This window comes from Marinospirillum insulare DSM 21763 (assembly GCF_000686905.1).
Classification (GTDB): Bacteria; Pseudomonadota; Gammaproteobacteria; order Pseudomonadales; family Halomonadaceae; genus Marinospirillum; species Marinospirillum insulare.
Window position 1 is genome coordinate 1 of record NZ_JMLW01000005.1, and the last position, 115,343, is coordinate 115,343.

Below are 115,343 nucleotides of genomic sequence, written 5' to 3' on the forward strand. Positions count from 1 at the left end.
AGTTGTTAACACCCTTTGCTTCTGTTGGTTTAGTACATACTCTAACGGCAGATAATGGTAAAGAGTTTGCTGAGCATCAAGCCATTGCAAAAGCACTGAATTGTGACTTTTACTTTGCAGACCCTTATGCTTCTTGGCAACGTGGATTGAATGAAAATACAAATGGCTTAATACGTCAATACTGCCCCAAAGGTTCATGCTTTAAGCACTTAGATGATGAGCATTTTGAATTCATTATGCATCGTCTAAATAACCGACCTAGGAAAACACTTGGAATGAAAACACCAAATGAAGTATTGTTTGAAGAATTACAGGCTGTTGCACTAGCAAGTTGAATCCAAGTTCTTATAGCTACACAGGCAAGTCATCAAAATACTTTCACAAATCTACATATACCCCAAAAGAATAACAAGATACCCAGATATTCTTTTTAGTTACTCTTACCTCACGGCATACTCACTAGCATTGTTTTCTACAGGAGTAGGATATGCTCGCACTTGCCGAATCACGGCTTACCCATTTACAGCAGCTAGAAGCTGAAAGCATTCACATTATTCGTGAAGTAGCGGCTAGTTTTGCTAACCCAGTGATGATGTATTCCATAGGTAAAGATTCTTCGGTGATGCTGCACTTAGCACGCAAAGCATTTTACCCAGGCACACCGCCCTTCCCTTTATTGCACGTTGATACCACTTGGAAGTTTCAGGAAATGATTAAGTTTCGTGACCAAGCGGCTAAAGATGCGGGCATGGAATTGATAGTGCATGTCAATCAAGAAGGTGTGGATATGGGTATTAACCCAGCCCTTCACGGTTCAGCTTTGCATACCGATTTAATGAAAACCCAAGGTCTAAAACAAGCCTTAGACAAATATGGTTTTGATGCCGCTTTTGGCGGTGCTAGGCGTGATGAAGAAAAGTCGCGTGCTAAAGAAAGAGTCTTTTCGTTTCGGGATAAAAACCACCGTTGGGATCCTAAAAACCAACGCCCAGAACTGTGGAACTTGTACAACACACAAGTAAAAAAAGGCGAAAGCATTCGTGTTTTCCCTCTATCTAATTGGACAGAACTAGATATTTGGCAATACATCTGGCTAGAAAAAATTCCGCTAGTGCCCCTGTATTTTTCTGCGCTACGCCCTGTGGTTAAGCGTGATGGCACTTGGATAATGGTCGATGATAAACGCCTTCCTTTGGCTGAAGGTGAAGAGCCACAACTTAAACAAGTACGTTTTAGAACCCTTGGTTGCTACCCACTCACTGGGGCGATTGAATCCACTGCTGCCACTTTGCCAGAGATTATTCAAGAAATGCTCTTAACCAGCACTTCAGAACGCCAAGGCCGCATGATCGATAAAGACACGCGTGGTTCGATGGAACAGAAAAAAATGGAGGGTTATTTCTAATGACTGCCAGCTATATTCAAGAGCAAGGCGATTTAATTAGCGCCGATATTGAAGGTTATTTATTACAGCAGGAAAACAAACAGCTCTTGCGTTTACTAACCTGCGGCAATGTTGATGATGGTAAATCAACCCTGATTGGTCGTTTGCTGCACGACAGTAAAATGATTTATGAAGACCAGCTAGAGGCCATTCAAAAAGACAGCAAAAACCAAGGGGCTTCTTTTAGCAATGAAGAAGGTGGCGATACCCTTGATTTAGCTTTATTGGTGGATGGTTTACAGGCGGAAAGAGAACAAGGCATTACTATTGACGTTGCCTACCGTTATTTTTCTACCGCCAAACGTAAATTCATTATTGCCGACACGCCGGGCCACGAACAGTACACCCGCAATATGGTGACTGGCGCTTCTAACTCCGATGTTGCCTTAGTGTTGATAGATGCACGTAAAGGTATGCAGGTACAAACCTTTCGCCACAGTTACTTAGTGTCTTTATTAGGGTTGAAACACCTAGTGGTAGTGGTGAATAAAATGGACTTGGTCGATTATAACCAAGAAGTTTTTAACAAAATTCGTGAAGACTATTTAGCTTTTGCACAATCGTTAACCAGCAGCACTCAGCTTAAATTACCAGAACTGCACTTTGTGCCGCTTTCTGCTTTAAAGGGCGACAATGTGGTGAATGCCAGCCCGTCTTTAGCTTGGTATCAGGGTTTGCCTTTAATGGCTTTGTTAGAAAACCTTGATATGCAGCCAGCAACCGTGGAACAACCGCTGCGTTTTCCTGTGCAATATGTGAACCGCCCTAACCGTGATTTTCGTGGTTACTGCGGTACTTTAGCCGCTGGCAAATTAAGTGTTGGCGACCCTGTAAAAGTTTTACCTTCCGACGTAACCAGCCGTGTTAAATCTTTGCTAACTGCTAATAAAAAGTTAACTTCTGAAGATGAACTGCAAACCGCCTACCCGCAAATGGCGATTACTGTCACCTTAGAAGATGAAATCGATATTTCGCGTGGCGATATTTTAGTGGCTGCGGATGATGCTTCAGTTGCTACTGACCGAATTACTGCTGAAATGGTATGGATGGCTGAAACGCCTTCTTTACAAGGCAAAACCTACCTGCTTAAAACCGCTAGTCGCTTAGTCAATGCCCGTATTCTTGCTATTCACTACACCACCCAAGTAAATACCTTGGAGCGCCAACCCGCAGCAGAGCTTAAATTGAATACAATTGCTCGTGTTGAATTGCAGTTAGAAGAGCCGATTTTAGCCGATGACTATTTAAGCAACCCTACTACTGGCAGCTTTATTCTAATTGACCGCCATGAACAAGGCACCCTTGCTGCGGGTATGATTCAAGCCAGTAACCCACAACTGACTTCATCGAAAATAGAACTAACACCCGTTACCGCAAAAGAACGTACTGCACGCCTTGGACAAAAAGCAGCAAAAATAACCCTGCAAGGTGGAAGTAAAACTCAGCGCCAGCAACTAGCCGTTCAGCTAGAACGCTTAGTGTTTAACGCAGGGCGTTTCGCCTTAGTAATAGATGAAGAAGAGCTAGCATGTGGTTTAGCAGCAGAACAATCCCAGCTAGAAGACTGGTTGCTTAGCAAAGGTTTGCTCGTTATTAGCACACAAACAGCGAGTCACCCAAAACAGACAACTAGTGAAACCATCTATGCAGTGATAAAAAGCCCTGAGTTAAGCAAGCAAGCTCAGTACCAGGAAATTGCCTTGCTAGAAAACGCCAAAACTACACTAGCCGAGCAGCTTTTAGCCAAACTAAGGGAGTTAATGCTTATTTAAATTCATTTTCTCCTTGTAGTTACACTACCTAATTCGTTATACTTTCGTCTAGTTAGCAAGTGCAGCATTTGGAGGCAGCCATGATAGATACACAAGAGTTACAAGACCTTTTAGTCAGCAAGCAACACCATGAAAAGCGATTCGCGCTGAACATGACGGCTAGACCAGAAACTTGGCACTATATCTATAACAAACATCCAGAACTGGCTTTTACTCTTGCACAAAACCCTAACCTGCCAGAAGAACTAGCAAATGAATTAGCTAGCCACCCAGATACACGCGTTAGGCTAATGATTGCACGTTATGGTCAACCAGGTTTTAACGCTTTAAAGCAGCTTAGTGAAGATAAAGAAGCAGCAATACGCTTAACCATTGCTAAGCGACAAGATTTAGATGAACAACTGCTTAGCTCACTATTTGAAGACAAAGATACAGGTGTTCAATTAGCAGCCCACCTTTATCAGCAGGTACAAGAACCATTAGCAACAGCTATAGGTTGGTAAGAGAAAAGTCAGTCATTTTTCAAAGAATTGAAGGTCGATTATTGAGTGCGATTATTTGCACTAGGGGTAGCTTCTTAGCTACCCTTTTTTTTGCTTAATTTTTATTAAATCCTCAGCTATTTCTTTATCCACTTATGCACATTAGCTGTGGATAAGTTTGTGAGTAAGCTTGTAGCAGACTGCCCTTACCCCCATTAAAACAAGCCTAGCTACAAATTGGGTAAAAAGGCACCAGTAACCAAGTGGATGCTTTTAGAAAAAAACTGAACGAATGACTAAAAACACCTAAGTGTTTGATTTTTATGGTTTTAAAAAATAAATATAAAGTCAATACTTGACATAACCAAGTAAAAGAAAACCTCAAGATTTATCAAATCTTTGTCTAGCTAGTCAGTTAATAACAAAAATATTCTCTAATTTTTAGCCTGTGGACACTTGACAAAGATAAAACTCCGCAAGACTTCTGGCAAGCCTTCATGCAGCCTGCTATTCTTCCGCCACAACTTCTTAAGCGAGCATAAAAAATGACTAGCAGCTCTAGTGCAACAAACCTTATTCTAGGCAAAGATGCCCCACTTGACAGCACCATTGCTCGATTAGAAAACCAACTTAAAAAGCTAGGCTTTAATGTAGCGCCTAAATCTTGGTTAAACCCTGTTCCCCATGTTTGGTCGGTTCATTTGCAAGACCTAGATTGCCCACAGTTATTTACCAATGGCAAAGGCTCTACTAAAGAAGCTGCTCTTGCTTCAGCTTTAGGTGAGTTTTTTGAACGCCTAAGCACCAACTATTTTTGGGCTGACTTTTGGTTAGGTCCTAAAGTTTCTCTAGGTGAATTTGTTCACTACCCAGAAGAGCGCTGGTTTTCCGCCGCTAGTGAAGAGTTGCACCCAGATTTATTAGATGAACACTGTTTAGCTATTTATCAGCAAGAAGAAACGCTAGAGCCAGCCGGTTTGGTGGATATTAACTCAGGCGCAATTAACCGTGGTATTTGTGCGCTGCCCTTTGTGCGCCAAAGTGACTTAAAGCCTGTATGGTTTCCCGTTAACCTAGTCGGCAACTTATTTGTTTCTAACGGCATGGCGGCAGGTAATAACGCTTATGAAGCCTATACTCAAGCGCTATCTGAAATTTTTGAACGTGCTATAAAAGCCCGTATTTTAACCGAAGGTATGTGCCCACCGTTAATTCCTAACCAAGTTTTAGCACGTTACCCTAAAGTGGTTGCCGCCCTTGAAGCCTTAGAAGCAGCTGGTTTTTATGTGCAAGCCAGAGATGCTTCACTGGGCGGACGCTTCCCAGTCATTAACGTCACCTTGCTAAATCCTAAAGACGGTGGCTGTTTTGCTTCTTTTGGGGCGCATCCGCTGTTTGAAGTGGCGCTAGAACGCACCGTGACTGAACTGCTGCAAGGCCGTGCTTTAGACGAACTCGACGTTTTCCCAGCACCCACCTTAGATTTATACCAAGTCAGTGAGCCGCATAACTTAGAAACCCACTTTACCGATTCCAGCGGTTTGGTTGGCTGGCATTTAATTGGCGACCGTTTTGATTACCCCTTCACTGATTGGAATTTCCCCGGCACGAGCGAAGAGCAGTTCAATGCGCTGCTTGACCAGCTACACGATGAAGGCCGTGAAGTTTACATTATGGATTACCAGCATTTAGGCGTGGATGCTTGCCGTATTCTAGTACCTGGTTTTTCTGAAATTTACCCAGCCGATGATTTATTGTGGGATAACAACAACCAAGGCATAGAACTGCGTGATGCATTATTAGAACTGCCAGAACTTGACCGCCCAGACCTAGATGAAGTGGCCGAACTGATTAATGAATCCGGCTTTAGCCAACAGCACCCAGTGGCTGCCTTAATTGGTTTAGTGCCGGGTGGTTCAACTTTTTGGAAAGAATTACGTGTCGGTGAACTGCGTGCCATGCTGTGCCTAGCCCTAGGCGAACAAGAAGAAGCGCTGGACTTAATTGAAGGTTTACTGCTGTTTGGACACCTGCATGAACACCGCGAAAACCATTACCGTTGCATTAAGTCTTTGTTAGAAATTGCCTTATCTAACCAATCCATTGATTCTTACCGCACCGCGCTTAATCTTTACTTTGGTGAAGAACAAGTGAATGCCGGTGAGCGTTTAATCAATGGTGAAGATACCTTTGAAGGCTTTGCGCCAGCACCAGGGTTAGACGGCCTAGAAGCCCACGAAAAGCTAATTGAAGCCTACTTAAAAGTACAAAAAGCTAAAAAAGACTCTTTATTATGAAATCAACCCATCAAGATTTATTGACTAGCCACTATGCCGATGAACGCCTAGCGATTCGTTTACAAGAAGCGTTGGTTGCCGAAGGATTAAACCCAGAACAACTAACCTTAGATGACATAGCTGCCATCGACCAGCTGCACGTAGGCGGCAGGCGTTCTAGCCGACAACTCGCTGAACAAGCAAGCTTTTTGCCCGCTCAAAAGGTATTAGATTTAGGGTGTGGAACGGGTGGCAGCAGCCGTTTATTAGTCGATGAATATGGCTTACAAGTGGTTGGTGTAGATATTACTCAACCCTTTGTAGACGTAGCTCAGTGGTTAACCCAAGCCACAGGCTTAACCGCCCGTACAAAATTTATTTGTGCCGATGCCCAGTGCTTACCTTTAGAAGATGAAAGCTTTGATGCAGTCTGGAGCCAACACACCCTAATGAACCTGCCCGATTTAGCCAAAGGCTTGGCTGAAGTGAATCGGGTACTTAAACCTAGCGGTCGTTTATTACTGCATGAAGTTTTACAAGGCGATAACCTAGAAGCTTTAGCCTTCCCTGTACCTTGGGCAGATACCGCCAGCACCAGCCATTTAATCAAGCCAGCCGAGTTAGAAAAACAACTCACCACAGCCGGTTTTGTGAAGGTTACTCAGCAGGAAGTTACCGAACAGGCCTTAAACTGGCGTAAAAAACATACCGATAAAGAAGCCCGTGGCCAAACCGGTATTTTAACGCCCCAGTTAATTTTTGGACCACGCTTTTTACAGATGGGCAAAAACCTAATGGCAAATTTAGCTGCTGGCAAAGTACGCTTAATCGAAGGTATTTGGCAAAAGGCTGGTTAATACAAATTAAGTTGCTGAATGATTAATGTTGGTCAAACACAAGCGTTCAGCATCTAACACTTCAGCTAATTGGGTGTCATGGGTAAAAACCAGCAAAGCAAACCCTAGCTGCTGCTGTAATCGAGTCATTAATTTTACCCAATTCAGTTTGGCAATTGGGTCTAGGGCAGAAGTGGGTTCATCTAAAATAAGCAACTTTGGCATTAAACTTAATGCCCTTGCCAAAATAACCCGTTGTAATTCACCGCCGCTGACTTGGTGCGGTAAACGCTGTAAAAACTGATCAGTCGTAGGCAATTGCACCCAAGATAAAAAAGACTTGATTTGTGCTTTATCTACCCCTGTTTTATTTAAAATTAAAGGCTCGGCTAAAATTTGTTCAATATTAAAATAGGCAGCGCAAGCAGTATAAGCCTGCTGAGGTACTAAAGCAGCCTGTGGCCTATTTAACCCTGACAAACACCAATGCAACCGGCCTTTTTGTAACGGAATCCAGCCTGCCAATAATCGAGCCAAGGTAGATTTACCACTACCGCTTGTCCCTTCAACAACTAAGCGTTGCTGCTGGTGAAGTTGCATGGATAATTGATTAAAAAGCAACCGGCTTCCTACCCGACTTTCATCCACTTGATAAGCTAAACCTTCAACTGTTAAAACCTGAGCGCCTTTAGTACTTGATGCATATTTTTTTCCCTGATTCGCTTCTAAAAATGCTTGCCCTATTGCAGTGCTTGGCGCTTTAAAAAAGGCTTCCACTGGCTGACAAGGGCTTAACTGCCCTTCTTCTAGGACTGCAACTTTAGTGGCTAGCTGTTTAACCAAGTGCAAATCATGCGTTACTAATAATAATGCTGAATGCTGCTGTTGTTTTTTTAAGCGGCCAATAACTTGTTGCCTAGTTGCTGCATCTAAAGCCGCTGTTGGCTCATCTAACAAAAGCAAACTTGGCTGATGAACGCTAGCTAGCAAAATTAAAAAGCGTTGAATTTCACCACCACTTAAATGCCTTGGGTAGCGTTGATGCAAATGCTGGGGTAAATGCCCTTCTAATAACAATGCTGTTGCTAGTTGTTTACGATTATGCCAAGTGCCCACTTTAAACCTTGCCATAACTTCCAAAAGCTGGTCGATTATTTTACGCTGCGGGTTCAGTGTATCGGCCTGACCTTGCGGTACCCACGCCATTTCCTGCCCTCGCAAAGCTTGCAAAGCGTCAAGGTTAAGTACCTCTCCTTTCCAGACAAAATCACCAGACCACTGCCCATTAATTAATCCCAGCAAGCCAGTTATTAAACTTGTTTTGCCTGCACCCGACTGCCCAATAATTGCCAGCACTTCACCTTTGTCTAAACTAAAGCTTAAATTATTTAAACGGCAATTGCCTACTAGCGATAGGCTTACTTGGTTTAAAGCCAGCAAAGGTGTTTTATTCATCAGCATAACGATCAACCTTCTGCTGTAAATAGGTTAAAAAAAGTAGTAAACACGACAGCGCAATAACCGGCGGCAGCAGCAACCACCAAAAAGCATCCGTGTGTATTTGGTCTTGTGACTCAAATAACAAACTCCCCCAGTTAGGTAGGCGCGGGTCCATTAAACCTAAAAAAGCTAAACCAGCGGTCATCATTACCCCACGTCGGGCATTTTGAATAACCAAAGCAAACAACAAAGGTTTTAACACAGGCCATAAATGTTGCCTTAATAAATAACTTTTAGACGCAGCATAACTTTTCGCAACCGCTAAATTATCTCGTAACGAGGCTTTAAATAATGCAGTACGCAGAATACGAAAATCATCCATCCAAGCCAGCATAGACACCAGTAAAATACTGCCCCATAAGTCTGGCTCTAAAAAAACAGCTAATAAAATCAGCAACAAGGTACCAGGTAAAATCATTATTAAATCTGCTAGTTTAAGCAGTAGCTTATCAACCCAATTAGGCATAAAAAAATTTACAGAAGCCAATAACAAAGCAAACCCAACCGGTAAAAGCCCTGTCATCAAGGCAATAATGAATGTATTAGGTAAAGCTTGTAAAAGGCGAAGTAATACATCCTGCCCCAACACATTGGTTCCTAACCAATGTGAAGCATTAGGTGCGTGTAATATTAGGGTTGAAAGTTCAGGTTCTGGAATAAAAAGCCAAGTACACAGCCCTAATAAAGCGGCACTTAATAGTGCTAACCCTAGATTAAATGGCATCTAGGCTACCCCCTTAAACTTAATTGATGAACCATTAAATCAATTAAGCTATTCGTTATTAAAATAATAAAACCTATGGTTAGTATTGCGCCCTGAATGACTGGAAAATCTCGGTTGTAAATGGCATCTAATAAAAGCTGACCTATGCCTGGGTAAGAAAACACCACCTCAACAAATAAAGTTGAACCTAACACGCTAGGCAAAACACCCGTCATGCGCGTTAATATTTCAGGCCAAGCATTAGGCCAATAATAATGCTTTATTAACTGCCATTGATTTAACCCCCGTGCTTTGGCAACGGCTATAAAAGGACGCTGACTAAGTTGCTGTGCCAACCCTCGGGCTAAGTAAAAATACCTTAGCGCACCGTGTGCCGCTAAGACTAACAAAGGCAGCCAACCATGCCATAAATAATCAAGCACCCGTTGCCAGCCGCTATAGTCTGCAAACAAGGTTGCACCACCAGATAAAGGAAACCAACCTAGCTGATGGGCAAAAATACTGGACAGCAACAAAGCCAAAGCAAAAGAAGGCAAGCTTGAAAAGACTGCTGCCAGTATCACCAGCCAATAATCTAGGCGCTTGCTAACCTGACTGCCGGCAATTAAACCTGGCAGCACACCTGCAACTAAAGCCAAAGGTATAGACAAAAGCACCAAGGCCAAAGACCAAGGCAAACTAGCAGCTAATAGCTCGCTAACTGGTGCAGCATGATAAATTGAATAGCCCAGATGCCCTTGGGCTAGTTCACCAATATACTGCCAACCTTGCGCCCAAATACTGCCATGCCAACCCAAGGATTCTCGCATTGCTTCCCTTTCTACAAGGCTAACACTGCGCGTTATATCACTTGAATAAAGCACATCTAAAGGATCACCTGGCAACCAGCGCAACAGAATAAAGGTAATGCAAACCAAAACAAAAAAGGCCAGCGCGTTATTCAATACTAATCGCCACCCATAACTTTGCCAAAACTTCAAACCGTTACTCCTTCAAGCCATTAACAGCAGATTTGAAGAAAAGTGTTGTTTTGTTGTAGGGCAAAGGAATGCCTAGTGCAATACCACCTTGGGTAAACTGTATATTGACTTTAGCAGGGTTAAAAGCCACAAAGTTCATAGCGTTCACTAAAGGAAACGAGGGCAGCTGTTGGCTATAAATTTTTTCAGCTTCCAATAATAAAGCAGCACGTTTGTCTGTATCTAAGGTTTGTTGTTGCTCGTCTAATAATGTTAATAACGACTTGTCTGCTAAATAACCATCCCCCCTTTGTTGTTGCCCCGTTAACATTAAACGAAAGCGGTCAGGGTCACCTTCATGACTGGAAGAAAGCAGGGCTAAATCAAACTCGCTTTGTGCTAAACGCTCTGCTAGTTGTAAATCAGGTTCAAGTTTTAAAGTGATTGAAAATCCTGCTTGCTCTAACTGATTAGCAAGGGTTACAGCCAGCAACTCAGCGTTAGGTGTTGCTAATAAACGTAAAGTAAGCGGTTTAGATGCTGCATCTAACCATTGACCTTGCGGTGTTAAACGCCAACCTGAAGCGGTTAATAAACTTTGAGCTGTTGTAGGGTCTTTTAGATAGGCATGAGAAAGTGCATCACTGACAGCTTGTCGATAACCTACCCTTGCAACTTCAGCTACGCCTCGGTAAGCAATATCTACTAACGCTTGACGATCAATTAAATAAGCCAGCCCTTGCCGACGATTTACATCAGCAAATAAATTTTGATGATTAAACAATAAACGAGTGGGGTGATTAGATAATTTTTTAATCACTTTAAAACCAGCGTCTTGATAAAGCTTAACCAAAGGTTGGGGCAATGAAATGGCATCAACTTGCTTGTTTTTCATTGCACTTAAAGCGGCTTGTGGACTCATTCGCACAATACGCACTTCATCATAAGCAGGTACACCTAAGTGATAGTTTGTATGCGCCTTTAAACGGTAATAACCTTTAGCACGGTTATATTCAAACATTTTATAAGCACCCGAACCTGTTGCTGCTGGTTGCTGATTAAACTGTAAAGGGTTAGCAATGCCTTTATAAATATGCTTAGGAATGATAGGAAGGCTGGCAGCAATATTGGTTAGAAATGGCGCATAATCTTGTGCCATACAGACTTCAACCACTTCGCCCTGCGACTGGTGTTTACCTTGCTGCCTAAGCTGTGTTACTGCCTTAATGGGCTTTAAATCAACAAAGCGGTAGTTGTGTTCTTTTAAATAGTTAAAAGAAAAAACCACATCTTCAGCAGTAACAGCTTGCCCATCTTGCCAGTTAGCTTTAGGGTGCAGCTCAAATTCATAACACTGGCTTGGTGCGTTATAACGCCAACTTTTAGCTAACAGCGGCTGTAATTGCCCATTAGCATCTTTCCAAATTAAAGAATCAAATACAAAGCTGGTGTAAACAAAACCAGGGCCTCGTGCTGAATGTAAAAAAGGGGCTAATACGCCCCAATCACCTTGTGTATCGGCAATAGTCAGATTATTTTTTGCAAAGGCAACGCTTGGCAATAATAAGCTGGTAATAAGCAATGCCTGAGTTAAAATCCGATTACGCATTGGCATCTACCCCAATATAAATTAAGCAAGACCAAGGTAAGCTTTTATCAGCAAGTTGTTCATTAAGCTGTTGCAAACTGCCAGTTATCACTTGTTGTTGCTCTGCAAAACCAGCACTAATCACAATCGAAATAGGATAAGTCAGCGGGTAGAGCTGTTTAAGTTGCTTAAATACCTTGGCTAAATCTAATCCCATACAAAACAACACCCACGTTTCTGGCGCTGCTTCTGGGCGTATCGTTTCCAGCAAGCTTAAATTGCTTAATTGCAAACGCTTGCCTTGGGCTAATAACGGCTGTGCTAACAAAGCATTGGCAGCATTAAAGCTGGAAATACCCGCGACCACTTCAGGGTTTAAGTCTTTAAATGCTTTTAAATAACCTGCTTGTGGGCCAAAAATGCAGGGGTCGCCCATCTCTAAAACAACAATGCTTTTGCCTTCTGCCCAGAAGTCACGTACTTGTTTAGCCAGCTGCGCTTCCTGCTGTGCTAAATTATCTAGCTGCTCTTCATTTAGCCCACGCTTGGCTAAATCCGAAAACAGCCCATGCCCTGCATCTAACAGCAGTTTATCGTGTAAAACATCGGCAAACACTTGGCTTACCTGCGGCATGGCAATCACAACATCAGCTGCTTTTAATAAACGGTAGGCCTTTAAGGTAATGTTTTCAGCATCGCCAATGCCCGCGCTAACCAATAACAAACGCCCTTGGGCGCTTGTATTTATTTGTGAAGAATTTTTAGAAAGTTCAGAAGCATTAGAATTCATAGGTAGCCGCCACTCGAATATCACGACCGGGTTCTGCAACAATGCCAGTAGAGCTGCTATATAAACTGGCGTGGTCTGCATAGTTTTTATCAAACAGGTTATGCACAGCTAAGTTTAAAGTTAAGCCTTCTAACTGCTGCAACTTATATTCTGCTTGTAGGCTGTGGGTTACATAACCCGCACGTTCAGGTTGGTTAGCTGGCACATCTTTTAAGCGTGCAACGGCATTTAGCGTATAACCTAACTGTAAGGCTTGTGTGGTTTGCCAACGGGTATCCCAAACAAACTGATCGCCCGTTGCCGCCGCCACACGGCGCACTGCACCTAAGTCTTTACCATTTTGCTCAATGTCTTTGCTGTTAAAAGAGAATTGGCTGCTAATATCATTATTTGCCCAGCCCAAGCTTAAACGCCAACCTGTAATTTCAATGGCTTCTCTATTGTTAATGGACGTTCCCGGTGACATACCACCACCAGGTATTTCAATTAAACCATCAAGCTCTGTTTCAAAGTAAGCTAGTCCAAAACTTAACTGATCATCTGCTGCAAAAACACCTTTGCTTAGGTAGTTAACCCCAACTTCTTGCTTCTCAGATTTTTCAGATTCTAAAGAGCGCTGACCATTATTTTGCAAGGTTGCTTCACTCATCCGGCTTAACCAACCCACAGGAACAATACCAGTTGCGCGTACTGCTTCTTCGTAACTAGCAAAAACACTTAACTCTGGCGTAATGGCGTAGTTAACCCCAAAATTAGGTGAAATATCACTATCATCGAGTTCAAGGTGACGATAATCTGCTGAATAATCATCAAAACGCGCACCTAGATTAAAGGTGAAATCTTGCCAGCTCAGTTCATTTTGTAAATAAGCACCTAAATTTTTGCTATTCACTTTGAAGTCACTGGTTTTACCATCTTCAGACAAGTAATCAAGCCCTAGGGTAGTTTTAAACCACCAGTTAGCTTGTTCAAATAACACGCTATTACTTAGTGCAAAACCTTGTTCTTCAGTAGAAATGGGCGTAGCAGTACTGCCTGGGTAACTCACTTCGTTTTCACTTAAATACACATTAGCTCGCCAATCTAACCAAGGGCTAGTGGGCTGATAACGGTGATCTAACGAATAGCTTTTTCGGTCAACTTTTTGGCTAACAGGTACTGAAGGGCCGCTGGTTGGCAGTGGGTCAGGCAAAATACCCGCATCACTACCGTTACTGCCTCGCGCATAAATACCAGAAGATTCATGGTTATTTAGGCTTAAACGCACTTGATGATCGCCTACGTCTAACAAACTTACTTTTATAAAGTAATCACGGTCATCACTGGCTGATCTAAGCACTTCATCACCGCCACCTGTGCGGTAATCATCACGGTCAGCCGCTGCTGCATGCACTAATAAACCCAGCTTATCGCCCACCTTGCCATACACACTGACACCGCCTTGCTTAGAACTGTCTGCCGATGCGTAACCCGCTCTAACCCTTGCGCCAGCAGCTCTGCCTTCGTTTAGTAAGTCTTGGGCATCCACCGTTTCAAACTTAATAGAACCACCCAAAGCACCCGGGCCTTGTTGCCCACCGCTGGTTTTAGCTTCAACACGTTTTAATAACGCAGGGTCGATACCCGTTAAACCGCCACGGTGCTGAAATAAACTCCGGCCTTGCCTTGCGCCATCAATGGTAATGTTTAGGTTCGTGCCTTCGACACCATTTAAGTAAATACGCTGCGCGTTTACACCCCCACCGCCAATGTTTACTGAAGGGTCGGTATTAAAAATATCACGCATACTAGACGCTTGCTGCCGCTGCAGCGTGGCTGAATTAATAACTTTATCTTGAATTTGCCTTGCGGTTACTTCCACTGTTGGCAACTTATTAGTTTTTTCATCAGCATACGTTTGTGAGACCAACCCCAAAGCTAATGCCATGCTGGTGAAAGCAAAACCTGAACAAGTCCGAACTTTTAGTTTCATATTTACACTCTTAACTAATGAGAATTGTTTTCATTAGCTAATAGTAATGAGTAGCAGCTATAATAAACAGACACAAAAATGGAACAATCAGTTGAAGAAAACAAAACACTTATGAGCAATTACACTACGCTACAGACGCTGGTTTTTTTACGCGATGAAAAAAGCCTAACCTCAACTGCTAAATTAATGAAGGTAGCCAAGTCAACATTGAGTCGCCGTTTAGCCGTTTTAGAAGAGCAGTTAGGCTACCGATTAACGCAACAAATAGGAGGCAGGTTACTTTTAACGCCTGCAGGTGAATGTTATGCAGATTATGCGGTGAACATTTTACAAACAATGGAAGAAGCAAAGCAGGCATTAGGTTTGTTAAGCCAAGAAGTGAAGGGTGAAATTAGCATTCAGCTTTGTCCAGAGCTAGCTATGAATTGGACTATAGAAGCACTGAACCTGTTTTTAGAAAAAAATACCAAAGTAAAATTAAAAATTAATACGTTTTCTGCCGAGCATTTTTTAGCAGATAATAACCCGCAAGATGATTTATACATTAGTTGTAAACCCTTAAATTTAGACCAATACAAGGTTCAACCTTTAGGTCAGTGGCGGGTAGCTGTTTACCAAGCTGCTACTTGGCAAGAAGGGGTTCATTTAGAAGCCCTTAATGACTTAAAAGCACTCAACTGGATAATGCCAACCACCAAGCAATCCATTCATTTAACGCACATTACAACAAGAGAAAAATACCAATTAAAACTAGAGCCAAGGTTACAGCTAGACTCTTTTTCCATGCAGGCTAAGGCCATTGCCGATGGTTATGGGGTTGGTGTTTTGCCTAAATGGCTGGCTGAGTGTCCTAAAAATGGTTCTGTTGGGCACTTTAAAGAAGTAAAAATGCCATGGAAAATAGAACCTATAACGCTGATACTTTATTACAAAAACTACACTTCACCGGCTATTAAGGCACTTATTGAACATTTAAGCACTTGCCTACCTAGAAAATGGGGGTTTAACCGCTGAAAATCCTTATATTTAAAACCTACCCGAACCTTTCGCGTGAAACTCACCCTGGTTATTCCTGCGCCAGCCTAGCATTTGTAGGGCTGGTTGCAGTTTAGCTTGCTCTTCTAACTTAGCTTGAGCAGTAAAATTCCAGCGGCGGGTTTTGGCATTGGCTTGGCCTTCAAGGTTTATTTGATGCTCACTTGTTTGCTCAGCGGCTAACAACCAATCTAAGGTTTGAGTGTCTGGGCAAGTAGGCTGTAGAAAAACCCGCCCTAAATCTAGTGGCATGGGTTGTAAAACAGTTAAATCACCTTGCCAGCTTCCTGTTAAGCTTTGGCAGCTAAGCGTTTGCCCTTGCAGTTTTGCTTGTAAATTAAGCTCACCCGCTAATTCACCTTTTAAAGCCCAAGGAAAACCATTACTTTTTAATAAAGCTAAATCACCGGCTTTTAAATTGGCGGTTAAACTGCCCCAAGGTAATAAACTGGCTTGTAACTGCCAAGATTGGTCTTTGCCTACTTGTAGGTTAATTACTGGGTTAGCTAGAAATAAATGCCAAATAGAAAGATTCCAGCTAACGTCTTCTAGGCTAATAAAGGGCAGCTCTAATCGCTGGGCGCGGCCTTTAGATAAAGAACCTTGAACATTTTGCCAAGCTAGCTGTTTAATCAGTCCCTTATTCTGAGCTTGAAACAACAGCCATTCTGCGGGCGCTTGAGCAATAAAGGTCACTAAGAATATCCAGCTAAACAGCAGCAAAAATAATAAGCCGAATAATAAAGTACGTAGTTTTTTTATCAAAGAAGTAGCATTCATAGTGGACGCAGCTCTACTTCTAGCTGAATAGGCGCACCTTGTAGATTTAAAGTTTGCCAATACCAGCCTTTTTTTGCTGCCGCATTAAGAAAACGCTCCACCATTGCTGGGTTAGCTGCCTCTGCAGATATTTTTCTTAAATCTCCTTCTTCAACCAGCTTAACTTGGCGCAAACCAACACTTTCCGCCAAGCCTAACCACTGGCGTTCATCTAAAAAAACCACTGACACTAAACGAGTAGATAAAGCTTCTAATCGCTGTAAATCTTGTGCTTGCTGCTGTTGATTTATTGCACTGCTTTCACGCCACGCTTGTACTGGTTGCCACACTAATAAATATAAAAGCATCAGCACTACCAAAGGTGCAGCAATTTTTAACAGTCGTTGTTCGCTGGCTTCTAAATCTGACCAACGCTGACCTAGCCAAGAGTTATTTAAACTAGCCATCATAGCGAAACTTCCCAAGTTGCTTGCTCAGCACTAAATTGCCAACGCCCAGTTAAACTTTTTAAAGCAGTTTGCTCGGTAGGTTTTACGCCTTGTAATTTAGCGATTAATCCCTGTTCATTTAACACTAAAGCAGCCACTTGAATGTGTTGTTTGCTTTGTAGCTGATTTAAAAGTTGTTGCCAAGCATCCATTCGCTGCTGCTGATAATTTAAATGGTTAGTGTAATTATCTAAGCGCCTGTCTAAACGCTGCAACGCTTGCCCAACATCCACTGGGTTTGCTTCACTTACTGGCTTAGCTAACCAAATAAACATTTGCTGACTCATTAAAACCACCACTAATAATAACCAAGGCGAAGCCTGAAACCATTGCTTAGGAGTTAGCTGCAAGCTTTTAGTTAGAAGATTTTTAATGGGTAGTTTGTTAAGCCAAGCCATTAAAAAAGATTCAGACCATAAATTCAGCTTGGCAGGAATACCCGTCGCTAACCAAGGCACTAATGCTTGTTGCGGTAAATCTGCAATGTTAACTTGCTGAGTATCGGCAGCTAATAAAGGCGCTGCTTCTGACACGTTATTAGAGGAATTAATCCAAGCCAAGGGCAAGGTTAAAAGGGTTTGTTCTTGGCTATTCCATAACCTAGCTTGCTGCTTATCAATCAATAACAATGGCTCAGGTTCTTGCCATAACTCAGCTAAACACAAGGCTTCTGGAACCCAACGTGCCACGCTAATGTTTTTATCGGCTAAACGCGCCTGCCATTGTTTAGCTAACAGCTTATCTAAACTAGCTACTTTAAGTTCACGGCCTTTTTTTTCTAAAATTAGCACGTCTACATCTTCAAGCGGCTGGCTTAACTGGTCTTCTAATAACAAAGCCGCTTCGTTAGTTTTTACACCCGGTGGTAAAGCTAATTTATCTAAACGAATGGCTGCAGCGTCTAACAAGACTAAAGCAGGTGTGGTTTTACTAAAACTAGCCGCTTGCTCAGCAGTTAAACTAGAAGCTGCTGCGCCCTCAGGTAGCCACCAGTATTCATCTTGAGACGAATTAACCGCTAAACGTATAACTAATAAGGGCTGCTTAACTTTCATTGATTAATTTCCTTCCTGCTCAACCAGAAAACCGGCTTGAACACGCCCATCAACTGGCCCTAGGCGGCGTGCATAAATTTGGGTTTTAGCATCGGGGGCTAGGTAAATATCAGCTTCAAATTCTAGCGTTACATCATTTAACAACATACTAATGGTTACCCGATAAAAATCACTCACAAACATTAAACTACCGCCTACTCGCTGTTTCCAACTTTCATCTTGTGGCAGGTTGGTTTCACCTAAATCTTCCCAAAAATCGTCAAGGTTTTTATAACCAACAGTAGGGCGAGTGTTCCACCAGTTTTGTAGGCTAGCTAGTTGTACCTGACCTTCAAACAAAGCCCATAACAAAGGTAAATCTTGTTCTGCTAAGGTATTAATATTTAGTCTTAAACGGGTATCGGGTAGTACACATAAATTTTCGGGTAACTGCCTAAAGCGTTGGCGATTTTCTGAGCTGAGCCAATTCACTTCCGACACATCAGCAAAGGGCTGGTTAGCTACAATTCTAGGTGGGTCGGCTAATAAGTATTGACCCGTTTCAGCACCATCAGGTAAGGCTTCATTGTCTTTGTCTATCCAGTCTCTGGCTAAATCTAAAAATTGGTTTAAATCTAAATCGGCAGTCCAGCTTTGGCTTTTTTGGACAGTGGGGTTTTCTTGTGCGGCATTAATGTACAAACGCCAAGGCAATAATTCTCTCACTTGAATACTGGCTTCTTGGCTAGTAATGCTGGTTAAATGATTCAAGTTATAACAGGTGCGTAAGTCTTTAACCTGAATCGTTAGCATACCTTCATCCACCGGATAACTAACTACTTCACCACGAATTGTTGCCCACCAACGCGGCTGTTCACGAATACGTCCATCGGTTAAAACCTGCCTTGCTAGGGTTTCTGCGCCCAGCAAATAACCCCAGCCTTGCTGCTGTAAATAACGTGCTTCAATGCGTTCTAAATCTTGACGACTAGCAGCCTGCATTTGCGTTAAAGCCACGGTGACTACCACTAAAATTAACAGCACCATTATCAGCGCCACGCCTTTTTGATTTCGAGGCGAAACTACTGGCTTAGAAGTGAGTTTAGTCATTATTTCCTTCTCTAGCAGGTCGACTTCTTAACCTTCTTAAACCTCTGCGATTACTGGCTTCACCCTGCTCGTTGGCTTGATTACCCTCACCCTCAACTTGCCTGCTGGGTGGAAATATAAACATTAATTCTGGTAATAAAACCCAGCGTTGGTAATCTTCACCCTGCCAAGTAAGGCTTAAACGTAACCCCTTAGGAAAGGAGCCTGCTAAGGTGTTTTGCCAAGTCTCGTCTCGATAAAAAGCCCAATCTAAAGCAGTGACTTCTTCTAGCTGGTCAACCTCTGTCCATTCTTGTTCGTCGGCTGCATCTAACAAGCCAGAAGAAGCGAGCGATAAAATTTTGTCTTCTTTGTCCCAATTTAAACGCCATAAACGTAAGCGTGAACTATAATCTTGCAGCGGTAACACCCATTGGCCAGCCGCTACCCAATACAATTCTTGGTTATTATTTAGCAAGGTTAACGGGCTAGGGTTAATGGGCTGCCCCCTTTCATGGGCTTGCCTTACCACAAGTTGGCTTAGTTGTCGGTCGGTGCGGGTTAAAAAATCGACCAACCTTTCTGGGCCTTTAGCTCTTACTTCGCTTAACTGTTCTCGCGCATCTAAAACTTGACTAACCAACAGGGTTAAAGCTGCCGATAAGGCCGCCATAATCGCCAAAGCGACCAACACTTCTAACAGCGTAAAGCCCTGCTGCTTGCTGGTAAATTGCCTAGCTAACTGGCATTTCATTTATTACCCACAAAACCCGATACTTGGGTTAATAAATTTTCACGTTTTGCTTCGGCATAAACTTCAATGTCTACACGGCGCATGGTGGGTAAAGGTGTGGCTTGAATGGCCACTCGCCAAAAACATTGCATTGCACCAGCAGCGGCTTCGCCTTCACGCTGCCCTACTTCTGGCCATTCTGTCGCTAGCATCCATTCCACTAACAAATTATCGGCACATAATTGCGCTAAAGCTCTTTCTTCACTGGCTTGGCGAACATCTGCTGCACGGCTCACCACCTGCACAGCTATCGCCGCCATCATGGCTAAAATAAACAAAGCCACTAACACTTCCACCAGGGTTAAGCCTTGCTGATTTTTAGTGACTAACTTATTCATCGGCCAAGTCCAACAGTTCAAACTTGCCAGCTTTCACTCGAATAGTGCGTTTAGCTTCACCTAGTTGCAGAGTTAAACTTAAAGCGGTGACTTCCCCTGCAGGAAAAAACACTAAAGCAGGTGCTGGGTCATCAATTTGTTGTTCTGGTAAACCCTTTAGATCTAAGTTTTCTGACCATTGGCGCTGGGGTAAACCTCGGCTGGAATAGGCTTGCCATAAACCCAGCTCATCACGCAGTACAAAACGATAACCGGTTTGGGTTAGCTGCCAGCCTACCAAACGATGCCGATTTAAAGCTAAATCTCGTGCATAAGAAAAATCTTCTAACAGCTGTCTGGCTTGCTGGTCAACTAAATCTTGGTCACTGCGCTGCATAGTCACCACCGCTATCGAAGTGGTAATGCCAATAATAAACAGCACCACCATCACCTCTAACAGGGTGAAACCCTTAGACCTAGACAAAGGGGGGTTATAAATCCCAGTTACCGATATCAGCATCTAAGCCATCACCACCTAGTCGGCCATCGGCACCAAAAGAGAAAATATCAATTCGGCCTTTTTCACCCGGCGAACGGTATTGGTAAGCATTGCCCCAAGGGTCGGTTGGTAAACGGCGAATATAACCATCAGCTCGGTAGTTTTTTGGCTCAGGTGCCACGCTGGGCTTTTTAACCAAAGCATCTAAACCTTGGCTAGTTGTCGGGTAGGTGAAGTTATCTAGGCGATACATTTCTAATGCTTGCTCTAGACTAGATAAGTCTGCCTTGGCTTTTTGCACCATCGCCTTGTCTTGGTTATCTAGTACATTGGGCGCAACAATAGCCACCAACAAACCAATAATCACCAAAACCACCATGACCTCAAGCAAGGTAAAACCTGTTTGAACTTTTTTCTTATCAGCTAGCTTTGTATCTCTAAGCATTTCAATTTCCTTTACTTTAATCATTAAATTTTTAATACATCATTTAACTGCATTATGGGCAATAAAATAGCCAGAACAATGGTTAACACCACACCACCCATAAACAAAATCATTAGTGGCTCAAATAGCGTTAAGGTCACATCAACTTTTTGCTGAAACTCATTGTCTTGTAAATCGGCAACCCTAACCAGCATTTGGTCTAGCTCACCACTGGCTTCTCCACTGGCCACCATGTAAGTCATCATGGGTGGAAAGTGACCGCTTTGTTCTAGGGCACGGTTTAAACTTACCCCTTCTCGCACTTGGTCAATCAGGCCATCCACCACCTGCTGCAAAAAAACATTATTTAAGGTGTTTCTAGCCACTTGCAAAGCATCTAACAAAGGAATGCCGCTGGCGGTTAAAATGGCGACTGTTCTTGCTAAACGTGCAGTATTTAAAGCTTTAACCAAGCGCCCCAACATAGGTAGCTTTAACTGCCTAGCATGCCATTTTAGTTTTATGCTTGGTTTACTTAATAAAAAGCGCACCGCTAAAACCAACAGTAAAAAAACTCCACCTGCCACTAAGCCCCAATCTCGAATCGCATCACTTAACCAGATGAGCCCACGGGTTATGGCTGGTAAGGTTTGTCCGGCATGGTCAAACTGGCTAACAATACGTGGTACCACAAAGCTCATTAAAGCTATCACAATACCTAAAGACACCAAGGTTAAAACCACTGGGTAAGCCATAGCCATACGGGCTTTTTGGCGTTGTTTTTGGCTAGTTTCTAAGTAGTCTGCTAGGCGCATTAATACTTGGTCTAAGCGCCCCGCTTTTTCACCCGCTGCCACCAAAGCACAATAAAGGTTTTCAAAGGTTTTGGGCCAGTGCTTTAGGGTGCTAGCTAGGTTATGCCCTTCCCTAACTTTACTACGCACACCCTGAATTAAACTGCGCTGTTTTTCGGTTTCGGCTTGTCTGGCCAGGGTTTCTAAAGCCGTTTCTAAAGGCAAACCAGCCGCAACTAAAGTAGCTAACTGACGGGTAAATAAGGTTTTTTGGTCATGGGTTAATAAGCCTGTAAGGTTCTTTTTACGCTGGCTTTTTTTGGCTTGTCCCCCACTGGTAGCTTGGTTACCTTTACCCTCGCCAGTGGTTTGTACTTTACGAGGAAACAGCGCCTCTTCACGTAATAGTTGCCGAGCATGGCGTTCTGAATCGGCTTCCAGTACGCCTTTAATCAGCTTGCCTTGCTTGTCTAATGCCTGATATTTAAAAGTTGCCATTAATTCAAAACCTCCTAGTTGCGTGTTACCCGTAACACGTCTTCTGCGGAAGTTTCGCCACGCGCTATGCGTTCTACGCCGGCAGCCAATAAATTAGGCCATTCAGCAAAAACCTCATCGGCCATTTCAGCTTCAGCTGCTTCACGGTTAATTTTATCGGCCAAACTGGCAGTAATTGGCACCAACTCATACAAACCCACCCTGCCTTGATAACCCGTATGCTGACAAGCTTCACAACCCACTGGCTCATATACTTCCACCAGTTTACTAGCCGCCGCTCCTAAACCAGTTTTTTCTAAATCACTAATCGGGCGGCTCTTAGTGCAATGCCGGCATAAACGCCTAACCAAACGCTGCGCCATCACACCCTTTAAGCTGGAAGCCAATAAAAAAGGCTCTATGCCCATATCCCTTAAACGGGTAATGGCACCTAGGGCTGAATTGGTATGTAAAGTCGATAACACCAAGTGGCCGGTTAAACTGGCTTGTACAGCTATAGAAGCCGTTTCCACATCACGAATTTCACCTATCATTACTACGTCTGGGTCTTGGCGCAAAATTGCCCTTAAACCCTTAGCAAAAGTCATATCGGCTTTAGTGTTAACAGAGGTTTGCCCTATACCAGCAATTGCATATTCCACTGGGTCTTCCACGGTTAAAATATTGCGACTGGCATCATTTAGCTGCGTTAGGCTGGCATAAAGCGTAGTGGTTTTACCCGAACCCGTTGGGCCGGTAATTAGCAAAACACCATTGGGCTGCTGTAATAATTCTCGAAAACGTGTTTCTACTTTGTCTGGCATACCCAATTCAGTAATGCCCAATAAAGCCGCAGTTTTATCTAACAAACGCATCACCACTCGCTCGCCATAAATGGCTGGCAAAGTGGAAACACGAATATCCACTTCACGCCCAGCGGCTCTAACCGTAATTCGCCCATCTTGTGGATGGCGTTTTTCAGCTATGTCTAAACGCGCCATCACCTTGATACGTGAAACCAACATAGGTGCTAATTTACGTGGTGGTTTTAAAACCTCTAACAGCACGCCATCTACCCGAAAACGCACCACTAACTCTTGTTCAAAAGTTTCAATATGAATATCTGAAGCATGGAGTTTTAACGCTTCGGCAAATAAACCATTGATTAAACGAATAATTGGCGCTTCGCCTTCGCTTTCTAACAGGTCTTCAATGGCGGGGAGTTCTTCAACTAGGCTGTCTAAATTAACCTGGTCTGAAATGCCTTCAATCAATTCAGACGTACTGGCTCGCCCTGCATCGTAGGCTTGGGCTAAACGACTTTCAAAAACACTGGATTCCAGCCATTCTAAATTGGCTGGCTCACCCGCTAGGCGCATAACTTCATGCAAGTCTTTGATTGCGGCATCTTCTTTAGCTACCAGCCGATACTGGCCGGCGGCTAAAGGTTCAACCAAAACACCCGTTTGGCGAGCAAAGCGGTAGGGAAGCAAGTCAACTTCTAGCGCCATTAGTTAGCCTGCTTATTTAAAACTGCCGCCCGTTGTTCACGACGCGAGGGAAACAAGTCTTTTAAAGAAGTGCCTTGGCTAACCTGCGCTGCACCCCAAGCTTCCATACGTGCTTCGTTGCCACTTTCTAACAAGTGGGCAGCACGCATATAGCGGTATTTTTCAGAACTTACTTTTGCCAAAGAATCACGGTCATGCATAATTTGCGGCTTAATAAACACCATTAAATTACGTTTTTCTCGGCTAATGCTAGTAGAGCGGAACAAAGCCCCAATAAAAGGAATATCGCCCAATAAAGGCACCTTGCTGTAGGTTTCACTTTCGTCTTCACGAATTAAGCCACCTAAAACAATAATGTCGTTATTATCGGCCATCACTGTGGTTTTAATTTCGCGTTTATTGGTAATTATGTCGCTGGCTTTGACTGATTCTTCAATATTCGACACTTCTTGCAAAATTTCTAAACGAACCGAATTACCATCATTAATTTGTGGCGTAATTTGTAAGCGCACGCCCACTTCTTTACGCTGAATGGTGGTGAAAGGATTAGCGTTATTATCGCCTGCGGTAGAGCCTGTTACAAAAGGCACTTCCTGCCCCACTAAAATAGACGCTTCAGCATTGTCTAGGGTTAAAATGCTGGGTGTGGAAAGAATATTAAAATTGGTATTGCTTTGCAGGGCATTTAATAACACCCCAAAGCTAATGCCATTTTTGCTGATTCTACCCACCCCAGCAGTAATGCCTTGTAACCCTGCCAAAGCTCCTAAGGCACCTTCTGTTCCGCCCGAGGCGGCACCAGCGGCAATTGAACCTAAGCCTTCCTTGCCGGTAAAATTACCTGAAACCAAAGGAATAGAACCTGAGTTTTGGTCAACCATTAACCACTGCACACCTAAATCTCTAGCTTGTGTATCGGATATTTCGACAATAATGGCTTCAACCAAAACTTGCGCACGGCGAATGTCGAGTTGATCAACCAGCAAACGCATTTCTCGTATTTGGTCAGGATTACCCGCCACCACTAAGGCATTGGTGGATTCATGCGCCTGTATCATGGCTTTTTTATTAGTACCGGCCTTTTCACTTGTAGGCGCAGTTTGTTCATCAGTCATGGCTTGTAATAAAGTAGCCATTTCTGCGGCTTTGGCATGGCGCAAATAAAACACCTGAGTAGTCGCTGAACGCTCAACTGGCTGATCGAGTTCAGTTACTAGGCGTTGAATTTCTTTGCGTGTGGCTTGATCGGCTTTAACAAGCAGCAAGTTTAAGCGGCTATCCGACATTATTTGTGGCGGCTGCCCACCCCGCCCTTCACGCCTTAAAAGCTGGGTTAATAGCTGTTCCATTTCTGAAGCAGAAGCATGCTCTAAAGGTATAACAGCTAGGTTTTCGCTGCTAACTTGATCAATACGCTGCACCAAATTGGCTAGGCGTTCTAGGTTAGTGCCCCAGTCGGTTAAAATCAGCAAGTTGGTCGGCGCATAATGGGTAATTACGCCGATGCGCCTGTCCATTAAAGGGGTAAGAATATTAACTAGCTGGGCAGCATCAGAGTTGTGTAACGACAACACACGGGTTGCCAAAATATCTTTACCGTTAGAATTAGGCTGTTCATTACTTTCTACAGGAATCGCTTCTAAACGGGCGGTTTGCTCTGGCACAATTTTTTGCGTGCCATCATTTAACGCTACTGCCGCAAAACCATTCACCCTAAGTTGCGATAAAAATACTTCATAGACTTCATTAGCGGTTAGCTTTTGTTGGCTGCGAATACTCACCTTGCCACGCACCCTTGGGTCAACTAAAAAAGTGGTAGCAGTAATTCGTCCCACACTGTCGATAAACTCACTTAATTCAACGTCTTGTAAATTAACGCTAAAATGCTCGTCGTCAGTTGTTGCTAACGCCAAAGCTGGCAAGGGTACAACTGTTAAAGCTAGTACCACTAGCCAAACCTTGGATAACCTGTTTTTTATTCTTAGCCGCTTCACTGGCTACTCCATTTCTAAACGAATATTTACACGCTCATTATCACGCAGCAATTCCACATCTAGGCTTTCTGCCGTGGCTAAACGTGAATGCAAAGCCAGCATTGCCGAAGTATCACTCACCGCTGCACCGTCTACTTTTATTAATAAATCCCCGGCTTGTAAACCAAAATGCTTAAATAGCTCTGGTTTGCTGCCCGGTTGTAATACAAACCCTTGTAACTCACCCTTTTTAGAAGAAGGGCTGACGCTGACATAACTCATTAGCTGCAAGGGGTCTTTAACTAGGTCTTTACGAAACTCTGGGCCAAAGGTTTCTTCTAATACTCGGGTACCTACCTTTTGCTCTGTAAACTCCTCTCTAAACTCCTTTCTAAACTCTGTGGGCAGCTGTTGCTTACTATTAGTGGCTTGTTTATTAGTATTGGCTTGTTTATTAGATAGTTGAGAAGGTTCATCAAATGCTAAAAGTACCTGCTCTAACACGCCATTACGATTAAACACCAAAGCCTCTTGCTGAATCGCTACTAACACAATACCTTCTTCTAACCTATCGCCTACCGAAAGGGTTAAATCTTTATTACGGTAATTCAGCAAGACCACCGAGCGTTCAGCTAGGTTAGAAAATAATACGCCCTGCACTTTAACTGCTAAACGGCTGATTTGAATGGGTTCAGCAGTTTTTTCTGGTACAAAACTAGGGGTTTCTTGTTCTTTCTTTAACCAATGCTGGTCAAGGCCTTCTAACCAAGCTGCTGTGACTTGATGTGCAGTTTTTTCAGCAGAAGTTGTCTCAGGCGGCAAAGGGTAACGCCACACTAAAATCGACCAAAGCAAATTTGCTAAAGCCATCGCCAATAAACACCAACCTAAACCAGCCACTAATATGGTCAGCCAAGGCCTAGTTAAACTAAGCTTCACAAAAGTGCCTCTGGATGCCAACCTGGGTGACCATCAACAAAGGCCAAACTTGGCTGCTCAATGGCTGGCAATTGCCAATCGTTTGGCTGAGTTTTTAACCAGTTTTCTAGTAACTGCCACAGGGCTATGCCTTCTATTTGCTCAGCTGATCTAGCTTGATTTTGATAATGGGTAGACCAGCCTGCCACGCGTACTTTTTCACTGGTGGAAGCCACGGGCCATTCTAATTCAGAAATACGCTGCCCTGCCAAAGCTTGGTAACGCAATACAAAATGGCTGCCGGTTAAACGTGGTAAATCTTCACTGGAATGCAAAAACCAATCATCACTTAACAACTGGTCGGCACCCACTTCTAAGCGGGATTGTAATTCACTGCGATTAGCAGGCAGGTTAAATACTTTAGCCGAATAACCAGCCGTTAAACTAAGTAAATGATCACGGGTAATCACTGCACCCGGTGGTAAAGCCAAACCATGACGTAAACCTGGTGCTAGGGTTAAATCAGCACCGGTGGTTTTTAAGGCTTCAGCTATTATTTGATCCCAACTGCCAGCCAAGACATCACGGCGATATAACCAGTCGGGTGTTTTAGCTAGAGGCTGATCTAACCAACCCGCATAAGCAGCACGCAACTGGGTTATTTGTTGAGCAACGGCGGCTTGTGCTGGTTCCACCTGAGTAAACAAAGGCTGATACTGCATGGCTAGCTGCCAATTATCACCTTCTGCGGTTAGTTGTAATTCAACAAAACCTTGCCCTTGGCTACCTGCAAAACACACAGGAATGGCTTTACCGGAATTACTTTGCACCCTAACCGGCTGCGGCCATAAATCTTGCCCGCGAGACGATAAAATAACATCCACGCCTTCTAACTGGGTTGATAACCACAAGCTGGGGTTAGTACCTGCATCACATAACAGAATAACCAAACTGGCCGATTTAGCGGCTGTTTTAATGTGTGCTTGTAAACCGGCTAACCAGTCTTGCTCGTCAAAACCTTGTGGAAATTGCTGCCAAGGATTAACACTACCCACCACCGCAATTTTCACACCCGCTTTAGTGAGGTAACTAATCGGCTGTTCAGCAGTTAATACAGGGCGTTTAAAATCCCTGTAAAGCTGGGCTAAATTGTTCGGCCATAAAACCGCTTCTTCACTGGCTACACGCACTTCAGCCCCTAACCAATGGCTAGATAAAGGCCCGTAACGTCCAGCTGTCATACTTGATAAACCACTGCCATTCCAGCACTGACCACCTTCTAAGGTCAGGCTGGCATCCACCCCAAAAGCTTCACGCTTTTCGGCAAGGGCTTGGGCAAGCACGGCATAACCGCCCATTTTGCTTAATTCATTATTACTAAAACGCTGCACTTGCTGCCGCGCACCTTGGGCGGTTAACCAACTTGCTGCCACTGGGTTAGCTTGTAAACCTAAAGTGGCTAAACGGTTTTGTTCAGTTAAATAAGGAGCTTGGCCCAATAAAGACATAGGGCCTAAATGATTAGCCGCAGGATGGGCATAAACAGACTGCCATTGGGCATGGGTATCGGCATAAAAAAGTAGTTGTAATTGAGCATTAGTTGGTGGTGCAAGGCGTTTAATACCCGTCTTACCGCTGCGGGTAGCACAGCCAGATAAACCACCTGCCGCTACACTGGTAACCACACCTGCAGCAGAAGCAGCTAAAAATTGCCGACGTGAAAAATTGAGCATTCAGTTATTTCCAAATAGAAACCATTCGCATAAAGTGCAGTTTAACGGAAAACTATAAATATAAGAAATGGTAATTGTAAAACAAATAGTTAAGATATTTTATATCTAAGAGGTTATTTATCTACCCTCACCCAACTACCATCCCATTCAGTTGCGGGTGGCTCTTGGTTGAACTGCTCTAAACGTTCTAGGTATTGGCTGTATTGATAGGTTTCTGGGTGGCTTTCGTGTAACTGGCTAAATAAATTTTTTGCTTGAGTAAAGTCTTGGCTTCGAAATGCAGCTAAGGCTTGGTCTAAAAGCTTGAGCTCCTCTTCCAGCTCAGGTGTTAGCTCTTCTATGGAGCAAAGAGGCTGGTAGATTTTAACTGGCTGATCTTTTCCTTTGACTCTGACTAGGTCTAGTTCGCGCCATACAAAATGCTCTAAAGCTAGTTCTTTGGTGCGTTCTCCTACAATTAAACTTACACCATAGTATTTAGTTGAGCTTTCTAGTCGTGACGCTAGGTTTACAGCATCACCTAACACTGTATAGGCACGTCGATATTTCGACCCCATGTCGCCCACACTCATTTCACCTGAGTTAATACCTATACCCACCTTAATTTCAGGCAAACCCTCAGAAGCAAAGACTGCACTTATTTCTTCGGTAGCTTTTAACATTTGTAAGGCTGCTTGAATAGAGTGCAAAGCATGGTCTGGGTCAACAACAGGAGCGCCCCAAAAAGCCATAACTAGGTCACCTATGTATTTATCTATGGTGCCGCGGTGATCAAAAATAACGCCTGTTACGGGTGTGAAGTAGCGATTTAATAGTAGTTTAAGTTCATCGGCAGTTAAACGTTCAGACAGGCTAGTAAAACCACGAATATCGGAAAAAAGTACACTGAGTTCGCGTGACTCACCTGCAAAACTAAATTCACCTGGGTGCTTGCTCATTTCTTCTACTAGTTCTGGTGGTACATACTGACCAAACATATCGGTAAGCAGATTGCGGGTCATAAACTCATAGAAAAAACCCCAAATAAAGTTGAAAATTGTAATTAATAAATACACCACTAGTAGCGGACCCGCCAAGGCTAAGACTAGGCCTTTAGAAGCCCATAGCCAACCTGTTACAGCTAAAATTATTGCTGCAACACTTAAACTAAGCACAAATTGCAGTAGTGGAGTTAGCCAAGGCAAAGCGATTGCTAATACCAAGCCGCTAATCAGTGCGATAACAAAATCTGCTCCTGTTACCCATGAAGGCTGCTTTAGAAATTTTTTATCCAGCATGGCAGCCAATAAATTGGCATGTACTTCCACGCCAGGATAAACAGAGTCGATAGGGGTTGCCCTTAAATCAAATAAGCCTGGTGCACTGGTACCTATTATTATTAAAGCACCCTCTACTAAATTTTTATCAAAATCTCCCGATAAAAGCTTCCAAGCGGGTATATAAGGAAAAGTTTCTGCAGGTCCACGGTAGGGTATTAATAATTGGCCACTAGAGTCTGTTGGTAATGAAAAATTTGCACCTAAATGAATTTTCTCAAGATGCTCTCTACCTTTAATGGTCGATGTTTCTAATTCAATAGCATCTAATAGCAAAAACTGGCGAAGCATTTCTAAAGATAATGAAGGGTAAAGCTGGTTATTGTAGCGAGCTAACATGGGAGCACGTCTTGTTACCCCATCTTGATCAAGTGCTAAACTAAAAAAGCCACCTTTGGCGTTACTGGTTAGCACCTCTATAGGTGCTGCATAACCAGTCATACTAGGCATACCAAGTTGACTAACTAAGTTATCTTCTGTGTTTTCAAGTGGCAAAGGTTCTGGAAGCAAACCACTGGTTAGCGGGTATTGAAAATGAAATAAATAGCCTAAAATAGCTTCTGAGTTTGCAAGGGTGTTAGCAAACATTTGGTCGCTATCATAATTATGTTGAATTAAATTGATTTCTTTATGTAATTTAGATTTTTTATCTAACTGGCTTAATACTACTTGTGCAGGGTTACGTTCAGCTTCTCCAAAAAGAATATCGAAGCCAATCACAGCAGCGCCAGCAGCATTAAGCTTTTCTACTAGATCAACCATTTTTAACCTTGACCAAGGCCAGCGCCCTTCGTGCTGTAAAGACTCTTCATCTATATCGATAATGACTATTCGAGTGCCATCCGATGGCTGCACTTCATTTTTTTCTGGCAGATGAAAGCGCATACGTTGGTCATAAACCAACAACTCTAATCGTTGATAAATATCACTGAATACAGGAACTTTTTCGCTTACCACTAGCATTAAAAAAATAACTAAGAGCAGGCCACTTAGGGTTGCTAAAATACGGGAAAGTTTAGGGCTCATAGCTTCTACCTTAAAATTTTTATTTTTTTAGTAGGTAATTGGTATTTAACACAACAATTGAATAGGTAGTGTATTTAAACTGTCAGCTAACAAGCTCTAATCGTTGCGTTCTTAATTATCCATACTAGTAGAGCAATAAAACCTGCGCCAGCAGCAGCTACTAGCAGCCATTGCATCCAACTAAAGTTTAATTTTAGGTTAAAATTTCTTTTCTTTCTGATAACTACTTCTCTTTTATCCGTTCGCAGCCCTTCTTTTTCTAACTCAATTTGTGTCGCTGCTTCTACCAACAGCTTTACATCTGGTGCTGCGCGTTCCATTAAAAACTCTGCAGCGGCTTTCCAGTTAGGGTTTTTTTTTCCCGTTCGCAGGGTACGCAGTGCTGATCCTGAGGAGGTAAAAGTAGGCGTATACCCACTCGTATCATTTGAACTCATTGTGGCTCTTACTCTAAATAATTAGTCATTCGTTGTTGCTTGTTTTACTCACTGGAACAAGCAATTCTATACAGCAACCTTGGCCGGGTTGAGAGTTAAGGGTTAGCTTTGCATTTAACTCCACTGCTCTGTAGTGAAGGTTGCTCAAGCCTCTACCTGTAAACTCTACTAACTGCTCATCAAACCCACAGCCATCATCTTTAATCTGAATTTTTAAAACCTTAGGTGCAATCATGCATGCCATTAAGCTTACCTTGCGGGCTTTAGCATGCTTTATTGTATTCACTAAAGCTTCTTGCATTAAGCGCTGTAAGTTTAAAGCATCTTGCGGAGTCATATTGGGAAAATTGGGTAAATCTTCAACTTGCCAGCTTAACTCTAAACCTGCTTGTTGAATGCGTCTTTCTAAGCGATAGCGAAGCTGTCCTAATAAAGTCGCAACATCACCATCAAAAGCTTGCATAGAGTCCATCATAATACGCAGGTCTTCTAAGGCTAACTGCAAGTAATCGGCCACTTCTTCTACACTAGCCTGCTCATTACGTGCCGCATAAAGTGCTGTGGTTAACTGTGCACCAAGGCCATCATGCATTTCTCTTAATAGTCGACTGCGTTCTTTTTCTGTCGCATCGCGGTTTCTTATTGCTTGCAGTTGCACTTGTGCTTGGTGACGGCTTTTTTCATAAAAGTAAACAAGAACAACTAAAGCAATAAAGGCAACAGAAATATTGTAAATTGACACCTGATCATAGGGGGCTGGTTCCCATACGCCTAAATTAAGAATTAAGGTAATAAAGACAGGAATAAAAAGCAAAGCCACTGCAAATGTGCCGCGCTTAGTACCATTAAGAAAGTAGGCAAAGGGCGGGAAGGTAGCCAACCAAAAAAGGCTGTACTCATAATGTTGGGTTAAATAAAGAAAACTGAGTAAAGCTAAACCAATGATTACCGTGGTGATAAAACCGCTCTTTTTTACGTCTCGACTAAAACGGAAGTAAATTAAAGCAGTTAAAGCAGAAACAAAGGCAACTAAATCAACCACTGCCACTTTAAAGTCATTAAAAACCAGCAAGTTTAAAAGGGTAAAAAGACCAAAAACACCCATTGCTGCTAAGAGCATGACGTTAATTAAAAATACTCTGCGGTAATGACGACTACCTGGAAAGAAAACACCACCACAGGTGGTTAAATTATTCCAAAGTATATTTAGCTTTTCAGTAATGGGTAGTTTTAGCATTGTTAATCTAACTCATGCATATCCAATATCCCTTGGCGTGTAGCTGCAAAAACGGCTTCGTTTTTGGTTTTAACGGAGAGTTTTCGATAGAGATTTTTAATGTGTGAATTAACTGTATGACTAGAAACATTCAAATCTTCTGCAACTTCACGGTAGGTATAACCGCGTGCTAAGAGCTTTAGTAGCTCCATCTCGCGGCGCGTTAAGGTTGCAGCAGCACTGTTAGTATCTAGCTTTCTTTTTGTGTTGACTTCAGTTGCTTGCATACGCTTTAAAAGATGGCGTGCAATCATAGGGCTCATTGGGCTACCGCCATCGCATAGCTGGATAATATGTTCTGCTAGGCTTAAATCGTCGGTATCTTTTAAAATATAACCGCTAGCACCTGCCTCTATGGCTTGAACAACATGGCCTTCATCGCCAAACATGCTGACAACCATAATTTCTGTATTAGGTTGTTTTTGGCTAACTTCTTGAATAACTTCCATGCCTGAACCATCGGGTAATCCTAAATCTACCAGCAGCACACGTGGACAAGTTTTTAAAGCAAGCGCTTTACCTTCTCGTACACAAGTTGCTTCACCCAACCAAGCTAGGTCTGGGTGTTTTTCTATGGATGCTTTAAAACGCTCTCGCACTTTGGGGTCATCATCGACCAAAGCAACACTAATTTTTTCTCTTGTCATTTTTTACTCATAAATCAGTCTATTTAGCTTAGCTTGTGCTTTTTTGAAAAAAAATAACATCCCTTAGGTTAGTGATGCTTATGCTTTTCACTCTTTTAGTTTAGGAAAAACATCGAGCAGATTAGCGTGAAGCGAGGGCAGTATTGCTTCTGTTCTAGTGGCACGTAAATCTGCCAAAACTTTTAGTACCTGCTTAACTCTAGCTGGCTCATTACGCTGACCCTGATAACCTTTTAGTGGCATATCAGGGCTGTCGGTTTCTAATAAAAAAGCATTTAAGGGCAGGTTTTTGGCGACCTTACGTAACTTATTAGCTCTTGGATAGGTTAAACCACCGCCTAAACCTAGCTTATAACCTAAATCAAATAATTGTTCCGCTTGCTGCTGGCTACCCGAAAAAGCATGTAGTAAGCCCGCTTGTGGTAACTGCACTTGTCTAAGACGTTGAATTACCTGATCCATAGCTTGGCGAACATGAATGACCACTGGCAGTTCTAACTCTTTAGCTAGTTTTAGCTGAGCATCAAAAAACTGCCATTGTTTGGCTTCTTGGGCTTGTAATTCAGGGCTGTGTAAATCAATGCCTATTTCACCTAAAGCAATAACTTGAGGATTAGCCAGCAACAATTTTTTTAGTTGAACTAAATCTTCTGGCTGATGCTGGTCGATAAACAGTGGATGCAAACCTAAGCAGGCGTATAGCTGAGGAAGATGTTTAGGAGGGTTTTTAGAAAGGCTTTTAGAAAAGTTTGCAGCCGTTGGGAATTTTTCTAGCAGGGCTAATAGTCTTGGCCAGGTAGCTGCACTAATACCAGCGAGAACTATTTTGTTAACACCCGCCAACTTTGCCCGCTGCAACACTTCTTCTCGGTCAGTATCAAATACTGGAAAATCTAAGTGGCAGTGGGCATCGTAGAGCATTTTACTTACCTTATAGATGACCTAAAAAAATCGTTCATCCGTGTTATCCGTGGCTAAGGTCGCGCATCACCATGGCATATTTGAGGTTATCGCCTTCCAACATTTCACCGGGTAGCTGGCAGCGTACAAAGTGGCCAGTACCAGGCGCAACGCTCATGGCTTTACCATTTTTGCTGTTTTCTAAGGCATCTAATTTAAAGCGACGGTTGCCAGCTGGGGTCATTAATTCCAGCGTGTCACCCACTTCAAACTTGTTTTTTACTTCTATATCTATCCAGCCATTATCTTTAGCTTCTAATACCTCGCCCACAAACTGCTGATGCACGCCCACAGAATTACCCGTTTCGTAGTTTTGGTATTCATCGTGTACGTGGCGACGGTAAAAACCTTCGGTGTAACCGCGGTTGGCTAGGTTTTCTAGCGCGTCCATTAAATCCATGTCAAAGGGCTTACCTGCTACTGCATCATCAATCGCACGGCGATAAACCTGTGCAGTACGCGCTACGTAATAATGGCTTTTAGTACGGCCTTCAATTTTAAGAGAATCCACACCCATTTCAGCCAAACGTGAAACGTGCTGTACAGCGCGTAAATCACGCGAGTTCATTATATAAGTGCCATGCTCATCTTCAAAAATGGGCATAAACTCGCCAGGACGTTTGGCTTCTTCAATTAAAGCCGATAAGACTTCTTGGCCTTCTTCACCACCGGCTGTTTTGCTGTTAGCTTCTTTTTGGCCTGGTGTCCAAATGCCCTGATCACTGGCTTGAGCTAGGGGAATTAAATCACCCGTATCATCGGTGGCAACGTCATGGGTTTTGTAGTTCCAGCGGCAAGCATTAGTACAAGAGCCTTGGTTAGGGTCACGGTGGTTAAAATAACCAGAAAGCAAGCAACGCCCAGAATAAGCAATGCACAAAGCACCGTGTACAAAGGTTTCTAATTCAATGGTGGGGCATTCTTGGCGAATTTCAGCAATTTCATCTAAAGAAAGTTCACGCGATAAAATAATCCGCTGAACGCCTAACTTTTCCCAAAAACGCACCGCTGCATAGTTCACTACATTGGCTTGAACAGAAAGGTGAATCACTTGGTCTGGCCACTTTTCACGCACCATCATAATTAAGCCAGGGTCAGACATGATTAAAGCATCTGGCTGCATTTCAATAACGGGCTCCATATCCTTTAGGTAGCTACGAACTTTGCTATTGTGTGGTGCGATATTGCTAGCTACAAAAAATAATTTATTGCGCTGGTGGGCATATTCAATGCCATCTGCTAAGCCTTGTAAGTTAAAATCATTATTACGCACACGCAAACTATAACGTGGCTGACCTGCATAAACTGCATCGGCACCATAAGCAATGGCATACTGCATGTTGCGGAAAGTTCCCGCAGGGGAAAGGAGTTCGGGAGATTTCATTAGATTGGATATACCTGACCATTAAACTAGGATTAATCAATGAATTTTAACACAGCCAGAAAGTAATTGAATAGATGATCCCTTTGAAAAACCTCGATAGTAACTTGAATCTCTCACCAAGTACCCGTCACGCATGCCGTGTAGCTTGTGCTGCTTGCTGTATAGCCCCTTCTATAAGCTCAACCACTAAGGCTATGCCACAAGGTAAGCCTGCGGGTAAAGTGTGCATTCACTTAAATGAAGAGCTGCTTTGTGAGCTGTTTGGTCAAGCAGATCGTCCTAAAGTGTGTAGCGACTTTAGTTTTGATACTGAGGTGTGTGGTAGCAGTCGCACAGAAGCCTTAGAGACGCTAAATTGGTTAGAGAAAAATACAGCCAGCTAGCAACTTAGTCTTAGCTTATCTACAATCAACGCAACTAAAAGAATAACTAGGAGACTTCATTATGCACCAAGCCTTTATTATTGCCTCGGGTGGCTGTCAAGACGGAATTGGTAGTTTGGAAGCCCTACAAGCAGCTGTAAAACAGGTTTCTGAAGCAGGCATTAAGCTTGAACGCTTGGTGATTGATCCGCTCAGTGTTGCTTGGGATTCACCTCTAGAAGAAAACCATTTTCGGACGGGTTGCGGCCCTTTAGAAGCTTTAGCCTATGCGCAAACTCAATTACGCGAAGGTGCATTTGAAGCGGTTTTAATTGAAGGCACTGATGCTGTTAAAACAGGCTACCCGCGTAACGAACGCCTGGCCTTAATGGAAATTTATGGCAAAGACTACCCAATTACTGAAGCTTACACAGATTTAGCCAAACAATTTTGCCATGAAGAAGGCATGACTTTTGATCAGTTTCGTCACCTAAGAGACTTGGTGTTTGAAAACCTCAGCCAGAGCGCCCCTAACAAAACGCCCGATGCAAGTTGGTTCCAGTCACAAACAGAATTATTTAGAGGTGTAGACTGCGCCAACCCTTATACCGACTATTCAGGCGGTCTGCTATTAACCCGAGACGACCTACTAACTAAGCTAGATTTATCTGAGCCTTTAATAGAAGTGGCAGGTGTGGGCATAGGTTATGCACAGGGCGACGGTATTGATTACCTCGATGAGTTAGCCACCTACTGGCACTTAGAAAAAGCCCTTTATTACGCCAACCTTGAAGCAGAACTCAATTTTGCTGAAGAGTTTAATCAAGGTAAAGCACTCTTAGAAGCCTACACCTGCTACCCAGTTGTTCCCTTAGCTTTATTGCTGCATGGCGGTTTTGTAAATAGCTGGCAAAGCTTACCAGCCTGGCTTCAAAAACATTCGCTCACCTTAAAGGGCGGTATGAACCTTAATCGAGCACCTTGGAATTTACCCGCTTTACGCGCCTTAATTGAAATGACCCAAGCTTTAGCTACTAGCGACAAACACCTAGGGGGTGTACAAGGCAATGGTGGTTTAGGCTATAAACAGGGCTTTGCCATTTTAAGGCGGAACGCTTAAGCTAGGCGCTGGTCATATAATAAGTATTCAACCTAAACTTTGTAGGAGTAACACCATGCGTTACGACGCTTCAACCACCCAAACGGGTTCACGCGCCCTTAGCGCTTCAGCACAAAAAGTGCTACGCAACACCTACATGCTATTAGGCATGACTTTAGCTTTTAGTGCGCTTACTGCCTTCTATTCTTTAGTAACCGGCCTACAGTTAAATATTATTGTATTTTTTGTGGGTGTATACGGCCTAATGTTTTTAACCCATAAACTAGCTGACTCGGCTTGGGGTCTTTTAAGTGCCTTTGCCTTTACCGGCTTTATGGGTTTATCGCTGGGTCCTATCCTAGGCATGTACTTAGGTGCTGGCATGGGTGATGTGGTTGTTTCTGCACTTTCCATGACTGCTTTTGTTTTCTTTGGTTTATCGGCTTTTGCGCTAATCACCAAAAAAGACTTCGACTTTATGGGTAAGTTCTTAATGGTCGGTGGTCTGGTACTTTTTGCCGGTATAATCGCTAACTTATTTCTTGGTTTAACTGGTCTACACCTAGCTATTAGTGCTGGTTTTGTAATTTTCTCTTCTGCTTTAATTTTGTTCCAAACTGGGCAGATAGTGAATGGCGGTGAAACCAACTACATTCGCGCAACCGTTACCTTGTTTGTTTCAATTTATAACTTATTCTTAAGCTTGCTCTCTTTATTAGGTATGAGTAACGATTAAGAGAAACGCTAGGACATCAGGTTTAGTGACAGATAAAACCTTAGTATTAAATATCTGTGGGGCACCTTACGCAAGTTTGGCGCCCCTTTCTGCTTTGCGTTTTGCCAAAGCTGCTTTGGCAACTGGGCATAAAATTCAGCGGGTATTCTTTTATCAAGAAGGCGTTACTCTAGCTAATGGTTTAAGCTGTCCACCCCAAGATGAAATAAACCTCACCAAAGAATGGCAAAAATTAGCAGCAGAACACCAGGTAGAACTTGCGGTATGTGTTGCAGCGGCACTTAAACGCGGCATTATTGACGCCAAAGAAGCGGCACGTTATGGCTTAGAGCAGCATAATTTAGCAGAAGGTTTTGTACTAACTGGCTTAGGTCAGCTGGTTGATGGTATGGCAAATGCTGACAGAACAGTGACATTTAACTCATGAAAGCCAGTAACTCTTTTGATCTGCTAGTGGTTTTTACCCAACCACCCCTCACCGCTAGTTTAGCTAAAGAAGGTTTAGACTTAAGCTTGGTTAATAGCACCTTTGAGCAACAAACCGGCTTAATTTTTTTAGGAGCGGGGGTTTTACAACTACACCCCAATCAGCAGCCTGATATTTTAGCTTTAAAAGGTACTCAAGCAATGCTTCAAGCCCTAGGGCTTTATGATATAAACCAACTCTTTGTAGATGAACAGGCACTGCTAGATTACAGCCTTACCACTGCTGATTTATTACTACCAACAGAAAGTTGTAATCCGCTTCAGCTACAAAAACTACTAGCAACAAGTCGTAATGTTTTAACTTTTTAATTCCTTAACTCGTTGAACCACCTACCCCATGGCTAGCCTTCACCAACTAAACGCCCAACATAAACTAGCTAACTGCTTAAAACTTTTAGCTAAAACAGACAGCCTAGTTTTAATTGAAGCTGCTGTTGCTTTAGCTGTTCAAGCAGATTTTCTACAACAGCTCCCTCAAGGGGTCAGTGTTTTTGCACTCAGCAGTGATTTACAAGCCCGAGGTTTATTAAATAACTGCTCACCAGCTATTCAACCGCTTTCTGATGCTGAATGGGTAGCAGCAAGTTTGGAGGCTGATCGTGTCTGTAGCTGGTAATTTACCTGAGTTAGATCCAGAAGGTTTTTTAGTAAATTTACAAGACTGGTCACCACAAGTGGCTGAATACCTTGCTGCTCAAGATAAAATAAAGCTAACACCTGAACATTTAGAAATTATTTTATTGTTGCGTGATTTTTACCAAACCTATCAATTATCACCGGCCATGCGACCTTTAACTAAGTATTTGCGCCAACATTTAGCAGCCGAAAAAACCAGCAGTATTTATTTAATGCAGCTTTTTGGTCAAAGCCCTGCCAAAGCCCTAGCTAGGTATGCTGGCTTACCTAAGCCAGATAATTGCTTATAAGTGGCTAGTCAATTGCTTAGATGCAGTGCAATAAAATACAATGTTAAAAAGCATTACTCATTTTAAGGAAAATAGGAAAATAACCCATGTCTGATAACAAGCGCGTACACAACCTTAACGTCGCTTCGCAAGAAGTTTTAATTACACCTGATCGTTTAAAAGAAAAAATTCCTTTAACGGGTGCAGCTGAAAAAACAGTCTATGAAGGTCGTCAGGTTATTCAAAAGATTTTAGATCGTGAAGATCCGCGCCTATTTGTTGTTATCGGGCCTTGCTCTATTCATGATGTAGACGCAGCCAAAGACTATGCTAGCCGTTTAAAAGACCTAGCTGCCAAGGTAGGTGACACCCTTTATTTAGTAATGCGTGTTTATTTTGAAAAACCACGTACTACCGTTGGCTGGAAAGGTTTAATTAACGACCCGCACATGGATGATAGCTTTCAAATTGAAGAAGGCTTGCATATAGGTCGTCAGCTTTTGGTCGATTTATCTGAGTTAGGCTTGCCCTTAGCAACTGAAGCCTTAGACCCTATTTCGCCACAGTATATGCAAGACTGCATTGCTTGGAGTGCGATAGGTGCACGTACTACTGAATCACAAACCCACCGTGAAATGTCCAGTGGTTTATCTTGCCCTGTTGGCTTTAAAAACGGTACCGATGGTGGCTTAGAGGTTGCTATTAATGCTTTAAAATCTATGGCACATCCGCATAATTTTTTAGGTATCAATACTCAAGGTCAGGTAGCAATTATCCGCACCAAGGGCAACAAATATGGTCATGCTGTTTTACGTGGCGGTAATGGCAAACCTAACTATGATTCAGTGAGTGTAAAGCTGTGCGAAAATGAACTAGCCAAAGCTGGTTTAGATAAAAATATTATGATTGATTGCAGCCATGCTAACTCTAATAAAGATGCCAACCTGCAGCCGCTAGTGTTAGATAATGTTGCCAACCAAATTTTAGATGGTAACCAATCCATTCTAGGCTTAATGGTTGAATCGAATATTGGCTTTGGAAATCAGTCCATTCCAGCCGATAAAAGCCAACTTAAATACGGTGTTTCAGTAACCGATGCCTGTATTGATTGGGAAACCACTGAAAAAGCGCTAACTGAGATGGCTGACAAACTACGCCCAGTGTTAAAAGAGCGACTTACTCGGTAATTTGTAGTTTGGTCTTTAGGCCAACAAGTCGGGCTGAAGCCCGACCTTGAGCGAGTAAAAAGCCCCCAAGGTAGGATTTCTCTTACACTTGAGGGCTGTGCGTCGTCCCCGACCCTTTTTTAACTACCAACACCTATAAAAAACTACTGACTTTCTTCGGTAGGGTTAGCATCATCAAATAGCGGTTTATCGTCTTGTTCAGTTTTGCCAAGTATTCTATCGCGGAAGGCTTCTAGCTTTTCAAATACCAGTCTTTGAGTTTCTTGCACGGTATCTTTTACGTGACCTTCAAAAGCACCAAAGCCTTGTAAAATATTAACTGCTTCGCCCATACCTTTTTCAAGTGCTGGGGTGATTAAGTTCATATATTTTTCAACTGCTTCTTCATCACTAAGGCGTGGATTTTGCTTTTTAAAGGTTTCAAAATAACTGGTTGCACCAATCATAATGCGCTCAGCAGTATTTTCTGACGACCAATAATCTTCTTGGCCTTCAATGCCTGATGTTTTATCTATCAGCTTTTGTAGGCTAAAGTCTTCGTCGCCAAATTCTTTTTGAAGCACGCCTTCAATGGCACTGGCGGCTTCTTGGTAAAAAATACGCATAGCTTTGCTATCGCCTTCTTTACCTTGGGCAAACATGGTTTGTAGCAGGGTTCTTTTATTTTCTAGCGTTGTCGCTTCTGCTTGTTTAGCAAACTCAGCTTTTTCTTCCGTTGTTAGCTTAGTTTTAACGCCAGCAGGATTTTTATCTGTAGCTGTGGTTTGTAAACTTGCGGCAAAAGGCGCGTTGGATTTTTTTGTTGAAGCCTGAGCTTTACCTAACTGAGACGAGCTAGGTGAAGCGTTTGATAAGGTAATATTTGCACTAGCCATAAGCTAACCTCTTGTTAGATATTTTTAAGTAAAGTCAATCTGCTTGAGGTAGTTATCGGCTGGTGGTGGTTAAACTTTAACCATTAGTCTAAAGAAAGGAAGTCTTTTTGGTAAAAAGGCAAAAAAATGGAAATAAAAAAGCCCCCGAAGGAGCTTTTTGTAAATATTTAAAGCAAGGCTTTGCTAAGGACTAGTAGTTTTACAGCCCTTAATATCAGTTCCACTAGTATTATCACAAGACCAAACACCTATATCTGAACGAGTAAGTTCTACTTCATTTTTGGTTAACTTTATTTCCGAACCACCAGCGCCAGTTAGAGTAATATCTGACTCGGTAAGAAGATCCTCGCCAACCTCTTTCTTTAATCCATCATTATCTATACTTGGTTTAGTGAAAACAGCGGCATCTACTGCTGTTTGTAAAGCACGCAAACTAGCATAATCTGCCGTTACTTCTGCTTTGGTCACATACTTCTGATACTGAGGCACTGCCACGGCCGATAAAATACCAATAATGGCAATAACCACGAGTAATTCAATTAGCGTAAAACCTTGTTGTGTTGCTTTCATTGTTGTCTCTCCTAAGAATAAAAAATCTGTGAGTAGACTAACAGCAACCCTTTTGCTGCTACTGCCTACTCTGCGCTAAGTATGAAAGATAATGTAACTTTATGCAACTGTAATTTAGCGCCAAAGCACAAAAAATATCAACAAGCATTCAAGCTTCAAAACCACTCGCTAACTGGTCTGCAAATAGTGCGGCTAGAGCATAAATAGACAGTTGCGGATTCGCACCCACACTGGTTGGAAATAAAGAACCATCGTGGATAGACAGGTTTTCTATTTGATGATGTACACCCCTGCTGTTAGTGACACCTAGTTTAGGGTTATTACTCATAGCGCAGCCACCCATGACATGCGCACTCCCTAAACGTGCTCGATGAATGGCTAGGTCTAAACCATCAATAACACGCCGTGTTTCAGCTAAACTAGTCATATAATCAGCTTGATTATGCACTGGAAAAACTTTCTCTGCGCCTGCTGCAAATTGTATTTCTGCCATACTCAAGTAAGCACGACGCATAGCCTGCCAAGTAAAGTCGGTCATTTGGTAATCCAACACTGGGCTGCCATCGCTACGCAGCTCTACCTTGCCACTGGCACTTGCTGGGTGAAAACCATCACGCATTAGCGCTAGCATCATGTGAGTATTGGGTAGTTTTGCCATTCGCTGAGCATTTTGTTCACCCTTTCCGCCTAAAATTGTTGCTGCAAAAGCTGGGTGTAAAGGGGGTACTTCTAGCTTGTAACCCATAGCGCCAGCCGCACCAGCTTGCCACTGAAAGTGATCACTATAAATGGATTGCGGCGCACCATAGAAAGGATTGACCTGTTCAGCAAACTGAGCAGCAGAAAAATTAACAGGGTGTAAAAATGTTCGTTTTCCACACAGCTTATAAGGATCAGGCGCTTGAGAACGCAGCAAAATAGCGGGCGTGTTAATAGCGCCACCAGCCAAAATATAGTGCTTGGCTTTAAGGGTTATACGTTTACCTGTTGTTTCAACACCCCTAGCATCTAGGGCTAAACATTCTAACTCTGCTACCTTGCCTTGCTTAAAGGTCAGTCGCTCTGCTCTGGCTAAATAAATGAGTTGACTGCCCTTTTGTAAACTGGCTGGTAAACAAGTTACTAACATAGATTGCTTAGCATTGGCTGGGCAACCCATACCGCAGAAACCCAAACTTAGGCAGTCACGCACATTACGGGGTATGACAGCCCAGTCATAACCTAAAGCTTGGCAAGCTTTTTTAATTACCTCGTTATTGGCATTAGCCGCAATAGGCCAAGGCTCTATACCTAAACGCTTTTCTATACGCTCAAACCAAGGCTTTAAGGTTTCTTCGCTTAAACCACTCACCTCATGTTGATCAGCCCAATGTTTTAAAGTTTCAGCTGGGGTACGAAAGCTGGAGGTCCAATTAATAAGGGTTGAACCGCCCACAGCACGGCCTTGCATAATGCTTATGCCACCGTCTTTGCTCATTCTTGCCATGCCTTCTTGATAAAGTTCAGCATAGGCGGTTGCTTCCTGCATTTTAAAATCACTACTGGTGCGTAACGGGCCTTCTTCAATAACTAATACTTTTAAACCTGCGGCCGCTAGAATTTCTGCACTGGTTGCACCGCCAGCACCACTACCAACAATAACCACATCCGCTTCAAGCCGTTGGTCTTTAGTAAACAAGGAGGCATTGTGTACTTTCCAACCGGCTTTAACGCCTTCTAAAAACACATCTTTAATTGCCATGCTATTAACCCTCTGCTTATTAAACCCCATGCCTCTTAACCCTCACGCCCCCTAATCCCCACGCTTCTTAACCTAAATTGGGTGGACCAGGGTAGCCACATAGCTGCCAAGACTGTGGCTGACTGTAATAAGCCAGCCTTGCGAGTTGTAAAATAGCTGCTTGTCCTTGGTTTAGAAGCGTCCAGCGACTAGCTTCCCAACGGTTAAGAAAGTGTTGAATAGTTTCAGGCGATGCAGTGGACCAAGCACCCCAAATACCTGTTAGTGGCCCACGCGTTACGGGATTAGTTATTAGGTCGAATAACTGCAAGGTTAGCTTGCGCATACTCGGTGAAAGATGGGCTAGGTTATAATCTATTGCTATTAGTGAGGCGCTGATTTGCGTTGTCTGTTCTGCTGAATTATTGGTAACAGTAGCTGTATAGATCACGGGTAACAGGGCATTTAACATAGCAATATCTTGACTACGCAAATAACTAAAGCCTGAGGCTGTTTGATTATTCACTAGGCTCGTTACACCTAACGTTACAGTCATAAAACTTAAAGCTGCACCACTTGCTAAACCTAGTTTCAAGAAACCTCGGCGGGTTAATTGATAAGTCATTTTAGGCATGATGGCTTCCTTTATTTTTGTTTTTATTTTGTTTTTTTCTTATCTAACGCAAAAAGAACCTAAGGATCAGCTTTTGTAACCAACTGCCATAGGGCGGATAAATAAATTTAGCTGCATTAAAGCGTGGTTTACTGAACACTGCTTTAGCATGACTGAAAGTTAAAAACCCTTCATAGCCGTGGTAATGCCCCATACCCGAAGCACCCACACCACCAAAAGGCAGGTCTTCTTGCGCCACTTGTAGCAGGGTATCGTTTAAACAAACTCCGCCGGCGTGAAGGGTTTGTAACACTTGCTGCTGTTCAACCGGGTTATACCCAAAGTAATACACAGCTAAGGGTTTAGGTCTTTGACGAATATAATCCAAGGCTTCGTCAAAAGTTTTGTAAGTAATAATCGGTAAAATAGGCCCAAAAATTTCTTCCTGCATTACCTGCATCTCATCGGTCACGTTTAATAGCAGAGTTAAGGGTAAACGGCGTTGATCTTTTTCACCCATCTCTGACTCAGCAACCCTTGACCCTGGTAGTTGTATAACCTCAGCCCCTAAGTTTTTGGCATCGGCAATATAGCTTTCCAAGCGCTCTAATTGGCGTTGATTAATAATGGCTGTGTAATCTGAGTTCCCTGCTAGGCTGGGATAAAACTTTTTGACCGCTTGGCTTATAGCCTGAACCAACTCCTCTAGGCGGCTTTCATGCACTAGCAGGTAATCGGGTGCAACACAGGTTTGCCCAGCATTGACTGTTTTACCAAAAGCAATACGTTGGGCGGTTTCTTCAAGGGGTGCTTCTTCACTAATAATCGTGGGCGACTTGCCACCTAATTCTAGTGTTACTGGCGTTAGGTTTTCTGCCGCCGCCTGCATGACTTGCCGCCCCACCTGAGTAGAGCCAGTAAACAGTAGATGATCAAAAGGTAACTGTGAAAATGCTATGGCGACGTCTGTTTCGCCTTGCACTAGCGCAACCAAGTCTTCAGCAAATACCTTGGCTAGCAGTGCTTTAAGTAGTTGAGCAGTTCTGGGCGTGTGCTCGCTCATTTTAATCATTACTCGATTACCCGCCGCTAAAGCACCAACCAAAGGCCCGATACTTAAAAACAAGGGGTAATTCCAAGGCACTAACACACCTACCACACCTAAAGGCTGGTAAACCACTTTGGCAGCAGCAGGCTGAAAAGCTAAGCTAACTGAACGACGAGAAGGCTTCATCCAACGCTTTAAGTGTTTGCAAGCAAAATCAATTGCCTCTAAGCTAGGTAAAACTTCAGCTAAATAGGTTTCATCAACACTACGATGACTAAAATCAGCACTTATAGCCGCTGCAATAGCAGACTTTTCTTCTAATAAAAGGCTACGTAACTTTTGTAAATTAACGCGACGCTCAACTGCTGAGGGCAAGGGTTGTTGAGTAAACGCTTGCTGTTGAAGGCTTAGCAGCTTGGCTAACTCACTAATAGAAGTAGACTCGGGCATAACTCACTCCACTGACTGAATAAAACAGTATTAGCCTATCTTGCTGCTCCAGTCAAACAGGTGTTTTAATTTACCTTTTACTCTACTAAAGTTACTTTTGGTAAAGCTTGAAGTCATAATAGGGCTACAGCATACTCATGGCTCTTACCTAAGGATTTGATTTTATGGTGGATACAACTAACGCTAACCTTCTAAGTTCGTTATCTAGACGCTTAATACGTGAAGGGTTATTGGACGAGCATGAAGCCTTATCTGCTCAGGCAGACGCTAAACAAAAAAACCTTGCTTACATTCACTATTTAAGCTCTACAGGCCGAATAGACAGTGATTTATTAGCCTACCTAGTTGCAGAAGAGTTTGGTTTACCCTACTTAGACTTAGATACCTTCGACAGTCGCTATTTGCCCAAAAAAATAGTCGATGAACAACTGCTGCGTAAACACCAAGCACTGCCTTTATTACAAAGAGAAAACATTCTTAACCTGGCTTTGTCTACACCCACCAATCTTGCCGCCATAGATGAAATACAGTTTCAAACGGGGTTAATTATTAACCCCATTATTGTTTCTGAAGAAAAACTACACCAAGCTTTAGAAGCATCTTTAGAGACAGATATAGGCGCGTTGGGCGATTTAGATAACGCTGAACTTGAAGCGCTAGAAGTAGACAACACCCCTGTAGAAGATGACAACCTTTCCTTCGATGGCAGCCAAGATGATGCGCCCATTGTTAAGTTTGTAAATAAAATTTTATTAGATGCGGTTCGTAAGGGTGCATCCGATATTCACTTTGAACCCTTTGAGCATAGCTACCGTATTCGTAGCCGTATTGATGGTATTTTGCATGAAGTCACTCGCCCACCTCTTTCTTTACGAGGTCGGCTTGCGGCACGCATTAAGGTAATGGCGCGAATGAATATTTCTGAACGTCGCATACCACAAGATGGCAGTATCAAACTAAAAATTTCTAAAACGCGTAGCCTAGACTTTCGTGTTAACACTCTGCCAACTCTCTGGGGTGAAAAGTTGGTATTGCGTATTCTAGATGCCAGTAGCGCCAAACTAGGTATTGAGCAGCTAGGCTTTGATGCAGACCAGCGTGAACTTTATGAGCAAGCTTTAGCTAAACCTCAAGGCATGATTCTTGTTACCGGGCCAACTGGTAGTGGTAAAACTGTTAGCCTTTATACTGGGTTAAATATTTTAAACACCACTGAACGCAATATCTCTAGCGCAGAAGACCCTGTAGAAATTAATATGGAAGGCATTAACCAGGTGAATGTTAACGCTAAGGTGGGCTTAACTTTTGCTTCGGCTTTGCGTGCTTTTTTACGCCAAGACCCAGATGTAGTTATGGTGGGTGAAATTCGGGATTTAGAAACCGCAGAAATTGCTATTAAAGCGGCACAAACAGGTCACCTAGTGCTTTCCACCTTACATACCAACTCTGCATCCGCAACCATTAACCGCTTAATGAATATGGGTATTCCTACCTATAACTTAGCTGCTTCTTTACAGCTGATTATTGCTCAACGCCTTGCCAGAAAACTTTGTGAGAAATGTAAAGCGCCTTGCGATACGCCTAAACAGGTTTTACTCAACCTAGGGTTTACAGAAGAAGAGCTGAGCAACAACACTATTTATAAAGCGGTAGGTTGTAGCCAGTGTACTTCAGGCTACAAGGGTAGAAGCGGCATTTATGAAGTTGTAAAAATTACCGATGCCTTAGCTGATTTAATTATGCAGGGGGCAAGTGCTCGAGAAATAGACTTAAAAGCCCGTGAAGAAGGCTTTATCGATTTACGTAAAGCAGGTCAAAAAAAGGTGCTCGCTGGTATTTTAAGTATTGATGAGCTAACCCGTGTGACTATGGAATAAAACCAAGGAATAAAAACCAAGGAATAGATAGCTAAACAATGAAAATGAAAGTTAATAAAGTTTATGCTTTTAACTGGGAAGGCGTTAATGCAAGACGCCAAAAAGTTAAAGGCGTTATGGAAGCTGAAGACATTAATTTTGTACGTGCAAAATTAAGAGAGCAAGGCATTAATCCTAAACGGGTTAGAAAAAAATCCTCTTTAAGTCTTAGCTTTGGTAACAAGATAACCGCACGCGATATCACGCTTTTTTCTCGTCAACTTGCCACCATGATTAAAGCAGGTGTACCTGTCGTTCAAGCTTTTTCAATCACTATTGAAGGCCAAACGAAAGCCAGTATGCGTAACTTACTGATAGACTTACGCGACCAGGTTTCTGCAGGCACGCCTGTCGCTCAGGCACTGCGTCGTCACCCTAAAGTATTTGATGACCTCTTTTGCAGCCTGGTAGAAGCAGGTGAAAACTCAGGTACTTTAGAAACCATGCTAGAGCGAGTTGCCATTTATAAAGAACGCATGGAAACCCTAAAGAATAAAATTAAAAAAGCCCTTTATTACCCAGTGTTTGTATTGTTAATCGGTATGGGGGTTTCTGCTTTATTGCTGATTAAAGTCGTACCTGAGTTTGAAAAAATGTTTGCTGGTTTTGGTGCAGAGCTACCTGCATTTACTCAGCTAGTGGTTAATATGTCCCGCTTTATGCAGGAATGGTGGTACCTAGTATTTGGCGCGCTAATAGCCGGCATTTACCTGCTTATAGTGATGCGTAAACGCTCGCCTGCTTTTGATTTACGCATGAGCCGTTTTACCTTAAAAATTCCTGTGATTGGCGAGCTGCTGCATAAGTCTGCTGTGGCGCGTTTTTCCCGCACCCTAGCAACCTCATTTTCTGCTGGGGTTACGCTGGTAGATGCTTTAGAAGCTGCAGGTAATTCATCGGGTAATTTAGTCTACAGCAAGCATGTTTTACAAATTCGAGAAGATGTTTCTACTGGTCAACAGCTAAATTTTGCTATGCGTAATGGACAGCTTTTTCCAGCGATGGTTAACCAAATGGTGGGCATAGGTGAAGAGTCAGGTGCTTTAGATACCATGCTTTCAAAAGTGGCAGACTTTTATGAAGAAGAAGTGGAAGCTATGGTCGACAGTATGACTAGCCTTTTAGAACCCATGGTTATAGTGGTACTAGGGGTTATTGTGGGTAGCTTAGTTATTGCCATGTATCTACCTATTTTCCAAATGGGCGATATTCTGTGAACCTGGATCAACTACTTAACTTTAACCTTTGGCCTAACAGCCTGTGGTTAGTTTTTATTACCCTGCTAGGGCTAGTAGTTGCCAGCTTTATTAATGTGGTGATTTACCGCTTACCTTTAATATTACGCCGTGAATGGGGTGAGGCTGGTATTCCTGAAGTTTCACTGAGCTGGCCTGCTTCTCACTGCCCCAAGTGTAAAACGCCTTTAAACTGGCGGCATAACCTTCCCTTAGTTAGTTGGTTAATTCAGCAAGGCAAATGCACTCAGTGTAAAAAACGTATTTCACTGCAGTACCCACTGGTGGAACTGATCGGTGGTATTTTGGCTTTGTTAATTGCTTGGCGCTTTGGTGCTGGTTTAAGCAGTTTGGTGTATTTAGGTTTTGCTTTAAGCCTTTTAGCCTTGGCAGTGATAGACGCCCAAACCCAGTTACTACCCGATAAAATCACCCTTCCCTTAGTTTGGGCGGGACTAATTTGGCACTGGCTATTTTCTTCTAGCACTATGTTTGACCAAGTTTTTTTGGGTGCTTTGCTGGGCTATTTATCGCTGTGGAGTTTGTTCTGGGTGTTTAAGCTATTAACTGGGCGTGAAGGCATGGGCTATGGCGATTTTAAGCTACTAGCCGCTATGGGTGCTTGGTTAGGTGCGCCAGCTTTAGTTCCCGTGGTTTTATTGGCCTCTGCTTCAGGTTTAATCGCCGCCTTAATTTTAAAACTTAATGCAAAATGGCAAGGCCAAGCTTTACCCTTTGGTCCGCACCTAGTGGTGGGTTGTTTAGTTTTACTAATTGGCGGCAAAGAGTTAGCCGCTTGGTTGGGGTTAGCTGCTTGGTTAGAAATAACCCGCTGGGCGTTTTAGGTTACTAATCAAGTTCGGCTTACTACGCTTGTTCTGTGTTTAATTTTACTCAATAGACTTGTCAAAGTTATTGCTTTATTGACAGTAAAAAGACCGAAGGGTTACTATAACCCCAGGATTCAAACATGGAGGTAATTTTGAAAAGTTCGGCATTAATAAAAATGCTTGAAGCTGATGGCTGGTATTTGGTTGGAGTAAGAGGTTCGCATCACTACTTTAAGCACACAACAAAGACGGGCAAAGTCACGGTTCCTCACCCAAAAAAAGACCTGCCTAAAAAAACGACCCAATCAATTTTGAATCAAGCTCAACTTAAAGTTAGGTAGCCTAGCAACTAAAAGCTAAATATAAGCAACTAAAGTCCAGTGTCTACTGGTAAGTTAAATATAAAACCTAGCTAATAAAGTGGATAATCACACCAATACGAGTGTAAAAAGATGAAATTTACTATAGCAATAGAAGCGGGTAATGAGTCTCAAGCTTATGGGGTATTATTTCCTGACCTTCCAGGATGCATTTCCGCTGGTGATACGCTTGAAGAAGCTATTAGCAATGCACATGAAGCTTTGGCAGGTTATATGGACTTTCTTTTTGAAGAAGGAGACTCTTTACCTCAGCCAACCAGCATTGAAGAGCATAGAAAGAAGCCAGAATATCAAGATTGCATTTGGGCAGTTATTGATTTTGATATAACACCCTACTTGGGTAAGTCTCAAAAAATTAATGTGACCCTACCCGACAGACTAATTAAACAAATTGACGATACCGTATCTAGAAATCCCCACTATGTGAGTCGATCTGGTTTTTTAGCAAAAGCTGCCTTAGATGAATTAACAGCCATCAGTAACTAGCAAGTTGAGTCCAAGAAAGTTAATAGGCTAGCTTTACTTAAACTCTATTTCTCAAATCAAACAACCCTAACTTCTTAATAAAACACTTAAGATTATTTTTTACCGGCTTGACCATCTAGCTGCCTTAAATAGCGCATTTTTTCGGCTATCTTTATTTCTAGCCCTCTTTCTACTGGCTGGTAAAAGCTAGTGTCTGCTAGTTGCTTAGGTAGGTAAACTTCACCCGCTACATAACCTTGGGGTTCATCGTGGGCGTAGCGATAAGCTTGGCCATAACCTAAGTCAGACATGAGTTCAGTGGGCGCATTTCTTAAATGAACAGGCACTTCATAGCTAGGGGTGCTTTTAACGGTTTGCATGGCGGCATTATAAGCTGTGTAAACCGCATTCGATTTAGCTGCTACTGCTAAAAATGTAATCGCATGAGCAATGGCAAGTTCACCTTCTGGGCTACCTAAGCGGGTTTGCACATCCCAAGCATTTAGGGCTAGCTGCACCCCTCTGGGGTCAGCATTGCCAATATCTTCACTGGCCATTCTAACCACACGTCTGGCTATATACAGAGGATCACAACCGCCATCGAGCATTCTACAAAACCAGTAAAGTGCAGCATCGGGCGCTGAGCCTCTAACTGATTTATGCAAGGCTGAAATTTGATCGTAAAACTGCTCGCCGCCTTTATCAAAACGCCTCAGGCTTTCTTGTACCACTTCAGCAACCGTGGCTGAACTAATCACGCCTTCGGTGGCTAAATCTGCGGCTATTTCTAAAAAGTTAAGTGCTCTGCGGGCATCACCATCTGCAGCTGCAGCCAAGAGTGCTAGGCTATTTTCTGAGACGGTTAAATGCTCTTTGCCTAAGCCCCGCTGAGCATCATTTAAAGCTGTTTCTAATAGTTCTTCTAATACTTCTGTAGCAATGGGTTTTAAGACATAGACTCGGGCACGGGATAACAAGGCTGAATTTAATTCAAACGAAGGGTTTTCAGTGGTAGCACCAATAAAAATAAAGGTGCCGTCTTCTATGTAGGGCAAAAAAGCATCTTGTTGTGATTTATTAAAACGGTGTACTTCATCAACAAACAACAAGGTTGGCTGGCCATTCAATTGACGTTTTTCTTGTGCTTCACTTACCGCCTCACGTATTTCTTTAACGCCACTCATCACTGCTGAAAGACTGGTAAAACTAAGCCCACCCAGTTCAGCTAACAGCCTTGCTAAGGTGGTTTTGCCTACACCGGGTGGCCCCCATAAAATCATTGAATGCAGTTGCCCAGCTTCTAAGGCTTGGCGTAGCGATTTATCTTTACCTAGTAGGTGATCTTGCCCTAAGTATTCATCTAGCTGGCGTGGTCGCATTCTGGCAGCTAGAGGCTGCCAAGCGAGACTAGGTTCTGCTAGTGATTCATTATTAAACAGATCATCAGCCATGGTTATTCCTGAATAACGTCCACATTGGCTGGCACTTCAAATTCAAATAACTGCTTATCAATTGGTTGATTAAACTTGCTGATACTTAAGTCCACACGTGTTTTTTGTCCTAGGCTATCTTTTAATTGTAGGGCGTTAATACGCTCATCAACAAAGTGCAGGCTTAGCTCTTCAAATAGGCTGTCTGCCTCTAGTGGAATTAAGTTAAAAACTACACGCTTCCCTGTCACACTAAAATCGATTGCAAAATGCTGAGTTAAGTCTTTGGCTTCACCCGCTAAAATAATGGCTGGGCTTTGGGTTGCCTGTTTATCTAGGGTTTGAATAGTGACCTGTTCTAAGTCTGGATCATAAACCCAAAGGGTAGCTCCATTTGAAATTAAAACCTGTGGAAAGGGTTGCTCAGTGCTCCAATAAAAACGACCTGGTTTGGCTAAGAGCAGGGTGCCTTGAGCTTCTTGCATTCGTTGACCACGTCCATCAACTGTTAACTGTTCAAAACTACCCTCTAGGGTTTGCATCTGTTTTAAGTAGCCTTGCAACTTTTCTGCTGCTGACTCTGCCAAAGCTAAACTTGTAAAAGCAAGCAAAACTAACATTAAGCTTATTTTTTTTAACATACTTTTTTTAAACACAGTTGTTCCTTTTTTATTCGGGAAGTAGTAGTTCACGTTGCCCATTAGATTGTAAAGGAGAAACCAAACCTGCTTGCTCCATACCTTCAATTAGACCAGCAGCACGGTTATAACCTACTTTAAAACGTCTTTGTATGGCAGAAGCTGAGGCCCTACGACTTTCAATAACAAAGGCAACGGCTTCATCGTATAATTCATCCTGTTCTGCTGAACCTTCGGTTCCCTCTGCTTCTAAACCTGCTAAGGCCTGAGCATCCACTTTGCCATTCAAAATTGCATCTTCGTAATCGGGTTCACCACGCAGTTTCCAGTTTTCTACAACTCGGTGAACTTCATCATCAGATACAAAAGCACCGTGTACACGAATTGGCTGAGGTGCACCCGTTGGCATATAGAGCAGATCACCATTACCTAGCAGTTGCTCCGCGCCACTTTGATCAAGAATAGTACGCGAGTCAATTTTACTGGAAACCTGGAAGCCAATACGAGTAGGAATATTGGCTTTAATTAAACCAGTGATAACATCAACCGAAGGGCGTTGGGTTGCTAAGATTAAATGAATACCTGCAGCTCTAGCTTTTTGAGCTAAACGAGCAATTAGCTCTTCAACTTTTTTACCAACCAGCATCATCATATCGGCAAATTCGTCTATCACCACCACCACATAGGGTAATTGCTCTAGGTAGGTTGGCTGCTCACCTGGCAATACTTCTTTAATTGGATCAACAACCTGTGCGCCCTGTTTCGCGGCCTCAGCTAATTTTTGGTTATAACCCACTAGGTTACGCACACCCATAGCCGACATTAGCTGATAACGCCTTTCCATTTCTGCCACACACCAACGCAGGGAGTTAGCCGCCTCTTTCATATCGGTCACTACAGGTGCTAACAGGTGTGGAATGCCTTCATAAACTGATAGTTCAAGCATTTTGGGATCAATCATTATTAAGCGGAGTTCTTCAGGGCTACGCTGCAATAACATTGATAAGATCATGGCATTCACACCCACTGACTTACCCGAACCGGTTGTACCTGCAACCAAGAGGTGAGGCATTTTAGCTAGGTTAACCACCAGAGGATTACCAGCAATATCCTGGCCTAATGCAAGGGGCAAGGGATGCTTATCTTCTAAAAAAACAGGGTAATCTAATACTTCTTTTAAATAAATAAGTGCCCTTTTCTTATTAGGTATTTCTATACCTATAGTGGATTGACCCGCAATCACTTCCACAACACGAATGCTGGTTACTTTTAAAGCACGTGCTAAATCTAGGGCTAGACCAGCAACACGCGACGATTTAACCCCTGCGGCTAGCTCAAGCTCAAACTGGGTAATAACTGGACCAGGGTGAAGACCAACCACTTCTGCTTTCACACCATAATCTTTTAAATTTTGTTGTATTAAAGCAGCCAAATCTTCTAATTCTGAACTAGTGAAACCAACCTGTTGTGCTTGTGGTTCATCTAAGAGCTCTAAGCCGGGCTTTTCTCCTACTAGGCTGGCTGCATCCTGTTTATTCCCTTCTGGCTGAAGGTCTTGCAGAGTCATTAACTTGGGAGTTTTTTCTTCTGTTTCAAAACTGGTCTTTTCTATTTCAGGCGTACCTTCACCAGAAGTTAAGTCACCTAAGCGTGGTTCTTCCTTAGCTATTTCTGAACTTTTTGGTTGGGAAGTAGGCGAAGGTAAGCTAGGTAAGCGTTCTTTTAGGTTGGGTAACCACTTAAATGAAATTTTTGGCTTACTGAGTTTTGAGCTGATTACTTTAACCAGCCTTAGCAATATATTACCGATTTCATCCATAACAACCAGCCAAGACCAGCCAGTGATAAGAGATAAACCAGCAACCACACCACTAATAAAAATAAGGCTTGCACCTAAATGGCCTAAAACAGGGTTAATTAAATTAGCTAAACTTTCACCAAGAATACCACCAGCACCATAAGGAAGGTGGGCAGCAAGGGCATGTCCTGCTGCACTGGCCGACACACCAATTAATAACAAAACAAAACCAAAAAATCTAAGTGATGGTATGTAGGGGTCCCAGCCAGCTTTTTCCCAAGGGCGGCGAACTAGCTGAATAGATAAATGCACCAGGGCTAAAGGAAATAACCAAGCAGCAATACCCGTTAAAGAAAACAGTAAGTCTGCCAACCAAGAGCCAAATAAGCCCATTAAATTGCTAGGTATTTCTTGGGTCGCTCCATTCCAACCTGGGTCATTAGGATTAAAGCTAAAGAGCGCTATAAGTAGCATAAGTGAGATAAGTAATAATAAAAGAATCGCTGTTTCTTTTAACGCTTTTCTTAACTTATCAGAAAGATTGAGTTGCTCGGACATAGTTTAAAATACCTACGGCTTGTTGCCGAGTTGGCTGAAGCCTTATGATAGGGGTAGTGTTTAATGACTTGGTTTGTCTCTATTATATAACAGCTAGCAGGCTCATACATGCTTGAAATCTGGCAACTAGACAAAGAACTCTGGTTTCCTTCTCCGAATCTTGCTTTGCAAGAGCCTAATGGCTTGCTTGCTTTTGGTGGAGATCTATCTGCAGAACGCCTTTTACTGGCTTATCAGCAGGGAATTTTCCCTTGGTTTAATGAAGGAGAGCCGCCACTTTGGTGGTCACCTGCACCGCGCATGGTACTCTATCCTGAAGAAATAAGAATTAGCCGCAGCTTGAATAAGCGTTTAAAGCGCCAAGAATTTCAATTAAGTTTTGATACCTGTTTTGCAGAGGTGATAAACCAGTGCGCTATTTCGCGTCAAGCCACCAGCGGTACTTGGATAACCTCTGAGATGCAAACAGCTTATACGCAGCTTCATCAGCAGGGTTATGCCCACTCAGTTGAAGTTTGGCAACAGGGTCACCTAGTGGGTGGTTTGTATGGCTTAGCCTTGGGTGGAATGTTTTTTGGTGAATCTATGTTTAGTCATGTAAGTGATGCCTCTAAGGTAGCCTTAGTTGAACTGAGCTGGCACTTAAAGCAACAAGGTTTTAGTTTAATTGATTGCCAAGTTTACTCAAACCACTTGGCCAGCTTAGGTGCTAAAGAAATAAGCCGTGAACTTTTTTTACACACCTTGGCTAAAGCCAGTCGTGCTGAGGTCAGTTTTTTATGAACAAGCCTAATCCACAAAGTTTTACCTTACGTTTTTACCAAACCCTGCCACATGCCTGCAGTTATTTAGAAGACGAAGAAGCAACCACTCTCTTTTTAGACCCTCAGCAACCGGTCACCGCTGAAGTTTATGATGCGCTGACTCAAGTCGGCTTTCGTCGCAGCGGTAAACACCTTTACCGACCCCACTGTGATACTTGCAACGCCTGCAAGTCTGTTAGAGTCAAAGTGGCTGAATTTACACCTTCACGACAACAGCAGAGAACGCTAAAGCGTAACCAAGACCTTAGTTGGAAAATTTTACCCACCACTTTTAGTAGCGAGCACTACCAACTTTATGAAAAATACATTAATCACCGCCATGCAGATGGCGATATGTACCCAGCTAGTGAAGAACAGTTTCGTAGCTTTTTATTGGTAGGCAATGCTTGGGCTAACCTAGTTGAGTTTAGAGACTCTAGTGGACGGCTGGTTGCGGTTGCTGCTGTGGATAACTTAAGGGATGGGCTTTCGGCCATTTATACTTTTTTTGACCCTACAGAAAATCGTCGTAGCTTAGGTGTCTTTGCGGTTCTCTGGCAGCTAGAGCAGGTAAAAAAACTAGGGCTTCCTTATTTATACTTGGGTTACTGGATTAAAAACTGCCGCAAAATGAATTACAAACAAGCCTACCAGCCCTTGGAAATACTAGAAGAGCAACAATGGCAAGCTTTTCCTGAAAGCTGAATTTCCTTACTGAATCCGCTTACCTTTGCTCTTTCTTAAAAAATGAGGCAGAATGCACGCGGTTTTTTCAAATATTAGAGGTTTATGCCGAATGGCAAAAGAAGATCATATTGAAATGGAAGGTGTTATTATCGACACCCTACCTAACACCATGTTCCGTGTTGAATTAGAAAACGGCCATGTTTTGACTGCTCATATTTCTGGCAAAATGCGTAAAAACTATATTCGTATTCTGACTGGCGATAAAGTTAAAGTTGAGTTGTCACCCTATGACCTAACCAAGGGTCGTATAACTTACCGCGCCCGCTAAGTACACATTTAAGTACAAAGCCTTAATTTTGCTAACCGGCCTACAAGCCGGCTTAGTTGTTTATTTAAACTAAATAACTAGCGCAAAAAAATAGCGGGCAATTCCTTTTGCCCGCTAGCTATAAGACGCTTAAACTGCGTCTTTTTCTGTTTCTTCCAAGGCTGACTCAAAGCTTAACTGCAAGCCTTTCTTATTAGCAGTTACCTTCACTGTACCGCCTTTTTCTGACAGTTCCCCAAAGAGAATTGCCTCAGCCATAGGCTTCTTAATTTGCTCTTGAATTAAGCGTGCCATAGGTCTGGCACCCATAGCTTCATCGTAACCCTCTTTAGCTAACCAAGTGCGCGCTTTCTTGTCGACTTCTAGCACGACTCGCTTGTCATCTAGCTGCGCTTGCAACTCTACCAAGAACTTATCAACTACGTTTTTGATCACCTCTATATCTAAAGCTTTAAACTGAATAGTGGTATCTAAACGGTTACGAAACTCTGGCGTGAACATTTTTCGTATGGCTTCCATACCGTCAGTTGCATGATCCTGTTCTTGGAAACCGATAGAGCGACGACTAGTGGCTTCAGCACCAGCGTTAGTTGTCATTACTAGAATAACATTACGGAAGTCTGCTTTACGGCCATTATTGTCAGTAAGCGAGCCATGGTCCATAACCTGCAACAGCAAGTTAAAGACTTCTGGGTGAGCTTTTTCTATTTCATCTAACAATAAAACACAGTGAGGGTTTTTGGTCACTGCTTCGGTTAGCAAGCCGCCTTGGTCAAAACCTACATAACCGGGTGGCGCACCAATTAAGCGAGAAACCGTGTGCCTTTCCATGTATTCAGACATATCAAAGCGTACCAGCTCTATACCTAATGTACGTGCTAGCTGTTTAGTGACTTCAGTTTTACCTACGCCTGTAGGGCCAGCAAACAAGAAGCTTCCTATGGGTTTTTCTGGTGACTTTAACCCAGCCCGTGACAGTTTAATGGCATTGGCTAAGGCTTCTATGCCTTCATCTTGCCCAAAGACCAACATTTTTAAGTCGCGCTCCACGTTACGCAGCACTTCTTTGTCGTTGGTAGACACTGTTTTAGGTGGTATGCGTGCAATTTTAGAAACGATGGCTTCTATTTCTGTACTACCTATCGTTTCTACTCGGTCTTCTTCAGCTAACAGCTGCTGATAAGCACCGGCTTCATCTACCACATCTATGGCTTTGTCTGGCAAGTAGCGGTCATTAATGTAGCGTTCTGCTAAACGTGCGGCGGTTTCTAATGCATGATCGTCATAGCGTAATTTGTGGTGTTCTTCAAAGCGGCTTTTTAAACCTTTAAGAATCGCAATGGTGTCCTCTACGCTAGGTTCAAGCACATCAATTTTTTGGAAACGACGTGCCAAGGCACGGTCTTTTTCAAAAATGCCACGAAACTCTTGGAAGGTGGTTGAACCTATGCAACGTAAGTCACCATTAGAAAGCATAGGTTTCAGTAGGTTAGAAGCATCCATTACACCACCTGACGCTGCACCTGCACCAATAATGGTATGAATTTCGTCGATAAATAGAATTGAGTGGTCTTCTTTTTTCAACTCATTGAGCAAGGCTTTTAAGCGTTTTTCGAAGTCACCACGGTATTTAGTGCCTGCTAACAAAGCACCTAAGTCTAATGAATAAACAATGGCATCGGCGATGACTTCTGGCACTTCACCATCCACAATACGTTTGGCTAAACCTTCTGCAACTGCTGTTTTACCTACGCCTGCTTCACCAACAAGCAGTGGGTTATTTTTACGCCTTCTGGCTAAAACTTGTACTACTCGCTCTATTTCTTGGTCACGACCAATAAGCGGGTCTATTTTACCTGCTTCAGCTTGAGCATTTAGGTTGGTCGCAAAACTATGCAGAGGATGATTACTATTAACCGCTTCTGCTTCTTCTTGCTCTTGACCAAACACATCGCCTGCCTGCTCTGAGTCATCGGCAACTTTTGATATTCCATGGGAAATAAAGTTAACCACATCAACTCTGGCGACATCTTGCTGTTTTAGAATATAAACGGCTTGGCTTTCTTGCTCGCTAAAAATAGCAACCAAAACATTCGCACCGGTTACTTCATTTTTACCTGAAGACTGCACATGGAATACAGCCCTTTGCAGCACTCGCTGAAAACCTAAAGTGGGTTGAGTTTCTCGCTCCACGTTATCATCAGGAATAACTGGAGTGGTAGCTTCAATAAAGTCGTTTAATTCTTTACGAATACTACCTAGGTCTGTACCGCAAGCCTTTAATACTTGGGCTGCAGACCTGTTATCTAACAAAGACAGCAATAAATGCTCTACTGTCATGAATTCATGGCGTTGTCGCCTTGCCAGGGTGAACGCCTCATTCAGCGTATGTTCTAGATCTTTGCTAAGCATGCGCCTACCCTCACTTACCCGACTGGGAACCAATGATGACCTGTTTGGTCTTTTAACTCTTTACTTTACTCTACTCTGCAACTTCAACATTACACATAAGAGGATGTTCATTCTCACGCGCAAAGTCTATAACTAATGCTGCTTTTGTTTCTGCTACATCTTTACTAAAAACTCCACAAACACCACGACCTTTCTGATGAACATCTAGCATCACTTGGGTGGCTTTTTCCATATCCATGTGAAAATAGAACATCAATACTTCTACCACAAACTCCATAGGTGTAAAGTCATCATTAAGCATAATAACCTTATACCTAGGCGGTTGTTCAAGTTTAGGCTTAGCTGTAGCTGTTGCCAAATCACCATTTAGGTGCCCACCTTGCCCATCTTCACTCAAAACTTAACCCTCTTGTATCTGCACCCCTAACCCTTACCAACCACTCTCTAATAGATAGGGATAAAATAATAAAATCACAAGGTGTTTAAGCAAATAAATTTATTGCTGCTACTACTTGTGCCGTCTAAAGGCTAAAATGCCATAAATTAACTTAACACCTTTCTGAGATACTCATGAGCGACCTTTATTTATTCTACAAACCTTGGCAGGTACTTTCACAGTTCACCGATGATAAAGGCCGCAGCACCTTAGCTGACTTTATCAAAACTGAAGGCATTTATCCTGCTGGACGTTTAGATTATGACTCAGAAGGGCTATTGCTGCTAACTGACGATGGTGCTTTACAAGCACGCATTACCCACCCTGAATTTAAATTACCTAAAACCTATTGGGTACAAGTTGAAGGGCAGATAACTGAAGAAGCCCTGAAAGCTTTAAGTGATGGCGTAGAGTTAAACGATGGCAAAACCCGCCCTGCGCGTGCGCGGTTAATGAAAGAGCCTAAGCTGCCCGCACGTGCTGAACCCGTTAACCCTCGCCCCGGCTTAGGAACTAGTTGGATAGAAATCACTCTATTAGAAGGTCGCAATCGCCAAGTACGCCGTATGACAGCCCATGTTGGCTTCCCTACTCTGCGTTTAGTACGCTGGTCTATCGGTAATTGGTCACTTGAGCACCTGCGCCCCTCACAAATCAAAAAAACACGCATACACCTGCCAGCTAAGCAACACAAGGTTGTACTTAAGCCGCGCAAAAAAGGTGTTAAAAAGGAAGGTTAATGGAACGCTGGACACCCAACTGCACAGTCGCCACCTTGGTACACCATGAAGGTAAGTTCTTACTAGTCGAGGAATACGACAAGCTGTCTGCCACTGATATGCCTGTACTGAATCAACCAGCAGGGCACGTTGAAGTTGATGAAAGCTTAATTGAAGCGGCAGTACGCGAAACCTTAGAAGAAACCGGTTGGTTAGTAGAAATAGAAGCTTATTTAGGTTTATACATTAATGTTGCACCCAACAATATTACCTATCATCGCCATTGTTTTATTGCTCGACCTCTTGCTGAATTGCCCGATGCTGAACTGGATGATGGCATTATTTCAGCGCCTTGGTTAACCCTAGACGAAATCAACGCAGCAGAAACCGCAGGTCGCTTTCGTAGCCCCATGGTTAGACCTTGCTTTGATGACTTTTTAGCAGGCAAGTCTTACCCCTTAAGCCTAATCCAAGACTTCCGTTAAGCCGTCAGTTTATTTGACTTAAAAAAGACTGGGCTTGTCATGTATAATGGCGCTTTAAATTATTTCTTTCTGCGGAGTGTTAAGTGACCGAGTGTTCAGTAGCATCTACAGCAGCTCATGACCCAGCTTCTACTCGCGTAATAGTCGGTATGTCTGGCGGTGTAGACTCATCTGTTTCAGCTATTTTGCTTTTACAGCAAGGCTATCAGGTGGAAGGCCTGTTTATGAAAAACTGGGAAGAAGATGACAATACTGAATACTGCACAGCTAAAGAAGACTACGCCGATGCCCAGGCCGTTTGCGACAAACTAGGCATTAAGCTACACGCTGCTAATTTTGCTGCTGAATACTGGGATAATGTGTTTGAGCATTTTTTAGCTGAATACAAAGCAGGCCGCACCCCTAACCCTGATATTCTTTGCAACCGTGAAATCAAATTCAAAGCTTTCTTAGAGTATGCCCAACTGCTAGGTGCTGACTTTATTGCCACAGGTCACTATGTAAGGCGTGGTACAGATGCAGCAGGAAAAACACAGCTATTACGTGGTTTAGATAATAACAAAGACCAAAGCTATTTTTTACATGCCGTGGGTCATAAAGAATTAGGCTTAACGCTTTTCCCTGTGGGTAAATTAGAAAAACCAGAAGTTCGCCGTTTAGCTGAAGAGTACAATTTAGTTACTGCTAAAAAGAAAGACTCTACTGGCATTTGTTTTATAGGTGAGCGCCGCTTTACTGACTTTTTAAAACAATACCTACCTGCCCAGCCGGGTGATTTAATCACCGACAAGGGTGAATTGATTGGCCAACATGCTGGTTTAATGTATTACACCCTAGGTCAACGCCAAGGTTTAGGTATAGGTGGTGTTAAAGGCTATCCAGAAGCACCTTGGTTTGTGGCAGCTAAAGACTTAAACAATAACAAGCTAATTGTTGTTCAGGGTGAAGACAACCCCTTGCTATTCACTGATGGTCTTATTTGCTCTGCACCTGACTGGGTTGCAGGCGAACCACCAACCAGTAGTTTTAAATGCACTGGTAAGGTGCGCTATCGACAAGATGATCAAGCCTGCCAAGTAGAAGTATTAACTGATGGCCGCTGTAAAGTTGTTTTTGAACAACCACAAAGAGCGGTGACTCCTGGGCAATCCATGGTTTTTTATCTTGATGATGTTTGTTTAGGTGGTGGTGTCATTGAAAGCACCTTTTTAAAAACCGCTAGCCCCTCATTAGAAATTGAGTCTGTCGAATGAATAATTTAGATTATGGACAACGCCAAACGCTTGCTTTAGCAGGAGTGTTTCAAGTTGCTCAATTAGTGAATGACTTAGCAACGCGTGGTTTAGTAGACCAACAAACCTTTGCTACAAGTATTAACTCCGTTCTAGTTACTGATCCTGAAACAACCACTGATATTTATGGTGGTGAGCTTTCCAATCTTCGATCAGGTGCCAACACCCTGCGCAAGGTTTTACTTAAAGACTCTAGTGTTAACCCTAGCGTACTTCGCTATGCCATGGCTATTTTAATACTCAACACCAAACTAGCTAAAAATCCCCAAATGCTAACTGCCATAGGTCAGCGTTTAGATGCAGTCAAATCACAAGCCATGCACTTTAGCCCAACTCATGAAAATGTATTAGCTGCACTGGCTGGACTTTACCAAGACACTTTAAGCACCCTTTCATTTCGTATTCAGGTACAAGGTGATCCTAATATTTTGCAACAAACCGGCAATGCCGACAAAATTCGCGCCCTACTCTTAGCTGGTATACGCTCTGCCATGCTCTGGTCTCAGTCGGGTGGCAAGCGTTGGAAGCTTCTATTTTCACGCAAAAAAATTCTGCAAGACTTAAATCAATTTGGTTTTTAAAGCAGGCTTTTAGCAGCAGTTTTTCTTTTACCTTTAATTTCTGGAACTAACTATGTCTCTTGAACAGCTCTCAACCCTAACTTCACTGACTGCCCTTTCACCTGTAGATGGTCGCTATGGCAGCCGAACTGTAAGCTTACGTGAACACTTTTCTGAATACGGTTTAATTCGTGCGCGAGTCGAAGTTGAGGTACGTTGGTTACAACGCCTAGCTGAACACCCAGAAATTACAGAAGTACCCGCTTTTTCGGCTGAAGCTAATCAGTTATTAAATGATTTAGTCGCCAACTTTTCAGTTGCCGATGCTGAAGCCGTTAAAACCCATGAACAAGTGACTAACCACGACGTTAAAGCCGTGGAGTACTTTATTAAAGACCGTATTGAAGTTTTACCCGAGTTAGCTGCTGTTAGTGAGTTTGTACACTTTGCTTGCACCAGTGAAGACATTAACAACCTGTCTCACGCTTTAATGCTTAAAGGCGGTTTAGACAAGGTTCTTTTACCTGAGATGCAACAGGTTGCCGATGCCATTCGTGATTTAGCTCATAAAAATGCACAAGTGCCTTTGCTCTCACGTACCCACGGCCAAACCGCTAGCCCCAGTACGCTTGGTAAAGAAATGGCCAATGTGGTTTACCGTTTAGAGCGTCAAATTAAGCAGATAAAAGCCGTTGAACTGCTTGGTAAAATTAACGGTGCTGTAGGTAACTATAATGCGCACCTAAGTGCTTACCCCACCCTAGATTGGCAAGCCAATGCAAAAGATTTTGTAGAAAGTTTAGGGCTAGTTTGGAACCCCTACACCACGCAAATTGAACCCCACGATTATATTGCTGAGCTATTTGATGCTATTGCCCGCTTTAACACCATTCTTATCGACTTTGACCGAGATGTATGGGGTTATATTTCTTTAGGTTACTTCAAGCAAAAAACTGTCGAAGGTGAAATTGGTTCTTCTACCATGCCGCATAAGGTTAACCCTATCGACTTTGAAAACTCCGAAGGTAATTTGGGCATTGCTAATGCTATTTTTAATCACCTAGCGGTTAAACTGCCTATCTCTCGCTGGCAGCGTGATTTAACCGACTCCACCGTGTTAAGAAACTTAGGTGTGGGTATGGGGCATAGCCAAATTGCTTACCTAGCCAGCCTTAAAGGTATTTCTAAACTAGAAACTAACCCAGAGCGTTTAGCCGCAGACTTAGATGCCGCCTGGGAAGTTTTAGCCGAGCCGATTCAAACCGTAATGCGCCGTTACCAAATTGAAAAGCCTTATGAAAAACTTAAAGAACTCACGCGTGGTAAGGCAATTACTCAAGAGGGCATGGCCGTATTTATTGATAGCTTAGATATTCCTGAGCAGGCTAAGCAAGAACTCAAAGCTTTAACCCCTGCTAATTATATTGGCAATGCCATTGCCCAAGCTAAGGCTATTTAAGAATGACTGCTTCCATCACTTTGCCAGCTTCCATTTTAGGCTCCATTAGTCGTGAAGAATTTTTACGTGACTATTGGCAAAAAAAACCGCTCTTAATTCGTCAAGCTATCCCTAGCTTTACGCCACCCTTAGATATTAATGAGTTAGCCGGTTTAGCTTTAGAAGAAACCGTAGAAGCTCGCCTAGTGATGGAGCAAGGCCCTGAAAGCCCTTGGCAATTATTTAATGGCCCCTTTGAAGAAAGCTTTTTACAAAACCTGCCAGAAAAAGATTGGACGCTACTCGTGCAAGCAGTTGACCACCTACTACCCGAGGTAGGCGAACTACTAAAAGCCTTTGACTTTTTACCCAGCTGGCGGGTTGATGATTTAATGATTAGCTACGCACCAGAAGGTGGCAGTGTTGGTCCACACTTTGATTATTATGACGTATTTTTGTTACAAGCATCCGGTAAAAGACGCTGGCAGCTAGGACAAGACTGCGATGAAACCAGCCCCTTAAGAAGTGATACCCGCTTAAAAATTCTAACTGAATTTGAAGCTAGTTCTGAACAAGACTGGGTATTAGAACCAGGTGATTTACTCTATTTACCACCCCAGTTAGCCCATTGGGGTACTTCTTTAAGCCAAGACTGCACCACCTGGTCAGTAGGTTTTCGTGCTTTAAGTGCAGAAGAAATTTTATGTGGTGTGGCCGATTTTATTGGTGAAACCCTTGAAGAAGATTGGCGTTATACAGATGCTGACTTAACCTTACCTGAGCAACCAGCAGCAATCGATGATGCGGCAATAGAAAGGGTAAAAACATTACTTAATCAGGTAATGAATAACCCAGCGGCTATTAGTGAATGGTTTGGTCGAGCCATGACGCAAACCAAATACCCTGACCAACTACTACCCCAAGATGAACCTTGGACAACGGCTACTCTGCATGAATTATTAGATGAAGCTGAACCCTTAATAGTCTTAGCTGAAGGTAGTCGCCTGGCTTTTAGAACATCTAATGAAGGTAACTGGCTCTTTGCTGATGGTGAAGCTTTTATCTTTACTGCTCCCCTTAAAGATTGGATAGCCAGCCTTTGTGCTAGCACTGAGTTCGACCTATCTTTTATTGAAAACACCTTGGCTTTACCTGAAGCAAGTGAGCTAATGGTTAAACTGATAAATCAGGGCAGCCTTTATTTAACTGAAGAAGATGAAGCTTCTAGTTTGTTGCATTAACTCATCAATAACAGGGATTTTAATATGACGTCTCCTCTTGCCAGCTCTAACCCAAACAAAGGCGCAAAGTTAACTGCCAAGCAAGGTAGTTGGCAACAACTAGGTGAAGCTTGTCGTCAAATACGTCATAAAGTTTTTATTGAAGAACAAGGCATCTCTGCTAAAGATGAGTTAGATGATAAAGATGCAACCAGTGAACACTTTCTTTTGCTTATTAATGAGCGTCCAGTTGCTACTGCGCGCTTAACCCAAGATGGACATTTAGGGCGTTTAGCAGTTTTAAAACCACTACGCGATAAAGGTTTAGCAAAAAAACTGATAGCTAGAATTCTAGAGCATTGTCGCCGTGTTAATTTAAGACAAGTACACTTAAATGCACAAATCAGTGCTGTTAATTTTTATTCCAAGCTAGGCTTTAAACCTAATGGTGATGAGTATGATGAAGTAGGCATTCTACACTTACCTATGCTACTCGATTTTGATAGCCAACTATTAGATGACACTCAACATACAGAAGAAACACTAATAACTGCACTGAACACAACAGGTCAGCTGCGTATTCAAGGGCAAGAGCAGGTTTACTTAGCCATTAAAGTATTAATTCAGCAAGCGAGCCGCAGCTTTAGCTTAGAAACACCCAGCTATATAAATACCTGGTTTGATGAAGCCAGTCTAGCACCACTCATACAAGTTGCTAGAAGACATGATCATAGCAAAGTACGCTTTTTATTAGCAGAAACACGAGAGTTTTCTCGTAGAAGCAACCCACTGCTTAAACTTTATCAGCGTGCATCCAGTTATATTGAAATTAAACAAAGTCATTTACTCTATCAAACTAAACAGTCTGCTTATTTATTAGTGGATGACCGCCATTTACTTTGGTGGGCAGACTATCAACAACCAAGAGTAGAGCTATATTCTGCTGACCACCGAGAGGCTTATCGACTAACCGCCCAGTTCAAACTGCATTGGGAAAAGTCACAAGCTGTTAAAGCATTACAAAGCCTAGCTTTGTAGTTTTATTTCATTGTAGTCAAATTACAACCAAACACCCCCTACCAATGGTGGCTTGCGGCTTGGATGCTTGCTAAGGCATCATTCGCTCCATTGAAACGCCCCACTAAATTCAATTTACCCTCTAATAAGGATGCACCATGTCAACTTATAAAGACCAAATTCAGGCAATTGCCGCTGTTAAACAAAAAGCTGGAAATGGCTGGAGCGCTATCAATCCAGAGTATGCTGCTCGCATGCGCTACCAGAACCGTTTTAAAACTGGTCTAGACATTGCTAAGTACACTGCCGCTATCATGCGTAAAGATATGGCTGAGTATGATGCTGACACCTCTGCTTACACCCAATCACTCGGTTGCTGGCATGGTTTTATCGGTCAACAAAAAATGATCGCCATCAAAAAGCACCTTAAAACTACAAACAAGCGCTACCTTTACCTTTCTGGTTGGATGGTTGCTGCACTACGTTCAGAGTTTGGTCCTTTGCCTGACCAGTCCATGCACGAGAAAAACTCTGTAGCGTCACTGATTGAAGAACTCTACACCTTCTTGCGTCAAGCTGACACGCGTGAACTTGATCAGCTATTCACTGCGCTAGATAAGGCTCGTAAAGCTGGCGACTCAGCAGAAGAAAAATCTTTGCTAGACCAAATCGAGAACTTTGAAACTCACGTTGTACCAATTATTGCAGATATCGATGCTGGTTTTGGTAATGAAGAAGCTACCTACCTAATGGCTAAGCAAATGATTGAAGCCGGTGCTGCTGCCATTCAAATTGAAAACCAAGTTTCTGATGAAAAGCAGTGTGGTCACCAAGATGGTAAAGTAACCGTTCCTCATGCTGACTTCCTAGCTAAAATCAACGCAGTTCGTTATGCCTTCCTAGAGCTAGGTGTAGATGACGGTGTTATCGTTGCGCGTACTGACTCTTTAGGTGCTGGCTTAACTAAGCAAATCGCAGTAACTAACGAACCAGGCGACTTAGGCGACCAGTACAACAGCTTCCTTGATGGTACTTTCATTAAAGATGCTAGCGAAATTGAAAATGGTGATGTGGTTGTTAAGTCTGATGGCAAGCTACTTAAGCCTGCACGTTTAGCTAGCGGCTTATTCCAGTTCCGTGAGAACACAGGTGTTGAGCGTGTTGTTCTAGACTGTATTACTTCACTACAAAACGGTGCTGACCTACTCTGGATCGAAACTGAGAAGCCACACGTTGGTCAAATTGCTGAAATGGTTGATGAAATTCGTAAAGTGGTTCCAGATGCTAAGCTGGTTTACAACAACAGCCCATCGTTTAACTGGACACTTAACTTCCGTCAGCAAGTTTACGATAACTGGGTAGAAGCTGGTAAAGATGTTTCTGCTTACGATCGTGCTCGCTTAATGAGTGCTGACTACGATGGTACAGACTTATGTAACGAAGCAGATGCTCGTATCCAAAGCTTCCAGGCAGACGCAGCACGTGAAGCGGGTATCTTCCACCACCTAATCACACTACCGACTTACCACACTGCAGCTCTGTCTACAGATAACCTAGCTAAAGGCTACTTTGGTGAAGAAGGTATGTTGGCATACGTTGAAGGTGTTCAGCGTAAAGAAATTCGTCAGGGTATTGACTGTGTACGTCACCAGAACATGGCTGGTTCTGATATCGGTGATACGCACAAAGAATACTTCTCAGGCGATGCTGCACTGAAAGCAAGCGGTGAAGACAACACGATGAACCAGTTCGATAACGTTTAATCGAACACTAGGTTTCTAACTGTTATATTTAAAGCCACCTTAGGGTGGCTTTTTTATTGCTAGTTAAGAATTTCAAACAAAAAAAACCCTGAATAATCAGGGTTTTTAAATTAACTAGCTATTTAATCTAGCTTATTCGCGCTCTTCCGTTACCCAGCTTTCTACTACTTCTGAACCGTGAGCTGCTTTCCATTCTTTTAGTTCTTTATGATTACCACCACGCGTTTCAATGGTTTCTTGTGTGTGTGGGTTAACATAAACTTTAAGCTTACGCGTACGACGGTTACCACGACCGGACTTAGCTGTAGCAGCAGACTGATTAAGACCAAAAATAGTGGCGAGATCAGCAACATTACGCTGATGCTTATCTAAGACAGCTTGAACTTCTTCTTTAAAGCTTAATTCTTTTTTAAGCTCTGGGTTTTCTTGCATTCTGCTCATTTCTTCTTTGAGCTTACGAAGCATTTCTTCTTTTTCACGATAATTTGCTAATATAGACATACATTACTCCAATAGGATATTTTTCAACAGGCCCTGTAAATTTTATACACAATCTTAAGTTTGGCAAGTCTAATGTTGTATAAATGGATTAATTAACATAAATTCAAACCTAATAAGCCTTGTTTTGTATAAAACTTACTCCAATTAAGACTCACAAAAGGTTAATAAGTGCCGAATAATCTATTAAACAATAAACATAAGCAACTCATTATAGGCTTAACGGGTGGCATAGGCTCAGGCAAAACTGCTGCTAGTGATCTTTTTGCTAACTTAGGTATAGATGTAATAGATACTGATGTACTTGCTCGTAAAGCACTCGAGTTAAATTCACCCTTATTAAGCAAGGTATTTAATCACTTTGGTCAACAGCTTAAATTAGCTGATGGTAGTTTAGATAGAGCAGCATTAAGAAGTATAATATTTAATGATTCAACTGCTAAAGTTTGGTTGGAAAATTTAATACACCCTTGGGTGAAACAAGCGGTTCTTAGTGCTTTAACTAAAGCAACCAGTGTTTATGTTCTACTAGCCTCACCTTTACTCATTGAAAGTGGCCAAGTGGAGCTTGCAGATAGATTATTGATTGTTGATCTACCTGAAGAAATGCAAATTAGCCGTACAGCTAGCAGGGATAATAACTCCCCAGACTTGGTTAAAAAAATAATCGCACAACAAATTAGCCGACCAGAAAGACTAGCTTTAGCGGATGACCTAATAGATAACTCTGGGGACTTAAATCATTTAGAAAAACAGGTAAACTCCCTACATACTAAATACCTTGAGCTAGCTAAGCTTAAAACTAACCAAGAGTAATAAACATGAAAGAAGAGATTACCCGTATCTTTCCTTGCCCAACTTGCGGTAAGCCAAGTATTTTAAGCAAGGAAAATGCCTTTCGGCCCTTTTGCTGTGAACGTTGTAAGTTAATAGACCTAGGCGCTTGGGCTGCAGAAGACCATAAAATAGCAGGCGATGAACTCTTAGACGTTGATGATCAAGACCAATACTGAGTTATACCAGCTAAGCCTTGCCCACCTAAGCCAAAAATTCTATCTAGCTGCTTTTTATCCATTCCACCTAACGCATAAACAGGCAGCTTAGAGTTATCTGTTAGGTTATTAAAGTCATGCCACCCTAAGGCTTGCGCTTTGGGGTGAGAAGGAGTCTTTAATACTGGAGATAGGGTAATAAAATCGGCTCTAATGTTTTCTGCTTGTGTTATAGATTCAGCATCATGACAAGAAGCGGCCAACCATTTATCAACTGGAACTGGCCGCTGATCATATTGAGCAAGACGTGCTGCCGTTAGGTGGATACCGTCTGCATCCACTTGGTTGAGTAGCTCTGGGGCTGCATTAAGCATTAATTTAGCACCCGCACTTTGGCAAGGCCCTAAAAATGCTTGTGCTAGTTCACGGTAACTTTCTGCATTGAGTTGATGGGCTCTTAGCTGGACTAGCTTAACACCCTGCTCTAAAGCTTTATTTAAACGGTTTAAAGCATCTTGAGTATCTTTGAATGCGCCAGTAATTAAGTATTCTTCTGGTAGCTCTACGGCTTTTATAATGGGTTTGTTAGCTGCTGGAAAGGTATAGTTAACTAAGTCATCTACCGCTACCCAGCGTATGGGCTGCCCTTCTCTACCCCAGGGCTCGCCAGCAAACTCTAATACCTTCCAAACGTCGAGTAAAACTGTTTTATTTGAATAGCTATGCCTTACTCTAATTAAAGGTCGTGCTTTTAATACCTCTATACCCAGCTCTTCGCCTATTTCACGTTTAAGCGCCTGGAAACCGGTTTCATAAGGTGCTAGCTTTCCACCAGGTAATTCCCATAACCCAGCTTGGTCAACTCCTGCAGGCCGACGCGCAATTAATACCTGGCCTTTATCATTTATTATGGCTGCAGCGGCAACTAACATAGGTTGTGGCATAGTGTATAAATCCTTAACTGCGATAATCTGCATTAATTGAAACGTAATCATGGGAGAAGTCGCAAGTCCAAACAGTTTCTTCTGCCTGACCACGACCCAGTTTAATGCGCAAAGTAATTTCTTCTTGTTGCATCACTGCCGCGCCCGCTTCTTCTGTATAACTAGCAGCACGACCACCCTCTTCAACTAGTAGCACATCACCTAAAAAGATTGTTACGCCTTCCACTTGCAGGTTTTCAAGGCCTGGAGTACGTCCAATAGCAGCAAGAATGCGTCCCCAGTTGGCATCACTGGCATAAAGGGCTGTTTTAACTAGAGGTGAATGAGCAACCGTAAAAGCTGCTTCTAAAGCTTCTGAACGAGTCAGCGCTTCTTCAACTTGTATGGTGACAAATTTGGTAGCACCTTCACCGTCTCGCACAATACTCCAAGCTAGCTCTTGCATTAGGCTGACAAGAGCTTCACGAAAGGCTGCAACTGCTGCTGTATCTTCAACTGCTACTTCAGCCGATTTGCCAGTTGCAATTAGCATGCATGCATCGTTTGTAGAGGTATCACCATCAACCGTAATTCTATTAAAGCTTAGTTCGCTAGCCTCTTTTAAAAGCTGCTTTAATAGTGGTTGAGCAATGGATGCATCCGTAGCAATAAAACCTAGCATGGTAGCCATATTGGGCTTGATCATGCCTGAGCCCTTAGCAATACCGCTAATCGCTACTTTTTCACCATTAATGGTGAAAATGGTGGTCGCACCTTTAGGTTGTGTGTCGGTTGTTAAAATGCCAGAGGCAGCAGCTGCCCAACCTGATTCATCTAACGCGTCCAGTGCATTGGGTAGACCAGCAAGTAGCCTATCCATTGGTAAGGGCTCACCAATAACACCTGTCGAAAAGGGCAATACCGCTTGCGGATTAACTTGGGTCAATTCTGCTAGGCTTGCACAAGTTTGTTTGGCATCAGCTAAGCCTTTAGAACCAGTACCTGCATTTGCATTACCCGTATTGATTACCAGGTAACGAGGCTTTACTTCTTTTATGTTTTCGCGAGCCACTTGCACAGGGGCAGCACAAAAAGCATTTAAGGTGAATACACCCGCAGTTGTACTTGTGTCTGCAAGTTCAAAAATAACTAAATCTTGTTGTCCAGGCTTTTTAATTCCTGCACTGGCTGTACCTACACGCAAACCAGCAATTTTATTAAATTCTGGCAGCTCAAATTGACCTACGGCCATACTTTTCTCCTCCCACCTAGGGGGCAAGTTTTAACTTAATTTACCGTGACACTGCTTATACTTTTTACCCGAACCACAGGGGCAGGGCTCGTTGCGCCCAACTTTAGGAAAGTCACGTTTAAAGGGCTGACCTGAATTAGTTGCGGTAGCTTCTTCATTGGATTCTGGGGAATCGTGGTGTGCGGTTTGACGCTGCATTAAGGCTTCAGCTTCGGCACGACGTTGACGCTCAATGGCTTCAACTTCTTCTGGAGTACGAATTTTCACATGACTTAAAATTCTAACAACATCACTACGCACATTGGCTAAGAAGTTCTCAAACAAACCAAAAGCTTCTCGCTTGTATTCTTGCTTAGGGTTCTTTTGTGCATAACCTCTAAGATGAATACCTTGGCGTAGCTGATCCATGCTCTGCAGGTGTTCTTTCCAGCGGGTATCTAGAACCTGCAACATAATTTGTTGTTCAAACTTCCTTAATAGGTCGCCACCTGCTTGCTCTTCTTTTTCTTTATAAGCTTCTTCAAGTGCTTGCTGCAGTTTTTCTCTTAAGCTTTCTTCATGCAAGCTTTTATCTTCATCTAGCCACTGTTGAACTTCTGCATCTAAGTTAAATTCTGTTGCTAGGTAGCTTTCTAATTCGGCCACGCGCCACTGTTCAGGCATAGATTGAGGTGGAATGAATTGAGAAATAGCCGCATCTAGTACGTCTTCACGCATTTCTTCAATTTCTTCAGCTATCTCTTCTGCTTCAAGTATTTCACGGCGCTGGGCATAAATAACGCTGCGCTGATCATTATTGACATCATCGTATTCTAGTAGCTGCTTACGAATATCAAAGTTACGCCCTTCAACCTTGCGCTGGGCTTTTTCAACTGCGTTGGTAACCATTTTGTGTTCTATGGCTTCACCATGCTTCATACCCAGCATGGTCATCATGCTTTTAACACGGTCCGATGCAAAAATACGCATTAGACTGTCTTCTAAGGAGAGGAAGAAGCGGGTTGAACCTGGGTCACCTTGACGACCAGAACGACCTCTTAACTGGTTATCTATACGGCGAGATTCATGGCGCTCTGTACCTATAACGTGCAAACCACCAGCGGCTACAACAGCATCATGGCGTTCTTGCCAAGCCGCTTTTAGTTTTTCTAGTTGTTCTTCAGTGGGGTTATCTAATTTCTCAGCTTCAACTTCCCAGTTACCACCTAATTTAATGTCTGTACCACGACCAGCCATATTGGTTGCAAGCGTTACAGCACCTGCTCGACCAGCTTGAGCAATGATTTCTGCTTCACTTTCATGCTGTTTAGCATTAAGCACTTTGTGGGCAACACCGGCTTTTTTTAGTAACCCACTGACAAACTCAGAGGTTTCAATAGAGGCAGTACCAACTAAAACTGGCTGGCCTTGTTCAACCGTGTGTTGCACGTCTTTAATAATGGCTTCAAATTTTTCTTCTGAGCTCATAAAGACTAGATCATTTAAGTCTTTACGTTGTACCTGACGGTTAGTTGGAATAACCACTACATTTAACGCATAGATATGATTAAATTCATAAGCTTCTGTATCAGCAGTACCTGTCATACCAGACAGTTTGGTATATAAGCGGAAGTAGTTTTGGAAGGTAGTAGCAGCAAGCGTTTGGCTTTCTGCTTGAATATTCAAACCTTCTTTGGCTTCTATTGCTTGGTGTAAACCTTCACCCCAACGACGACCGGGCATAGTACGACCCGTGTGTTCGTCTACTATAACTACCTGCCCTTCACTGACTATGTAATCAACATCTTTGTTGAACATTTGATGAGCACGTAGTGCGGACTGAACATGATGTAGAAGGCTTAAGTTAGCCGATGCATAAAGACTATCGCCTGCTTTTAACACACCTTCTTTACTTAGCAGCTCTTCTACTAACTGGTGACCTTGCTCGGTTAATTCTAAGCTGCGCTGTTTTTCATCGATTATAAAGTCGCCTGTCTCTGTTTCTTCATTCCAAGGCGTTAATCCAGGTACCAGTTTATTAATTAAACGGTACATAGCAGAGCTGTCTTCTGCTGCACCAGAAATAATTAAAGGCGTACGAGCTTCATCAATTAATATAGAATCAACTTCATCAATTACGGCATAGTTAAGGTCGCGCTGAACACGCTCTTCTAATGAAAAAGCCATATTATCGCGCAGGTAATCAAAACCAAACTCGTTATTGGTACCGTAGGTAATATCGGCTTGATAAGCTTGGCGTTTTTCTTCTTGGCTTTGGCCTGAATAGATAACACCTACACTTAGCCCCATAAAGCGGTAGAGTTTTCCCATCCACTCGGCATCACGCTTGGCTAGGTAGTCGTTAACTGTGACAACATGCACACCCTTGTTAGATAGAGCATTTAGGTAAACAGCCAAGGTTGCCACCAGTGTTTTACCTTCACCAGTACGCATCTCCGCGATTTGGCCTTCATGTAAAACCATACCGCCAATCATTTGCACATCAAAATGGCGCATATTAAGCGCACGAACACTGGCTTCACGTACTAGCGCAAAACTTTCTGGGAGTAGCTTATCTAGTGACTCACCCTGGGCAGCTCTTTCTTTTAAGGCTTGAGTGCGTAGGGCAAAATCTTCATCGGCTAAGGTTTTTAACTCGGGTTCTAAGGCGTTTATTTGTTCTACTACTTTACGAATACGCTTGAGTTCACGCTCGTTTTTACTACCAAATATTTTCTTTAACAAGGCGGTAATCATCGAATGTCCTTACCCGTGGTTAGGCTGTTGGAATTATGACCGCACAACATACCACGTTTTAATTAAAATGTGTTTGAAGCTGACTGAAACATAAGAGTTGAGCTAGGTTGCTAGCATAATAATTTCTAGCGCATATAAAAACAACAAAACCCGCCTTAGCGGGTCTTTGTTTTAACTTTAAAACTAAGGTGCCGATCGGGACACATAACGTATAGGGTCTACAGCACGACCGTTTCGAAGCACCTCATAATGCACATGAGGCCCAGTACAACGTCCTGTACAGCCCATTAAACCAACTGTATCACCGCGCTTCACTATATCACCTTTACTGACAACAAAGTCGTTTAAATGCGCATAGCGAGTTAAGTAGCCATCACCATGATCTATTTCAACTAGATTACCAAAACCACCGCGTGCAGCAGAGTGAACTACGACCCCTGCACCAGTTGCTAATACATTTGAATTTTCTTTACCAGCAAAGTCTATTCCTCCATGCCAAGAGGTACGACCAGTAAAAGGATCACTGCGGCGACCAAAGGTAGATGACATCCAGCCCCGTTCAATAGGACGGCCAGCAATATAAACCTGATCAGCAAAGCTACGTTTAGTTAGTAAAGAATGAATAAGCTCTAGCTGTTGTTGGCGTTGCTCAATTTTATTGGTTAAGGAGTCTAGGGTTTCCATCAACTCAGAATCTGTATAGGCTGAACCTTCTTCATAAACGTATTCAGGTCCACCCATAGGTGGTGGCTGATCAAAATCGAATTCATCACCAAGATTCGCTACAGAGGTTAAGCGTTTACCTAGTGCATCTAAACGCATCAGCCTAGCTTGAAGCTCACCAACTTTAGGCGTTAAGGCATCTATTTTTTCTATAGATTGGCGCTTAACTAATTCAACTTCTGCACGCTGCTCGTTAAGCTCTTGCTGCCACATTTTATTGGCATGGTCTTTCATTTGTCTTTCATTATGGTCTACCCACCAATATACCAGCGAACCACCTATGGCAGCAGGTATAAAGAAAACCAAGGCAAAAACCAAGGCCAGTAATTTAGATGAAAGATTTACTGAGCGACTCGAGCTGTGCTTACTACTGCAAAAAATCAAATTCATTGGTTGTTTCCCATTCGCGCCACTTGGTGTTTTTATCAATATTGATTAAGCTCTTATATCTATTTGCTTAGTGGAGGCAGTAGTGAGTATAAAGCCAAGAGCCGGAAGAACAAAATCTTTAAGTGCCATAATTAACAAAGATACTTCAATTTTAGGACAGGTTTTAAACAAGGCCGCCTATCTGAAACAAATTGAAACTCTGGTACATAATTACTTACCTAAGGAGCTTGCCAGTCAATTTAGGGTGGCTAATTTTCAAAATAATAGGTTAGCATTAATTACGCCAACTGCTAGCAACCTTACCCACTTACGGTTTTTTCAAGCTAAACTGCTCTATGATCTACAGCAAAAAATACCGGAACTAAAAAGCATCGATGTAAAAGTTAGGCCTAACCCACCTGAACCCAAAAAAGTTTTTAAAAAACTTAATATTCCTGCTAACAGCCAAAACCAATTAAAGCTTTTAGCTGAAACTACAGACAACCCTCAACTTAAAGCTGTATTGCTAAGACTCAGTCAAAAGTAACCTCTTAACTATTTCTTATGACCAAAAAAAATCGACATAACGTCGATTTTTTTGGTTCAACTTGATGCAAGCTAAGCTATTTCTATTGCCGAGGTGTAAGAGATGGGTGCTTTTTCTTTCTCACCTTCAAAAGTAACCACCTCATAAGCATCTGGGTTTTCGAGCAGCTCACGTAGAAGCTTATTATTTAAGCCATGACCAGATTTATGCCCTTTAAATTCACCTATCAAGCTTTTGCCTAATAAGTAGAGGTCACCAATTGCATCTAAAACCTTGTGCTTAACAAACTCGTCTTCATAACGTAAACCATCTTCATTAAGAATACGGTAATCATCTACAACGATAGCATTTTCCATGCTGCCACCTAAGGCCAGGTTGTGTGAACGTAGGTATTCTATATCACGCATAAAGCCAAAGGTGCGTGCTCGACTGACTTCACGAACAAAAGATGTTGTTGAAAAATCTATCACAGCATTTTGTTTTTGGTCACGAAAAACTGGGTGATCAAAATCTATGCTAAAGCCAACTTTAAAACCTTCGTAGGGTTCAAAGCTAGCTGTTTTATCATCTTCTTTAACTTCGATCTTTTTCTTAATACGAATAAATTGCTTAGGTGCGTCTTGCTCTTGGATACCCGCTGACTGAATAAGGAACACAAAAGGCCCAGCACTACCATCCATAATTGGAACTTCAGCAGAGCTCACTTCAACGTATAGGTTGTCGATACCTAAGCCTGCCAAAGCAGAAAGCAGATGCTCTACCGTACTAACTTTGACATCACCTTCATTAAGTGTTGTAGACAAGGTGGTTTCATGAACATTTTTAGCGCAGGCACGGATTTCAACAGCTGGGTCTAAATCTACGCGACGAAAAACGATACCTGTGTTTACAGGTGCAGGACGCAAGGTTAAATAGACTTTATCACCTGAGTGTAAGCCAACCCCTGTTGCTCTAATGGTGTTTCTTAAAGTGCACTGTTTAATCATTGCCTTTGTCTCTGCCCTGTAGGACTTATTACCTTATAAAATGCCGTTAAACCCACTGTTAGGTGGTAGTGGCTTAAATTCTTTAGTTACTGCATATACTAACAAACTTTTAGCTGGTAAAAAATAAAAGATCGCTAGTACATTTTTACTAGTCTGCTTGCTTTCTTAAAAATGCAGGGATATCTAAGTAGCTCATATCAGAGTCACTTTTAGGGTTAATTCTAGCACTTTGTTGACGAGTATCAGCTGCTTGATTTTCAGCACCACTCACTTCTTTTAGTGTGGGTCGTGCGGCCCTAACAGGCTGCTTTTGAGCTGCTTTTTTATCTGTAGGCTGGGGTGCTGCTTCCTGCTTTTTAGCAGGCTCCAAACCTGTTGCGACTATAGTTACACGCAACTCTTCCTCTAAGCTATTATCTAGCGAGGTACCCACAATCACAGTGGCATCGGGTGATGCAAAAGCTGTGACGGTATCCATAACTTCCTGGAATTCATGCAAGCCCATACTGGCATTACCAACCACGTTAACCAGGATACCGCGCGCACCTTTCAGATCAACATCTTCAAGAAGCGGTGAGAAGACAGCTTGCTCTGCGGCTTCACGAGCTCTTTGATCACCCTTAGATGCACCTGAGCCCATCATCGCCATGCCCATTTCGGACATAACGGTACTCACATCGGCGAAGTCAAGGTTAATGACCCCAGGGTTGGTAATCAACTCTGCAATGCCTTGAACAGCACCTAGTAGTACGTCATTAGCTGCGGCAAAAGCATCTAACAGGCTAGTTGTTTTACCCATAACCGCTAGAAGTCGTTCGTTTGGAATAGTAATCAAAGAATCAACATGCTCTACAAGATTAGCTATGCCTTCTTCAGCAATTGACATCCGCTTTCTTTGCTCGAAGGGGAAGGGTTTGGTAACCACTGCAACAGATAGTATTCCTAGCTCTTTGGCAATTTCTGCAACAACTGGTGCCGCACCAGTACCTGTGCCACCACCCATGCCAGCAGTGATGAATAGCATGTCTGTGCCTTGCAAGACCTCTTCGATCAGCTTGCGATCTTCCATAGCGGCTTGACGCCCAATTTCTGGATTAGCGCCAGCCCCCAAGCCTTTGGTGATTTCTCCACCTAATTGCAAAACAGTTTTGGCGGCAACATTTTTAAGTGCCTGAGCATCTGTATTAGCACAGATAAACTCTACACCCTCAATTTTTGCAGCAACCATGTGATTAACCGCATTACCACCACCACCACCAACCCCAATTACTTTAATTACTGGAGATGCTGAGGGTGAGCTGTCCGCCAATTCAAAAGCCATTTATTCTTCTCCCAAACCCAACTCTATGTCCAGTTAAGGTCACAGAAGCTGCCTGTAATAGATCTTTATTTATACTTAGTTTTGCTAGACTAACAAATAAAAGCGCCAAAATGAAAGCGATCTAACAAAAAAAACCCTGTAATGCAAAGCTTTACATCATAATAATACAATATTTATTTAAAACTGACGCTGAAACCAGCGCCTAATTCTGCTTGTTAAGCCTTCACCAGTAGGATCAGCTTTTAATGTGTCATTACGGTAACTAACCTCTGGCAAGCCTTCCGACTCGTTACGCAATAGAGCATAGTGTAACAAACCTACCCCAGTTGCGTGAATTGGATTATTTACTACATCGTCTAACCCAACCACAAACTGCGGGCTCGCCAATCGAACGGGTGCATGAAAAATTTCTTCTGCCAATTCAACAGCGCCCTCCATCTTAGCAGTGCCACCTGTCAACACTATGCCGGCAGGGATAAGTTCTTCAAAACCACTGCGACGTAGTTCAGCTTGAATTAACGTAAATAACTCGTCGTAACGCGGCTCTACTACTTCAGCTAAAGCTTGGCGAGATAAATCGCGTGGCTCTCTATCTCCAACACTAGGCACCTTTAGCATTTCGTCCGGACCAGCTAACTGGGTTAGAGCACAAGCATATTTTATTTTAATACTTTCTGCGTGAACGGTAGGCGTTCTTAAAGCCATAGCTATGTCGTTAGTGACCTGGTCACCAGCAATGGGAATAACGGCTGTGTGACGTATAGCACCTTCTGCAAAGATAGCAATATCAGTAGTACCACCACCAATATCAACAATACAAACACCTAATTCTTTTTCATCTTCAGTTAAAACAGCATAGCTTGAGGCTAGCTGCTCTAAAATAATGTCTTCTACTTCTAATCCACAAAGGCGAACGCATTTTTCAATATTTTGTACAGCATTAACTGCACAGGTAACTAGGTGTACTTTTGCTTCTAAACGCACACCCGACATTCCCATGGGTTCACGAATGCCTTCTTGGTTATCTATAGCGTACTCTTGTGGAAGAATATGAATAATCTTTTGGTCTGCTGGTATAGGCACTGCCCTAGCTGCATCTATTACCCTTTCTAAATCTGCTTCGCCTACTTCTCTATCTCGAATAGAAACCACACCATCTGAGTTCATGCTGTGAACGTGGCTACCTGCAATACCAACATAAACTGAATGAATCTCACAGCCTGCCATTAACTCTGCTTCTTCTACAGCACGGCGTATAGACTGCACAGTTGACTCAATATTAATCACTACGCCTTTTTTTAAGCCGCGTGAAGGGTGGGAACCTAGACCAATAATTTCTAGTTCGCCTTCAGGAGTGCGCTGACCAACAATGGCAACCACCTTGGATGTACCAATATCTAGGCCAACAACTAGGTTGCCGCGATGTGACTGCTGAGCCATGGTGAGCTACTACTCCTTTATATTTAATAACGCGCTTTTATGCCAAGCAACAGACAAGCCATTTGGATAACGCAAGTCAACACTAGCAAGATTGACGGCTTCTGCCTCTAACCAATGTTGCCAAGCCCATAAAAAACGATTAACTCTATTTACTATATTATCACGACCAACAAGTACACGAATACTAGTGTTTAGCTCTAACTGCCAAGCACCTCTTTGCTCATGATGTAGCTCTGTGAGCCTTAAATTAGATTTTTGTAACAAAGCGTCAAGATCTAGCCAAAAGTTGACGGCTTCTGCAAGTGTATCCTTTTTTGAATAGATATGCCGATTTAACTCTTTAGTGTATTCAAAACCAGGATTAAACCCCTTACCCTGCTCATCAATGAGATGCCTTTTATTCCAGTGCGCCCAGGGTATTCGCTCTACTAGTTCTAAACGTATTTGATCTGGCCAAACCCTATTCACTACAACTTCACGCAACCAAGGGTCTTGCTCCAAGCTGGTTTTAAGTCCCTTTAAGTCGATACGCCAAAATGCATCGTCTAACCAGGGTAAAGATCGCTCTTGCAGTTTATCTAAATCTGCATATTGCACTTCACCATAAATAGAAACTTGCCCTACAGGTCGAGCTAAAGTCCAGTTTAACCAAAAGCCTACCAGTATAATGAGTAGGCCTAATGGAACAATAACCTTAAGCCAAAACGTGAACCTAGCCACAAAATACCTTTAAGTTAGCCGTTGCTAAAATTTTGAGCACTAGCTGATCGAAACTTATACCCACATGGGCAGCTGCTTGAGGTACCAAACTGTGGTCTGTCATACCTGGGCTAGTATTTACTTCAAGCAACCAAGACTGCTTATTTTCATCAACCATAATATCGACCCTACCCCAGCTTTCACAACCAACCGCATGATAGGCCTCTAATGCTAATACCTGCAAGGCCTGCTCCTCACTAGCAGTTAAGCCGCAAGGCAGCAAGTATTCAGTATCTGTGGCTTGATACTTAGCGTTAAAATCATAAAAATCGTGGCTAGTTTTCAAACCAATTACGGGTAAAGCCTGACCATCAACAATGCTCACTGTAAACTCAGGACCACTCACAAACCTTTCAGCGAGAATACGCGTATCATAACGACTTGCTTCTTTATAAGCGGCAGACAACTGCTCTACTGAAACGACTTTACTCATGCCTATACTTGAGCCTTCATGAGCGGGCTTAACCATTAAAGGCAAGCCTAGCTTAGCAACTAATTCATCAGGGTCACTTGTCGGGTTAAGAAGACTCGATGCAGGCGTAGGTAAATCTAGACCTTGCCAAACTTGCTTACACTTAAATTTGTCCATCCCTAATGCAGAAGCCATAACATCACTGCCTGTATAGGGAATACGCAGCCACTCTAAAGCACCTTGAATACTGCCATCTTCACCGCCCCTGCCATGCAGCGCAATAAAGGCTCTATCTATTTTTTCAGCCATTAACTGTGTAAGCGCCTGCTCACCCAAGTCTAAGCCAAAAGCATTCACACCTGATCTAAGCAAAGAATCTAATACCGCATTGCCACTTCGTAAAGACACTTCTCTTTCTGCAGAGCAACCGCCCATTAGTACAGCTACACGCCCAAAGGCTTGGATATCTTCTTTTGTTAGGCTCATGAACACCTCTAGCTTTTATTATCTAATACAAACTCAAGCTTGCTTGCAGCAAGGCGTTGAGCAATACCACCCACATCACCAGCACCCTGGGTTAATAACAAGTCTCCAGGACGAATGACACTAGCTAGTAGGTTTTCTAGGTCGGCATTGTTATCTAAAAACAATGGATCCAGCTTACCACGCTGCCTTATAGAGCCACTTAAACTACGACCATCAGCGCCGGGTATAGCTGCCTCTCCTGCAGGAAAAACATCTAGGAGAATAAGTGTATCAACGCTAGATAAAACCTTAACAAAGTCTTCATACAGGTCACGTGTACGTGAAAAACGGTGCGGCTGATAAACCATGACTAATCGACGCTCAGGCCAACCCTCACGCACTGCGTTGATGACGGCTTCAACTTCGCGAGGATGATGACCATAATCATCAACCAGCATCACTTCACCTTCACCAACTGGGTAGTTACCCATTAACTGAAAACGACGACCCACACCTTGAAAGCCTGCCAAACCATTAATAATGGCTTGATCATCAACCCCTTCATCGGTAGCTACAACTATCGCTGCTAAGGCATTAAGAACATTGTGTCGTCCAGGTATTTTCAAACGAATATCCAAGGAAGGTAACTCACCTGGTCGTACAACTGTAAAGCTAATCTCACTAGCTAGCTGCTTAAAGTTAATAGCTCGATAGTCTGCATCCTCATTAAAGCCATAGGTAATAATTGGACGACTAATTTTTGGCATTATTTCAGTGACTATTTCATCGTCAGTACACATTACCGCCAAACCATAAAAAGGAAGGTTATGAATAAACTCTAAAAAGGTTTGTTTGAGTTTTTCAAAATCCCCACCATAGGTAGACATATGGTCTGCATCGATATTGGTAACGATAGAAACAACTGGCTGCAAATGAAGAAAAGATGCATCTGATTCATCAGCTTCAGCTACTAGGTAACGCGACTCACCTAAACGTGCGTTGGTACCTGCTTGAGTGAGCCTGCCACCAATAACAAACGTTGGGTCTTGCCCTGCCTCAGCCAAAATTGAAGCCACTAAGCTGGTGGTAGTGGTTTTACCGTGAGTGCCCGCGACTGCAATACCGTGTCGAAAGCGCATCAGTTCAGCCAGCATTTCTGCACGGCGCACAACTGGAATACGGGCATCTAAGGCGGCTTTAACTTCTGGGTTACTTTCGTTTATTGCACTAGACACTACAACAACATCAGCGCCTTCAATATGCTCAGCTAGGTGACCAATACAAATTTTCGTACCTAGCTCTGCTAAGCGCTCAACTACCGCCCCTGTTTTCAAGTCTGAACCGCTCACCTTATAACCTTGGGTAAGCAGCACTTCGGCAATACCACACATGCCAGAACCACCTATTCCAACAAAGTGTATATGTCGTATTCGACGCATCGTGGGTACTTGATAGGCGAGCTCTTTCATTGGGTATCCTTCAAAATTTTATTAAGCATTTCTTGACCGGCATTTCTAGAGGCAAGCTTAAAAGCTCTCTCTGCCATGCCCGCCAAATATTCTCGATTAGCTAAATGAAGATGAAGCAGATCGACTAAAGCGTTAGTAGTAAATTCTGGCTGAGGAAAAAGCAAAGCCGCTTCTTTGTCAGATAAAAAGTAAGCATTATGCGTTTGGTGATCGTCTACTGCAAAGGGAAAAGGCACTAACACTGACGCAACACCCACAGCAGCAAGCTCAGAAATAGTTAAAGCCCCGGCACGGCAAATAACTACATCAGCCCAAGCCAAGGCTTCTGCCATATCTTCAATAAAACTACTCACCTGCACCCTTTCAGCAACTTCAGGGTTTTGCTGATAAAGGGCTAGCGTGCTGTCTAGTTGCTTTTTACCTGTCTGATGACGAACCAAAGGTAATTTATCTTTGGCAAGTCTACTAAGTGCTGCTGGTAAACTGGTATTGAGTATTTGCGCACCTAGGCTGCCTCCTACAACTAAAATACGAGTAGGGCCTTGGCGGTCTGCATAGCGCTCAGTCGGTGGAGGAAGATTCAACAGGCTTGCGCGTACAGGATTACCAACACAAGTTACCTTTTTATTACCCGCAAATGCTTGAGGAAAAGCAGTAAAAATACCACGCGCCAACCAGGCCAAGCTTTTATTGGTCATGCCGGGTAAAGCATTCTGCTCATGCACATAGAGGGGAATGCCTAAGAGCCAAGCTGCCAAACCACCTGGCCCACTGGCAAAACCACCAAAACCTATTACTCGTGAAGGCTTAATTTGACGTAAAATTTTAATTGCTTGCCACAGGCTTAGCATTAGCTTAAAAGGTGCTAAAAGCAGAGTGGCCCAACCCTTACCACGCAAACCAGTGATGCTTAGCTGATAAAAAGGAATCCCTGCTTCGGGTACACGCTGAGACTCCATACTATAACTACTACCCAACCAGGCCACCTGCTCACCTTGCTCTTGTAATAAGCTTGCAACAGCTAAGGCAGGGAAAATGTGACCACCTGTACCACCTGCCATCAGTAAAGTTGGTTGACTCTTAGTGTCACTCATCTTCCTGCTCCAAAGCAGCTAGTTTACGCCGCTCGCTATCTGCCCTAAAAATTAAACCCAGCATTATTCCACTTGAAATAAGGCTACTACCCCCGTAACTAATAAAGGGCAAGGTTAAGCCTTTGGTTGGCAAAACCCCCATATTAACACCTAGATTAACCAGTATCTGGGTGGTAAATATAATTCCTAATCCATAACAAAGGTAAGCAGAAAAAAACTGCCCCAACAATTCACATTGACGAGCGATCAGAAAAATACGGCTAATAAATAAAGTAAAGAGGCCTAGTGTAATTAACCCACCTATCAAGCCCAGTTCTTCAGCAATAATTGAGAAAATAAAATCAGTATGAGCTTCGGGTAAGTAAAAAAGCTTTTGCACACTATTACCTAAACCCAGCCCCACCCAATGGCCCCGGCCAAAAGCAATAAGCGCCTGAGTTAATTGGTAACCAGAATTAAACTGATGAGACCAAGGGTCTGTAAAGGTAGTTAAGCGCTGTAAACGGTAGGGCTCAAGAATAGCGATGAAGGTTAAAGCTGCAAAAGCAGCTATTAACACTAAAAAGAAGTGCCTAAATTTAACGCCAGCCAAAAAAACCATACCCATGACTGCCGCCATAACCACTACCAGGCTTCCAAAGTCTGGTTGCCAGATAAGCAAACTACCATAGGCTACCATGAGTAATAAGGGCCTAATAAAACCACTGAGTGTTTCGCGTACAGCTTGAAGCTGGCGGGTTAGATAACTAGCCATATAAATAGTAAAACAAATTTTTGCTATTTCTGAGGTTTGCAAGTTAAACAAACCAAAATTAATCCAGCGAGTACTACCGTTAACTTCTCTACCTACAAGCAATACTAGGATTAACAAAGCAAAAGCCAAAAACAAAAACCTATGCCCATTTTGTTGACTAAACGTCATAGAAACCTGGCTTACAAAAAAAGTTGCCAGCAAACCTAAAACTGCAAAAACACCCTGCCTTATAGCAAAATGTTGAGGGTTACCTGTCCAAAACTCTGCAACTGCGACTGATGCAGAACTCACCATTAGCCAACCTAGGGTTAAAAGTGCAAGGCTACTAAAAACTAGCCAACCATCGAATCGATGGGTAGAGCTTTGATGCAGTAGGCGACACTGCTTCTTAACATAAGAAAAGGTAGGCAGATAACTTTTTAGCTGGGTAGGTCGAATACGCACTGCGCAAACACCTCACCACGCTCTTCAAAACTTTTAAACTGGTCAAAGCTGGCACAGGCGGGTGACATTAAAATTTGTTCACCTGATTTTGCCTGACTCACTAACCAAGCCACTGCTTGGGGTAAGCTTACAAAGTTTTTTTGTAAAAGATTTTTTGGTAAATGTTCAGCAATAATTGCTGCATCTCTACCTATTAAAGCTACACCTGCTATATTTTTGGCTAAAGCTGACTTCAAGGGTGAGAAGTCTTGCCCTTTTCCTTCACCACCTAAAATCAACCAAGTAGGCGCTTCTGGCGTTGCCAGCCCCTTAACTGCGGCAAGCATGGCCCCCACGTTAGTAGCTTTAGAATCATTATAAAAAGCAATGCCTTTACGCAGGGCAACTAGCTCACAACGGTGGGGCAAGGCTTTAAACTTAGCTGCTGCTGAACGCATTGCAGCCAAAGGCAGCTTAGCAGCAAACCCAAGTGCAAAAGCAGCTAGAGTATTCGCTAAACCATGCTCTCCAACTAGAGATACTTCACTAGCAGGCATTAAAGGCATTTCACCTTTCATTAACCAGCGTTGTTTATCAACCAGCCCCAAGCCTAGCTCATTTTCTTGACTCGGTGTGTTTAAGCCAAAGCTTAATCTAGCTGCGGTTAAACCATGAATAGGTAGCGTATTACTGTCTTGGCGGTTGTATATAGCAGTCGAACAACGGTGGTAAATGCGTTGTTTAGCAAAGATATAATCATCTAAGCCAGTGTAGCGATCTAAATGATCTTCACTAATGTTAAGTAACGCTGCACCTAAGGCATTTAAAGACTGGGTAGTTTCTAGCTGAAAAGATGACAGTTCTAACACATAAAGGTTTTGCTTTGCTTGGGTAAGCAAGTCGAGTACAGGCACACCTATATTGCCACCAATCCCTACTTGCAAACCTGCCTCGGTTGCCATTTCACCAACAAGGCTAGTGACCGTGCTTTTAGCATTAGAACCCGTAATGGCCAAAATGGGTTGATCTACTTCCCGACAAAACAGTTCAATATCACCTAAGACCTTCACACCTAGTTTTTGAGCCGCTTCAATGGCTGGGTCTGCAATACTAATACCAGGACTCACAACCAGACAGCTAACAGAGGAGGTTAGCTCTACATCTAAAGGGCCTAACCAAATAGATACATCTGGCCAGTCTTGCCTAAAAGCTTCTAGTCCGGGGGGATTAACCCTAGTGTCGGCAATAGAGAAAGGCTTGCCTTTAGCAGTTAAAAACCTTGCGATAGAAAGCCCTGTTTTTCCTAGGCCAATGATTAGGTAATCATCCTTGTTTTGGTAAGCAGAATTCATAAGCTATAAATCCATTTAACGTAATTTTAAAGTCGATAAACCAATCAATACTAGCACTACAGTAATAATCCAAAAGCGTACTATAACTCGAGGCTCTGGCCAGCCTTTCAATTCAAAATGGTGATGTATAGGTGCCATGCGAAAGACTCTTTTGCCGGTCATTTTAAAAGAAGCCACTTGAATAATAACCGACAAGGTTTCAATAACAAAAACACCGCCCATAATGAATAAGACAATTTCTTGGCGCACTATCACAGCAACAACACCCAAGGCTGCGCCTAAAGCTAAAGCGCCCACATCTCCCATAAAGACTTGAGCTGGATAGGTGTTAAACCACAAAAAACCTAAACCGGCACCAATAATAGCAGTACAAAAAACCACTAGCTCACCTGAACCCGGTATAAAGGGAATGAGAAGATAGTTGGCAAATTTAACATTCCCACTAGCATAAGCAAAAATGCCCAAAGCTCCTGCCACCATTACGGTAGGTAAAATAGCTAAACCATCTAATCCATCGGTTAAATTAACCGCATTGCTAGAGCCAACAATTACCAAGTAGGCTAGTAAAATAAAGAAGACGCCCAACTCTAGTACAACACCTTTAAAGAAGGGAAATATCAGCTGTGTTTCTGCTGGAACTCCAGCAGTTTGAAATAATACATAAGCAGCAATAAAGCCTATAACTGATTGCCAAAGGTATTTCCATTTAGCTGGCAGCCCACGAGGATTTTTCTCTACAACTTTTCGCCAATCATCTACCCAACCTATGGCACCAAAGCTTAAGGTTACGATTAAAACTAGCCACACAAAGCGATTAGTTAAATCTGACCAAAGCAGAGTACTCAGCGCTATAGACAGTAGAATAAGTGCGCCACCCATAGTGGGTGTTCCCGCTTTAGAAAGGTGTGACTGAGGGCCGTCACTTCTTACTGCTTGACCTATCTGTCGCTCAGTTAAGCGTCTAATCATCCAAGGACCAAACAACAAAGAAAAAACTAAGGAAGTAAGAATACCTAAGATGCTGCGTAGGGTTAGGTAGTTGAATACGTCGAAGATTGCGCTAAATTGTGATAGGTATTGAGTAAGCCAGAGCAGCATTTGTTATTTCATCTTAGTGGTTAATAGTTTTAAGGTTAAACAACCTTAACTGAAAAAAATTATTATAGTATATTAAGTTGTATCTTTTTTGCTAAGTAAAGCAACCAGCTTATCCATTCTGGCGCTACGCGAGCCTTTCACCAGCAAACAAGTTGCTGGATTCAGCTCTGGCTTTAAAATAGCTGCTAAAGCTTGGTGGTCAGCGGCCACTTGCCCCCCTTCACCAAAAGATGCAGCCGCTAAACTTGCTTTACCCTGCAAAGCAAACAAGCCATCGATGCCTTGAGAACGAGCATAAAGCCCTAGCTCAGCATGAATAGAGTCTTCTGCTGCGCCTAACTCTGCCAAACTACCTAAGGCTAAGAGTTTTTTCCCCGGAAGCTTTGCCAGCAAATCGATTGCTGACTTAACCGCACCAGGGCTAGCATTATAACTATCGTCAAGTAAGAGCGCGCCAGCCCAAGCCTCAACCCTTGCCAAGCGCCCCTTTACCGGCTGAAGCTTCTGCAAAACCTCAAGCTGAAGGCTAAGCGGCACGCCCAGCTCCCCTGCAGCCGCAATTGCAGCTAAGGCATTAGCAATATTGTGCTTACCCAACAACTGCAAGCTAACCTTTTGTTCTCCCCAAGGGGTAACCAAGTAAAATTCTGAGCCACCTTGCTTGTTAAAGCTAAGCTGACTAGCGCTAACCTGGGCTTGTGAAAAACCGAAACTAATAACCTTCTGTTTAGCTTGCTCTCGCCAAAAGTCATAAAACTCATCATCAGCATTTAGCACTAAACATCCCTTGGGGTCAGTTGCTTCTATTAACTCAGCTTTTGCCTGAGCTATGGCTTGCAAACTACCAAACTCACCTAGGTGTGCTCCAGTGACATTGGTAATAATGGCTAAATCTGGTTGGGTCATCTTAGCTAGCTTACTTATTTCACCTAAGTGATTAGCGCCCAACTCCACTACAGCCGCTTTGTGGGTTGCTTCTAACCGGGTGAGCGTTAAGGGTACACCCAACTCATTATTCAAATTACCCTGAGTCGCCAGCACTTCACCAAAATGAGCACTTAAAATAGCAGCCAAAATTTCTTTAACACTAGTTTTTCCACTATTGCCTGTAACAGCAACCAAAGGACCAGTAAACATCTGGCGGTTATACCTAGCCAAGTCTCCCAAAGCTTTTGTTACGGAAGCCACTTTCACTTGAGGCAAACTACTGGCTTGCCATCTCTCAACCAAAGCAGCACTGGCTTGATTTTGTTTGGCTTGATCTAAAAAATCATGCCCATCCACTCGCTCACCAACTAAGGCTGCAAATAAACTCCCACTAACGACTTGACGCGCATCAATAGATAAGTGATTAACCTTTTGATCACTCGTGGTTTTTAGCTCACCCGCCACACAAGTAGCTAAAGTATGTAGATCAAGGCTCTGTATCATGGCTGAAGACTCAGGCTTGCAACTGCCTCGGTAGGGGTTGCAGCCCTTAGCTGTAAAGCTGTCATTGCTTCTTCAGCATCATTAAAATCTAATCGCACACCTGCAATTTCCTGCCAAGTTTCGTGCCCCTTACCAGCAATTAATATCCAATCATTGGTTGCAGCTTGGTTAATCACCTGCTGAATTGCTTCGTGTCGACCCGCCACTTCTATAGCGGCCGCTCCCGCCTTGCTTAAAATTGCCTGACGAATAGCCGCTGGGTCTTCATTACGAGGGTTATCATCAGTTACAACAACCTTGTCAGCCAAGCGCTTTGCCACCTCACCCATTAAATAGCGTTTACCTGCATCACGGTTACCCCCACAGCCGACTAGACACCAAAGCTTTCCATCGCAATGCTGCCTTAGAGCTAACAGGGCTTGTTCTAAGGCATCTGGAGTATGAGCATAATCGACAACCACTTGCGGTAAGGCCAAGCCATTGTTAACACTCAGCTTGATGGGTTGCATACGCCCGGGCACAGGCTTTAATGCTTGCATTGCTTTGAGTAAAGCTGGCATAGCAACGCCCTCAGCCAACATAGCCGCCATAACGGCTAAACCATTGGCTAGGTTAAATGCACCTAAAAGAGGCAGACTTAAATCCCAAGTTTCTTGCTGATATATAAGCTTGGCTTTAATGCCCGCAAGGGTATAGCTGGCTTCAAGCACTTGAATAGAAGTTAAATTGCTCGGGGAAGCTAAAGTAGGTTTAAGACTGTAACCTATTAACTGTTTGGGTGAATAAGCTTGATCTTGCAGATTAGCCAGCCACTGCCTACCCAATGCATCATCAAGGTTTAATACAGCCACCTCTAACTCTGGACGTAAAAAAAGCTGCTGTTTAGCACTGGCATAAGCTTCTAAGCTACCGTGGTAGTCTAGGTGGTCACGGCTAAGGTTAGTAAAAACCGCACTGGTCATAAATAAACCAGCTAAACGCCCTTGATCTAGCGCATGAGAGGAAGCTTCAAGAGCCACCTGCTGAATACCTTTTGCAGCCCAGTCAGCATAAAGCTGGTGTAATTGAAATAAGTCTGGTGTGGTATGTGTTGCTGTTTCTAATTGATTGAGTTCACCCGTACCTAAAGTGCCAACTAGGGCACAGCGTTTACCTAGCTGTTGCCAAACCTGACATAAATAATGCGCTACTGAAGACTTACCATTGGTACCGGTAATGGCTTGAGTTTTTATGGTTTGCAAAGGTGCTTGGGTAGTTAGTGCCAGCAAAGAGCCTAACTTTTTAGCCAAGTCAGGCAGCTTAAGTAACCAGCCTTGCGGGTGTTTTTCTAAAGCCAGCTCCCCTTCCGTTACTGCCAATAAAGCACCTTGTTGCCAGGCCTGCTCAACAAAACTTAAACCTTTTTGTTGAGTCCCCGTTAAAGCAAAAAAAACATCACCCTCTTCAACTAGGCGGCTATCATGTACTAACCGATAAAAGTGGGTTGCTGCCAGTGGTTGATTGATCAGTAATTCAGCTAACTCTGGCCATAAAACACACCAATCTTTTAGTTGCCTTGGCTTACTTAACTTTAATAAACTCACTGACCACCTACCTCTTGCTCTACCTGCTGTGGGTTATCAGGTGGTACATCGAGTATCCTTAAGGCATGACCTACCACCCTACTAAAAACAGGAGCGGCCACCTCACCACCAAAATATTCTAGCCCATCTGGACTATCTATAATAACAACTGCGACTAAACGCGGATCACTTGCAGGCGCAATGCCAGCAAAAGTAGCTATGTAATCACCCGATTGATAACCATCGCTACCTATCTTATGCACCGTACCTGTTTTACCTGCCACCCGATAACCTTTAATAGCGGCGCGTGTACCTGTTCCACCTGGCTGAACTACCTTTTCCATCATTTTTAAAACTTCAGCAACCACTTGTGGGTCAAAGATCTGACTGGTCACAGGTTTATTGACCTTTAGCAAAGATAATGGGTGCAAACGACCCTGGTCAGCTAACACCATATAGGCTTGAGCTAGTTGACCTAAAGTCATAGATAAACCATAGCCATAAGACAGAGTAGCGCGGGTTATTTTACTGATTCCAAAACCACCTGGTAGAACACCTGATGCTTCACCAGGAAAGCCTGTACCTGTAGGCCGACCAAAACCTAGTTTGCTGTAGTAATCCACTAGCAGAGTTTCTGGTAGGTCTAATATCATACGTGCTACACCCACGTTACTGGAGTGAACAATAATACCTTCAGGTGTTAATGCGCCGTAATCACGAAAGTCGCGAATAGTCTGCCCTGCTAAATGTAGCCTACCTGGGGAAGTGTCAATTACCTGATCTGTTTTGAATTGACCTGACTGAAGTGCAACCGCAACACTTAAAGGTTTAATGACCGAGCCTGGCTCGAACATATCAACTAGAGCACGATTTCTTAAACGCGATAAGTCTAAATAGCTACGGTTATTGGGGTTAAAGGCTGGTTGATTCACCATAGCCAAAACCTCCCCATTGCGCGCATCAAGCAATATAATGCTACCCGACACAGCCTTATGCTGATCTACAACGGCTTTTAATTCACGATAAGCTAAATACTGTAATCGTAAATCTAAGCTTAGGGTTAAATTTTGCCCAGGGTGCGCTGCTTGTAAAACCGCCAAGTTACGCACAATACGACCTTTTAAATCTTTTAAAACACGCTTTTTACCTGGAGTAGCTTTAAGCCAATGATCCCAAGAAAGCTCTAAGCCTTCTTGCCCCTGCTCGTCTACGTTAGTAAAACCAACCAAATGCGCTGCCACCTCGCCTGCTGGGTAATAACGCTTATATTCATCCTCCACATACACACCAGGAATTTTAAGCGACATAACGGCTTCAGCTAGGTCTGGGGTCACTTGGCGTTTTAAGTAAATAAACTCACGGTCAGCATAACGATTAAGGCGTGTAAAAAAGTCTAGCGGCGTTTCACCTAAAGCTTTAGCTAAAGCATTAAGCAGCGCACCATCTTGCGGCAATCGACTAGGGTCTGCCCATAGAGTGGCAACAGGCGAACTGACTGCTAACGGCTCACCATGCCTATCAGTAATCATGCCTCGTAACGCAGGAAGAGGCTCAACTCGTAAGGTGCGCACATCACCTTGACGCTTAAGAAAGTCTCTTTCTAACAAGTGCAGGTGAACCATTCGACCGATAAGTAACAGCAGGAGAGGAATCAGCAGAAGAGCAACTAAACGTAAGCGTAATGGAGAAGCAGGAAGTTCGCTCATGGCTGAGTCACTCGCTTAATTTGCAAGTCATCACCCTCAGGAAGGTGCAGCTCTAACTTTTGACGGGCTAATTGCTCTAAGCGCACAGGGGAAACCAAGGCACTTTCTTCCAGCAATAAACGACCCCATTCCACCTGCAAAGCATCCCTTTCACCCTCTAAAGTTTGCAAACGAACATGCTGATTTCTTGATTGATGGGTAACCTGAATAAGTAAATGTGCGCTTACCAGCAAACACAAAGCTAATACCAATAAAAACCAGTAGCGTTTAACTAGGGGCTTAGCTTGTTTAATGAGTTGATAATAGTTATTGAGCGTAGAAAAGAGCATTTTGCCTCACTTAATTTTCCTTATTAAGTTTTTCGGCTACCCGCATAACTGCACTGCGTGAACGAGGATTGTGTGCAATTTCTTCTGCGGTAGGTTTTACTGCTTTACCAACCAGCTTTAAGGTAATGTTGAGTTGATCTTGACGGAAAGGCATATCAGGTGGCAAATGGGCATCGCCTCTTGCTGCATCACGCATAAAACGCTTCACTATACGATCTTCTAGTGAATGGAAACTAATCACTACTAAGCGGCCACCGGGTAATAATAAATCCATCGCTTGATCTAGCAGATCTTTTAAATCATCTAGCTCACGATTGATATGAATGCGTATGGCTTGGAAAGCGCGAGTAGCAGGGTGCTTATGTTTTTCCCAACTAGGATTAGCAGCCTTAACAATTTCTGCTAACTGGCTAGTGCGAGTAATGGGTTCTTCTTGACGGGCTTTAACTAATGCACGAGCCATACGACGAGAGTGGCGCTCTTCACCTAGATGATAAAGCACATCGCTAATTTCAACTTCCGTAGCTTTAGCTAACCATTCTGCAGCACTTAAACCACGGCTAGTATCCATGCGCATATCGAGTGGGCCATCTTTCATAAAGCTAAAACCGCGACTGGCATCGTCTAATTGCGGTGAAGAAACACCTAAATCTAAAAGAATGCCATTAACACCAGTCCAACCTTTTTCTTTTAAAAACTCTGCTAGTTGAATAAAAGAACCATGACAAATAGTAAAACGCTCATCTTCTTTGGCTAATTCTGCAGCTGTTTCTAAGGCTCGTGGGTCTTTATCTATGCCCATTAGCTGCCCTTTAGCGGCCAATTGGCTTAATAGATGGCGGCTATGGCCCCCTCGACCAAAGGTGCCATCGACATAACAACCGTCAGGGTTAGTCACCAAGGCAGCAACGGCTTCCTCTAGCAGTACAGTCAAATGCTGATCAGGTGCATCCGCTAGCGTATTTGTAGACATATTGAACTCAAAGAAAGGCAAAATTACATTAGAATAATAAGGTGCGGAAGCCAGCCTATAAGCCGGGTTCTGTCGTGAACAGTCATTCCTCTAGGCCTTGAATCGCTCCAAGGCTCAAGCGACCTACCCGAATCCAGCGCGGGCCACGCCTAATGGATTCCTATTTGGTCTTGCTCCAAGTGGGGTTTACCTTGCCGCGGCATGTTGCCACCCGCGCGGTGCGCTCTTACCGCACCTTTTCACCCTTACCTGTGAAACCTTCCGAAGAAAGCATCCATCGGCGGTATCTTCTCTGCGGCACTTTCCGTAGGCTTACGCCTCCCAGGCATTACCTGGCACCTTGCCCTGTGGAGCCCGGACTTTCCTCCCCTACCTTCAACGCTTAGACTAAAGAGTAGCGGCGACTGTCCAGCCGACTTCCGCCGCAAAAGGATATAGACAAACCCGTCAGCACTCAAGCTTTACTAATAACTAGCAACAATTATTCACTAGCCTCCAGTACCCACTGGTATAAATCTTTTTTCTTAACTCCCGTCATACGCGCCACTAAAGCACTGGCTTTAGAGGGTGGCATAACATCTTTTAACTCTTGCATCCAACGACAAGCTTCTTGCCAAGCCTCTTTTGGTTGCTGACCCGAAAAGCCTTCAATTAAAAGAACAAATTCACCTTTTTGCTGATTAGGGTCATTGGTCACCTGCTCAAGCAACTCATCTAAGCTTGCTGTTAAAAATGTTTCAAAATGCTTAGTAATTTCCCTTGCGATGCAAGCTTGTCTAGCTCCACCTAACACCGAAATCATCGCTTGTAAGCTTACTAACAAACGATGAGGTGACTCATAAAATATTAGCGTACCTTCTTGATGAGCCAAACCTTCTAGCGCTTGAGTACGGGCTTGTGCTTTAGCGGGTAAAAAACCAGCAAAGAAAAAACGATCGGTAGGCAAGCCAGCAACACTTAAAGCAGCAATTAAGGCACTGACACCTGGAATAGGCAATACTTGATAACCAGCTTCTCTAACCTTGGCAACTAAGGAATAACCTGGGTCAGATATTAGGGGGGTGCCTGCATCAGAAATAAGTGCGACTGACTCACCCTTAGCTAATAAGTCAATTACCTGCTCTGCTCTTGCGCCTTCATTATGGTCATGCAGAGAAACTAACCGATTTTTAATTTGAAAATGCTCTAAGAGGCGACGACTATGGCGAGTATCTTCTGCTGCAATTAAATCTACCTGCTGTAGAATAACTAACGCCCTAGAAGTGATGTCTTCTAAATTACCTATCGGTGTTGCAACAACATACAAAGCAGCATTTTTTTTGCTATGCTCTGCTGCGTTAATAGAAGGTAAATTATCAGCCTGTAGGTTAGCTGACTCAATTACTGGAGTTTTACGGGTCATGAAAGGATCAACCAGAGTGGTATTAAAATTATCAGCCTATCAGCCTTATCTTAGGCAACTCAAACTCTATCGCCTAGGTCTTTTATGCCTGTTGCTCTTATTGCTTGCAGGCTGCTCAGGAAAAGTGACTGAAGCACCACCTAAGCCAGAGACAGTAAGCGAGCGAGCCGCTCACCCCAACCCAGAGGTTGAGTCCCAGCTAGTTAAGCTAGATGCCGCCAGCATCTTAACACAGCAGCAAAGGTATCAGGAAAGCTTGAGCCTGCTGCAATCCTTACAGCTATCTTTATTACCCAAAAAGTACCATTGGCAAGCATTAGAAGTTGCTGCAACCAATAGCTTAGCCTTAGAAAATGGCTGGCAAGCTTTACGACTCATTCAACATTTTAGTCAAGAACTGACTAACCTTAACCGCCAACAACAATACCTACTATTTGGTTACCGTGCCGATGCTTTTTTACTCACGGGTTTTTATAGCAATGCATTAAAAAATCGCCACAATCAAGCGGCAACAGCTTTAAATAAACAACAGCAAGAAGTTACCTATAAAACCTTATGGGAAACTATGCAACAAATCAGTACTGAATCACTGGTTACTTTACAAAAGCAAGAAAAACAAACTCTCTTAGGTGGCTGGATAGACTTGGCTCTGGTTAAACGCACAGTGATCGACCACCCTGAACTTTTTGTTACTCGATTAAATCAATGGCATACAACTTGGCCTCGCCACCCGGCTCAAACCTTTATGCCGAAAGAAATGCAGTTGCTTGTAAAGCTCAGCAAGGAGCAGGTGCAACATCTGGGTGTTTTTCTCCCCGAAACAGGGCCTTTAGCTGATGCAGCCGAGGTGTTGAGGGATGCGTTAATCGCTCGGCAATTAGCCAGCCTTAAAAATGGCTATCCAACACCAAGATTAACTTTCTTTAATACTCAAGGTAACTCTATCGACAAACTCTACTCACAAGCCATAGAAGCCGGAGTAGAAGTTGTTATTGGGCCCTTGGCTAAAGCTAACGTTAGCTTAATCGAAAATCGCTCTAGCTTACCGCTACCTACCTTGGCCTTAAATTATGGTAATAACCTTAACTTTCGCAATAAAAGCCTTTATCAGTTTGGCCTTTCAGCTGAAAATGAAGCCGAACAGGTTGCTTTAAAAGCTTGGCAAAGCGGCTTTCGTCGTGCCTTAGTGCTCACCCCTGAAAACAGCTGGGGAACTCGAGTTAAAGATAGCTTTGTTCTTGCTTGGGAAAAGCTTGGAGGCGAGGTGACTCACTCACGCCAATACGGTGGCTCTTTAACACTCGATAAATCTTTACGTGAATTGCTTGAAGTGCAGTTAAGTCAGCAAAGACATCAGCGCTTAACTCGCCTTTTAGGTCAGCGCCCTCACTTTGCACCTCGTCCAAGGGAAGACAGTGATTTTCTCTTTCTGCATGCCACTACAGCAACCGCTAGGCAAATAAAACCTGCATTAAGTTTTTTAATGGCAGCTAACCTACCCGTGCTAGCCACTTCTTCAGTTTATACAGGCAACAGCAACCCTAGCCAAGACAAAGACATGAATGGTATCGCCTTTTGCGATATACCCTGGTACTTACAGGCAGACAATCTTTTAGAAAAAACGATAAGAGCAACCTGGCCAGAGAACATTAGCCGTTACGGCCGTCTTTATGCAATGGGCGCCGATGCCTACCTACTAGCTCAACGTATGCCACTACTGAACGCACTGCCAGAAAGCCAAATAGATGGTGCAACCGGTCGTTTAAGCCATACTGATCGGCGTATTCTGCGTAAATTACAGTGGGCGCAATTTAATAATGGTCGCGTTGAACCACTAGCAGCTAATGCTTTTGAGAAACAAGAACAGCTAGTTGACCAGTTAACTAGAGACTAAGCTTATGCCTGAAAAAACACCTAAACAAATAATAGGACAAGCTGCAGAAGATGCAGCAGCACTGATGCTTCAACAAGCAGGGCTTAGCCTAGTTGAACGTAACTTTAGTTGTAAAACAGGCGAACTAGACCTTATATTTAAAGATAACGAAGAATTGGTGTTTGTAGAGGTTAGGTTTAGAAAAAACCAGCACTTTGGTGGGGCTTTAGCAAGCGTGACCCCTGCCAAACAACAAAAATTACAAAGGGCGGCCAACTATTATCTAGGACGTTGGAAAAACCCACCCGCCTGTCGCTTTGATGTAATAGCTATGACCCTAGATACTCATCAACAGTTAATCTGTGAGCAGTGGATAAAAAATGCCTTTTAATGGCTGTTAGCATCAATTTAATTAGGAGTTAACATGAGTTTTAATGATCGTATCCTGCAGCACTTTCATGCCAGCATAGATACTAAAGCGCAAGCTAGCCAAGTTTTACCAGAGTTAATTGAACATGCCAGCCGTATGATGGTTGAAGCTATTTTGAATGATGGCAAGGTGCTTAGTTGTGGTAATGGCGGTTCTGCAGGCGATGCACAACACTTTTCATCAGAAATGCTTAATCGCTTTGAACGAGAAAGACCCAGCTTACCAGCCATGGCTTTAAGTACAGATACTTCCACCATTACTTCTATTGCCAACGACTATAGCTACAATGAAATCTTCTCAAAACAAATAAGAGCTTTAGGCCAGCCTGGTGATATTTTACTAGCCATATCGACCAGCGGTAACTCAGCTAACGTCATTCAGGCCATTCAAGCTGCTCATGAGCGTGATATGCGGGTTGTTGCTTTAACAGGTAAAGACGGTGGCAATATGGCTGCTCTGTTAAGCTCAGAAGATTGCGAGATTAGAGTTCCATCTAGGGTAACGGCACGCATTCAAGAAGTTCACCTGCTAGTCATTCATTGCTTGTGTGACTTAATTGATGAACAGCTTTTTGGCGGTCATTAAAATTTAGCTAGCGGCTTAGTTAACCACTAGTATTATTTAACTATTCTTAGGTGAGATACTTTTTTACTAGAAGACTGCTTAGTTGATTTAGTGTCTGAAGCTTTGGTTAAATCGGCTTCAGGCACTTCAGCTGAGCTAGGTTCTAAACCTTCTAACTGGGGTTCTTGACCAAAAACCATTCCCTGACCATTTTCTCGTGCATAAATGGCCATAATGGCATTTAGCGGAGAACGTATTTGCCTAGGGGTACCTGAAAAACGCGTGCCAAAGGTTACCTCTTGGTTACCCATTATAAGGTCACGGCAAGCATCAGGAGAGATATTCAAAACTAGCTGTCCTTGCTCAGTTTGAGAGGAAGGTACTTCAACGCCCGGCATATCTGTAGCAATAACAATATGGGGGGTTAAGTTATTATCTAATAACCATTCATAAATGGCTCTCAATAAATAAGGACGGCTAGATGTAGACATAAGAATTCCCTATTAACGCATTTCTCGTTCAACTTCAGACAGGCTATCAATAAACCCATCACGATTGAAACAACGTTCCATATAATCTAGCAAAGGTTTAACCTGCTTTTCTGGTAACTCAATACCTAAGTGCTTTAGACGCCACAAGATAGGAAGTACACAGCAATCCACCAAACTAAACTCATCACTCATAAAGAAAGGACGGTCAGCAAAAATAGGTGCAACACCAATAATGCTCTCACGTAGTTCTTTACGTGCTTTGTCGGCTTTCTTACCTGTAGGTTCATTGGTTAACTGCTCAACCAAAGGACTCCATTCTTTTTCAATGCGATAGACCCAAAGACGACTTTGAGCACGCGCAACAGGAAATACAGGTAGCAAAGGAGGGTGGGGAAACCGCTCATCTAAATATTCCATCATTACCTTAGATTCATAAAGAACTAAGTCTCTATCGAGCAAGGTAGGCAGACTATTATAGGGGTTAAGATCTGCTAACTCTTCCGGCTTCTTGTTAGGATCGATATCTAATAAATCGAAAGTAACGCCTTTTTCAGCAAGGACTACACGTACACGGTGGCTGTAGTGATCATCACTATCGGAAAAAAAGGTCATGGAAGAACGCTTGGTAGCAACGCTCATTAATAATTCCTCATTATACATTCAGCCAACTACTATAACGCTTTTAGGCCTAAAATAGCAAAAGGCGCACGAAAACCGTACGCCCTTGCCAGCTTTTATATCAATTTACATCCATTAGTTTTTGTAAACTAATCAATGTTTGACATCTCGCCAGTACTCTTTCTTCAACAGGTAAGCGAAGAAGAAGAAGATGACAATAAAGATTAACACCTTAGGTGCTAGTGAATTTGCCTGATACTTACTTGGCTCGGCCACATAGACCATAAAGTTAGTTAAATCATAAACTGCTTTGTCAAACTCCGTAGGTGAAAGGCTCCCAGGCGTGACTTCCTTAAAGCAGTCACGCGGGTTAGCTACTTTACCTTTAAGTGGATCAATGGTTTCTGCGCCTATCGCATTAGGATCACAAGCTAAGCTGTAAGTACCTTGTAAGTCGGCTAATACATGCGGCATACCCACATCAGGAAAAACGGAGTTATTAACACCCCAAGGCTTACCACTATCTAGGTAAAAGCTACGCAAGAAGCTATAGATATACTCAGGGCTTTTTAAGCGTGCCATTAAGCTTAAATCGGGTGGTGGAGTACCAAACCAAACAGCTGAGTCAGCTTTCGTCATAGCAATACGCATTTGATCGTTATACGCAGTTTGCGGGCTAAGAATAAGGTTTTCTTCGATCACTTCTTGAGGAATACCTAAATCTTCAGCAGTACGAGCAAAACGCTGATGCTCAGCTGAGTGACAACCCATGCAGTAGTTTACGAATAAACGTGCGCCATTATGTAAAGATTCAGTATTGTATAAGTCTGGACTCATAGCATCCAGTTTTGCTGGAGAGCCTGCAGCCATAGATAGGGCAGGCACCAGCGCGATAAATAATGCTAGTAATTGCTTTTTCATTAGCCTGTCACCCTGTCTGGAACTGGTTTACATTTTTCAATTCTGGTGTAGAAAGGCATCAGAAGGAAAACTAAGAAGTAAATGGCAGTACACAGCTGCGCAAGAGTAGTACGGCCTGGGGTAGAAGGTAGAACACCTAACACACCCAACACCACAAAACTAATACAGAAGAGTACTAAAGCCAGTTTACTCATCCAGCCTTTGTAACGAATAGACTTTACTGGGCTACGATCTAACCAAGGCAACACAAAAAGAATTGCAATGGCTGCACCCATGAAAATAACACCTAAGAATTTAGCTTCTAAACCAAACACAGAGAAGGTAATAGCACGCAAAATTGCATAGAAAGGCGTGAAGTACCAAACAGGTGCAATGTGGTCTGGTGTTTTAAGCGGATTCGCAGGTTCAAAGTTAGGTGCTTCAATAAAGTAGCCACCCATTTCTGGGAAGTAGAACACAATTAAAGCAAATACAAACGCAAAAACCGCAACACCAACTATGTCTTTCACTGTGTAGTAAGGATGGAAAGGAATACCATCTAAGGGCACACCGTTTTCATCTAAGTCTTTCTTAATGTCTACGCCATCTGGGTTATTAGAACCCACTTCGTGAAGTGCCAGTATGTGCAGTACCACTAGTGCGATAATAACGATAGGCAAAGCAGCAACGTGTAGCGCAAAGAAACGGTTGAGAGTAATACCAGAAATTAGGTAATCACCACGTATCCACTGAGCTAAATCACCACCAATAACGGGGATAGCACCAAATAGAGAAATGATAACCTGAGCACCCCAGTAAGACATTTGTCCCCAAGGTAGTAGGTAACCCATAAAGGCTTCAGCCATTAGCGCAAGGTAGATAGCCATACCAAAAATCCAGATTAATTCACGAGGCTTTTGGTAAGAGCCGTACATCATACCGCGCAGCATGTGCAGGTAAACAACAACGAAAAAGGCTGAAGCACCCGTTGAGTGCATATAGCGAATAAGCCAACCCATTTCTACATCACGCATGATGTATTCCATGGAAGCAAAAGCACCTTCAGCTGAAGGGTTATAACTCATGGTTAGCCAAATACCGGTTAAAATTTGGTTTACCAGTACTAGCAAGGCCAGCGAGCCAAAAAAATACCAAAAGTTAAAGTTCTTAGGCGCATAGTACTTACTTAGGTGATCTTCCCACATGGCAGTTGCAGGGAAACGATCATCAATCCAACCCATTAAGCCTGGATTCCCCTTATTACGGTTACCAGCCATTATGCGTTCTCCTCATCGACACCAATTATTATTGTATTGTCATCTATGTAGCTATGGGGGGGCACTTCAAGGTTAGTTGGTGCTGGCTGGCTACGCATTACACGACCCGATAAGTCGAAGCGCGAACCATGACAGGGGCAGAAGAAACCGCCGACCCAATCACTACCTAAATCTGCAGCTGCTACTTCAGGACGATAGGTTGGAGAGCAACCTAAATGCGTACAAATACCAATAACCACAGCAAACTCTGGCTTAATTGAGCGCTCGCGATTTTTGGCATAGTCAGGCTGCTGACTAATAACATCAGAGTTAGGGTCTGCTAAACGATCTTCTACAGCTTCAAGACTTTTTAGCATTTCTGGTGTGCGACGGATAATCCATACAGGTTTACCACGCCACTCAACAGTCATTTGTTGCCCTGGCTCAATTTTAGAAATATCCGCTCTAGCTGGTGCGCCTGCTGCACGAGCCTTAGCACTAGGATTCCAAGAGGCAACGAAAGGTACCGCAACCCCGACTGCGCCTACCGCCCCTACGACGGATGTCGCACCGACAAGGAAGCGTCGCCGTCCCTTGTTTACGCCATCATTACTCATTAAAGGTTCTCCCCATCGACAAAACTTCATCCGAGTATTATTCGCAACCCGAACCATTTTTTTAAATATGGTTAATCTTAAAAAAAAGCCCTCACTAACACAAGAAAGGAAACCTTATAAACACTAGTGATTTAGTGGTAGAGCTTTTCATAAAAACAATTTATTGTCGCAAAAAAAAACGCCCAACCTAAAGCGGCCAGGCGTTTCTTTAGTTGGCCGCAGCCAAAACTCCAAGTTTTAACGCTTAGAGAACTGTGGGCGCTTACGTGCTTTACGTAGACCAATCTTCTTACGTTCAACCATACGTGCATCACGGGTTACATAACCAGCAGTACGTAGTGAAGCGCGTAAAGATTCATCATAATCCATAAGTGCACGGGTAATACCGTGACGAATTGCCCCAGCCTGACCATTTGAACCACCACCAGATACGGTGATATTTAGGTCAAACTTAGCAGTTGAGTCAGTTAGCTCTAGCGGCTGCATAACAATCATTTGCGAAGTTTCACGGCAAAAGTATTCTTGCAGGCTAGATCCATTAATAGAAATTTTACCGCTACCTGGCTTTAAAAAAACACGAGCAGTAGAGGTTTTGCGACGGCCGGTGCCGTAGTTTTGATTAGCAGACATGACGACCTTCCGTTAAATATTCAGAGTTTGCGGTTGCTGAGCAGCATGCGGATGTTCCGCGCCGGCGTAAACTTTCAGCTTGGCAAACATTGCACGACCTAAAGGACCTTTAGGTAGCATACCTTTTACAGCACCCTGAATAACACGCTCAGGCGCATGATCAATCAGCTTTTCAAAGGACATTTCTTTAATGCCACCAGGGAAACCTGTATGACGATAATAGATTTTACCTTTAGCTTTGTTACCTGTTACGCGCACTTTTTCAGCATTGATGATAACTAGATAGTCACCAGTATCAACGTGAGGAGTGTATTCAGGCTTATGCTTACCGCGTAGACGGCGCGCTAGCTCAGTCGCTAGACGACCTAGCGTTTTATCTGTGGCATCTACCACATACCAGTCGCGCTTTACGCTTTCTGGTTTTGCAGAAACAGTGGTTTTCATTTAACTATCTACTCTTAGTAGGATCTTCACGACTTGCTGCAGGCATAAAGCACTGCTACAGATCGTACTGATCATTACCTATTTTTATTGGTTATCAGGTTAGTAGTATTAACTAGCACCTAATAACAAGTTGCCTTAGACACTTAACACTTTTCTAAGGAGCGCGGATTTTATACCACTTCTGTTATTTAGTCTAGGGCTTATGTTCTCTTGCTAAGTATTCGTGCGACTGCATTTCCAATAAGCGGCTTTTAGTTCGATCCATTTCAAAAGCTAGGCTGCCACCTGAGTAGATTTTATCGATACTGGCAGCAGCAGAAATAATGACTTTCACACTCCGATCATAAAACTCGTCAATTAAATTAATAAAGCGTCGTGTTTGATCGTCTTTTGCTACACCTAACTGAGGTACATCGGATAAAAACACTGTATGAAAAACTTTTGAAAGCTCAATATAGTCATACTGGCTTCTTGGGCCGTCACACAGTTCATCGAATTCAAACCATGCGATACCATCATGTACACGCCGTGCGACTATTTCTCGCCCATTAATAGTTATGGACTCGTTTCTGAGACCCTCAACCCTTGCCATTGCATCAAAACTTTTGTTTAAACTCTGATCTGCTGCTGCATCTAAGGGTGAATGATAGATTTCTGCTTGCGTCAAAGTACGTAGACGATAATCAACACCGCTATCAACATTTACCACTTCAGTGTAGTTTTTAAGTAAAGCGATAGCAGGTAAAAAACGCGAACGCTGCAAGCCGTTTTTGTACAAGTCATCAGGTAGAATATTCGAGGTAGTTACTAGCACCACGCCTTCATTGAACAAAGCCTCCATTAAATTACCTAGAATCATTGCATCAGTAATATCTTTTACATAAAACTCATCTAAACAGAGCACTTTAACTTCACCAGCTAACTGTTTAGCCACTAATTTAAGCGGGTTAGCCTGACCATCGTATTTCTTAAGGTCAGCATGAACTCGCTGCATAAAGCGGTGAAAATGACTACGCATTTTTTGTTCAAAAGGTAGGCATTCAAAAAATGTATCTACTAGGTAAGTTTTACCTCGCCCTACACCACCCCAAAAATACAGGCCTTTAATAGCTGGCGTGGTTTTCTTTTTAATCAAACGTGAAAACAACCCACTTGAAGAAGCAGTTTGTTCAGCCTGAACCAAATCATCATGCAGCCTTTGCAGATGCTCAACCGCAATTTTTTGAGCAGGATCAGACTTAAAACCTTCCCGCTTAAGGTCTTGTAGATAACGCTCCATGGGAGTCATGTACTTTTTACCCTTAGCCTCTGAATAGCCTTTCAATAAAGAATGAATCTATAGTGATCAAATAGAACTGCTGAATTATACGCTAGCCAAGTGACTCTTCCAAAGCCTGTAAGACCAAATATCCTTAGATGCCGAGCAGCAAGGCTTGACCTCTAGTCACATCTGACCGATATAATGTGCAAATATAACTGTAAGGCGGTATTTATTCGCCACCCATTTGAGGAGTTACACGTGAACTTTGCTGATATTCAATGGTTTTATATTCTTACATCCTTTTTAGTCGGTGGCCTTGTTGGTGCTTTGATTTATCGCAAGATGAATACCAGCGCTGTACAAAACACTAAAATTCGTCATCAACTGACTGAGCGTGAATTAGAGTTAAACCAAGTACGCGAAAGCCTTAATGACCACTTCTCACGCACAGCTAGCAGTTTAGCTTCATTGGGTAAGCAGCTACAAAGCATGGAAAGCCAGCTAGCTACCGATGCCAGTCAGCTCTGTAATGATGAAGGTGTATTAAAACGCTTAACAGGCCGAACTGAAGACCAAAAGAAGTTGGATCAAGCGGCAGAAAAGTGGAGCGCCAATGACTACCAGCCACCTCGTGACTATGCTTCCAATAAAGAAGGTGGAACCTTGTCTGAGAGCTTTCAGCAGCCAAGTTTCGAGCCCCCTAGAGATTATGACGCTGACAAGGTAGGCGGCACGCTAGCTGAAGACTTTGGCCTTAAACCTGAAGTGTTTGAGCCAAAAAAATCTTAAGCTGTCATTTAAAACACCTGTCAGCAAAAGCTTTAAACCTACCTGCTATCTATGCCATCAGCTGCAGGTAGGTAACTTTTACTAAACAGGGTTGGGTAGATCAATAAACTCGCATTCAACCTGCCACTGATTAGCTATCCACTCCCCTAAAGCTTTTACACCATAACGCTCCGTTGCATGGTGACCAGCTGCAAAGTAGTCAATACCCAGCTCTTGAGCCGCATGTAGGGTTTGCTCACTGACCTCGCCACTAATATAAGCATCAACTCCTAACTCTGCTGCTCGGTAAATACCCCCTTCTGCTGAACCGGTACACCAAGCCAAGGTTTTAATTTTTCGATCATGCCCGGCCAAATGTAGCGGTTGCTGACCAAGTTTAATGCTTAATTGCTCTGAAAAATCTTTAGCTGTTAAAGGCTGAGTCAATTCACCAACCAAACCTAAAGGCCAGCTAGGAGAATCCATCACACCTGTTACTGTCCAGTCCATCACCTCTGCCAACTGTTGATTATTACCTAATACAGGGTGAACATCTAAGGGTAGATGGTAAGCTATCAAACTAATATTATTGCGCATTAAAGCTGCTACTCGCCTACCTTTCATACCAACAAGTGGTTGCGCTTCACCCTTCCAAAAATAACCATGGTGAACTAACAAGGCATCAGCTTTACTTGCAATGGCTTTTTCTATAAGTGCTTGCGATGCCGTTACACCTGTTACAATTTTTCTTATTTGACTTTTCCCTTCAACTTGCAGGCCATTAGGGCAATAATCTTTAAAGTCCTCTACTTGTAGGTGCTTATCTAGGGATTCTACCAATTTACTTAATTCAATGGTCATACTAATCTTTACCTCAGTTCTTACCCGTTGTTTTATTTGTTACTGGCCCCAATTTCACTCAGCAAATCATTCATTAGTCAGGTAAAATTAGTCTACCTAAGCTTTGCTGGAGTTACTTCAATTCATGAAATTTTTAAAGCCACAACTTGTCTGGCCCTTAATTAGCGGTCTACTTTTTGCCGCTTTATTGCTACAAGCTTTTCCTAGCCTAACTGGTCAACCAGCAGCCAACCAAGCTTTGGCTGAAATTCATGCTAGCGAGCCACTGCTTGTTGCCCGCCAAGAAGGCCCAGTGTCTTATGCCTCTGCCGTGAGAATGGCTGCTCCAGCGGTAGTCAATATCTATACTACCAAGCTAGTTGCGCAACAAACCAACCCGTTTATGAATGACCCTTTCTTTCGGCATTTTTTTGGACAAGAAAGTCAGCCTAGCCAAAAACGTATGCAGTCTAGTCTAGGTTCAGGTGTTTTGGTCAGCAGTGAAGGTTATATTCTAACCAACCACCATGTAGTTAATAATGCCGATGAAATTCGTGTTGCTCTGCGTGATGGGCGTGAAACCTTTGCTCAAATCATAGGCAGTGATCCTGAATCTGATTTAGCCGTACTTAAAATTGAACTCGATAACCTACCCATGATTTCTCTTGCCTCTTCTGACACGCTAGAAGTCGGCGATGTAGTTTTAGCCATAGGCAACCCTTTCGGAGTTGGTCAAACAGTCACCCAAGGCATTATTAGCGCTTTAGGTCGCAATAGTTTAGGAATCAATACCTACGAAGATTTTATTCAAACCGATGCAGCCATTAACCCGGGTAACTCAGGTGGTGCACTCGTAAATCCCTACGGCCAATTACTCGGTATTAATACGGCTATTTTTACCCGCTCGGGTGGCTCACAAGGCATAGGCTTTGCCATTCCTTCTAATCTTGCTAAACAAATTATGTTGGATTTAATTAACGAAGGGTTTGTAGTGCGTGGTTGGATGGGTATTGAAGTGCAAGAACTAACCCCAGCTTTAGCTCAATCGCTACAGCTAGATGATGCTCAGGGTATTCTAGTGGCAGGGTTATTGCGTGGCGGACCAGCAGATAAAGCTGGTTTAAAGCCTGGCGATGTTATTACCCAAATCAACAATAGAAAGGTAGAAGGCGCTAGAGCTGCCATTAACTACATAGCCGGACTAAGACCTAATACTCAAGTTATGTTTAACATTAGTCGTAAAGGTCGAGAGCAAGCTTTAACTGCGACTATAGGCCAGCGTCCTACCAGCCCACAGCGCTAAAAAGAAAGTTATCAATCTTTGATACGGTAACGTGCAGAGCGAGCATGAGCAGTAAGGGATTCACCCTCAGCTAGCTCACTGGCTACCTTGCCCAAAGTGCTAGCACCCTCTGGTGAGCAGTAAATTAGTGAGGAACGTTTTTGGAAGTCATACACCCCTAAAGGTGAAGAAAACCTTGCTGTACCCGAAGTAGGCAAAACATGGTTAGGGCCGGCACAATAATCACCTATCGCTTCAGCAGTGTAACGCCCCATAAAGATTGCACCAGCATGGCGTATATTAGGTAACCAAGCATCCGGATCTTCTACCGACAGCTCTAAATGCTCTGGTGCTATACGGTTAATCAACTCAATGGCTTGCTCTTGATTTTCAACCTGAATTAAAGCACCACGATTTTGTAACGACGTTTTAATAATTGCTTCACGTTCCATGGTGGGCAATAGCTTGTTAATGCTTTGCTCAACTTTATCTAACCAGTCTGCATCCCAGCTAATAAGAATAGACTGAGCATCTTCATCGTGTTCCGCTTGTGAAAACAAATCCATCGCTATCCAGTCTGGATCAGTTTTACCATCACCAACCACTAAGATTTCTGATGGGCCAGCAATCATATCGATACCCACCTTCCCAAACACTTCTCGCTTGGCTGTAGCCACATAGATATTGCCTGGACCCACTATTTTATCTACCGCTGGCACACTTTCTGTACCATAAGCTAAGGCTGCAACAGCCTGCGCACCACCCAAGGCAAACACCCTAGTAGCGCCAGCTAGATAAGCTGCACCCAATACCAAGGGGTTTAATTCGCCCCTAGGTGCAGGTGCAACCATAATAATGTCTTTAACACCGGCAACCTTAGCGGGTAAAACATTCATTAAAACAGAGGAAGGGTAGGCTGCTTTACCACCAGGCACATAAACACCCACTCTATCTAAAGGCATCACCTGCTGCCCTAACAAGGTGCCATCTTCTTCAGTGTAATTCCACGATGGCTGTATTTGGTGCTCGTGATAGCCGGTCACTCGCTTAGCAGCCACTTCTAATGCTTCACGTCTTTTAGTCGGTAAACTTTCAAAAGCTGCCTTTAATTGCTGCTGAGAAATTTCTAGTTGTGAAAACTCAGTGGCTGGATGCTGGTCAAATTGTTGGGTAAAGGCTAAAACAGCTGCATCACCTTGTTGGCGAACATCTGCAATAATTTTATCTACCTGCTTTTGCACCTCAGCATTAGATACACCTTCCCAGGCTAATAGATGGTCTAGGTGAGTAGAAAAATCTGCACTGGATGCTTTTAATCTTCTTACAGCAAAGGGTGTCGAGGGCATTTTTGTTTCCAAAACAGCAAATGAATTAACTAGAAGTTGTTGAGCGTTTTTCAACTGCCAAGCGTAGGCGGTCTAAGAGTGGCTGTATTAACTGATACTTCATTTTCATTGATGCACGGTTAACAACTAGGCGTGAAGAAATATCAGCAATAAATTCACGCGGCTCTAAACCATTAGCTTTTAGGGTATTACCCGTATCAACAATATCAACGATTTCATCAGCTAACCCCATAATGGGTGCTAACTCCATACCACCGTAGAGCTTGATTAAATCAACTTGAATGCCTTGTTCGGCATACCAGCGCTTAGCCGTATTCACAAATTTGGTGGCAACTCGGCGACGACCTTCAGGTTGCTTAGCGCCAACAAGCGCTGCAGTCATTAGTTTGCAGCTGGCAATTTTTAAATCTAATGGCTCATACATACCACTACCGCCATGCTCTATTAACACATCTTTACCTGAGACACCTAAGTCTGCAGCACCTAGCTCAACATAGGTAGGTACATCGGCAGCGCGTATAATCAGTAAACGCACCCCAGGTAAATTAGTGTCAAAAATAAGCTTACGACTTTTACTAATATCTTCTGCTGGCTCTATGCCTGCATCTGCTAAAAGTGGCAGGGTATCATCTAGAATTCGCCCTTTTGAAAGGGCTAGCGTTAGACTTAATGGCATTATTTCTCTCGTTAATCTTTTATCAGGCAGCAATACGCTTTATTTTAGCGCCCAGCAACATTAGTTTTTCTTCAATACACTCGTAGCCACGGTCTATATGGTAAATGCGGTCAACCAGTGTATCGCCTTCTGCAACTAGGGCAGCGATAACTAAGCTTGCTGAAGCACGTAGATCAGTCGCCATAACAGGGGCGCCAGTTAACTTATCTACACCACGAATAATAGCGGTATTGCCTTCGACTTGAATGTCTGCACCCATACGTTGAATTTCTTGTACGTGCATAAAACGGTTTTCAAAAATAGTTTCTATAACGGTTCCCGTGCCTTCAGCAATAGCATTTAGCGCCATAAACTGCGCCTGCATATCGGTAGGAAAAGCAGGATAGGGTGCAGTTCTAATACTTACAGCTTTAGGACGCTTGCCGTGCATATCTAACTCTATCCAATCATCGCCCGAGGTAATGGTTGCGCCGGCTTCTTTTAGTTTAGTTAAAACAGCATCCAATATATCAACACGGGTATGCTTTATTTTTACTCGACCACGGGTAGCGGCACCTGCTACAAGAAACGTACCTGCTTCTATACGGTCAGCAACCACATTAAAATGACAGCCACTTAACTCAGCCACACCATCAATAATAATAGTGTCTGTACCTTCACCAGTAATTTTTGCGCCCATAGCATTTAAGAAGTCAGCCAAGTCAACTACTTCAGGTTCACGCGCGGCGTTTTCTAAAATCGTGCGACCTTCAGCAAGCACAGCGGCCATCATCAAGTTTTCTGTGCCCGTTACAGTCACCATATCAAACAAGATATGCGCACCCTGTAAACGGCCATTAACCTTACCGCGGATATAGCCTTCTTCAACACGAATATCGGCACCCATTTGCTTTAAGCCGTCTAGGTGTAAATTCACGGGGCGACTGCCTATTGCACAACCACCAGGCAAAGAAACTTCAGCTTTTCCAAAGCGAGCCATTAAAGGACCTAGCACCAGAATGGAAGCTCGCATGGTTTTAACTAACTCGTAGGGCGCAACGCAGTTATCTAGGTAACTTGCATCTAACTCAAGCGACATTTTCTCATCTACAACAGCCTGTACACCCATACCACCTAAAAGTTCTATCATGGTAGTAATGTCATGCAAGTGAGGTAGATTGCCGATAGACACGGGCCCATCAACCAATAGGCTAGCAGCTAAGATAGGTAAGGCTGAGTTTTTTGCACCAGAAATCCACACTTCACCATCTAGGGGGTGTCCCCCAGTTATTAGTAGTTTATCCATACTTATATTAGGGCCTTAAAATGCCTGTAAATCTTTAACTTTTGCCCATTGTTCTGGGGTGTAGGTTTTTAATGCCATAGCATGCAGCTTGTCTGTTGCAAACTCTTCACTCAGTGCAGAAAAAACTAGCTGCTGCTTTTTAACAGGACTAGGTAAGCTAGCAAACACCTCACCTATAGCCACTACTTCAAAATGCCGCCCATCATCACCCTTAACAATAAATTCACACTCTGGGATACGGCTCTCTAACAATTCTTTCAAGGTCTGGGCTTGCATGATTACTCCTTATTAAATAAACAGCAGCTGCTTAAATACTTTATAGCTAAATTCTTAGGCATAATAACTGAAAAGGTACCTCTTGGGCACCTTAGCTAGGTTCTTTAGTGTTAAAGACTAGAGGTAAGAGGTTCTCTAAATGGCTTAATTCAGCAATTTTTTGTAACTCAAAGGATGCATCTACCAAGCTAAGCTGAGCACCTAAACTTAAGCAGCGACGCTGCCAAGCCAGCAAAACTAGAAGTAAAGCCGAGCCCCCTCTAGCTTCCTTTAAAGATACCTGTACTTTTTTTGTATGGGCTTGTATTTTTAATGCTTCAGCTAGCTTTTCGGCAGTAGCAAATTCTACCCGACCTGTTAAAGACCAGTTATTCAAGCTTAGCTCCTGCAACCTAGTCATTACTCAACCTCACCTTTCTTAAGTTCTCCTAAGGTTTGTTCTGGCGACCAGTTAGCAATAACTGCATCAAAATCTCGATTCTTTTCACGCATAGCACGATCAAACTGGCTATTGAAAGTTAAACCAAGGTTTACCCCGTTAACTATTAGGTTAATGATCTTCCATTCGTCAGCGTGTAAACGTAGCGTAAAAATAATCGGAATACGCTCTCCACCTTTGGCGACAACGTCTAAAGCAATATTATCTTGGTCTTCATAGCGTGTTTCACCCTCTTTTATTTGCAAGTCAAATTCTTGGTAATCAAAGTTCATCAAACCCTGACCAAAAGTTTTAACAAGCGTCTCTTGAAAGGTGGCTGCAAAGTCTGTCCGTTGCTGAGGTGTGGCAGCACGAAAATAACGTCCACCCATGACTCGCGCACTGATATAGCGAAAATTAACATAGGGTTGCAGCACTCTATCTAGGTCAACATAAAGCTGGTTAGGCTGCTGATCATAAACAGTTTTATTTGCTTCAAATACTTCGGTTAAATCTGCAATACCTCGCTCTACCACCTGTTTAGATGACAGAGCTTCATTAGCGCCTGCTTGATTAGCTATTAACCCCAACAATAGTAAGCTGGTATAAAAAAACCTCATAACTTTTACTTAGTCTCTAGTTGAATTAGAAATGAACTGGTTGACCAATTGTTCTAAGATGAGTGCAGACTGAGTGTCTTTCAAGGTGTCGCCTTGGGCTAACCAAGCCTCATCTATACCTGGCGTTAAACTAATGTAATTATCACCTAGTAAACCCGACGTTTGAATGGCTGCCGCTGTATCCTTACTTAACTTATTCACCAAACTATCCTCTAACTGCATAGTCACACAAGCTTCAAACCACTGGTGATCTAAGTTAATAGCAGCCACTCGCCCAACAGTTACACCTGCCAAGGTAACCCTTGATCTAGGCTTCAACCCGCCAATATCACCAAAACATGCCTGAACCTCAAAACCATTTCGCTCAGAAGTTTGCGCTAAGCCGCTCACCTTAAAAGCTAAAAACAATAAAGCTGCTAGACCTAAGAGCATAAACGCCCCTACAGAAACCTCTATCCAGCGTTGATTACGCATTTTTTAATCCACCCACTTATAAGTTACTAAACATCAATGCAGTTAGAACAAAATCTAGCCCCAATACAGCTAAAGACGAATAAACGACAGTTCGCGTTGTAGCAAGACTGATACCTTCAGAAGTTGGTACTAAATCATAACCTTGAAATACGGCTATCCAGGTTACTACCAGTGCAAAAACCAAACTTTTAATTACACCATTAAGCACATCTGCCTGAAAAGAAACCGATGACTGCATATTGCTCCAAAATGCACCTTCATCAACACCTAGCCAGTCAACCCCTACCAGCCAACCTCCCCAAACCCCTACAAAGGTAAAAATAATGGTTAGGATGGGTAGAGCTACAAAACCTGCCAACAACCTAGGAGCAATAATGCGCCTTAAAGGGTCTACACCTATCATTTCTAGGCTTGCTAGTTGCTCTGTCGCTTTCATCAACCCTATTTCGGCCGTGAGTGCAGATCCAGCACGACCAGCAAATAACAAGGCAGCTACAACAGGGGCTAACTCACGCGTTAAACTTAGCGCCACCATTTGCCCTAAAGCTTGCTCAGCACCAAAATCAACTAAAATTGTATAGCCCTGTAAAGCGAGCACCATGCCAATAAACAAGCCCGCCACTAATATAATAATTAACGATAAAACACCCACTGAATAAATTTGCCGTAACCAGAGGGTAAAAGCTTCGCTTGTTTTGGGTAACCCAGCTAAAGACTGAAAGATAAACACACCAGAGCGCCCAAAAGCGCTCGTCAAATTCAAACCATAACGCCCTAGGCTAGCAAGCCAATCAAGCATAACTAGATTCCTCTTGAGCAAATAAATCATCAGCAAAGCTAACCGCAGGGTAATTGAAAGCAACCGGACCATCAGCAAGCCCGCCAATAAACTGACGCACATCAGCCTGTAAAGATGCTTCTAATTCTGCTGGCGTGCCTTCTGCAATTACCCTACCCTCAGCCAAAATATAGGCATAGTCTGCAATAGAAAAAGTTTCTGCCAAGTCATGTGAAACAATAATTGAGGTTAACCCCAAAGCTTTATTCAAGCGTTGAACTAGCTGGACTAATACGCCCATAGAAATAGGATCTTGGCCAGCAAAAGGTTCATCATACATGAGAAGCTCAGGGTCTAAAGCCACAGCTCTAGCTAAGGCAACACGCCTCGCCATACCACCCGATAGCTCGGCAGGCATTAAGTCTCTTGCGCCACGCAAGCCAACAGCTTCAAGCTTAATAAGCACTAAATCTTTTATCATGCTGGCAGGCAAGTTAGTATGCACACGCAGAGGAAAGGCGACATTATCGAAGACTGACATATCAGTAAACAAGGCACCCGACTGAAACAGCACACCCATACGGCTACGCAATTCAAATAAACTTTTACGCCCCAAACCTGCCAATGGTTGCCCAAAAACTTCTATAGAACCTTTCGACGGCTGTAGCTGTCCACCTAAAAGGTGCAAGAGGGTTGTTTTACCTGTTCCGCTAGGCCCTAAAATTGCGGTTATTTTGCCTTTACGCAAAGTTAAGTTAACACCAGAAAAAATGGCTTTGTCACCACGACTAAAATGTAAATCTTTAACTTTAACCAATTCATCTTGCATTAAACTCTCCAGCCAGAAGTCATAGAAGAAAGCGTCAAAAAAGCTATAATGCTAAAGCTAGCTACTCTTGCTCACCAATAATTGCTCACCAGTAAAACACTCAGGGATACCCAGTTAGTTATGACCACTACCGATTACCTTGCTTCAGCCCGTCGTACACTCAACTTAGAAATAGAAGCCCTACAAGAAGTTTTATTCAATTTAGATCAAAACTTTATTGCAGCCTGCGAACTTATCTTAGCCTGCAAAGGGCGCATTATTGTTAGCGGCATGGGTAAATCAGGCCATATCGGTCATAAAATTGCCGCCACCCTCGCCAGCACAGGAACACCCGCATTTTTTATGCATCCAGGCGAAGCTAGCCATGGTGACTTAGGTATGGTTACCCGCAGTGATCTGGTTTTAGCCTTATCTAACTCAGGCGAAACCCATGAAGTCACCTCTTTACTACCACTCTTAAAACGCTTAGGCATCCCCATTATTGGACTAACCGGAGCGCCGCATTCTACCCTAGCACAAGAAGCTAATATACACCTTAACGCCTCTATCAGCCGAGAAGCCTGCCCACTTAACCTTGCACCCACTTCAAGTACAACAGCAGCGCTTGTACTAGGTGACGCCCTAGCAATAGCACTACTAGAAGCTAGAGGGTTTGGGCCAGATGACTTTGCTCTTTCCCACCCGGGCGGCAGCTTAGGTCGTAAACTCCTTTTACGTGTAAGCGATATTATGCATACAGAGGAAGCGCTACCTAAAATATTAGTGACCGCCAGCCTAAGAGAAGCCCTGCTAGAAATGACCCAAAAGGGTTTAGGTTTTACCTGCGTAGTCGACGAACAGCAAAATCTGCTAGGTGTTTATACAGATGGCGACTTACGCCGCACCCTAGATAAAAACTTGGATTTGCGTGATATACAAGTGGCCGACGTTATGACAAAAAGTAGCAAATCTATTCAGGCAGACTTACTAGCTGCTGAAGCCGTTTTATTAATGGAGGAAAACAAAATTAGCGCCCTACCTGTTATGGACAAAAACCAACGCCTGGTTGGTGCTTTAAACATGCATGACTTACTTAAAGCTGGGGTGATTTAATTTTGAACTTATCTGCTATAGTAACCGCCCAAGTCATAAGCAGTTATTTTTATACCCCTTGTAAATGAGCCACCATGGATATCACAGAGAATTTATTAGACAAACTTCGCCCCATTCGCTTAATGGTTTTAGATGTAGACGGTGTACTCACCGATGGCAGCTTATTTTTTCATGCCAATGGCGGACAAGAAAGCAAAGCATTTAACACCCAAGATGGCCAAGGCATTAAGCTACTTCAAGCCAGTGGTGTAAAAATGGCCATAATAACTGGACGGGTATCCAAAGTTGTTAGCCTACGCGCAGAAGCTTTAAGCATAGAGCACACTCTTCTAGGGCGCGAAGACAAAATTACCGCCTTAAGTGAAATAGTTAACGAGCTTAACTTAGACTGGTCTCAAGTCGGTTACTGTGGTGACGACCTACCCGACCTAGCTGCCATCCGTAAAGCTGGCTTTGGCGCCAGCGTTGCCAATGCTCCCAGCTATATTCAACAATACAGTGATTACACCACTCAGCGTGAAGGTGGCAAGGGTGCAGTGAGAGAAATCACTGATTTAATAATGCAGGCTCAAGGAACTTGGCAAGCCTGTATAGATCACTACCTCTACAATCTGCGCGCTCATTAACTAGCCCATGCGTAGTTTTCCATCACTAGGAAAAATAGGTGCTTTACTGGCACTTATTGCACTAGGTATTTTAGTGGTCGGCATTCAAGACTTAAGCCTAAAGCCACCCAGAGCCAGCTTACCTCAGCAGCATGGCGAGCCAGACTATTACATTGAAAACGCACGCCTAACCCGTTTTGATGCTGAAGGTAAACGTTTGCAAATTCTTAACTCTGTTG

General features: G+C 43.1%; 116 protein-coding genes and 1 other RNA gene (1 of these 117 running past the window's edge). 42 read left to right on the forward strand and 75 right to left on the reverse strand.

Features of this window, described 5'->3' with window-relative positions; translation table 11 throughout:
* The 6 genes from BP27_RS0102395 to BP27_RS0102420 form a co-directional block, all read left to right on the forward strand.
* On the forward strand, positions 1-335 hold a 335-nt coding region (locus BP27_RS0102395; protein ID WP_036239176.1), incomplete at its 5' end, for an IS30 family transposase.
* Between the two features lie 152 nt (positions 336-487).
* Positions 488-1,405: a sulfate adenylyltransferase subunit CysD gene (gene cysD, locus BP27_RS0102400; protein WP_027850187.1), complete on the forward strand. Its 918-nt coding sequence runs from the start codon at positions 488-490 to the stop codon at positions 1,403-1,405.
* Positions 1,405-3,216 carry a sulfate adenylyltransferase subunit CysN gene (gene cysN, locus BP27_RS0102405; protein ID WP_027850188.1) on the forward strand — a complete coding sequence of 604 codons (1,812 nt, stop codon included), beginning with the start codon at positions 1,405-1,407 and terminating at the stop codon, positions 3,214-3,216. Before cysD ends, cysN begins: the two co-directional genes overlap by 1 nt.
* Before the next feature lie 80 nt (positions 3,217-3,296).
* Positions 3,297-3,719: a hypothetical protein gene (locus BP27_RS0102410; protein ID WP_027850189.1), complete on the forward strand. Its 423-nt coding sequence runs from the start codon at positions 3,297-3,299 to the stop codon at positions 3,717-3,719.
* Positions 3,720-4,243: 524 nt separating this feature from the next.
* On the forward strand, positions 4,244-5,995 hold the full coding sequence (ycaO, locus tag BP27_RS0102415; protein ID WP_027850190.1) for a 30S ribosomal protein S12 methylthiotransferase accessory factor YcaO: 1,752 nt from the start codon (positions 4,244-4,246) through the stop codon (positions 5,993-5,995).
* Complete coding sequence (locus BP27_RS0102420) at positions 5,992-6,831, forward strand: class I SAM-dependent methyltransferase (protein ID WP_036239179.1); 840 nt, start codon at positions 5,992-5,994, stop codon at positions 6,829-6,831. Before ycaO ends, BP27_RS0102420 begins: the two co-directional genes overlap by 4 nt.
* Before the next feature lie 6 nt (positions 6,832-6,837).
* Here BP27_RS0102420 and BP27_RS0102425 read toward each other — a convergent pair whose 3' ends face one another.
* The 6 genes from BP27_RS0102425 to BP27_RS0102450 are packed head-to-tail and all read right to left on the reverse strand — an operon-like array spanning position 6,838 to position 14,343.
* The gene (locus tag BP27_RS0102425; RefSeq protein ID WP_027850192.1) at positions 6,838-8,271 is read right to left on the reverse strand and encodes an ABC transporter ATP-binding protein; all 1,434 of its coding nucleotides are present in this window, start codon (positions 8,269-8,271) and stop codon (positions 6,838-6,840) included.
* On the reverse strand, positions 8,258-9,034 hold the full coding sequence (locus tag BP27_RS14930) for an ABC transporter permease subunit (protein WP_051610166.1): 777 nt from the start codon (positions 9,032-9,034) through the stop codon (positions 8,258-8,260). The genes BP27_RS0102425 and BP27_RS14930 overlap by 14 nt, the downstream gene beginning before the upstream one ends.
* Before the next feature lie 5 nt (positions 9,035-9,039).
* The gene (locus tag BP27_RS0102435; RefSeq protein WP_051610168.1) at positions 9,040-10,014 is read right to left on the reverse strand and encodes an ABC transporter permease; all 975 of its coding nucleotides are present in this window, start codon (positions 10,012-10,014) and stop codon (positions 9,040-9,042) included.
* 4 nt (positions 10,015-10,018) lie between these two features.
* Positions 10,019-11,602 (reverse strand): ABC transporter substrate-binding protein, encoded by a 1,584-nt coding sequence (locus tag BP27_RS0102440; RefSeq protein WP_027850194.1) that lies wholly within the window; start codon positions 11,600-11,602, stop codon positions 10,019-10,021.
* On the reverse strand, positions 11,595-12,371 hold the full coding sequence (locus tag BP27_RS0102445; RefSeq protein ID WP_051610170.1) for an SAM-dependent methyltransferase: 777 nt from the start codon (positions 12,369-12,371) through the stop codon (positions 11,595-11,597). The genes BP27_RS0102440 and BP27_RS0102445 overlap by 8 nt, the downstream gene beginning before the upstream one ends.
* On the reverse strand, positions 12,361-14,343 hold the full coding sequence (locus BP27_RS0102450) for a TonB-dependent receptor domain-containing protein (protein ID WP_027850196.1): 1,983 nt from the start codon (positions 14,341-14,343) through the stop codon (positions 12,361-12,363). Before BP27_RS0102450 ends, BP27_RS0102445 begins: the two co-directional genes overlap by 11 nt.
* Positions 14,344-14,421: 78 nt before the next feature.
* On the opposite strand from BP27_RS0102450, the gene BP27_RS0102455 reads away from it, so the two are divergent.
* Positions 14,422-15,357, forward strand: coding sequence for a LysR family transcriptional regulator (locus BP27_RS0102455; RefSeq protein ID WP_027850197.1), 936 nt, complete (start codon positions 14,422-14,424; stop codon positions 15,355-15,357).
* A gap of 12 nt (positions 15,358-15,369) precedes the next feature.
* On the opposite strand, the gene gspN is transcribed toward BP27_RS0102455, so the two are convergent.
* The 19 genes from gspN to trhP all read right to left on the reverse strand — a co-directional run bounded on the left by gspN (position 15,370) and on the right by trhP (position 35,254).
* Positions 15,370-16,158, reverse strand: coding sequence for a type II secretion system protein N (gene gspN / locus BP27_RS0102460; RefSeq protein WP_027850198.1), 789 nt, complete (start codon positions 16,156-16,158; stop codon positions 15,370-15,372).
* Complete coding sequence (gene gspM / locus BP27_RS0102465; RefSeq protein ID WP_027850199.1) at positions 16,155-16,607, reverse strand: type II secretion system protein GspM; 453 nt, start codon at positions 16,605-16,607, stop codon at positions 16,155-16,157. The genes gspN and gspM overlap by 4 nt, the downstream gene beginning before the upstream one ends.
* The gene (locus tag BP27_RS0102470) at positions 16,604-17,701 is read right to left on the reverse strand and encodes a type II secretion system protein GspL (RefSeq protein WP_027850200.1); all 1,098 of its coding nucleotides are present in this window, start codon (positions 17,699-17,701) and stop codon (positions 16,604-16,606) included. The genes gspM and BP27_RS0102470 overlap by 4 nt, the downstream gene beginning before the upstream one ends.
* A gap of 3 nt (positions 17,702-17,704) precedes the next feature.
* The gene (gspK, locus tag BP27_RS0102475; protein ID WP_027850201.1) at positions 17,705-18,790 is read right to left on the reverse strand and encodes a type II secretion system minor pseudopilin GspK; all 1,086 of its coding nucleotides are present in this window, start codon (positions 18,788-18,790) and stop codon (positions 17,705-17,707) included.
* On the reverse strand, positions 18,783-19,523 hold the full coding sequence (locus BP27_RS0102480) for a prepilin-type N-terminal cleavage/methylation domain-containing protein (protein ID WP_027850202.1): 741 nt from the start codon (positions 19,521-19,523) through the stop codon (positions 18,783-18,785). The genes gspK and BP27_RS0102480 overlap by 8 nt, the downstream gene beginning before the upstream one ends.
* Positions 19,520-19,900, reverse strand: a complete 381-nt coding sequence (gene gspI, locus BP27_RS14935) for a type II secretion system minor pseudopilin GspI (RefSeq protein ID WP_051610172.1) — start codon at positions 19,898-19,900, stop codon at positions 19,520-19,522. The genes BP27_RS0102480 and gspI overlap by 4 nt, the downstream gene beginning before the upstream one ends.
* Entirely contained in the window at positions 19,893-20,399 is a 507-nt protein-coding gene (gene gspH / locus BP27_RS0102490) for a type II secretion system minor pseudopilin GspH (protein WP_027850203.1), read from the reverse strand. Before gspH ends, gspI begins: the two co-directional genes overlap by 8 nt.
* Positions 20,371-20,823, reverse strand: a complete 453-nt coding sequence (gene gspG / locus BP27_RS0102495; RefSeq protein ID WP_027850204.1) for a type II secretion system major pseudopilin GspG — start codon at positions 20,821-20,823, stop codon at positions 20,371-20,373. The genes gspH and gspG overlap by 29 nt, the downstream gene beginning before the upstream one ends.
* Positions 20,824-20,846: 23 nt before the next feature.
* Complete coding sequence (gene gspF / locus BP27_RS0102500) at positions 20,847-22,094, reverse strand: type II secretion system inner membrane protein GspF (protein ID WP_027850205.1); 1,248 nt, start codon at positions 22,092-22,094, stop codon at positions 20,847-20,849.
* Positions 22,095-22,108: 14 nt separating this feature from the next.
* Positions 22,109-23,584 (reverse strand): type II secretion system ATPase GspE, encoded by a 1,476-nt coding sequence (gspE, locus tag BP27_RS0102505; RefSeq protein WP_036239183.1) that lies wholly within the window; start codon positions 23,582-23,584, stop codon positions 22,109-22,111.
* Positions 23,584-25,578 carry a type II secretion system secretin GspD gene (gene gspD / locus BP27_RS14940; protein WP_051610174.1) on the reverse strand — a complete coding sequence of 665 codons (1,995 nt, stop codon included), beginning with the start codon at positions 25,576-25,578 and terminating at the stop codon, positions 23,584-23,586. Before gspD ends, gspE begins: the two co-directional genes overlap by 1 nt.
* A gap of 3 nt (positions 25,579-25,581) precedes the next feature.
* Positions 25,582-26,427 (reverse strand): type II secretion system protein GspC, encoded by an 846-nt coding sequence (gene gspC / locus BP27_RS0102515; RefSeq protein WP_150112012.1) that lies wholly within the window; start codon positions 26,425-26,427, stop codon positions 25,582-25,584.
* A 65-nt stretch (positions 26,428-26,492) separates the two neighbouring features.
* On the reverse strand, positions 26,493-28,208 hold the full coding sequence (locus BP27_RS14945; RefSeq protein ID WP_051610177.1) for a metallophosphoesterase family protein: 1,716 nt from the start codon (positions 28,206-28,208) through the stop codon (positions 26,493-26,495).
* A gap of 113 nt (positions 28,209-28,321) precedes the next feature.
* Positions 28,322-30,550: a CHASE2 domain-containing protein gene (locus BP27_RS0102525; RefSeq protein ID WP_027850208.1), complete on the reverse strand. Its 2,229-nt coding sequence runs from the start codon at positions 30,548-30,550 to the stop codon at positions 28,322-28,324.
* Between the two features lie 86 nt (positions 30,551-30,636).
* On the reverse strand, positions 30,637-30,987 hold the full coding sequence (locus tag BP27_RS0102530) for a hypothetical protein (protein ID WP_027850209.1): 351 nt from the start codon (positions 30,985-30,987) through the stop codon (positions 30,637-30,639).
* Between the two features lie 25 nt (positions 30,988-31,012).
* Positions 31,013-32,224, reverse strand: coding sequence for a sensor histidine kinase (locus tag BP27_RS0102535; protein WP_027850210.1), 1,212 nt, complete (start codon positions 32,222-32,224; stop codon positions 31,013-31,015).
* Between the two features lie 2 nt (positions 32,225-32,226).
* Positions 32,227-32,910, reverse strand: coding sequence for a response regulator (locus BP27_RS0102540; protein WP_027850211.1), 684 nt, complete (start codon positions 32,908-32,910; stop codon positions 32,227-32,229).
* Between the two features lie 87 nt (positions 32,911-32,997).
* Positions 32,998-33,831 carry a TatD family hydrolase gene (locus BP27_RS0102545; protein ID WP_027850212.1) on the reverse strand — a complete coding sequence of 278 codons (834 nt, stop codon included), beginning with the start codon at positions 33,829-33,831 and terminating at the stop codon, positions 32,998-33,000.
* Between the two features lie 43 nt (positions 33,832-33,874).
* Positions 33,875-35,254, reverse strand: coding sequence for a prephenate-dependent tRNA uridine(34) hydroxylase TrhP (gene trhP / locus BP27_RS0102550; RefSeq protein WP_027850213.1), 1,380 nt, complete (start codon positions 35,252-35,254; stop codon positions 33,875-33,877).
* A 74-nt stretch (positions 35,255-35,328) separates the two neighbouring features.
* On the opposite strand from trhP, the gene BP27_RS0102555 reads away from it, so the two are divergent.
* The 8 genes from BP27_RS0102555 (at position 35,329) to BP27_RS0102590 (ending at position 40,029) form a co-directional block, all read left to right on the forward strand.
* Positions 35,329-35,637, forward strand: a complete 309-nt coding sequence (locus BP27_RS0102555; protein WP_051610179.1) for a YkgJ family cysteine cluster protein — start codon at positions 35,329-35,331, stop codon at positions 35,635-35,637.
* A 61-nt stretch (positions 35,638-35,698) separates the two neighbouring features.
* Positions 35,699-36,736 carry a hypothetical protein gene (locus tag BP27_RS0102560; protein WP_027850215.1) on the forward strand — a complete coding sequence of 346 codons (1,038 nt, stop codon included), beginning with the start codon at positions 35,699-35,701 and terminating at the stop codon, positions 36,734-36,736.
* Between the two features lie 55 nt (positions 36,737-36,791).
* Positions 36,792-37,451, forward strand: a complete 660-nt coding sequence (locus tag BP27_RS0102565; protein WP_027850216.1) for a Bax inhibitor-1/YccA family protein — start codon at positions 36,792-36,794, stop codon at positions 37,449-37,451.
* 25 nt (positions 37,452-37,476) lie between these two features.
* The gene (gene tusD / locus BP27_RS0102570; protein ID WP_051610182.1) at positions 37,477-37,878 is read left to right on the forward strand and encodes a sulfurtransferase complex subunit TusD; all 402 of its coding nucleotides are present in this window, start codon (positions 37,477-37,479) and stop codon (positions 37,876-37,878) included.
* Positions 37,875-38,246, forward strand: coding sequence for a sulfurtransferase complex subunit TusC (gene tusC, locus BP27_RS14950; RefSeq protein WP_027849547.1), 372 nt, complete (start codon positions 37,875-37,877; stop codon positions 38,244-38,246). The genes tusD and tusC overlap by 4 nt, the downstream gene beginning before the upstream one ends.
* A 28-nt stretch (positions 38,247-38,274) precedes the next feature.
* Positions 38,275-38,553 carry a sulfurtransferase complex subunit TusB gene (gene tusB, locus BP27_RS0102580; RefSeq protein WP_027849546.1) on the forward strand — a complete coding sequence of 93 codons (279 nt, stop codon included), beginning with the start codon at positions 38,275-38,277 and terminating at the stop codon, positions 38,551-38,553.
* On the forward strand, positions 38,537-38,863 hold the full coding sequence (locus BP27_RS0102585) for a TusE/DsrC/DsvC family sulfur relay protein (protein WP_211219792.1): 327 nt from the start codon (positions 38,537-38,539) through the stop codon (positions 38,861-38,863). The genes tusB and BP27_RS0102585 overlap by 17 nt, the downstream gene beginning before the upstream one ends.
* A gap of 86 nt (positions 38,864-38,949) precedes the next feature.
* Entirely contained in the window at positions 38,950-40,029 is a 1,080-nt protein-coding gene (locus BP27_RS0102590) for a 3-deoxy-7-phosphoheptulonate synthase (protein ID WP_027849544.1), read from the forward strand.
* A 143-nt stretch (positions 40,030-40,172) separates the two neighbouring features.
* Here BP27_RS0102590 and BP27_RS0102595 read toward each other — a convergent pair whose 3' ends face one another.
* The 5 genes from BP27_RS0102595 to BP27_RS0102615 all read right to left on the reverse strand — a co-directional run bounded on the left by BP27_RS0102595 (position 40,173) and on the right by BP27_RS0102615 (position 45,305).
* Positions 40,173-40,904, reverse strand: coding sequence for a DUF5610 domain-containing protein (locus BP27_RS0102595; protein ID WP_027850218.1), 732 nt, complete (start codon positions 40,902-40,904; stop codon positions 40,173-40,175).
* 183 nt (positions 40,905-41,087) lie between these two features.
* A complete protein-coding gene (locus tag BP27_RS17480; protein ID WP_027850219.1) occupies positions 41,088-41,474 on the reverse strand; it encodes a pilin in 387 nt (128 codons plus the stop codon).
* Between the two features lie 148 nt (positions 41,475-41,622).
* Entirely contained in the window at positions 41,623-43,215 is a 1,593-nt protein-coding gene (locus BP27_RS0102605) for a GMC family oxidoreductase (protein WP_027850220.1), read from the reverse strand.
* Positions 43,216-43,282: 67 nt separating this feature from the next.
* A complete protein-coding gene (locus tag BP27_RS0102610) occupies positions 43,283-43,828 on the reverse strand; it encodes a hypothetical protein (protein ID WP_027850221.1) in 546 nt (181 codons plus the stop codon).
* Between the two features lie 43 nt (positions 43,829-43,871).
* Positions 43,872-45,305 carry a coniferyl aldehyde dehydrogenase gene (locus BP27_RS0102615; RefSeq protein WP_027850222.1) on the reverse strand — a complete coding sequence of 478 codons (1,434 nt, stop codon included), beginning with the start codon at positions 45,303-45,305 and terminating at the stop codon, positions 43,872-43,874.
* A gap of 164 nt (positions 45,306-45,469) precedes the next feature.
* Between BP27_RS0102615 and pilB the strand changes: the two genes are divergently transcribed.
* The 5 genes from pilB to BP27_RS0102640 all read left to right on the forward strand — a co-directional run bounded on the left by pilB (position 45,470) and on the right by BP27_RS0102640 (position 50,152).
* Positions 45,470-47,182 (forward strand): type IV-A pilus assembly ATPase PilB, encoded by a 1,713-nt coding sequence (gene pilB, locus BP27_RS0102620; protein WP_211251272.1) that lies wholly within the window; start codon positions 45,470-45,472, stop codon positions 47,180-47,182.
* 38 nt (positions 47,183-47,220) lie between these two features.
* Complete coding sequence (locus BP27_RS0102625) at positions 47,221-48,438, forward strand: type II secretion system F family protein (RefSeq protein WP_027850224.1); 1,218 nt, start codon at positions 47,221-47,223, stop codon at positions 48,436-48,438.
* Entirely contained in the window at positions 48,435-49,301 is an 867-nt protein-coding gene (locus tag BP27_RS0102630; protein ID WP_051610184.1) for a prepilin peptidase, read from the forward strand. The genes BP27_RS0102625 and BP27_RS0102630 overlap by 4 nt, the downstream gene beginning before the upstream one ends.
* 161 nt (positions 49,302-49,462) lie before the next feature.
* The gene (locus BP27_RS0102635; protein WP_245597805.1) at positions 49,463-49,627 is read left to right on the forward strand and encodes a type II toxin-antitoxin system HicA family toxin; all 165 of its coding nucleotides are present in this window, start codon (positions 49,463-49,465) and stop codon (positions 49,625-49,627) included.
* Positions 49,628-49,738: 111 nt separating this feature from the next.
* Complete coding sequence (locus BP27_RS0102640) at positions 49,739-50,152, forward strand: type II toxin-antitoxin system HicB family antitoxin (RefSeq protein WP_027850227.1); 414 nt, start codon at positions 49,739-49,741, stop codon at positions 50,150-50,152.
* A gap of 92 nt (positions 50,153-50,244) precedes the next feature.
* Here the strand turns inward: BP27_RS0102640 and BP27_RS0102645 are convergent, their stop codons facing one another.
* From BP27_RS0102645 to BP27_RS0102655, 3 genes are read right to left on the reverse strand one after another with little or no spacing between them, the layout of a single operon-like run.
* Complete coding sequence (locus tag BP27_RS0102645) at positions 50,245-51,582, reverse strand: replication-associated recombination protein A (RefSeq protein WP_027850228.1); 1,338 nt, start codon at positions 51,580-51,582, stop codon at positions 50,245-50,247.
* A gap of 2 nt (positions 51,583-51,584) precedes the next feature.
* Positions 51,585-52,217, reverse strand: coding sequence for an outer membrane lipoprotein periplasmic chaperone LolA (lolA, locus tag BP27_RS0102650; RefSeq protein WP_051610185.1), 633 nt, complete (start codon positions 52,215-52,217; stop codon positions 51,585-51,587).
* 13 nt (positions 52,218-52,230) lie between these two features.
* Positions 52,231-54,555, reverse strand: coding sequence for a DNA translocase FtsK (locus BP27_RS0102655; protein ID WP_027850230.1), 2,325 nt, complete (start codon positions 54,553-54,555; stop codon positions 52,231-52,233).
* Between the two features lie 108 nt (positions 54,556-54,663).
* Between BP27_RS0102655 and aat the strand changes: the two genes are divergently transcribed.
* The 3 genes from aat (at position 54,664) to infA (ending at position 56,373) form a co-directional block, all read left to right on the forward strand.
* Positions 54,664-55,338 carry a leucyl/phenylalanyl-tRNA--protein transferase gene (gene aat, locus BP27_RS14955; RefSeq protein WP_036239187.1) on the forward strand — a complete coding sequence of 225 codons (675 nt, stop codon included), beginning with the start codon at positions 54,664-54,666 and terminating at the stop codon, positions 55,336-55,338.
* The gene (locus tag BP27_RS0102665; protein WP_027850231.1) at positions 55,335-56,063 is read left to right on the forward strand and encodes an arginyltransferase; all 729 of its coding nucleotides are present in this window, start codon (positions 55,335-55,337) and stop codon (positions 56,061-56,063) included. The genes aat and BP27_RS0102665 overlap by 4 nt, the downstream gene beginning before the upstream one ends.
* A 91-nt stretch (positions 56,064-56,154) precedes the next feature.
* The gene (gene infA, locus BP27_RS0102670; protein WP_027849523.1) at positions 56,155-56,373 is read left to right on the forward strand and encodes a translation initiation factor IF-1; all 219 of its coding nucleotides are present in this window, start codon (positions 56,155-56,157) and stop codon (positions 56,371-56,373) included.
* A gap of 129 nt (positions 56,374-56,502) precedes the next feature.
* On the opposite strand, the gene clpA is transcribed toward infA, so the two are convergent.
* Positions 56,503-58,785 (reverse strand): ATP-dependent Clp protease ATP-binding subunit ClpA, encoded by a 2,283-nt coding sequence (gene clpA / locus BP27_RS0102675; protein ID WP_027850232.1) that lies wholly within the window; start codon positions 58,783-58,785, stop codon positions 56,503-56,505.
* Positions 58,786-58,855: 70 nt separating this feature from the next.
* Positions 58,856-59,182 (reverse strand): ATP-dependent Clp protease adapter ClpS, encoded by a 327-nt coding sequence (clpS, locus tag BP27_RS0102680; protein ID WP_027850233.1) that lies wholly within the window; start codon positions 59,180-59,182, stop codon positions 58,856-58,858.
* Positions 59,183-59,355: 173 nt separating this feature from the next.
* Here clpS and BP27_RS0102685 point away from each other — a divergent pair, with 173 nt between their 5' ends.
* From BP27_RS0102685 to BP27_RS0102720, 8 genes are all read left to right on the forward strand, one after another.
* Complete coding sequence (locus BP27_RS0102685; protein ID WP_027850234.1) at positions 59,356-59,961, forward strand: pseudouridine synthase; 606 nt, start codon at positions 59,356-59,358, stop codon at positions 59,959-59,961.
* Complete coding sequence (locus BP27_RS0102690; RefSeq protein ID WP_027850235.1) at positions 59,961-60,425, forward strand: NUDIX hydrolase; 465 nt, start codon at positions 59,961-59,963, stop codon at positions 60,423-60,425. Before BP27_RS0102685 ends, BP27_RS0102690 begins: the two co-directional genes overlap by 1 nt.
* Before the next feature lie 83 nt (positions 60,426-60,508).
* Positions 60,509-61,678: a tRNA 2-thiouridine(34) synthase MnmA gene (gene mnmA / locus BP27_RS0102695; protein WP_027850236.1), complete on the forward strand. Its 1,170-nt coding sequence runs from the start codon at positions 60,509-60,511 to the stop codon at positions 61,676-61,678.
* On the forward strand, positions 61,675-62,298 hold the full coding sequence (hflD, locus tag BP27_RS0102700) for a high frequency lysogenization protein HflD (RefSeq protein WP_027850237.1): 624 nt from the start codon (positions 61,675-61,677) through the stop codon (positions 62,296-62,298). The genes mnmA and hflD overlap by 4 nt, the downstream gene beginning before the upstream one ends.
* 52 nt (positions 62,299-62,350) lie before the next feature.
* Positions 62,351-63,736 (forward strand): adenylosuccinate lyase, encoded by a 1,386-nt coding sequence (purB, locus tag BP27_RS0102705; RefSeq protein WP_027850238.1) that lies wholly within the window; start codon positions 62,351-62,353, stop codon positions 63,734-63,736.
* 2 nt (positions 63,737-63,738) lie between these two features.
* Positions 63,739-64,956, forward strand: a complete 1,218-nt coding sequence (locus tag BP27_RS0102710; protein WP_036239190.1) for a cupin domain-containing protein — start codon at positions 63,739-63,741, stop codon at positions 64,954-64,956.
* 24 nt (positions 64,957-64,980) lie between these two features.
* Positions 64,981-65,973 (forward strand): GNAT family N-acetyltransferase, encoded by a 993-nt coding sequence (locus BP27_RS16635; RefSeq protein ID WP_051610187.1) that lies wholly within the window; start codon positions 64,981-64,983, stop codon positions 65,971-65,973.
* A 137-nt stretch (positions 65,974-66,110) separates the two neighbouring features.
* Positions 66,111-67,715: an isocitrate lyase gene (locus BP27_RS0102720; RefSeq protein WP_027850240.1), complete on the forward strand. Its 1,605-nt coding sequence runs from the start codon at positions 66,111-66,113 to the stop codon at positions 67,713-67,715.
* Between the two features lie 132 nt (positions 67,716-67,847).
* Here BP27_RS0102720 and BP27_RS0102725 read toward each other — a convergent pair whose 3' ends face one another.
* On the reverse strand, positions 67,848-68,216 hold the full coding sequence (locus BP27_RS0102725; protein ID WP_027850241.1) for a histone-like nucleoid-structuring protein, MvaT/MvaU family: 369 nt from the start codon (positions 68,214-68,216) through the stop codon (positions 67,848-67,850).
* Positions 68,217-68,384: 168 nt separating this feature from the next.
* Between BP27_RS0102725 and coaE the strand changes: the two genes are divergently transcribed.
* Together coaE and BP27_RS0102735 are read left to right on the forward strand one after the other, a co-directional pair.
* Positions 68,385-69,029: a dephospho-CoA kinase gene (coaE, locus tag BP27_RS0102730; protein ID WP_051610189.1), complete on the forward strand. Its 645-nt coding sequence runs from the start codon at positions 68,385-68,387 to the stop codon at positions 69,027-69,029.
* Between the two features lie 5 nt (positions 69,030-69,034).
* Positions 69,035-69,226 carry a DNA gyrase inhibitor YacG gene (locus BP27_RS0102735; RefSeq protein WP_027850243.1) on the forward strand — a complete coding sequence of 64 codons (192 nt, stop codon included), beginning with the start codon at positions 69,035-69,037 and terminating at the stop codon, positions 69,224-69,226.
* Here the strand turns inward: BP27_RS0102735 and BP27_RS0102740 are convergent.
* The 4 genes from BP27_RS0102740 to BP27_RS0102755 all read right to left on the reverse strand — a co-directional run bounded on the left by BP27_RS0102740 (position 69,211) and on the right by BP27_RS0102755 (position 75,229).
* The gene (locus BP27_RS0102740; RefSeq protein ID WP_036239192.1) at positions 69,211-70,149 is read right to left on the reverse strand and encodes a Nudix family hydrolase; all 939 of its coding nucleotides are present in this window, start codon (positions 70,147-70,149) and stop codon (positions 69,211-69,213) included. The two genes, BP27_RS0102735 and BP27_RS0102740, sit on opposite strands and share 16 nt — an antisense overlap.
* Before the next feature lie 13 nt (positions 70,150-70,162).
* Positions 70,163-71,380 (reverse strand): bifunctional glutamate N-acetyltransferase/amino-acid acetyltransferase ArgJ, encoded by a 1,218-nt coding sequence (gene argJ, locus BP27_RS0102745; protein WP_027850245.1) that lies wholly within the window; start codon positions 71,378-71,380, stop codon positions 70,163-70,165.
* A 30-nt stretch (positions 71,381-71,410) separates the two neighbouring features.
* The gene (gene secA, locus BP27_RS0102750; protein ID WP_027850246.1) at positions 71,411-74,116 is read right to left on the reverse strand and encodes a preprotein translocase subunit SecA; all 2,706 of its coding nucleotides are present in this window, start codon (positions 74,114-74,116) and stop codon (positions 71,411-71,413) included.
* 183 nt (positions 74,117-74,299) lie between these two features.
* Positions 74,300-75,229, reverse strand: a complete 930-nt coding sequence (locus BP27_RS0102755; RefSeq protein ID WP_027850247.1) for a M23 family metallopeptidase — start codon at positions 75,227-75,229, stop codon at positions 74,300-74,302.
* An 82-nt stretch (positions 75,230-75,311) separates the two neighbouring features.
* On the opposite strand from BP27_RS0102755, the gene BP27_RS0102760 reads away from it, so the two are divergent.
* Positions 75,312-75,755, forward strand: a complete 444-nt coding sequence (locus BP27_RS0102760) for a DUF721 domain-containing protein (protein WP_027850248.1) — start codon at positions 75,312-75,314, stop codon at positions 75,753-75,755.
* Positions 75,756-75,826: 71 nt separating this feature from the next.
* On the opposite strand, the gene lpxC is transcribed toward BP27_RS0102760, so the two are convergent.
* The 17 genes from lpxC to rsmI form a co-directional block, all read right to left on the reverse strand.
* On the reverse strand, positions 75,827-76,741 hold the full coding sequence (gene lpxC / locus BP27_RS0102765; RefSeq protein WP_027850249.1) for a UDP-3-O-acyl-N-acetylglucosamine deacetylase: 915 nt from the start codon (positions 76,739-76,741) through the stop codon (positions 75,827-75,829).
* 148 nt (positions 76,742-76,889) lie between these two features.
* Positions 76,890-78,062 carry a cell division protein FtsZ gene (ftsZ, locus tag BP27_RS0102775; protein ID WP_027850250.1) on the reverse strand — a complete coding sequence of 391 codons (1,173 nt, stop codon included), beginning with the start codon at positions 78,060-78,062 and terminating at the stop codon, positions 76,890-76,892.
* 177 nt (positions 78,063-78,239) lie between these two features.
* Complete coding sequence (gene ftsA, locus BP27_RS0102780; protein ID WP_027850251.1) at positions 78,240-79,502, reverse strand: cell division protein FtsA; 1,263 nt, start codon at positions 79,500-79,502, stop codon at positions 78,240-78,242.
* Positions 79,503-79,511: 9 nt separating this feature from the next.
* Positions 79,512-80,222, reverse strand: a complete 711-nt coding sequence (locus BP27_RS0102785) for a cell division protein FtsQ/DivIB (protein ID WP_027850252.1) — start codon at positions 80,220-80,222, stop codon at positions 79,512-79,514.
* Positions 80,215-81,159 carry a D-alanine--D-alanine ligase gene (locus BP27_RS0102790; RefSeq protein ID WP_027850253.1) on the reverse strand — a complete coding sequence of 315 codons (945 nt, stop codon included), beginning with the start codon at positions 81,157-81,159 and terminating at the stop codon, positions 80,215-80,217. Before BP27_RS0102790 ends, BP27_RS0102785 begins: the two co-directional genes overlap by 8 nt.
* An 8-nt stretch (positions 81,160-81,167) precedes the next feature.
* On the reverse strand, positions 81,168-82,607 hold the full coding sequence (gene murC, locus BP27_RS0102795; RefSeq protein WP_027850254.1) for a UDP-N-acetylmuramate--L-alanine ligase: 1,440 nt from the start codon (positions 82,605-82,607) through the stop codon (positions 81,168-81,170).
* The gene (gene murG, locus BP27_RS0102800; RefSeq protein WP_027850255.1) at positions 82,604-83,701 is read right to left on the reverse strand and encodes an undecaprenyldiphospho-muramoylpentapeptide beta-N-acetylglucosaminyltransferase; all 1,098 of its coding nucleotides are present in this window, start codon (positions 83,699-83,701) and stop codon (positions 82,604-82,606) included. The genes murC and murG overlap by 4 nt, the downstream gene beginning before the upstream one ends.
* Complete coding sequence (gene ftsW, locus BP27_RS0102805; RefSeq protein WP_245597803.1) at positions 83,694-84,899, reverse strand: putative lipid II flippase FtsW; 1,206 nt, start codon at positions 84,897-84,899, stop codon at positions 83,694-83,696. The genes murG and ftsW overlap by 8 nt, the downstream gene beginning before the upstream one ends.
* Positions 84,875-86,230, reverse strand: a complete 1,356-nt coding sequence (gene murD / locus BP27_RS0102810; RefSeq protein ID WP_027850257.1) for a UDP-N-acetylmuramoyl-L-alanine--D-glutamate ligase — start codon at positions 86,228-86,230, stop codon at positions 84,875-84,877. Before murD ends, ftsW begins: the two co-directional genes overlap by 25 nt.
* Positions 86,231-86,245: 15 nt before the next feature.
* A complete protein-coding gene (gene mraY, locus BP27_RS0102815) occupies positions 86,246-87,328 on the reverse strand; it encodes a phospho-N-acetylmuramoyl-pentapeptide-transferase (RefSeq protein WP_027850258.1) in 1,083 nt (360 codons plus the stop codon).
* A gap of 72 nt (positions 87,329-87,400) precedes the next feature.
* On the reverse strand, positions 87,401-88,759 hold the full coding sequence (locus BP27_RS0102820) for a UDP-N-acetylmuramoyl-tripeptide--D-alanyl-D-alanine ligase (protein ID WP_027850259.1): 1,359 nt from the start codon (positions 88,757-88,759) through the stop codon (positions 87,401-87,403).
* The gene (locus BP27_RS14965; protein WP_051610190.1) at positions 88,756-90,342 is read right to left on the reverse strand and encodes a UDP-N-acetylmuramoyl-L-alanyl-D-glutamate--2,6-diaminopimelate ligase; all 1,587 of its coding nucleotides are present in this window, start codon (positions 90,340-90,342) and stop codon (positions 88,756-88,758) included. Before BP27_RS14965 ends, BP27_RS0102820 begins: the two co-directional genes overlap by 4 nt.
* Complete coding sequence (locus BP27_RS14970) at positions 90,339-92,027, reverse strand: peptidoglycan D,D-transpeptidase FtsI family protein (protein WP_036239195.1); 1,689 nt, start codon at positions 92,025-92,027, stop codon at positions 90,339-90,341. Before BP27_RS14970 ends, BP27_RS14965 begins: the two co-directional genes overlap by 4 nt.
* On the reverse strand, positions 92,024-92,356 hold the full coding sequence (gene ftsL, locus BP27_RS0102835) for a cell division protein FtsL (RefSeq protein WP_027850260.1): 333 nt from the start codon (positions 92,354-92,356) through the stop codon (positions 92,024-92,026). The genes BP27_RS14970 and ftsL overlap by 4 nt, the downstream gene beginning before the upstream one ends.
* A 10-nt stretch (positions 92,357-92,366) precedes the next feature.
* Complete coding sequence (gene rsmH, locus BP27_RS0102840; RefSeq protein ID WP_027850261.1) at positions 92,367-93,329, reverse strand: 16S rRNA (cytosine(1402)-N(4))-methyltransferase RsmH; 963 nt, start codon at positions 93,327-93,329, stop codon at positions 92,367-92,369.
* 42 nt (positions 93,330-93,371) lie between these two features.
* Positions 93,372-93,749, reverse strand: an RNA gene (gene rnpB / locus BP27_RS16650) — RNase P RNA component class A.
* A gap of 61 nt (positions 93,750-93,810) precedes the next feature.
* Positions 93,811-94,731 (reverse strand): 16S rRNA (cytidine(1402)-2'-O)-methyltransferase, encoded by a 921-nt coding sequence (gene rsmI, locus BP27_RS0102845; RefSeq protein ID WP_084324484.1) that lies wholly within the window; start codon positions 94,729-94,731, stop codon positions 93,811-93,813.
* On the opposite strand from rsmI, the gene BP27_RS16640 reads away from it, so the two are divergent.
* Genes BP27_RS16640 through BP27_RS0102860 form a run of 3 tightly spaced genes read left to right on the forward strand, consistent with a single transcriptional unit; the run spans position 94,730 to position 97,619 of the window.
* Positions 94,730-96,625 carry a penicillin-binding protein activator gene (locus tag BP27_RS16640; protein ID WP_051610193.1) on the forward strand — a complete coding sequence of 632 codons (1,896 nt, stop codon included), beginning with the start codon at positions 94,730-94,732 and terminating at the stop codon, positions 96,623-96,625. The two genes, rsmI and BP27_RS16640, sit on opposite strands and share 2 nt — an antisense overlap.
* 4 nt (positions 96,626-96,629) lie before the next feature.
* A complete protein-coding gene (locus BP27_RS0102855) occupies positions 96,630-96,995 on the forward strand; it encodes a YraN family protein (protein ID WP_027850263.1) in 366 nt (121 codons plus the stop codon).
* Positions 96,996-97,028: 33 nt separating this feature from the next.
* The gene (locus BP27_RS0102860) at positions 97,029-97,619 is read left to right on the forward strand and encodes a phosphoheptose isomerase (protein WP_027850264.1); all 591 of its coding nucleotides are present in this window, start codon (positions 97,029-97,031) and stop codon (positions 97,617-97,619) included.
* A gap of 32 nt (positions 97,620-97,651) precedes the next feature.
* On the opposite strand, the gene BP27_RS0102865 is transcribed toward BP27_RS0102860, so the two are convergent.
* The 8 genes from BP27_RS0102865 to zapE form a co-directional block, all read right to left on the reverse strand.
* On the reverse strand, positions 97,652-98,089 hold the full coding sequence (locus BP27_RS0102865; RefSeq protein WP_027850265.1) for a ClpXP protease specificity-enhancing factor: 438 nt from the start codon (positions 98,087-98,089) through the stop codon (positions 97,652-97,654).
* Between the two features lie 12 nt (positions 98,090-98,101).
* A complete protein-coding gene (locus BP27_RS0102870) occupies positions 98,102-98,728 on the reverse strand; it encodes a glutathione S-transferase N-terminal domain-containing protein (RefSeq protein WP_027850266.1) in 627 nt (208 codons plus the stop codon).
* A gap of 132 nt (positions 98,729-98,860) precedes the next feature.
* Complete coding sequence (locus BP27_RS0102875; RefSeq protein WP_027850267.1) at positions 98,861-99,628, reverse strand: cytochrome c1; 768 nt, start codon at positions 99,626-99,628, stop codon at positions 98,861-98,863.
* A complete protein-coding gene (locus BP27_RS0102880) occupies positions 99,628-100,884 on the reverse strand; it encodes a cytochrome b (RefSeq protein ID WP_051610195.1) in 1,257 nt (418 codons plus the stop codon). Before BP27_RS0102880 ends, BP27_RS0102875 begins: the two co-directional genes overlap by 1 nt.
* Positions 100,884-101,480, reverse strand: coding sequence for a ubiquinol-cytochrome c reductase iron-sulfur subunit (gene petA / locus BP27_RS0102885; RefSeq protein ID WP_027850269.1), 597 nt, complete (start codon positions 101,478-101,480; stop codon positions 100,884-100,886). The genes BP27_RS0102880 and petA overlap by 1 nt, the downstream gene beginning before the upstream one ends.
* A gap of 237 nt (positions 101,481-101,717) precedes the next feature.
* Positions 101,718-102,110: a 30S ribosomal protein S9 gene (rpsI, locus tag BP27_RS0102890; RefSeq protein ID WP_027850270.1), complete on the reverse strand. Its 393-nt coding sequence runs from the start codon at positions 102,108-102,110 to the stop codon at positions 101,718-101,720.
* A gap of 12 nt (positions 102,111-102,122) precedes the next feature.
* Positions 102,123-102,554: a 50S ribosomal protein L13 gene (gene rplM / locus BP27_RS0102895; RefSeq protein WP_027849484.1), complete on the reverse strand. Its 432-nt coding sequence runs from the start codon at positions 102,552-102,554 to the stop codon at positions 102,123-102,125.
* Between the two features lie 193 nt (positions 102,555-102,747).
* Positions 102,748-103,842, reverse strand: a complete 1,095-nt coding sequence (gene zapE / locus BP27_RS0102900) for a cell division protein ZapE (protein WP_027850271.1) — start codon at positions 103,840-103,842, stop codon at positions 102,748-102,750.
* 231 nt (positions 103,843-104,073) lie between these two features.
* Between zapE and BP27_RS0102905 the strand changes: the two genes are divergently transcribed.
* Positions 104,074-104,604 (forward strand): Z-ring associated ZapG family protein, encoded by a 531-nt coding sequence (locus BP27_RS0102905; protein ID WP_027850272.1) that lies wholly within the window; start codon positions 104,074-104,076, stop codon positions 104,602-104,604.
* 81 nt (positions 104,605-104,685) lie between these two features.
* On the opposite strand, the gene BP27_RS0102910 is transcribed toward BP27_RS0102905, so the two are convergent.
* Complete coding sequence (locus BP27_RS0102910) at positions 104,686-105,444, reverse strand: Nif3-like dinuclear metal center hexameric protein (RefSeq protein ID WP_027850273.1); 759 nt, start codon at positions 105,442-105,444, stop codon at positions 104,686-104,688.
* Positions 105,445-105,568: 124 nt separating this feature from the next.
* Here BP27_RS0102910 and BP27_RS0102915 point away from each other — a divergent pair, with 124 nt between their 5' ends.
* Positions 105,569-106,726: a Do family serine endopeptidase gene (locus tag BP27_RS0102915; protein WP_027850274.1), complete on the forward strand. Its 1,158-nt coding sequence runs from the start codon at positions 105,569-105,571 to the stop codon at positions 106,724-106,726.
* Positions 106,727-106,737: 11 nt separating this feature from the next.
* On the opposite strand, the gene hisD is transcribed toward BP27_RS0102915, so the two are convergent.
* The 9 genes from hisD to BP27_RS0102960 form a co-directional block, all read right to left on the reverse strand.
* Positions 106,738-108,051, reverse strand: a complete 1,314-nt coding sequence (gene hisD, locus BP27_RS0102920; protein WP_036239199.1) for a histidinol dehydrogenase — start codon at positions 108,049-108,051, stop codon at positions 106,738-106,740.
* Positions 108,052-108,076: 25 nt separating this feature from the next.
* A complete protein-coding gene (gene hisG / locus BP27_RS0102925) occupies positions 108,077-108,727 on the reverse strand; it encodes an ATP phosphoribosyltransferase (RefSeq protein WP_027850276.1) in 651 nt (216 codons plus the stop codon).
* A 22-nt stretch (positions 108,728-108,749) separates the two neighbouring features.
* Entirely contained in the window at positions 108,750-110,012 is a 1,263-nt protein-coding gene (gene murA, locus BP27_RS0102930) for a UDP-N-acetylglucosamine 1-carboxyvinyltransferase (protein ID WP_027850277.1), read from the reverse strand.
* A gap of 15 nt (positions 110,013-110,027) precedes the next feature.
* Positions 110,028-110,288, reverse strand: coding sequence for a BolA family protein (locus BP27_RS0102935; protein ID WP_027850278.1), 261 nt, complete (start codon positions 110,286-110,288; stop codon positions 110,028-110,030).
* Positions 110,289-110,379: 91 nt separating this feature from the next.
* The gene (locus tag BP27_RS0102940; protein ID WP_160169812.1) at positions 110,380-110,664 is read right to left on the reverse strand and encodes an STAS domain-containing protein; all 285 of its coding nucleotides are present in this window, start codon (positions 110,662-110,664) and stop codon (positions 110,380-110,382) included.
* A gap of 23 nt (positions 110,665-110,687) precedes the next feature.
* Entirely contained in the window at positions 110,688-111,326 is a 639-nt protein-coding gene (locus BP27_RS0102945; protein WP_027850280.1) for an MlaC/ttg2D family ABC transporter substrate-binding protein, read from the reverse strand.
* A 9-nt stretch (positions 111,327-111,335) separates the two neighbouring features.
* The gene (mlaD, locus tag BP27_RS0102950) at positions 111,336-111,800 is read right to left on the reverse strand and encodes an outer membrane lipid asymmetry maintenance protein MlaD (RefSeq protein WP_027850281.1); all 465 of its coding nucleotides are present in this window, start codon (positions 111,798-111,800) and stop codon (positions 111,336-111,338) included.
* A 16-nt stretch (positions 111,801-111,816) separates the two neighbouring features.
* The gene (gene mlaE / locus BP27_RS0102955; RefSeq protein ID WP_027850282.1) at positions 111,817-112,599 is read right to left on the reverse strand and encodes a lipid asymmetry maintenance ABC transporter permease subunit MlaE; all 783 of its coding nucleotides are present in this window, start codon (positions 112,597-112,599) and stop codon (positions 111,817-111,819) included.
* Entirely contained in the window at positions 112,592-113,407 is an 816-nt protein-coding gene (locus BP27_RS0102960) for an ABC transporter ATP-binding protein (protein ID WP_036239203.1), read from the reverse strand. The genes mlaE and BP27_RS0102960 overlap by 8 nt, the downstream gene beginning before the upstream one ends.
* A 120-nt stretch (positions 113,408-113,527) precedes the next feature.
* Between BP27_RS0102960 and BP27_RS0102965 the strand changes: the two genes are divergently transcribed.
* From BP27_RS0102965 to lptC, 3 genes are all read left to right on the forward strand, one after another.
* Positions 113,528-114,499 carry a KpsF/GutQ family sugar-phosphate isomerase gene (locus BP27_RS0102965; protein ID WP_027850284.1) on the forward strand — a complete coding sequence of 324 codons (972 nt, stop codon included), beginning with the start codon at positions 113,528-113,530 and terminating at the stop codon, positions 114,497-114,499.
* Between the two features lie 74 nt (positions 114,500-114,573).
* Positions 114,574-115,125 (forward strand): KdsC family phosphatase, encoded by a 552-nt coding sequence (locus BP27_RS0102970; RefSeq protein WP_027850285.1) that lies wholly within the window; start codon positions 114,574-114,576, stop codon positions 115,123-115,125.
* A gap of 7 nt (positions 115,126-115,132) precedes the next feature.
* Positions 115,133-115,343: the start of an LPS export ABC transporter periplasmic protein LptC gene (lptC, locus tag BP27_RS16645; protein ID WP_051610197.1), read on the forward strand. It continues 386 nt past the right edge of the window; 211 of the gene's 597 nt are visible here — the first part of the coding sequence; the start codon lies at positions 115,133-115,135; the stop codon falls past the right edge of the window.

Excerpts from the sequence above, each read along its gene's own strand:
- cysD (WP_027850187.1), top strand. The coding sequence starts at position 488 with ATGCTCGCACTTGCCGAATCACGGCTTACCCATTTACAGCAGCTAGAA.
- cysN (WP_027850188.1), top strand. The coding sequence starts at position 1,405 with ATGACTGCCAGCTATATTCAAGAGCAAGGCGATTTAATTAGCGCCGAT.
- BP27_RS0102410 (WP_027850189.1), top strand. The coding sequence starts at position 3,297 with ATGATAGATACACAAGAGTTACAAGACCTTTTAGTCAGCAAGCAACAC.
- ycaO (WP_027850190.1), top strand. The coding sequence starts at position 4,244 with ATGACTAGCAGCTCTAGTGCAACAAACCTTATTCTAGGCAAAGATGCC.
- BP27_RS0102420 (WP_036239179.1), top strand. The coding sequence starts at position 5,992 with ATGAAATCAACCCATCAAGATTTATTGACTAGCCACTATGCCGATGAA.
- BP27_RS0102425 (WP_027850192.1), bottom strand. The coding sequence starts at position 8,271 with ATGCTGATGAATAAAACACCTTTGCTGGCTTTAAACCAAGTAAGCCTA.
- BP27_RS14930 (WP_051610166.1), bottom strand. The coding sequence starts at position 9,034 with ATGCCATTTAATCTAGGGTTAGCACTATTAAGTGCCGCTTTATTAGGG.
- BP27_RS0102440 (WP_027850194.1), bottom strand. The coding sequence starts at position 11,602 with ATGCGTAATCGGATTTTAACTCAGGCATTGCTTATTACCAGCTTATTA.
- BP27_RS0102445 (WP_051610170.1), bottom strand. The coding sequence starts at position 12,371 with ATGAATTCTAATGCTTCTGAACTTTCTAAAAATTCTTCACAAATAAAT.
- BP27_RS0102450 (WP_027850196.1), bottom strand. The coding sequence starts at position 14,343 with ATGAAACTAAAAGTTCGGACTTGTTCAGGTTTTGCTTTCACCAGCATG.
- BP27_RS0102455 (WP_027850197.1), top strand. The coding sequence starts at position 14,422 with ATGGAACAATCAGTTGAAGAAAACAAAACACTTATGAGCAATTACACT.
- gspN (WP_027850198.1), bottom strand. The coding sequence starts at position 16,158 with ATGAATGCTACTTCTTTGATAAAAAAACTACGTACTTTATTATTCGGC.
- gspM (WP_027850199.1), bottom strand. The coding sequence starts at position 16,607 with ATGATGGCTAGTTTAAATAACTCTTGGCTAGGTCAGCGTTGGTCAGAT.
- BP27_RS0102470 (WP_027850200.1), bottom strand. The coding sequence starts at position 17,701 with ATGAAAGTTAAGCAGCCCTTATTAGTTATACGTTTAGCGGTTAATTCG.
- gspK (WP_027850201.1), bottom strand. The coding sequence starts at position 18,790 with ATGACTAAACTCACTTCTAAGCCAGTAGTTTCGCCTCGAAATCAAAAA.
- BP27_RS0102480 (WP_027850202.1), bottom strand. The coding sequence starts at position 19,523 with ATGAAATGCCAGTTAGCTAGGCAATTTACCAGCAAGCAGCAGGGCTTT.
- gspI (WP_051610172.1), bottom strand. The coding sequence starts at position 19,900 with ATGAATAAGTTAGTCACTAAAAATCAGCAAGGCTTAACCCTGGTGGAA.
- gspH (WP_027850203.1), bottom strand. The coding sequence starts at position 20,399 with ATGCTGATATCGGTAACTGGGATTTATAACCCCCCTTTGTCTAGGTCT.
- gspG (WP_027850204.1), bottom strand. The coding sequence starts at position 20,823 with ATGCTTAGAGATACAAAGCTAGCTGATAAGAAAAAAGTTCAAACAGGT.
- gspF (WP_027850205.1), bottom strand. The coding sequence starts at position 22,094 with ATGGCAACTTTTAAATATCAGGCATTAGACAAGCAAGGCAAGCTGATT.
- gspE (WP_036239183.1), bottom strand. The coding sequence starts at position 23,584 with ATGGCGCTAGAAGTTGACTTGCTTCCCTACCGCTTTGCTCGCCAAACG.
- gspC (WP_150112012.1), bottom strand. The coding sequence starts at position 26,427 with ATGGCTTTAGCAAATTTGCTTTGGTCGATTTTAGTGTGGCGTTACCCT.
- BP27_RS14945 (WP_051610177.1), bottom strand. The coding sequence starts at position 28,208 with ATGCTCAATTTTTCACGTCGGCAATTTTTAGCTGCTTCTGCTGCAGGT.
- BP27_RS0102525 (WP_027850208.1), bottom strand. The coding sequence starts at position 30,550 with ATGAGCCCTAAACTTTCCCGTATTTTAGCAACCCTAAGTGGCCTGCTC.
- BP27_RS0102530 (WP_027850209.1), bottom strand. The coding sequence starts at position 30,987 with ATGAGTTCAAATGATACGAGTGGGTATACGCCTACTTTTACCTCCTCA.
- BP27_RS0102535 (WP_027850210.1), bottom strand. The coding sequence starts at position 32,224 with ATGCTAAAACTACCCATTACTGAAAAGCTAAATATACTTTGGAATAAT.
- BP27_RS0102540 (WP_027850211.1), bottom strand. The coding sequence starts at position 32,910 with ATGACAAGAGAAAAAATTAGTGTTGCTTTGGTCGATGATGACCCCAAA.
- BP27_RS0102545 (WP_027850212.1), bottom strand. The coding sequence starts at position 33,831 with ATGCTCTACGATGCCCACTGCCACTTAGATTTTCCAGTATTTGATACT.
- trhP (WP_027850213.1), bottom strand. The coding sequence starts at position 35,254 with ATGAAATCTCCCGAACTCCTTTCCCCTGCGGGAACTTTCCGCAACATG.
- BP27_RS0102555 (WP_051610179.1), top strand. The coding sequence starts at position 35,329 with ATGATCCCTTTGAAAAACCTCGATAGTAACTTGAATCTCTCACCAAGT.
- BP27_RS0102560 (WP_027850215.1), top strand. The coding sequence starts at position 35,699 with ATGCACCAAGCCTTTATTATTGCCTCGGGTGGCTGTCAAGACGGAATT.
- BP27_RS0102565 (WP_027850216.1), top strand. The coding sequence starts at position 36,792 with ATGCGTTACGACGCTTCAACCACCCAAACGGGTTCACGCGCCCTTAGC.
- tusC (WP_027849547.1), top strand. The coding sequence starts at position 37,875 with ATGAAAGCCAGTAACTCTTTTGATCTGCTAGTGGTTTTTACCCAACCA.
- tusB (WP_027849546.1), top strand. The coding sequence starts at position 38,275 with ATGGCTAGCCTTCACCAACTAAACGCCCAACATAAACTAGCTAACTGC.
- BP27_RS0102590 (WP_027849544.1), top strand. The coding sequence starts at position 38,950 with ATGTCTGATAACAAGCGCGTACACAACCTTAACGTCGCTTCGCAAGAA.
- BP27_RS0102595 (WP_027850218.1), bottom strand. The coding sequence starts at position 40,904 with ATGGCTAGTGCAAATATTACCTTATCAAACGCTTCACCTAGCTCGTCT.
- BP27_RS17480 (WP_027850219.1), bottom strand. The coding sequence starts at position 41,474 with ATGAAAGCAACACAACAAGGTTTTACGCTAATTGAATTACTCGTGGTT.
- BP27_RS0102605 (WP_027850220.1), bottom strand. The coding sequence starts at position 43,215 with ATGGCAATTAAAGATGTGTTTTTAGAAGGCGTTAAAGCCGGTTGGAAA.
- BP27_RS0102610 (WP_027850221.1), bottom strand. The coding sequence starts at position 43,828 with ATGCCTAAAATGACTTATCAATTAACCCGCCGAGGTTTCTTGAAACTA.
- BP27_RS0102615 (WP_027850222.1), bottom strand. The coding sequence starts at position 45,305 with ATGCCCGAGTCTACTTCTATTAGTGAGTTAGCCAAGCTGCTAAGCCTT.
- pilB (WP_211251272.1), top strand. The coding sequence starts at position 45,470 with ATGGTGGATACAACTAACGCTAACCTTCTAAGTTCGTTATCTAGACGC.
- BP27_RS0102625 (WP_027850224.1), top strand. The coding sequence starts at position 47,221 with ATGAAAATGAAAGTTAATAAAGTTTATGCTTTTAACTGGGAAGGCGTT.
- BP27_RS0102635 (WP_245597805.1), top strand. The coding sequence starts at position 49,463 with ATGCTTGAAGCTGATGGCTGGTATTTGGTTGGAGTAAGAGGTTCGCAT.
- BP27_RS0102640 (WP_027850227.1), top strand. The coding sequence starts at position 49,739 with ATGAAATTTACTATAGCAATAGAAGCGGGTAATGAGTCTCAAGCTTAT.
- BP27_RS0102645 (WP_027850228.1), bottom strand. The coding sequence starts at position 51,582 with ATGGCTGATGATCTGTTTAATAATGAATCACTAGCAGAACCTAGTCTC.
- BP27_RS0102655 (WP_027850230.1), bottom strand. The coding sequence starts at position 54,555 with ATGTCCGAGCAACTCAATCTTTCTGATAAGTTAAGAAAAGCGTTAAAA.
- aat (WP_036239187.1), top strand. The coding sequence starts at position 54,664 with ATGCTTGAAATCTGGCAACTAGACAAAGAACTCTGGTTTCCTTCTCCG.
- BP27_RS0102665 (WP_027850231.1), top strand. The coding sequence starts at position 55,335 with ATGAACAAGCCTAATCCACAAAGTTTTACCTTACGTTTTTACCAAACC.
- infA (WP_027849523.1), top strand. The coding sequence starts at position 56,155 with ATGGCAAAAGAAGATCATATTGAAATGGAAGGTGTTATTATCGACACC.
- clpA (WP_027850232.1), bottom strand. The coding sequence starts at position 58,785 with ATGCTTAGCAAAGATCTAGAACATACGCTGAATGAGGCGTTCACCCTG.
- BP27_RS0102685 (WP_027850234.1), top strand. The coding sequence starts at position 59,356 with ATGAGCGACCTTTATTTATTCTACAAACCTTGGCAGGTACTTTCACAG.
- BP27_RS0102690 (WP_027850235.1), top strand. The coding sequence starts at position 59,961 with ATGGAACGCTGGACACCCAACTGCACAGTCGCCACCTTGGTACACCAT.
- hflD (WP_027850237.1), top strand. The coding sequence starts at position 61,675 with ATGAATAATTTAGATTATGGACAACGCCAAACGCTTGCTTTAGCAGGA.
- purB (WP_027850238.1), top strand. The coding sequence starts at position 62,351 with ATGTCTCTTGAACAGCTCTCAACCCTAACTTCACTGACTGCCCTTTCA.
- BP27_RS0102710 (WP_036239190.1), top strand. The coding sequence starts at position 63,739 with ATGACTGCTTCCATCACTTTGCCAGCTTCCATTTTAGGCTCCATTAGT.
- BP27_RS16635 (WP_051610187.1), top strand. The coding sequence starts at position 64,981 with ATGACGTCTCCTCTTGCCAGCTCTAACCCAAACAAAGGCGCAAAGTTA.
- BP27_RS0102720 (WP_027850240.1), top strand. The coding sequence starts at position 66,111 with ATGTCAACTTATAAAGACCAAATTCAGGCAATTGCCGCTGTTAAACAA.
- BP27_RS0102725 (WP_027850241.1), bottom strand. The coding sequence starts at position 68,216 with ATGTCTATATTAGCAAATTATCGTGAAAAAGAAGAAATGCTTCGTAAG.
- BP27_RS0102735 (WP_027850243.1), top strand. The coding sequence starts at position 69,035 with ATGAAAGAAGAGATTACCCGTATCTTTCCTTGCCCAACTTGCGGTAAG.
- BP27_RS0102740 (WP_036239192.1), bottom strand. The coding sequence starts at position 70,149 with ATGCCACAACCTATGTTAGTTGCCGCTGCAGCCATAATAAATGATAAA.
- argJ (WP_027850245.1), bottom strand. The coding sequence starts at position 71,380 with ATGGCCGTAGGTCAATTTGAGCTGCCAGAATTTAATAAAATTGCTGGT.
- secA (WP_027850246.1), bottom strand. The coding sequence starts at position 74,116 with ATGATTACCGCCTTGTTAAAGAAAATATTTGGTAGTAAAAACGAGCGT.
- BP27_RS0102755 (WP_027850247.1), bottom strand. The coding sequence starts at position 75,229 with ATGAATTTGATTTTTTGCAGTAGTAAGCACAGCTCGAGTCGCTCAGTA.
- lpxC (WP_027850249.1), bottom strand. The coding sequence starts at position 76,741 with ATGATTAAACAGTGCACTTTAAGAAACACCATTAGAGCAACAGGGGTT.
- ftsZ (WP_027850250.1), bottom strand. The coding sequence starts at position 78,062 with ATGGCTTTTGAATTGGCGGACAGCTCACCCTCAGCATCTCCAGTAATT.
- ftsA (WP_027850251.1), bottom strand. The coding sequence starts at position 79,502 with ATGGCTCAGCAGTCACATCGCGGCAACCTAGTTGTTGGCCTAGATATT.
- BP27_RS0102790 (WP_027850253.1), bottom strand. The coding sequence starts at position 81,159 with ATGAGCCTAACAAAAGAAGATATCCAAGCCTTTGGGCGTGTAGCTGTA.
- murC (WP_027850254.1), bottom strand. The coding sequence starts at position 82,607 with ATGAAAGAGCTCGCCTATCAAGTACCCACGATGCGTCGAATACGACAT.
- murG (WP_027850255.1), bottom strand. The coding sequence starts at position 83,701 with ATGAGTGACACTAAGAGTCAACCAACTTTACTGATGGCAGGTGGTACA.
- murD (WP_027850257.1), bottom strand. The coding sequence starts at position 86,230 with ATGAATTCTGCTTACCAAAACAAGGATGATTACCTAATCATTGGCCTA.
- mraY (WP_027850258.1), bottom strand. The coding sequence starts at position 87,328 with ATGCTGCTCTGGCTTACTCAATACCTATCACAATTTAGCGCAATCTTC.
- BP27_RS0102820 (WP_027850259.1), bottom strand. The coding sequence starts at position 88,759 with ATGATACAGAGCCTTGATCTACATACTTTAGCTACTTGTGTGGCGGGT.
- BP27_RS14970 (WP_036239195.1), bottom strand. The coding sequence starts at position 92,027 with ATGAGCGAACTTCCTGCTTCTCCATTACGCTTACGTTTAGTTGCTCTT.
- ftsL (WP_027850260.1), bottom strand. The coding sequence starts at position 92,356 with ATGCTCTTTTCTACGCTCAATAACTATTATCAACTCATTAAACAAGCT.
- rsmH (WP_027850261.1), bottom strand. The coding sequence starts at position 93,329 with ATGTCTACAAATACGCTAGCGGATGCACCTGATCAGCATTTGACTGTA.
- BP27_RS16640 (WP_051610193.1), top strand. The coding sequence starts at position 94,730 with ATGAAAGGATCAACCAGAGTGGTATTAAAATTATCAGCCTATCAGCCT.
- rsmI (WP_084324484.1), bottom strand. The coding sequence starts at position 94,731 with ATGACCCGTAAAACTCCAGTAATTGAGTCAGCTAACCTACAGGCTGAT.
- BP27_RS0102855 (WP_027850263.1), top strand. The coding sequence starts at position 96,630 with ATGCCTGAAAAAACACCTAAACAAATAATAGGACAAGCTGCAGAAGAT.
- BP27_RS0102860 (WP_027850264.1), top strand. The coding sequence starts at position 97,029 with ATGAGTTTTAATGATCGTATCCTGCAGCACTTTCATGCCAGCATAGAT.
- BP27_RS0102865 (WP_027850265.1), bottom strand. The coding sequence starts at position 98,089 with ATGTCTACATCTAGCCGTCCTTATTTATTGAGAGCCATTTATGAATGG.
- BP27_RS0102870 (WP_027850266.1), bottom strand. The coding sequence starts at position 98,728 with ATGAGCGTTGCTACCAAGCGTTCTTCCATGACCTTTTTTTCCGATAGT.
- BP27_RS0102875 (WP_027850267.1), bottom strand. The coding sequence starts at position 99,628 with ATGAAAAAGCAATTACTAGCATTATTTATCGCGCTGGTGCCTGCCCTA.
- BP27_RS0102880 (WP_051610195.1), bottom strand. The coding sequence starts at position 100,884 with ATGGCTGGTAACCGTAATAAGGGGAATCCAGGCTTAATGGGTTGGATT.
- petA (WP_027850269.1), bottom strand. The coding sequence starts at position 101,480 with ATGAGTAATGATGGCGTAAACAAGGGACGGCGACGCTTCCTTGTCGGT.
- rpsI (WP_027850270.1), bottom strand. The coding sequence starts at position 102,110 with ATGTCTGCTAATCAAAACTACGGCACCGGCCGTCGCAAAACCTCTACT.
- rplM (WP_027849484.1), bottom strand. The coding sequence starts at position 102,554 with ATGAAAACCACTGTTTCTGCAAAACCAGAAAGCGTAAAGCGCGACTGG.
- zapE (WP_027850271.1), bottom strand. The coding sequence starts at position 103,842 with ATGACTCCCATGGAGCGTTATCTACAAGACCTTAAGCGGGAAGGTTTT.
- BP27_RS0102910 (WP_027850273.1), bottom strand. The coding sequence starts at position 105,444 with ATGACCATTGAATTAAGTAAATTGGTAGAATCCCTAGATAAGCACCTA.
- BP27_RS0102915 (WP_027850274.1), top strand. The coding sequence starts at position 105,569 with ATGAAATTTTTAAAGCCACAACTTGTCTGGCCCTTAATTAGCGGTCTA.
- hisD (WP_036239199.1), bottom strand. The coding sequence starts at position 108,051 with ATGCCCTCGACACCCTTTGCTGTAAGAAGATTAAAAGCATCCAGTGCA.
- hisG (WP_027850276.1), bottom strand. The coding sequence starts at position 108,727 with ATGCCATTAAGTCTAACGCTAGCCCTTTCAAAAGGGCGAATTCTAGAT.
- murA (WP_027850277.1), bottom strand. The coding sequence starts at position 110,012 with ATGGATAAACTACTAATAACTGGGGGACACCCCCTAGATGGTGAAGTG.
- BP27_RS0102935 (WP_027850278.1), bottom strand. The coding sequence starts at position 110,288 with ATGCAAGCCCAGACCTTGAAAGAATTGTTAGAGAGCCGTATCCCAGAG.
- BP27_RS0102945 (WP_027850280.1), bottom strand. The coding sequence starts at position 111,326 with ATGAGGTTTTTTTATACCAGCTTACTATTGTTGGGGTTAATAGCTAAT.
- mlaD (WP_027850281.1), bottom strand. The coding sequence starts at position 111,800 with ATGCGTAATCAACGCTGGATAGAGGTTTCTGTAGGGGCGTTTATGCTC.
- mlaE (WP_027850282.1), bottom strand. The coding sequence starts at position 112,599 with ATGCTTGATTGGCTTGCTAGCCTAGGGCGTTATGGTTTGAATTTGACG.
- BP27_RS0102960 (WP_036239203.1), bottom strand. The coding sequence starts at position 113,407 with ATGCAAGATGAATTGGTTAAAGTTAAAGATTTACATTTTAGTCGTGGT.
- BP27_RS0102965 (WP_027850284.1), top strand. The coding sequence starts at position 113,528 with ATGACCACTACCGATTACCTTGCTTCAGCCCGTCGTACACTCAACTTA.
- BP27_RS0102970 (WP_027850285.1), top strand. The coding sequence starts at position 114,574 with ATGGATATCACAGAGAATTTATTAGACAAACTTCGCCCCATTCGCTTA.